This window comes from Psychrobacter sp. JB385 (assembly GCF_900163785.1).
In the GTDB taxonomy this organism is placed as follows: domain Bacteria; phylum Pseudomonadota; class Gammaproteobacteria; order Pseudomonadales; family Moraxellaceae; genus Psychrobacter.
The window spans coordinates 173,015-288,357 of sequence record NZ_FUKN01000005.1 but is presented as its reverse complement, the minus strand read 5'-3'; the positions used below and the strand labels follow the sequence as shown (position 1 = coordinate 288,357).

Annotated in this window: 97 protein-coding genes, 3 tRNA genes and 1 other RNA gene (2 of these 101 running past the window's edge); 53 read left to right on the top strand and 48 right to left on the bottom strand. The window is 42.6% G+C overall.

Annotation, left to right across the window (positions count from 1 at the left end; translation table 11 throughout):
- The 3 genes from rplM to mrdA all read right to left on the bottom strand — a co-directional run.
- Positions 1-233, bottom strand: the 5' portion of a protein-coding gene (rplM, locus tag CZ794_RS03390) for a 50S ribosomal protein L13 (protein ID WP_062845079.1). The gene continues 196 nt to the left of window position 1, outside the view; 233 of the gene's 429 nt are visible here — the first part of the coding sequence; it begins with the start codon at positions 231-233; the stop codon falls past the left edge of the window.
- Between the two features lie 195 nt (positions 234-428).
- On the bottom strand, positions 429-1,118 hold the full coding sequence (rsmD, locus tag CZ794_RS03385; RefSeq protein WP_087040209.1) for a 16S rRNA (guanine(966)-N(2))-methyltransferase RsmD: 690 nt from the start codon (positions 1,116-1,118) through the stop codon (positions 429-431).
- Between the two features lie 23 nt (positions 1,119-1,141).
- On the bottom strand, positions 1,142-3,121 hold the full coding sequence (gene mrdA / locus CZ794_RS03380) for a penicillin-binding protein 2 (RefSeq protein WP_087040208.1): 1,980 nt from the start codon (positions 3,119-3,121) through the stop codon (positions 1,142-1,144).
- 507 nt (positions 3,122-3,628) lie between these two features.
- Here mrdA and CZ794_RS03375 point away from each other — a divergent pair.
- From CZ794_RS03375 to CZ794_RS03345, 7 genes are all read left to right on the top strand, one after another.
- Positions 3,629-4,963, top strand: a complete 1,335-nt coding sequence (locus CZ794_RS03375) for a hypothetical protein (RefSeq protein ID WP_087040207.1) — start codon at positions 3,629-3,631, stop codon at positions 4,961-4,963.
- 208 nt (positions 4,964-5,171) lie between these two features.
- Positions 5,172-7,202, top strand: coding sequence for a heme lyase CcmF/NrfE family subunit (locus tag CZ794_RS03370; RefSeq protein WP_087040206.1), 2,031 nt, complete (start codon positions 5,172-5,174; stop codon positions 7,200-7,202).
- Between the two features lies 1 nt (position 7,203).
- Positions 7,204-7,851 carry a DsbE family thiol:disulfide interchange protein gene (locus CZ794_RS03365; RefSeq protein ID WP_087040205.1) on the top strand — a complete coding sequence of 216 codons (648 nt, stop codon included), beginning with the start codon at positions 7,204-7,206 and terminating at the stop codon, positions 7,849-7,851.
- A gap of 23 nt (positions 7,852-7,874) precedes the next feature.
- The gene (locus tag CZ794_RS03360; protein ID WP_087040278.1) at positions 7,875-8,408 is read left to right on the top strand and encodes a cytochrome c-type biogenesis protein; all 534 of its coding nucleotides are present in this window, start codon (positions 7,875-7,877) and stop codon (positions 8,406-8,408) included.
- Positions 8,405-9,685, top strand: a complete 1,281-nt coding sequence (ccmI, locus tag CZ794_RS03355; protein WP_087040204.1) for a c-type cytochrome biogenesis protein CcmI — start codon at positions 8,405-8,407, stop codon at positions 9,683-9,685. The genes CZ794_RS03360 and ccmI overlap by 4 nt, the downstream gene beginning before the upstream one ends.
- Before the next feature lie 215 nt (positions 9,686-9,900).
- A complete protein-coding gene (gene adk, locus CZ794_RS03350; RefSeq protein ID WP_179207236.1) occupies positions 9,901-10,554 on the top strand; it encodes an adenylate kinase in 654 nt (217 codons plus the stop codon).
- Positions 10,555-10,717: 163 nt separating this feature from the next.
- On the top strand, positions 10,718-11,254 hold the full coding sequence (locus CZ794_RS03345) for an alpha-ketoglutarate-dependent dioxygenase AlkB (protein ID WP_087040202.1): 537 nt from the start codon (positions 10,718-10,720) through the stop codon (positions 11,252-11,254).
- A 101-nt stretch (positions 11,255-11,355) separates the two neighbouring features.
- Here CZ794_RS03345 and secB read toward each other — a convergent pair whose 3' ends face one another.
- The 4 genes from secB to rsgA form a co-directional block, all read right to left on the bottom strand.
- Positions 11,356-11,802, bottom strand: a complete 447-nt coding sequence (gene secB / locus CZ794_RS03340; protein ID WP_062845071.1) for a protein-export chaperone SecB — start codon at positions 11,800-11,802, stop codon at positions 11,356-11,358.
- A gap of 167 nt (positions 11,803-11,969) precedes the next feature.
- Positions 11,970-12,233 (bottom strand): glutaredoxin 3, encoded by a 264-nt coding sequence (gene grxC / locus CZ794_RS03335; RefSeq protein ID WP_062845070.1) that lies wholly within the window; start codon positions 12,231-12,233, stop codon positions 11,970-11,972.
- A gap of 316 nt (positions 12,234-12,549) precedes the next feature.
- On the bottom strand, positions 12,550-13,005 hold the full coding sequence (locus tag CZ794_RS03330; RefSeq protein ID WP_087040201.1) for a rhodanese-like domain-containing protein: 456 nt from the start codon (positions 13,003-13,005) through the stop codon (positions 12,550-12,552).
- 336 nt (positions 13,006-13,341) lie between these two features.
- Entirely contained in the window at positions 13,342-14,445 is a 1,104-nt protein-coding gene (gene rsgA, locus CZ794_RS03325) for a ribosome small subunit-dependent GTPase A (RefSeq protein WP_087040200.1), read from the bottom strand.
- 165 nt (positions 14,446-14,610) lie between these two features.
- Here rsgA and orn point away from each other — a divergent pair, with 165 nt between their 5' ends.
- The gene (orn, locus tag CZ794_RS03320) at positions 14,611-15,198 is read left to right on the top strand and encodes an oligoribonuclease (protein ID WP_062845067.1); all 588 of its coding nucleotides are present in this window, start codon (positions 14,611-14,613) and stop codon (positions 15,196-15,198) included.
- 250 nt (positions 15,199-15,448) lie between these two features.
- On the opposite strand, the gene CZ794_RS03315 is transcribed toward orn, so the two are convergent.
- Both CZ794_RS03315 and CZ794_RS03310 read right to left on the bottom strand, forming a co-directional pair.
- Positions 15,449-16,291: a UDP-2,3-diacylglucosamine diphosphatase gene (locus CZ794_RS03315; protein WP_087040199.1), complete on the bottom strand. Its 843-nt coding sequence runs from the start codon at positions 16,289-16,291 to the stop codon at positions 15,449-15,451.
- Positions 16,292-16,390: 99 nt separating this feature from the next.
- Positions 16,391-16,906 carry a peptidylprolyl isomerase gene (locus CZ794_RS03310; RefSeq protein WP_087040198.1) on the bottom strand — a complete coding sequence of 172 codons (516 nt, stop codon included), beginning with the start codon at positions 16,904-16,906 and terminating at the stop codon, positions 16,391-16,393.
- Positions 16,907-17,250: 344 nt separating this feature from the next.
- Here CZ794_RS03310 and CZ794_RS03305 point away from each other — a divergent pair, with 344 nt between their 5' ends.
- The 5 genes from CZ794_RS03305 to CZ794_RS03285 all read left to right on the top strand — a co-directional run bounded on the left by CZ794_RS03305 (position 17,251) and on the right by CZ794_RS03285 (position 22,939).
- A complete protein-coding gene (locus CZ794_RS03305; protein WP_087040197.1) occupies positions 17,251-18,978 on the top strand; it encodes a glutamine--tRNA ligase/YqeY domain fusion protein in 1,728 nt (575 codons plus the stop codon).
- Positions 18,979-19,119: 141 nt separating this feature from the next.
- Positions 19,120-19,863, top strand: a complete 744-nt coding sequence (locus CZ794_RS03300; protein WP_087040196.1) for a phospholipase D family protein — start codon at positions 19,120-19,122, stop codon at positions 19,861-19,863.
- Between the two features lie 212 nt (positions 19,864-20,075).
- A complete protein-coding gene (locus tag CZ794_RS03295) occupies positions 20,076-20,714 on the top strand; it encodes a peroxiredoxin (RefSeq protein ID WP_087040195.1) in 639 nt (212 codons plus the stop codon).
- A gap of 308 nt (positions 20,715-21,022) precedes the next feature.
- A complete protein-coding gene (locus CZ794_RS03290) occupies positions 21,023-21,685 on the top strand; it encodes a glutathione S-transferase family protein (protein WP_087040194.1) in 663 nt (220 codons plus the stop codon).
- A 297-nt stretch (positions 21,686-21,982) separates the two neighbouring features.
- Entirely contained in the window at positions 21,983-22,939 is a 957-nt protein-coding gene (locus CZ794_RS03285) for an META domain-containing protein (RefSeq protein ID WP_087040193.1), read from the top strand.
- 74 nt (positions 22,940-23,013) lie between these two features.
- Here the strand turns inward: CZ794_RS03285 and ruvC are convergent, their stop codons facing one another.
- Entirely contained in the window at positions 23,014-23,598 is a 585-nt protein-coding gene (gene ruvC, locus CZ794_RS03280) for a crossover junction endodeoxyribonuclease RuvC (RefSeq protein ID WP_087040192.1), read from the bottom strand.
- Between the two features lie 153 nt (positions 23,599-23,751).
- Between ruvC and CZ794_RS03275 the strand changes: the two genes are divergently transcribed.
- Positions 23,752-24,372 (top strand): FxsA family protein, encoded by a 621-nt coding sequence (locus CZ794_RS03275; protein WP_087040191.1) that lies wholly within the window; start codon positions 23,752-23,754, stop codon positions 24,370-24,372.
- Between the two features lie 135 nt (positions 24,373-24,507).
- Here CZ794_RS03275 and ssrS read toward each other — a convergent pair.
- Positions 24,508-24,703, bottom strand: a non-coding RNA gene (gene ssrS / locus CZ794_RS03270) — 6S RNA.
- Between the two features lie 287 nt (positions 24,704-24,990).
- On the opposite strand from ssrS, the gene gpmI reads away from it, so the two are divergent.
- Together gpmI and CZ794_RS03260 are read left to right on the top strand one after the other, a co-directional pair.
- On the top strand, positions 24,991-26,649 hold the full coding sequence (gene gpmI, locus CZ794_RS03265) for a 2,3-bisphosphoglycerate-independent phosphoglycerate mutase (RefSeq protein ID WP_087040190.1): 1,659 nt from the start codon (positions 24,991-24,993) through the stop codon (positions 26,647-26,649).
- A 392-nt stretch (positions 26,650-27,041) separates the two neighbouring features.
- Positions 27,042-28,454 carry a S41 family peptidase gene (locus tag CZ794_RS03260; RefSeq protein ID WP_256958849.1) on the top strand — a complete coding sequence of 471 codons (1,413 nt, stop codon included), beginning with the start codon at positions 27,042-27,044 and terminating at the stop codon, positions 28,452-28,454.
- Positions 28,455-28,520: 66 nt separating this feature from the next.
- On the opposite strand, the gene CZ794_RS03255 is transcribed toward CZ794_RS03260, so the two are convergent.
- From CZ794_RS03255 to CZ794_RS03245, 3 genes are all read right to left on the bottom strand, one after another.
- Positions 28,521-30,227, bottom strand: coding sequence for a sigma-54 dependent transcriptional regulator (locus CZ794_RS03255; RefSeq protein ID WP_087040188.1), 1,707 nt, complete (start codon positions 30,225-30,227; stop codon positions 28,521-28,523).
- Between the two features lie 125 nt (positions 30,228-30,352).
- Complete coding sequence (locus tag CZ794_RS03250) at positions 30,353-32,089, bottom strand: PAS domain-containing sensor histidine kinase (RefSeq protein ID WP_087040187.1); 1,737 nt, start codon at positions 32,087-32,089, stop codon at positions 30,353-30,355.
- 45 nt (positions 32,090-32,134) lie between these two features.
- Positions 32,135-32,770: a response regulator gene (locus tag CZ794_RS03245; protein WP_087040186.1), complete on the bottom strand. Its 636-nt coding sequence runs from the start codon at positions 32,768-32,770 to the stop codon at positions 32,135-32,137.
- A gap of 435 nt (positions 32,771-33,205) precedes the next feature.
- On the opposite strand from CZ794_RS03245, the gene CZ794_RS03240 reads away from it, so the two are divergent.
- Together CZ794_RS03240 and CZ794_RS03235 are read left to right on the top strand one after the other, a co-directional pair.
- Positions 33,206-34,300, top strand: coding sequence for a serine hydrolase (locus CZ794_RS03240; protein ID WP_087040185.1), 1,095 nt, complete (start codon positions 33,206-33,208; stop codon positions 34,298-34,300).
- An 81-nt stretch (positions 34,301-34,381) separates the two neighbouring features.
- A complete protein-coding gene (locus CZ794_RS03235; RefSeq protein WP_087040184.1) occupies positions 34,382-35,047 on the top strand; it encodes a thiamine phosphate synthase in 666 nt (221 codons plus the stop codon).
- 10 nt (positions 35,048-35,057) lie between these two features.
- On the opposite strand, the gene CZ794_RS03230 is transcribed toward CZ794_RS03235, so the two are convergent.
- The gene (locus CZ794_RS03230) at positions 35,058-35,387 is read right to left on the bottom strand and encodes a TraR/DksA C4-type zinc finger protein (protein WP_087040183.1); all 330 of its coding nucleotides are present in this window, start codon (positions 35,385-35,387) and stop codon (positions 35,058-35,060) included.
- A 477-nt stretch (positions 35,388-35,864) separates the two neighbouring features.
- Between CZ794_RS03230 and CZ794_RS03225 the strand changes: the two genes are divergently transcribed.
- From CZ794_RS03225 to ruvB, 5 genes are all read left to right on the top strand, one after another.
- Positions 35,865-37,079, top strand: coding sequence for a phosphoglycerate kinase (locus CZ794_RS03225; RefSeq protein ID WP_087040182.1), 1,215 nt, complete (start codon positions 35,865-35,867; stop codon positions 37,077-37,079).
- 258 nt (positions 37,080-37,337) lie between these two features.
- Entirely contained in the window at positions 37,338-37,724 is a 387-nt protein-coding gene (locus CZ794_RS03220; protein WP_087040181.1) for a hypothetical protein, read from the top strand.
- Positions 37,725-38,165: 441 nt separating this feature from the next.
- Positions 38,166-39,203 (top strand): class II fructose-bisphosphate aldolase, encoded by a 1,038-nt coding sequence (gene fba / locus CZ794_RS03215; RefSeq protein ID WP_087040180.1) that lies wholly within the window; start codon positions 38,166-38,168, stop codon positions 39,201-39,203.
- Between the two features lie 80 nt (positions 39,204-39,283).
- Positions 39,284-39,904 carry a Holliday junction branch migration protein RuvA gene (gene ruvA / locus CZ794_RS03210; RefSeq protein WP_087040179.1) on the top strand — a complete coding sequence of 207 codons (621 nt, stop codon included), beginning with the start codon at positions 39,284-39,286 and terminating at the stop codon, positions 39,902-39,904.
- 318 nt (positions 39,905-40,222) lie between these two features.
- Positions 40,223-41,203 carry a Holliday junction branch migration DNA helicase RuvB gene (ruvB, locus tag CZ794_RS03205; protein ID WP_087040277.1) on the top strand — a complete coding sequence of 327 codons (981 nt, stop codon included), beginning with the start codon at positions 40,223-40,225 and terminating at the stop codon, positions 41,201-41,203.
- Between the two features lie 108 nt (positions 41,204-41,311).
- Here ruvB and CZ794_RS03200 read toward each other — a convergent pair whose 3' ends face one another.
- The 5 genes from CZ794_RS03200 to CZ794_RS03180 form a co-directional block, all read right to left on the bottom strand.
- The gene (locus tag CZ794_RS03200) at positions 41,312-42,748 is read right to left on the bottom strand and encodes an FAD-binding oxidoreductase (RefSeq protein ID WP_087040178.1); all 1,437 of its coding nucleotides are present in this window, start codon (positions 42,746-42,748) and stop codon (positions 41,312-41,314) included.
- 254 nt (positions 42,749-43,002) lie between these two features.
- On the bottom strand, positions 43,003-44,661 hold the full coding sequence (locus CZ794_RS03195) for an AarF/ABC1/UbiB kinase family protein (RefSeq protein WP_087040177.1): 1,659 nt from the start codon (positions 44,659-44,661) through the stop codon (positions 43,003-43,005).
- Between the two features lie 68 nt (positions 44,662-44,729).
- On the bottom strand, positions 44,730-45,425 hold the full coding sequence (locus CZ794_RS03190) for an SCP2 domain-containing protein (protein ID WP_087040176.1): 696 nt from the start codon (positions 45,423-45,425) through the stop codon (positions 44,730-44,732).
- A gap of 110 nt (positions 45,426-45,535) precedes the next feature.
- A complete protein-coding gene (gene ubiE, locus CZ794_RS03185) occupies positions 45,536-46,423 on the bottom strand; it encodes a bifunctional demethylmenaquinone methyltransferase/2-methoxy-6-polyprenyl-1,4-benzoquinol methylase UbiE (protein WP_087040276.1) in 888 nt (295 codons plus the stop codon).
- A gap of 365 nt (positions 46,424-46,788) precedes the next feature.
- Positions 46,789-47,502 (bottom strand): hypothetical protein, encoded by a 714-nt coding sequence (locus CZ794_RS03180; RefSeq protein WP_087040175.1) that lies wholly within the window; start codon positions 47,500-47,502, stop codon positions 46,789-46,791.
- A 229-nt stretch (positions 47,503-47,731) separates the two neighbouring features.
- Between CZ794_RS03180 and CZ794_RS03175 the strand changes: the two genes are divergently transcribed.
- Both CZ794_RS03175 and CZ794_RS03170 read left to right on the top strand, forming a co-directional pair.
- Positions 47,732-49,414 (top strand): ATPase, encoded by a 1,683-nt coding sequence (locus CZ794_RS03175; protein ID WP_087040174.1) that lies wholly within the window; start codon positions 47,732-47,734, stop codon positions 49,412-49,414.
- Positions 49,415-49,972: 558 nt separating this feature from the next.
- On the top strand, positions 49,973-51,580 hold the full coding sequence (locus tag CZ794_RS03170) for an inorganic phosphate transporter (RefSeq protein WP_087040173.1): 1,608 nt from the start codon (positions 49,973-49,975) through the stop codon (positions 51,578-51,580).
- A gap of 107 nt (positions 51,581-51,687) precedes the next feature.
- On the opposite strand, the gene CZ794_RS03165 is transcribed toward CZ794_RS03170, so the two are convergent.
- Complete coding sequence (locus CZ794_RS03165) at positions 51,688-53,337, bottom strand: aminotransferase class I/II-fold pyridoxal phosphate-dependent enzyme (protein ID WP_179207229.1); 1,650 nt, start codon at positions 53,335-53,337, stop codon at positions 51,688-51,690.
- Between the two features lie 359 nt (positions 53,338-53,696).
- On the opposite strand from CZ794_RS03165, the gene msrB reads away from it, so the two are divergent.
- From msrB to CZ794_RS03135, 6 genes are all read left to right on the top strand, one after another.
- Positions 53,697-54,122: a peptide-methionine (R)-S-oxide reductase MsrB gene (gene msrB, locus CZ794_RS03160; protein WP_087040172.1), complete on the top strand. Its 426-nt coding sequence runs from the start codon at positions 53,697-53,699 to the stop codon at positions 54,120-54,122.
- 166 nt (positions 54,123-54,288) lie between these two features.
- Positions 54,289-54,774, top strand: a complete 486-nt coding sequence (locus CZ794_RS03155; RefSeq protein WP_087040171.1) for a glutathione peroxidase — start codon at positions 54,289-54,291, stop codon at positions 54,772-54,774.
- 359 nt (positions 54,775-55,133) lie between these two features.
- Positions 55,134-55,209, top strand: a tRNA-Val gene (locus CZ794_RS03150).
- 38 nt (positions 55,210-55,247) lie between these two features.
- Positions 55,248-55,324: transfer RNA gene (locus CZ794_RS03145), tRNA-Asp, on the top strand.
- Between the two features lie 358 nt (positions 55,325-55,682).
- Positions 55,683-55,964 (top strand): YrhK family protein, encoded by a 282-nt coding sequence (locus CZ794_RS03140; RefSeq protein ID WP_087040170.1) that lies wholly within the window; start codon positions 55,683-55,685, stop codon positions 55,962-55,964.
- Positions 55,965-56,285: 321 nt separating this feature from the next.
- Positions 56,286-57,020, top strand: a complete 735-nt coding sequence (locus CZ794_RS03135) for a DUF305 domain-containing protein (protein ID WP_256958847.1) — start codon at positions 56,286-56,288, stop codon at positions 57,018-57,020.
- Positions 57,021-57,111: 91 nt separating this feature from the next.
- Here the strand turns inward: CZ794_RS03135 and CZ794_RS03130 are convergent, their stop codons facing one another.
- From CZ794_RS03130 to CZ794_RS03100, 7 genes are all read right to left on the bottom strand, one after another.
- Positions 57,112-57,642: a hypothetical protein gene (locus tag CZ794_RS03130; RefSeq protein WP_087040169.1), complete on the bottom strand. Its 531-nt coding sequence runs from the start codon at positions 57,640-57,642 to the stop codon at positions 57,112-57,114.
- A 5-nt stretch (positions 57,643-57,647) separates the two neighbouring features.
- Positions 57,648-58,616 carry a hypothetical protein gene (locus CZ794_RS03125; RefSeq protein WP_087040168.1) on the bottom strand — a complete coding sequence of 323 codons (969 nt, stop codon included), beginning with the start codon at positions 58,614-58,616 and terminating at the stop codon, positions 57,648-57,650.
- A complete protein-coding gene (locus CZ794_RS03120) occupies positions 58,616-61,276 on the bottom strand; it encodes a DUF2345 domain-containing protein (protein ID WP_179207228.1) in 2,661 nt (886 codons plus the stop codon). The genes CZ794_RS03125 and CZ794_RS03120 overlap by 1 nt, the downstream gene beginning before the upstream one ends.
- A 77-nt stretch (positions 61,277-61,353) precedes the next feature.
- Positions 61,354-62,190, bottom strand: a complete 837-nt coding sequence (locus CZ794_RS03115; RefSeq protein ID WP_087040166.1) for an OmpA family protein — start codon at positions 62,188-62,190, stop codon at positions 61,354-61,356.
- A 93-nt stretch (positions 62,191-62,283) separates the two neighbouring features.
- On the bottom strand, positions 62,284-63,264 hold the full coding sequence (tagF, locus tag CZ794_RS03110; protein WP_087040165.1) for a type VI secretion system-associated protein TagF: 981 nt from the start codon (positions 63,262-63,264) through the stop codon (positions 62,284-62,286).
- Entirely contained in the window at positions 63,261-67,289 is a 4,029-nt protein-coding gene (gene tssM / locus CZ794_RS03105) for a type VI secretion system membrane subunit TssM (RefSeq protein ID WP_087040164.1), read from the bottom strand. The genes tagF and tssM overlap by 4 nt, the downstream gene beginning before the upstream one ends.
- A gap of 66 nt (positions 67,290-67,355) precedes the next feature.
- The gene (locus CZ794_RS03100; protein WP_087040163.1) at positions 67,356-68,990 is read right to left on the bottom strand and encodes a hypothetical protein; all 1,635 of its coding nucleotides are present in this window, start codon (positions 68,988-68,990) and stop codon (positions 67,356-67,358) included.
- A 648-nt stretch (positions 68,991-69,638) separates the two neighbouring features.
- Here CZ794_RS03100 and CZ794_RS03095 point away from each other — a divergent pair.
- From CZ794_RS03095 to icmH, 4 genes are all read left to right on the top strand, one after another.
- The gene (locus tag CZ794_RS03095) at positions 69,639-70,445 is read left to right on the top strand and encodes a M15 family metallopeptidase (protein WP_256958846.1); all 807 of its coding nucleotides are present in this window, start codon (positions 69,639-69,641) and stop codon (positions 70,443-70,445) included.
- 187 nt (positions 70,446-70,632) lie between these two features.
- Positions 70,633-71,169 carry a type VI secretion lipoprotein TssJ gene (locus tag CZ794_RS03090; protein WP_179207227.1) on the top strand — a complete coding sequence of 179 codons (537 nt, stop codon included), beginning with the start codon at positions 70,633-70,635 and terminating at the stop codon, positions 71,167-71,169.
- A 9-nt stretch (positions 71,170-71,178) separates the two neighbouring features.
- The gene (tssK, locus tag CZ794_RS03085) at positions 71,179-72,525 is read left to right on the top strand and encodes a type VI secretion system baseplate subunit TssK (RefSeq protein ID WP_087040161.1); all 1,347 of its coding nucleotides are present in this window, start codon (positions 71,179-71,181) and stop codon (positions 72,523-72,525) included.
- A gap of 172 nt (positions 72,526-72,697) precedes the next feature.
- Complete coding sequence (gene icmH / locus CZ794_RS03080; protein WP_087040160.1) at positions 72,698-73,510, top strand: type IVB secretion system protein IcmH/DotU; 813 nt, start codon at positions 72,698-72,700, stop codon at positions 73,508-73,510.
- Between the two features lie 126 nt (positions 73,511-73,636).
- Here the strand turns inward: icmH and CZ794_RS03075 are convergent.
- Positions 73,637-73,712, bottom strand: a tRNA-Asn gene (locus tag CZ794_RS03075).
- 258 nt (positions 73,713-73,970) lie between these two features.
- Positions 73,971-75,173, bottom strand: a complete 1,203-nt coding sequence (locus CZ794_RS03070; RefSeq protein ID WP_087040159.1) for a pyridoxal phosphate-dependent aminotransferase — start codon at positions 75,171-75,173, stop codon at positions 73,971-73,973.
- Positions 75,174-75,631: 458 nt separating this feature from the next.
- Between CZ794_RS03070 and CZ794_RS03065 the strand changes: the two genes are divergently transcribed.
- The 8 genes from CZ794_RS03065 (at position 75,632) to CZ794_RS03030 (ending at position 83,802) form a co-directional block, all read left to right on the top strand.
- Positions 75,632-76,369, top strand: a complete 738-nt coding sequence (locus tag CZ794_RS03065; protein WP_087040158.1) for an SDR family NAD(P)-dependent oxidoreductase — start codon at positions 75,632-75,634, stop codon at positions 76,367-76,369.
- Between the two features lie 70 nt (positions 76,370-76,439).
- Complete coding sequence (locus tag CZ794_RS03060) at positions 76,440-78,155, top strand: NAD(P)/FAD-dependent oxidoreductase (RefSeq protein ID WP_087040157.1); 1,716 nt, start codon at positions 76,440-76,442, stop codon at positions 78,153-78,155.
- Between the two features lie 60 nt (positions 78,156-78,215).
- The gene (locus CZ794_RS03055) at positions 78,216-79,244 is read left to right on the top strand and encodes a DUF1365 domain-containing protein (protein WP_087040156.1); all 1,029 of its coding nucleotides are present in this window, start codon (positions 78,216-78,218) and stop codon (positions 79,242-79,244) included.
- A gap of 107 nt (positions 79,245-79,351) precedes the next feature.
- Entirely contained in the window at positions 79,352-80,746 is a 1,395-nt protein-coding gene (locus CZ794_RS03050; protein ID WP_087040155.1) for a cyclopropane-fatty-acyl-phospholipid synthase family protein, read from the top strand.
- Positions 80,747-80,817: 71 nt separating this feature from the next.
- The gene (locus tag CZ794_RS03045; RefSeq protein WP_087040154.1) at positions 80,818-81,228 is read left to right on the top strand and encodes a DUF2177 family protein; all 411 of its coding nucleotides are present in this window, start codon (positions 80,818-80,820) and stop codon (positions 81,226-81,228) included.
- A gap of 160 nt (positions 81,229-81,388) precedes the next feature.
- Entirely contained in the window at positions 81,389-81,943 is a 555-nt protein-coding gene (locus tag CZ794_RS03040; protein ID WP_087040153.1) for an acyl-CoA thioesterase, read from the top strand.
- Positions 81,944-82,138: 195 nt separating this feature from the next.
- Positions 82,139-83,206 carry a cation diffusion facilitator family transporter gene (locus CZ794_RS03035; protein WP_087040152.1) on the top strand — a complete coding sequence of 356 codons (1,068 nt, stop codon included), beginning with the start codon at positions 82,139-82,141 and terminating at the stop codon, positions 83,204-83,206.
- 32 nt (positions 83,207-83,238) lie between these two features.
- A complete protein-coding gene (locus CZ794_RS03030) occupies positions 83,239-83,802 on the top strand; it encodes a DUF2059 domain-containing protein (protein WP_087040151.1) in 564 nt (187 codons plus the stop codon).
- 141 nt (positions 83,803-83,943) lie between these two features.
- Here the strand turns inward: CZ794_RS03030 and dps are convergent, their stop codons facing one another.
- Positions 83,944-84,471 (bottom strand): DNA starvation/stationary phase protection protein Dps, encoded by a 528-nt coding sequence (gene dps / locus CZ794_RS03025; protein WP_227681242.1) that lies wholly within the window; start codon positions 84,469-84,471, stop codon positions 83,944-83,946.
- A gap of 347 nt (positions 84,472-84,818) precedes the next feature.
- Here dps and uvrB point away from each other — a divergent pair, with 347 nt between their 5' ends.
- Both uvrB and CZ794_RS03015 read left to right on the top strand, forming a co-directional pair.
- On the top strand, positions 84,819-86,930 hold the full coding sequence (uvrB, locus tag CZ794_RS03020) for an excinuclease ABC subunit UvrB (RefSeq protein WP_087040149.1): 2,112 nt from the start codon (positions 84,819-84,821) through the stop codon (positions 86,928-86,930).
- A gap of 333 nt (positions 86,931-87,263) precedes the next feature.
- Positions 87,264-87,632, top strand: a complete 369-nt coding sequence (locus tag CZ794_RS03015) for a hypothetical protein (RefSeq protein WP_087040148.1) — start codon at positions 87,264-87,266, stop codon at positions 87,630-87,632.
- Positions 87,633-87,768: 136 nt separating this feature from the next.
- On the opposite strand, the gene CZ794_RS03010 is transcribed toward CZ794_RS03015, so the two are convergent.
- Entirely contained in the window at positions 87,769-88,158 is a 390-nt protein-coding gene (locus CZ794_RS03010; RefSeq protein ID WP_087040147.1) for a hypothetical protein, read from the bottom strand.
- A 244-nt stretch (positions 88,159-88,402) separates the two neighbouring features.
- Positions 88,403-88,918 (bottom strand): DUF697 domain-containing protein, encoded by a 516-nt coding sequence (locus tag CZ794_RS03005; protein ID WP_087040146.1) that lies wholly within the window; start codon positions 88,916-88,918, stop codon positions 88,403-88,405.
- 319 nt (positions 88,919-89,237) lie between these two features.
- Between CZ794_RS03005 and recJ the strand changes: the two genes are divergently transcribed.
- A complete protein-coding gene (recJ, locus tag CZ794_RS03000) occupies positions 89,238-91,088 on the top strand; it encodes a single-stranded-DNA-specific exonuclease RecJ (RefSeq protein ID WP_087040145.1) in 1,851 nt (616 codons plus the stop codon).
- 29 nt (positions 91,089-91,117) lie between these two features.
- Here recJ and CZ794_RS02995 read toward each other — a convergent pair whose 3' ends face one another.
- The 6 genes from CZ794_RS02995 to CZ794_RS02970 form a co-directional block, all read right to left on the bottom strand.
- Positions 91,118-91,783 (bottom strand): trimeric intracellular cation channel family protein, encoded by a 666-nt coding sequence (locus CZ794_RS02995; protein ID WP_087040144.1) that lies wholly within the window; start codon positions 91,781-91,783, stop codon positions 91,118-91,120.
- Positions 91,784-91,917: 134 nt separating this feature from the next.
- Complete coding sequence (locus CZ794_RS02990) at positions 91,918-92,553, bottom strand: trimeric intracellular cation channel family protein (RefSeq protein ID WP_087040143.1); 636 nt, start codon at positions 92,551-92,553, stop codon at positions 91,918-91,920.
- A 101-nt stretch (positions 92,554-92,654) separates the two neighbouring features.
- Positions 92,655-93,803 carry a multidrug resistance efflux transporter family protein gene (locus tag CZ794_RS02985; RefSeq protein WP_087040142.1) on the bottom strand — a complete coding sequence of 383 codons (1,149 nt, stop codon included), beginning with the start codon at positions 93,801-93,803 and terminating at the stop codon, positions 92,655-92,657.
- 54 nt (positions 93,804-93,857) lie between these two features.
- A complete protein-coding gene (queE, locus tag CZ794_RS02980; protein ID WP_087040141.1) occupies positions 93,858-94,583 on the bottom strand; it encodes a 7-carboxy-7-deazaguanine synthase QueE in 726 nt (241 codons plus the stop codon).
- A gap of 316 nt (positions 94,584-94,899) precedes the next feature.
- The gene (gene dapD, locus CZ794_RS02975; RefSeq protein ID WP_062845016.1) at positions 94,900-95,721 is read right to left on the bottom strand and encodes a 2,3,4,5-tetrahydropyridine-2,6-dicarboxylate N-succinyltransferase; all 822 of its coding nucleotides are present in this window, start codon (positions 95,719-95,721) and stop codon (positions 94,900-94,902) included.
- 162 nt (positions 95,722-95,883) lie between these two features.
- Complete coding sequence (locus tag CZ794_RS02970) at positions 95,884-96,840, bottom strand: alpha/beta fold hydrolase (RefSeq protein ID WP_087040140.1); 957 nt, start codon at positions 96,838-96,840, stop codon at positions 95,884-95,886.
- Between the two features lie 658 nt (positions 96,841-97,498).
- On the opposite strand from CZ794_RS02970, the gene CZ794_RS02965 reads away from it, so the two are divergent.
- From CZ794_RS02965 to CZ794_RS02955, 3 genes are read left to right on the top strand one after another with little or no spacing between them, the layout of a single operon-like run.
- A complete protein-coding gene (locus CZ794_RS02965; RefSeq protein ID WP_087040139.1) occupies positions 97,499-98,512 on the top strand; it encodes a TAXI family TRAP transporter solute-binding subunit in 1,014 nt (337 codons plus the stop codon).
- Positions 98,490-99,035, top strand: a complete 546-nt coding sequence (locus CZ794_RS02960; protein WP_087040138.1) for a DUF1850 domain-containing protein — start codon at positions 98,490-98,492, stop codon at positions 99,033-99,035. Before CZ794_RS02965 ends, CZ794_RS02960 begins: the two co-directional genes overlap by 23 nt.
- Positions 99,007-101,064: a TRAP transporter permease gene (locus CZ794_RS02955; protein ID WP_218778297.1), complete on the top strand. Its 2,058-nt coding sequence runs from the start codon at positions 99,007-99,009 to the stop codon at positions 101,062-101,064. Before CZ794_RS02960 ends, CZ794_RS02955 begins: the two co-directional genes overlap by 29 nt.
- A 107-nt stretch (positions 101,065-101,171) precedes the next feature.
- Here CZ794_RS02955 and lipA read toward each other — a convergent pair whose 3' ends face one another.
- Positions 101,172-102,215 carry a lipoyl synthase gene (gene lipA, locus CZ794_RS02950; protein WP_087040137.1) on the bottom strand — a complete coding sequence of 348 codons (1,044 nt, stop codon included), beginning with the start codon at positions 102,213-102,215 and terminating at the stop codon, positions 101,172-101,174.
- A gap of 231 nt (positions 102,216-102,446) precedes the next feature.
- Positions 102,447-102,878, bottom strand: a complete 432-nt coding sequence (locus CZ794_RS02945; protein WP_087040136.1) for a carboxymuconolactone decarboxylase family protein — start codon at positions 102,876-102,878, stop codon at positions 102,447-102,449.
- Positions 102,879-103,271: 393 nt separating this feature from the next.
- Here CZ794_RS02945 and acnB point away from each other — a divergent pair, with 393 nt between their 5' ends.
- From acnB to CZ794_RS02930, 3 genes are all read left to right on the top strand, one after another.
- Complete coding sequence (acnB, locus tag CZ794_RS02940) at positions 103,272-105,875, top strand: bifunctional aconitate hydratase 2/2-methylisocitrate dehydratase (protein ID WP_087040135.1); 2,604 nt, start codon at positions 103,272-103,274, stop codon at positions 105,873-105,875.
- A 206-nt stretch (positions 105,876-106,081) separates the two neighbouring features.
- Positions 106,082-106,525: a DUF805 domain-containing protein gene (locus CZ794_RS02935; protein WP_256958845.1), complete on the top strand. Its 444-nt coding sequence runs from the start codon at positions 106,082-106,084 to the stop codon at positions 106,523-106,525.
- Positions 106,526-106,731: 206 nt separating this feature from the next.
- The gene (locus CZ794_RS02930; RefSeq protein ID WP_087040134.1) at positions 106,732-107,187 is read left to right on the top strand and encodes a PACE efflux transporter; all 456 of its coding nucleotides are present in this window, start codon (positions 106,732-106,734) and stop codon (positions 107,185-107,187) included.
- A gap of 57 nt (positions 107,188-107,244) precedes the next feature.
- Here the strand turns inward: CZ794_RS02930 and CZ794_RS02925 are convergent, their stop codons facing one another.
- The 7 genes from CZ794_RS02925 to CZ794_RS02895 form a co-directional block, all read right to left on the bottom strand.
- Complete coding sequence (locus CZ794_RS02925) at positions 107,245-108,042, bottom strand: enoyl-CoA hydratase/isomerase family protein (RefSeq protein WP_087040133.1); 798 nt, start codon at positions 108,040-108,042, stop codon at positions 107,245-107,247.
- 389 nt (positions 108,043-108,431) lie between these two features.
- Positions 108,432-109,508: an HpcH/HpaI aldolase/citrate lyase family protein gene (locus CZ794_RS02920; protein WP_087040132.1), complete on the bottom strand. Its 1,077-nt coding sequence runs from the start codon at positions 109,506-109,508 to the stop codon at positions 108,432-108,434.
- Between the two features lie 105 nt (positions 109,509-109,613).
- Positions 109,614-110,795, bottom strand: a complete 1,182-nt coding sequence (locus tag CZ794_RS02915; RefSeq protein WP_087040131.1) for a cysteine protease StiP domain-containing protein — start codon at positions 110,793-110,795, stop codon at positions 109,614-109,616.
- Positions 110,796-110,856: 61 nt separating this feature from the next.
- Positions 110,857-111,687, bottom strand: coding sequence for an HAD hydrolase family protein (locus CZ794_RS02910; protein WP_087040130.1), 831 nt, complete (start codon positions 111,685-111,687; stop codon positions 110,857-110,859).
- Positions 111,684-112,358, bottom strand: coding sequence for a hypothetical protein (locus CZ794_RS02905; protein ID WP_087040129.1), 675 nt, complete (start codon positions 112,356-112,358; stop codon positions 111,684-111,686). Before CZ794_RS02905 ends, CZ794_RS02910 begins: the two co-directional genes overlap by 4 nt.
- Complete coding sequence (locus CZ794_RS02900) at positions 112,345-113,652, bottom strand: phosphoribosyltransferase domain-containing protein (protein ID WP_087040128.1); 1,308 nt, start codon at positions 113,650-113,652, stop codon at positions 112,345-112,347. The genes CZ794_RS02905 and CZ794_RS02900 overlap by 14 nt, the downstream gene beginning before the upstream one ends.
- A gap of 85 nt (positions 113,653-113,737) precedes the next feature.
- Complete coding sequence (locus CZ794_RS02895) at positions 113,738-114,895, bottom strand: ATP-grasp domain-containing protein (RefSeq protein ID WP_087040127.1); 1,158 nt, start codon at positions 114,893-114,895, stop codon at positions 113,738-113,740.
- Positions 114,896-115,211: 316 nt separating this feature from the next.
- Here CZ794_RS02895 and CZ794_RS02890 point away from each other — a divergent pair, with 316 nt between their 5' ends.
- Positions 115,212-115,343, top strand: partial view of a TerD family protein gene (locus tag CZ794_RS02890; protein ID WP_087040126.1) — the beginning only. The gene runs 1,149 nt beyond the window's last position; only the first 132 of its 1,281 coding nucleotides appear in the window; its start codon is at positions 115,212-115,214; the stop codon falls past the right edge of the window.

Sequence of the window (115,343 nt, the reverse complement as noted above, 5' to 3'; positions counted from 1 at the left end):
GTGTGACGATAATACTTTTTGTCTTGTGCTTTTTTACCCGTTACCGCGATTTTTTCTGCATTGATGACAACAATGAAGTCACCAGTATCTACGTGTGGAGTATAAGACGTCTTATGCTTGCCACGTAAGCGACTAGCGATTTGAGTAGCCAAGCGACCAAGGGTTTTGCCGTCAGCATCTACGACATACCAGTCATGGGTCACTTCAGCTGGTTTTGCACTAAGTGTTTTCATGATAAAACCTTAAAATTAGAATTCGTTGAGAGTTTAGCTGGGAACGGGGCTCTCAAAAAACAGACTGCACATTATAAGCAGTAGCGCCTACGCTTGCAAGCTGCATTGGGGTTTATTTTTGCCTTATATACATTAAACTGCAGCGTTGGGCCAGTTTTTAAGCAGTTTTAGACATTTTTAACAAATACTACACAATTATGACGATGATAGACGATAAAGTCCAGCGACAACTTGTCCAACTTTGGTTTGTTTTAAACAGTCGAAGCCAATTGTTTTTAGCGTTGTTTGGTGCGGCGCAGTCATGCTTTCATTAAGAGTATTTGCCAACTGTATCAATTGATCTTCTAATGCTTTATCGGCTTCCAGATAAATCAAGGTATCGGTATTGATGAGAGACTGGGTGATCAGTGCCATCAAAATAGGTTGCCACAAATCCTGCGCGTAAGGGGGATCAATGAAAACCACATCAAAACGACGGTGAACCAATTGGCTTTGGGTTAAGACTTGTTCCGCAGTGCCCTGAATGATTTGATAAGCGGTGGCATCAAGTCTTAGTTGATCAGCACTTTGACGCAGCAGGTGACTTTGCGCTGGGTTGACTTCGATAAAAGTAGAGTGAGCCGCACCTCTTGATAATGCTTCAAATCCTAGCACACCGCTACCAGCGCAGGAATCAAGCACATAAGCCCCATGAATGTCAGCCAATAGCCAATTAAACAGTGTCTCACGCAACCGATCTGGCGTTGGACGCAAACCTTCAGCTTCGACGAAGTGGACGATGCGACGTTTAAACTGACCGCCAATGATACGCACATCGCCTGCTGCTGTATTTTTTTTGGCTTTAGTGTGTTTTTTTGGCTCACGGCCGTTTGAAGGTTTGGTCATAATAGGTCTCTGTCACCGTCTTTTTACTCAGATTCTGATGCAGCCGCTGCTAGGGCTTCTTTTTCTTCTAGCGCTTTTGCTTCTTTATCACGAATGGCATCACGCGCCGCTTTGTCTATTGCCTTTTGGCGTTTGATAGCACGAAGCTCATCGGCAGTTGGTGGCAAAATAGGATTGGTCTTACGTTGTAATACCCAATAATCAAAAAGCTCACGACCGATAGGGGCAGCCACGGCACCACCGCCGCCACCGTTTTCGACCAATACAGCTAGGGCAATCTGAGGATCGTCTACAGGCGCAAAGCCATTGAACCAAGCGTGATCCCAATGACGCGAATCCAGCGCAGCTTTATTATAGCGCTTGCCTTGAGCAATGGATTTGACTTGCGCGGTTCCAGATTTACCCGCGATACGGTACTTTGGATTGTAAGCGCGACGTGCCGTACCGCCCTTAACAGTTGCTTCCATAGCCTCGTGCATGCGTACCCAGTCAGAAGGCTTACCATTGTAGTCAATTTTGCCATCAGGCTTGGTGATGACATTGACTTTTGCTGCCCCATCGCTGCTTTTTAACAGGTGAGGGGTGATGTGATAACCCTTGTTTGCCGTCATAGCAGTTGCATTGGCAATTTGTAGCGGCGTGGCCAAAAAATAACCTTGTCCAATACTGACTGAGATGGTTTCACCTGGCAGCCACCCTTTATCATAAGTGTCTTTTTTCCATTTGGGCGATGGCATGATTCCCGCTTTTTCGTTGGGTAAGTCGATACCAGTCTGGTCACCAAAGCCAAACCGCACCATCCAATCATGAAGGCGTTGGATGCCCATCTCGTACGCCAATTTATAATAATAAGTATCAACTGACATGACGATCGATTTTTTCAGATCCACTGTACCGTGACCGCCGCGTTTCCAATCGCGGAACCGATGCGAATCTCCTGGCAAGCTAAAATAGCCTGGATCGTAGATGGTGGTGTCCCAATTACGTAAACCATAATGGATACCGCCCAAGCCTTCAAAAGGTTTAATGGTTGAGCCAGGCGGATACATACCTTGTAATGCTCGGTTGTATAAGGGCTCGTCAGGATCTTCTTGCAGAGCGCCGTAGTCTTTAAAAGAGATGCCTGAAATAAAAGGATTGGGGTCATAGCTTGGGTTACTGACAAATGCCAGTACATCGCCATTTTTGGGGTCAATGGCAACAATCGCACCACGACGTCCATCTAGTTGTTGCTGTGCCACGGTTTGTAAACCGTAATCCAAACTCAAAGTGATGTCGTTACCAGAGACAGGCGGCTTAGTATCCAATTGCCTTAAAATATTGCCGTGCGCATCGGTCTCTACCGATTGATAACCCGGCTGGCCCAATAGAACGTCTTCATAATAATTTTCGATACCAATCTTACCAATCAAATCAGTACCCGCGTATTTGTCTTTATCAATGCGTTTGCTTTCTTTGTCATTGATACGGCCCACATAACCAATGACGTGTGCAAACAGCTCATCATAAGGATAAGAGCGTGTCAGCTTGCTTTGAATAGTGACGCCGCGAAAAAAAGGCTTACGCTCACTAAACTGTGCCAGCTGTGCTTCAGTTAAGTCGATTTTAATGGTGACAGGATCATTTTTACTTTTGCTGATGCGTGCCAAAATATCAGTAATGTCTTTATCTGTCAGATCAAAAATAGGCGCAAGCAAATGGAGCGTGCGCTCTGGGTTATCGACTTCGTCAGGGCTTAGCATGGCTGTAAAGACAGGCTGATTGTCTGCCAATATGATGCCGTTACGATCATAAATATAACCGCGGCTGGGCGGCGCAGATATCAGTTTGATACGGTTGTTGTCTGCCTGAGTGGTGTATTTATCGTGGGCGTAGACTTGCAAATAACCATAGCGCATGATCAAGCCACCCAAACCTACAAATATTAAAATCCCAAGGATGATAATACGAGAGGTAAAAACACTATTGGTCTGTTCAGTGTTGGGAGTTAGTGGTTTTTTCATATAAGGTAAAAGCCCAAACAGTCAGTGATTCAATAAAAGAGATACATGAGCGGGTTTATGAACCGAGGTGCGGTGAGCATAAAGGATAATGCGAAGGATTTCAATCACATAGACTGATCTTATTTGCAATGACAATGCATTAATTCAGAAGCAGAAAAGTAGAGAAATAGGTATTGGCATTTATGCGCGGATTATAGCAGAACAAATAACAGGGCGCAGTATTTGCCCGCTTATTTTGTCACTGTCATTGGTTTCGATGAGGATAGACCAGCTGAACACTTTACTAGTAGAGATAAGTAATAACGCTTGTCATCTCTAGTCACAACTTGGCTAGGGTCTACCTGTGCTAATGGGTAGCAAGTATGCTAAAATCAGGCGATTTATTTATAGTCGTTTTTTTATTTTATAGACACCATTATGGGCGGAGCGTGTTTGTTGACACGTTCTAATTTGCTAAAGAGAGTTTATTAGCAATGACAATCAACCTGTCAGAGGCAAGATTAAGTCATGGATGCAACTTCATTGTGGCAGACGATAGCTGAGCACCCAGAGTTTTTTGCCATGTTAACCATCCCTCCAGTGACGGCATTTGTTACGTGGATACATGTATGGATGGCGCTCAAAATGCTGTTCTATCCCATCAAGTTTTGGGGTATCCGTATTCCAAATTTCCCACTTTTTGGGTTGCCGGGTATTGGCTGGCAGGGTATCGTCCCGCGTAAGGCTGGTAAAATATCGGGTGTCATCGTTGATCAGACACTATCGAAACTTGGGTCGCTTGATGAGTTTTTTCAAGCAATGGAGCCTGAGCAAATGGCGGTCTTCATCACTAATACCGTTGATGAAAATCTTGAGGTATTGATTGATGAGATCATGCTGGATCATTCGCCAGCCTTGTGGGGCAATCTGCCTTATGCCCTAAAGCGTCGTGTCTACGCGCAAGCGCATCAAGAATTGCCCAATATCATGCAGTCCTTGGTGACTGATCTGACTTATCATGTCGAAGATTTGGTTGATATGCGTAAGATGATCGTCAATACGATGGAGAGTGATCGTCGTTTGATGGTAAATATGTTCTTGAAAGTGGGTCAAAAAGAGATCAATTTCATTTGGCATATCAGTGCTTTGATTGGTTTGGTTTTCGGTATCATCCAGATGTTCATCTTTTTATTGGTACCACAGCATTGGACGGTGCCGTTTTTTGCCGCGATTTGGGGCTTTTTGACCAATTGGATCGCGATTTGGATGGTGTTTAATCCAGTCGAGCCACGTTTTATTCCTTATTTAAAGCTTTTTACTGCCCAACGCCATTTTCCATTTATTAAGCCTCAGGTGCCGCATATCGCACAGTATCGTTTACAAGGCGGTTTTATGAAGCGGCAAGAAGAAGTCTCTGAAGTTTTTGCTGAGATTGTCGTTAAGGATTTGGTCACACTTGAAAATATCATGAATGAGATGATGTATGGTGAGCGTGCTGCTCAAACGCGGGAATTGATGAAATCGCATCTGTATAAGGTACTAGAGTCGCCAGTCATCAGTACCACATTGCGCGTGGGGCTGGGTCGCCGCGAATATGGTCAATTAAAAAATACCATTATTGATAAATCTATCATTGCAACCATGGTGCCATTAAGTGATCCTGAACTGAACGAAAGCCGTGCCAGTAAGATATTTGGTCTGTTCCGTGATCGAATACGTGCACTGACCCCGAATGAGTTTCAAAACCTATTACGTCCAGCGTTCCGTGAAGATGAGATGACTCTGATTATTCTGGGCGGTTTGACAGGCTTCTTGGCGGGTTGGCTGCATTTGGTCTTGGTGTTTTTTCCATCCATGCAATAATCAATCAGTTTTTTATTTATTACACACATCAAATACAGAGTGGATACAAAAACGTGACAAGTTAACGCTAATGTACCTTGCTGTAAGTCCCTGATACTGCTGTGGCCATCGTCAACAGTAGTGGCAAATATTGAACAGTCTGACTGTTCCAAACCATTAATCCCTAAAATAAACAATGACCGTACTAAGGTAAACAGGGTTAGACCGTATGTTAATCACAGAATTGGGTTATTTTGCCTTGCTAGCCGCCTTTATGTTGGCGATTTTGCAGGTGGTGTTACCGACTATTGGTGTCATGCGTGATCACGTTGCTTGGCAACGTCTTGCGCCAAGTCTTGCATGGGCACAGTTTGCTGCCATGATTACCTCGTTTGCTGCGCTGATGGCAGGTTTTTATTACAATGACTTTAGCCTAGTCTATGTCACTCAACATTCCAATACCTTATTGCCTTGGTACTACAAATTATCGGCGACTTGGGGTGGGCATGAAGGATCATTGCTGCTTTGGATGACTATCATGGCGACTTGGTGCGCCTTGGTGTCTTATTTTAGCCGTGGTCTACCATTATCCATGCGTGCACGAGTATTGGTTATATTGGCTGGCGTGCAGGCAATGATGCTTGCGATGCTTATCTTTACATCCTCACCATTTGAGCGCACGTTGCCCAATTTGCCTGTTGATGGGGCAGACTTAAATCCTGTATTGCAAGACTTCGGTTTGATCATTCATCCGCCCATGCTTTATATGGGTTATGTGGGTTTAGTGGTGCCATTTGCTTTTTGTATGGCAGCATTATGGGAAGGGCGTTTGGATGCGGTCTGGACTCGCTGGTCGCGCCCATGGGCATTGGCTGCGTGGGGCTTTTTGACGGTTGGTATCGCGCTTGGTTCGTGGTGGGCTTATTATGAGCTTGGCTGGGGCGGCTGGTGGTTCTGGGATCCAGTAGAAAATGCTTCTTTGATGCCATGGTTGGCAGGTACAGCGCTGCTACATTCGCTGGCAGTTACTGAAAAACGCGGTGTATTTAAGGCATGGACCATCATGCTGGCGATTTTTGCTTTTGCACTGAGTTTGCTTGGCACTTTCTTAGTACGCTCAGGCGTTATTACCTCTGTACACTCGTTCGCTGCCGACCCAACGCGTGGTCTAGTCATTCTAGTGATCCTTGGTGTGATCATCGGGGGTGGCCTGTTGATGTTTGCCATACGTGGCTGGCGTTTGACCGTTGAAAGTCAATACCAGCTGATTTCACGTGAGTCTTTTTTGGTCATTAACAACGTCATTCTTCTGATTTCGACCTTGGTTGTTTTACTTGGTACGCTATATCCTATTATCGCTGACTCTTTTAATTTGGGTCAGGTATCTGTTGGTCCTCCTTACTTTAATGCGTTATTTGTGCCTCTTACGTGGCTGTTATTGATAGCGATGGGCATGGGGTCTAATATTCGCTGGAAAAAAGACAGCCGCCCACTTCTAGGCGCTGGCATGATCATTGCGGTAAGCAGTCTGGTATTAGCAGCGATTATTGCTTATTTTGTCAGCCCATCAGAGATGCTCAATATTGGTGTGACACTAGCAATCAGCTTTTGGGTACTATTATGGATGGTCGTCGATCTTAGAGATAAGACCAAAAATGCATCCAGTCGTCTGACAGGTTTGCGTCAATTACGTCTAAGCTACTGGGGTCAACAGATAGCGCATATCGGGGTGATTATTGCTGTTATTGGTGTTGCCTTTACGACTACGTTGAGTATTGAGCGTGATGTGGCATTGGCACCCAATGATAGTGTTCATGTTCAGGGCTATGATTTTGTCGTCAAAGGTTTCCGCGAAGTCAAAGGCAGTAACTTTGATGCCACACAAGCGGAAGTGGTCATTAGCAAAGATGGTCAAGAGGTAACGACCTTATATCCTGAAAAACGCAATTTTATTATCAGTATGATGCCGATGACAGAGGCCGCGATTGACGCCACTCTGTTGCGTGACGTATATGTAGCGCTTGGTGAGCCTATTGCCGAAAACAGTAATGAATGGGCGTTCCGTATTTATGTCAAACCGCTAATTCGTTGGATATGGCTAGGTGCGCTTATTATGGCATTCGGTGCGCTACTAAGTATTATTGATAACCGTTATCGTATTAAAAAAACCAAAACGCCAATGCAGCTCATGCCTGAGGGCTCTGGCGCTCGTTCCGCCGCTGAATCTGATACACCTGTGACAAAGATGGGAGGCAATTAAGATGAGCACATCAAACAATTCCTCTAATCACAATAAGGTAAACAACCCTAAAACCATGAACAAAAAGCAGCTTAGATTATGGTTTTTGATTCCATTTATCGTCTTTATTGGTCTGATTGTCATGCTGTATATGCGCTTAGGTCAGCCGACCGATATTGTGACCAATACGGCGCTTGAGCGTCCAGTACCAACGTTTGAGCTTCCTTTATTGTCTGATACCAGTCGTATCATGACCAATGAGAATCTGCCTGATACCCCTTTTTTAATGAATATATGGGGCTCTTGGTGTCCCACTTGTGTGATTGAACATCCTTTTTTGATGCAGTTAGAAGAACGCGGTGTCAATTTGGTGGGCATTAACTACAAAGATGAGATTGGTGATGCCTTAGGATATCTGAACCGAGGTGGCGATCCGTTTTCGATGTCGATTCAAGATTTGTCGGGGCAGTTTGCTTTAGATTTGGGTTTGACAGGAGCACCTGAAACGTTCGTTGTCGATGGCGAAGGGATTATTCGTCAGCATATTATTGGTGAGATTAATGAGAGCAACTGGCAAGATCGAATTGCGCCTTGCCTGATGGTGCTCAATGATGCCAATAGTAACAATGTTAGCCCAGATTCGAAGCAGATTGGGGAGGTGTGTAAGTGAAAGCCAACATAAAGCCTATTATCATACAGCTGGCAAGCTTGATCTTAGCGTGCCTGCTGAGTGCCACAAGCTATGCTGCAATTGATGTCTACGATTTTGACTCTGAGCAACAAGAGGCTCAATACCGTGGTCTTATCGAAGAGCTGCGCTGCCCAAAATGCCAAAATCAAAACCTTGCAGGTTCTGATGCACCCATTGCCCAAGATTTAAAGCAAAAGACCTATGATATGGTAAAAGATGGTCGTAGTGATGGTGAGATTCGTGCTTATATGCAAGAGCGTTATGGTGATTTTATCAGCTATAAACCGCCTGTACGTCCATCAACATGGGTTTTGTGGTTTTTCCCCCCATTACTGCTTGTGATTTTATTGGTAGGATGGTTTTGGCAAAGCAAGCGGCGTCAACGGGTGGCCAGTGGAGAGAACGGAATAAAGGTAGAAAGTAGCGCGGCTGCTCTGTCCGCTGCTGAAAGAGCCCAACTTGACTGCCTCTTATCACGTACTGATATTGATAAAAAAGAGGATCACGATATCACAAGCCTTGAGGACAAAAAATGACCTTATTCTCTACTGTTGGCTTATTTATTGCTTTAAGCTTACTTATCGCTCTAGTACTTGCGGTCATTGCCATCATACCGTGGTTAAGAGCCTCACGTGCGCAGCAAAAACCTGTGGACAATCAATTATTGGACATCAATGTTGCGGTGTTTCGCGAGCGTCTTGCAGAACTCAAAACAGATAAAGACAGTGGTGTCATTGACGACAACCATTACCAAAACCAGAAGCTTGAGCTTGAGCGTCAGCTTTTGGACGCTCAGCGCGAAGTCACGCCCATGGTGGCACCTGGTATTAAAAGCCGATTAATTATTATAGTTTGGGTGCCTGTTCTGACAGCCATGGCCTATCTCATGATCAGCGATCGTACGCCTGTATTTGATCTTTGGGCAAGCGAGGACAAAGTGGGTCAAGTTGCCGATGATTTATTGACGGGTAAAATCGATCAACCACCCGCTTGGGCCATTGAAGATGGTACACAGCTTATTAGTGCCATGCAGACCAATGTCTATCGTCACGCTGACGACCCCAATCGCTGGATGCGTTTGTCGGAGCTGTTCTTATCATTAGAAGCAACTGATTCAGCGATAGAGTCTTTATCGCGCGCGTATCGTTTATCGCCTGACAATGAAGAGATTGCCACGACTTATGCTCAGATTAGCTTCTTTGCCAATAAAGGCCAGTTAGATGCCAATAGTCGCCGAGTATTGCAAGATGTACTGGCTAAGAACCCAAATCATGAAGGCGCGCAAATGCTCATGGCAATGGGGGAGGCGCGCAGTAGTAACTTTGAGCAAGCACAAGGCTGGATTAGACGCTTGCGTGGTAATATTGCCGCCAAACCGGGTGACCATTCTCAAGCACTACAAAGTTTAGATGAATTGAGCGCCAACGTGAGCGCACAGCAGCAGCAAGCCTCTGAAGGTATTGAGGTAACAGTGAGAATCAACCCAAGCTTGCTGCCACTCGTGAAAGGTGATGACGTACTGTTTGTTGCGATACGTGATGTAAAAGGTGGGCCACCATTTGCTGCTAAGCGTCTACCCATCAGCGTTATCAAGCAAGGTGAAGCAGTTATTAGCCTAAGCGATCTTGATGCCATGATGCCAGAGCGCACCTTGCAAGCGGCCAGATCTGATAAAGTGCAGCTAGCTGTTATTGCCCGTATCAGTCATAGCGGTACGGCAAGCGCCGAATCAGGCGATCTATCAGGTAATCCTGTTGTGATTAGTGCTGATCAAGATCAAGTCAATGTGGAAATTAATCAGCAAATACCATAATATGTCTGCTGTTAATACACATTGTGAGTGCGTTGTTGCACGTTATACTAGCGTGCAACAACGTTATATGAACAGATAAGTCATAGCAACTTATCACAGCAATCGTGAAAATACTTGAGGTTTGTAGAGTCACAAGGTAAGGTGGTTCTGCAATCAACCAATCCCAAAGTTTTATCAATCCCGAAATCCTATCTATTAAGGAGAGTCGCATAATGATGCGTATTATTTTGCTAGGTCCACCAGGCGCTGGTAAAGGCACTCAAGCCCAGTTTATTTCTAAAGAATTTGATATCCCACAAATCTCAACTGGCGATATGCTGCGCGCAGCGATCAAAGAAGGCAGTGAGCTTGGCATACAAGCCAAAGATATCATGAATGCTGGCGGTTTGGTTTCTGATGACCTTATTATTAACCTAGTGAAAGAACGTATCGCTAAGCCTGACTGCGCCAACGGTTGTATTTTTGATGGTTTCCCGCGTACTATCCCGCAAGCTCAAGCGCTTGCAGATGCAGATGTCGCGATTAACCATGTGGTTGAAATCAGTGTTCCTGATGATGAAATTGTGAACCGCTTATCTGGTCGTCGCCAGCATCCAAATTCAGGCCGTGTTTATCACATTCATCACAATCCACCTAAGCAAGAAGGGATTGACGATGTCACTGGTGAAGCCTTGATTCAGCGTGAAGATGATAAAGAGTCGACGATTCGTGATCGCTTGGCTACTTATCATGAGCAAACATCAGCTTTGGTTGGTTTTTACCAAGAAAAAGCTGAAGAAGGCAATGACGCGCCTAAATACAATAAGTTTGATGGTACGCAAGGTATCGATGACGTTAAGCAGCAGATTTTGTCTGCATTAAAAGGCTAATATCTTACGATGTACCGTTTGTCATAAAAATGAGACCTCGACTTTATACAGTCGGGGTTTTTTTATTTAAAAATAGTTATTTTTAATGAATATTTACATAGTACTAGATAAAGTAGGAAAAATATTATCATATACGGATACTTTGAAAAGATAAGGCATAGTCATGAATACACCTGAATTAGATGTAATATTTTATCCTAATCTGATAAATATGGATTTCGCTTCTGAGATCTTCTTACTATTAAGAGAGACGGTGATATGGAATAAACAAATGGCTTCTAGATATACTGAAAGCTTTGGGGTTCCTTATCATTATTCAGGGATGTACTATGAAGAAAAGCAAATGCCAGATATTATTCAAGAGCTGACTCTTGCCGTAGCAGAAAAAACTGGATATAGGGCGAATAACTGCTTATTAAATTATTATCTAGATGGCGATAGTAAAATGGGTTTTCATTCTGATGATCTAAGTCAGTTAGTTAAAGGAACGGGCGTTGCTATATTATCGTTGGGAGTAGCTCGAGAGATACTATTTAAACATAAACATGCTACAGATATTATAGAAAGTATTTGTCTTAGTCATGGGTCTTTACTATATATGAACGATAAGACTCAACAAGAATGGTTACATTCTATTCCTAAAAGCAATAGTCAGGCAGGAAGAATTAGTCTTACATTTAGACAACTTATAGCATTATAATAATTAAGATCATAAATGCAAAAAAGCCGCTTACCCAAATAGGTATGCGGCTTTTTATCGAATGTCTAGATGCTAAAATCAATACATTAGCATATCAAGACTTAAGCATTACCTTCAGCATCTACTTGAGCTTGCTGCTGACTTTGTGCGTACGCTTGATCGAAGTTCACAGGTGCAAGTAGTAATTGCGGGAAGCTACCACGTGTCACGATGTCGCTGATGACTTCACGAGCATAAGGGAACAACACGTTAGGGCAGTATGCACCCAAGATTTGACCGATTTGATCTTCAGGAATGTCTTTTAATAAGAAAATCCCCGCTTGATGAACTTCAGCAATAAATGCCGCTTCATCAGCATTTTTAGCGGTAACGCTCACTGTCAAAATGATTTGATAATGATCGTCATCAAGTTTTTCAGCATTGCTAGAAAGATTGATATCAAGCTCTGGGTTCCACTCTTTGGTGAATACTTCAGCGCCTGGTACTTCAAGTGACATATCTTTTACGTAAATGCGTTCTAATGCCAATTGTGGTTGTGCGTCAGCCATGATAATTCCTCTAAAGTTAAATCAAATAATGGGTCAATCTGTTGTTTTATAACACGACATTGTAATATATATCGAGAGTGTGTCCCGATATTTTTTAGCCTTATCTTCGATTCATAATCTGTCTGTTTCTATCTTAGTAAAAACAGACAATAAAGAAAACTGGTCGATTAACCCGCTAATAGTTCGTCAAGCTTACCTTGCTGGTTCATTTGATTCAACTCATCAAAGCCACCAACAAAAGTTTCACCAACAAAGATTTGAGGAACCGTGCGATAGTTATTGGTTTTTTTCATCAATGCTTGGCGCTCTTCACTACTCATATCGTGCATACCAATCTCTTCGTAGTTAACGCCTTTAGATTGTAACAATTGCTTGGCATTAGAGCAGTATGGGCAGATAGGGGTCGTATAGACTTTAACAGATACAGTCATGATAAATCCTTATTTATAAGTTTATGAGGTAACCTTGTTGTTATAAACAATCATTGGATAAAATTATTATAAGCCGTTACCGTCAGTTTGGTTTAGTGATACTCAGTATTAAAGTGGGGATAAGCCTGATAAATTCAAGTTACGCCCATATAAAAGGTTGAACAGTAGCACAAATGCCACATAAAAAAAGACACCTTGCTAAGAGGTGTCTTTTTTACGCGATTATTAGTTAACAATCAAATCTTCATTAGCCAGTAGTCAAATAGCTATCAAACAATAAATCGCTACAAGATACGCATTCGATGCTCTGCTCAAATTATTTATGCAAACTTGGCTTGGCTTTGCCTTTGTTTTTAGGCGATACATCCTTTGGCCCAACCAACGGCATACCAGCACCTTGCCAGCCACCAACACCACCGTCTAAGCGATAAACGTTGTCTTTACCAATCATCTGAATCGCAGCGCCTGCTTGCACACCCATATCACAGATAATAATGACTGGCTGCTCAATCGCACGAATCTCACTGACACGATCTTTTAGCTCAGAAAAAGGTATGTTGCGACTGCCTTGAATATATCCTGTGGCAAACTTCTTTTTATCGCGAATATCAATGATCTGCGCGTTTTGAGAGTTGACCATCATACCAAGCGTGTTGGGTGATATCTTTCTGCCGCTACGTTTGTTTTCAATGGCAAAAAACAGTATCGCAAGTACGGCCAATATACCAAATAAAAACGGGTGGTTGCCCACAAATTCCAGCGCACGATCCAAACCATACCTCCAAAAAAATAAGTGTTCTATTAAGCCGATAAGACAGCCTAATGAATTGAACAAGGCGCTATTATACCGATAAGGTCGTCTATAGTAAACGGGCGATGATCCCGTTGTTTTTTACCCGTAATGTTGCACCTATAATTTTGATAGGCACACCAGCTTTATTCAGTTCCAAAGAAAGTTGATGCGCTAATAGCCACGTGCTACTGAGATAAATTATTCTTGCTTGCTGTTCGCAAGCGTGACAGAGGCTACAAACAATTTATCCCAGTAGCACTGTAATAGTTTTAAAGTGAATCGCCTATAATAAGGTATCAATCAATAAGACAGCGCTTAATAAGGCTTGGTATCCGCCTCTTCTCTGAGGGTCACAAGGTTTTCAACACGGCGCTGCAAGACTGTACCATCAGCCACTGCTTGCCACAGAGCACAGCCTTTACTGTTATGGGTATGGCGACAGTCACGGAATTGGCAGTCGCCTGCCAGTGGTGCAAGCTCAACGAAGCCTGAAATGATGTCATCAGGGGTCAAATGCCAAATACCATATTCACGAATACCAGGTGTATCAACGATGCCGCCTTGGGTTAAGTCGTCTGGATTGAACGGCAGCAAGCGGCTGGTCGTTGTCGTATGTTGTCCAAGTTGAGAGTTTTCAGAGATGACATTGACGCTTTGACCTGAGTCAGGCAATAGCGCATTAATCAAACTACTCTTACCGACGCCCGATTGCCCAGCAAAGATAACCAGCTTTTTGTCTATGTAGCACTTTAATTCATCAAGGCCTATTTGCTCATCATTATCAGCAATATTCTCAGGACAATCAACAGAGGTAAGGACGCTCTCATAACCAAGGGCGGCATATTGCGCCAGTAGCTCATTGGTATCGACGCCATTTTCTTGTGCCAGTAGATCGGCTTTGTTTAATACCAGTAATGGCTTGACGCCAGCATGATGGCAAACGACCAAGTAGCGATCGATGAGCGTAGGAGCGGCAGCTGGCAGGGGCGCAAATACAATGGCGAGAATATCGACATTGGCAGCAACCGGCTTAAGCTTATGATAACGATCGGGACGGGAGACAAGAGAGGTTCGTGGTTTAACCGCCTCAATACGCCCAAAACCCGTATTAGAATCCGCGCTCCAGCGTACGTGGTCGCCTGCCGCAAGCATGGGCAAGTTGGTGCGCACATGGCAGCGCCAGATATCGCCCAATTCAAGAGTCTGCCAGAACGGCTCTGGATCATCAGGCGCAATCTCTGGCTGCACAGGTATCACGGCAGGCAAGCTGGTCACTTGGACTTCTAGCTGTTTGCCGTAATGCGCCATGACCACACCATCCATCAAACTGTCATCGATGCTGTCTTGACTTGCCAGCTGTTGCTTATCGATACGACGAATCTGTTGTTTGGTGAGTTTACGCTGCCGGATTAATGCCATGGGTTTTGACCTATTAAAAAAATATTGCTAAGTGTAGCGTGAAAATTTGCTAACATACAGCCTAAAGCGCCTATGACTGATAGTGGTTTTGTAATGTTTTACTTATTCTAAACCCGTAGGCGCTGAGTAATTTTGTCTCAAACTTCATTGAACATAGGATATTTTATGACCACCGGCGACCATCCCAATAAGATTAAAATCAAAAATCAAGGCAAAAAAGGGTTGGTATGGATTGACCTAGAGATGACCGGACTTGATACCTTAAATGATGAGATTATCGAGATTGCTACCGTTGTGACTGATGAGGATTTGAATGTCCTTGCTGAAGGCCCTGTTTTTGCGATTAAGGTGTCGGATCAAGTCTTAAATAAGATGGATGATTGGAATACCAAGCAGCATGGTCAGTCGGGGTTGGTCGATCGTGTACGCCGCAGTACTGTAACGCTAGCAGAAGCAGAAGCTGAAACGCTTAAGTTTTTAAACAAATGGGTTGATAGTGGTAAATCGCCCATGTGTGGTAACTCAATCTGCCAAGATCGCCGCTTTATGGCGCGTCAAATGCCAGAGCTTGAGAAATTCTTTCACTATCGTAATCTGGACGTGTCTTCCATCAAAGAGCTTTGTTTCCGCTGGCGCCCTGATATCTTAAGAAGTTTTGAGAAAGGTGGCAGCCATTTAGCACTAGACGATATCCGTGACTCTATTCGTGAATTGAAACATTATCGTCAGCATTTCTTCAAATTGATGCCTTAAGACCAAAGATGTGTTAATAACGAAGTGCAACGGATACAGTTTTTCTTGCTTGCGGTGGCTTTGCCGACAGAGGCTACAAAGATTTGCACCAGTCCCACTTCTTAACTGCAATGCAGCGTTCTAAAAGCACATTGCACACAATATAAGAGAAGCTTGAACAATAAAAAAAGGGTCTATCGCATCAGTGATAGACCCTTTTTGTTGACGCAAATTCTATCGAACCGAATTATGTTAGATCAAACATACGCTATTAAACGATCTTAAAATTGAATTCAATCAGATCAAATTGAGCGTCATCGTTTGAATCTTCTGATGCAGTTACCGTACCAATCACGGCACTGACTGTTGGTTGACGTTTGTCTTTATCAAGCAGACGCCAATCACCAAGTACATACCGTTTCTTATCGTTAGCGATTGGATGGATAGCAGGTCTGTGGGTATGCCCATGTAGCAAGGCATCATTATTCGTCATGACGGTAGCAACTGCATCATCATTGACATCCATGATATAAGCCGCTTTATTGGCGTTGTTTCTTTGACTGTTTTTACGCATTTTATCAGCGATTGCCAAGCGTTTTTCTAAGGGTTTATTGAGCAAATACCACTGTATCAGACGGTTGCGCATTATTTTGCGAAAAAATTGATATTTTTTATCATCGGTGCATAAGGCATCGCCATGTTCTAAGCGATAATTTTGCTGTCCGACTGTTGAGTTATAAGGCTCTTCAATCAACTCGCCACCAAATAAATTACAAAACGGCTGACCCAATAAAAAATCACGATTGCCATGCATGACGAGAATCTCGCAACCCTCTATACGCAGTTTTTTTAACTTAATAATCAGCGGTGTCAACCAATGCGTTTGACGCGCTTCATCCGATAATGACAAATACACATCATCACCCAGCCATACCTCAAACCAATCACCCAAAATGAATAAACGTTTGAGGGCAGGCAGAGCAAGACAGTCATCGAGCAGCGCTAAAAAAGCCTGCACTAAGGCAGGCTCCTGAGGCGATAAATGCAAGTCGCTAATCAATACTTGCCGCACTTGATGAGGGCGGGTCGTGATTAAATGATTAAAACGTTGCATTTATCTTTATCCTTATCATATAACAAGCATTACCCAATGAAGTTTATTGAATAATGCTTGTCAGTTTGCAGTTACTAATTTGCGGTAACTGAATAACGATTACTGAGTAATGATGGTCGCTGAGTTAATAACAACTGGCTCTTTTGGCACATCAGCATGCATACCGAAACGACCAGTTGGTACGCCTTTCATTTTTTCAATCACATCCATACCGCTGGTGACTTTACCAAATACAGTGTAACCCCAACCTTGCATGTTTTTGCCAGTGTGGTTTAGGAAATCATTGTCTTTTACATTGATAAAGAACTGGCTAGTCGCTGAATGCGGATCTTGGGTACGAGCCATTGCGATAGTGCCTTTATCATTCTTTAGGCCATTGTCCGCTTCGTTTTCGATAGGCGCGTTGGTTGGTTTTTCATTCATCTCTGCGTCCATTCCGCCGCCTTGAATCATGAAACCATCAATGATGCGATGGAAAATCGTACCGTCATATTGACCAGATTTTACATAGTTTAAAAAGTTTTCTACGGTCTTTGGCGCTTTTTCTTCATTGAGTTCGATAACGATTGCACCCATATTAGTGTCAAGTTCTACTACTGGTGGCATGTCTACCATAAGATATTCCTTTTTTAATTGCAGCGCCTTAAATAACGCTGTCAAGTGGTGGTTAAAAAGTTGGTTAATAAAAAGTCATGGGTAGTCTAACGGCTTTTTTATGCTGTGTCATGTATCAGGCTGTTAATGCGTTTGCAAAAGCTGATAGAATAACGCAACTTTATCCATTTCTAAGCAGTTTGAATGATATGAGTCAAATGGTATGGTTTTATAACCCACTGTTTTTGTGGCTCAAATTTTTATAACGATTTTATTCCCTTTATACCAAAAATTTGGTTCGACTTTTCCATGATGCGTGATGGCGCGTGTCATGAATTGACAATTTGCGTTAGGAGCAATACCCCATGAGTGAGCACTCAAGTAACTCTGCACAAAAAAACGACTTTATTCGTAATATCATTCGTGACGATATCAATGCGCAAAAATACCAGCAAATCGTGACTCGCTTTCCGCCTGAGCCAAATGGCTATTTGCACCTTGGGCATGTAAAATCTATCTGCCTAAACTTCGGTGTGGCAGAGGAGTTTGGCGGGGTGTGTAACCTGCGTTTTGATGACACTAACCCAACCGCAGAAAAACAAGACTTTATCGATAATATTGAAAATGATGTGAAATGGCTTGGTTTTGAATGGGCAGGTGAGGCGTATCATGCATCAAGCTATTTTGATCAGTTGTATGCGTGGGCTGTGCAACTGATTGAACAAGGCGATGCGTATGTAGACTTGCAGTCGCCTGAGCAGATTCGCGATAACCGTGGCTCATTCAATGAGGCAGGCAAGCCATCTCCACAGCGTGATGCGAGCGTCGAAGACAACCTAGCACTTTTTAATGATATGAAAGCGGGCAAGTATGCGGAAGGAAAAGCGGTACTGCGTGCCAAAATAGATATGGCAAGCCCAAACATGAATCTACGTGACCCAGTTATCTACCGTGTCATGCACCAAGAGCATCATCAAACGGGCGATAAATGGTGCATCTATCCGATGTATGATTTTGCGCATCCGCTCTCTGATGCCATCGAAGGTATTACCCATTCATTGTGTACGCTAGAGTTTGAAGACCATCGTCCATTCTATGATTGGGTCATTGAAAAAATCGGCTTTGATGTGCCGCCGCATCAGTACGAGTTTAGCCGCCTAAACGTCGATCATACAATGACCAGTAAGCGTAAGCTAAAACAATTGGTCGATGAAGGCATCGTGAGCGGTTGGGATGATCCACGTATGCCGACCATTGCTGGCATGCGTCGTCGTGGTTATACACCAGAAGGCCTACGTGATTTTTGTGATCGTGTTGGTGTGACCAAATCTGATAGTGTCGTTGACTTTCGCTCGTTAGAGTTCAGTGTGCGTCAGTCGCTAGAAACCACGACAGCACGCGGAATGGCGGTACTAAAACCATTAAAAGTGACGATTACGAACTTTGTAGAAGCAGTCAGCGAGTGGGAGTCGCAAAAAGCTGAAAGCGTCAATGCACGCTTCGATGAGGCTGCGCAGACCTTATGGTTGACTCAGCCAAACCACCCTAACGTCGATATGGGCGAACGTGAAATCCCTTTCACTGAAACTTTATATATTGACCAAGGCGATTACGAGATCGAACCGCCAGCAGGTTATAAGCGTTTGTCACCAGAGAAACCAAAAATTCGTCTGCGTAATACCTATGTGTTAGCGGTCACTGAGCATATCACTGATGAAAATGGCAATGTCGTTGAGCTAAAAGCGACAATCGACTCTGCAACGCTAGGGAACAACCCTGAAGGGCGCAAGGTTAAAGGCGTCATTCATTGGGTATCAGCGAGCCAAGGCGTGCCTGCAACCGTACGTATGTATGAGCAATTATTTAGCGCCGAAGACCCAAGTAGCGTGAGCGATTTGCACCAAGCACTCAATCCGAACTCATTGACTGAGCTACAAGCTGTGGTTGAGCCATCACTGGCCAATGCTGACGCTGGCACGCGTTTTCAGTTTGAGCGTGAAGGATATTTTATCTCTGACGCTGTAGAGCATACTAGTGATAAGCCAGTCTTTAACCAAATCGTGAGCTTACGTGACAGTTATAAACCTGCTTAATGCAGCAGATAGTTTAGAATCTATTTTAAGAAAATACTGAACATTAGTAGTTTGCAAATCAGCCCGTTTCTAGTACGCTAGGAATGGGCTTTTTTGTGGACAATGATAAAGTTATTGACAGTAATCTTTAAGGAAATAAGCATGGCAAAGTTTTTGAACAGCAGTGGGACGACTTACCATTTAGAAGAATTGATTAAAAATGCGTCTGACAGATTGATTATTATCAGTCCCTATCTCAAGCTTAATGAACGTATTAAAGAGCTGCTAGAAGACCGCAATCGTTTGAAAATAGATATCCGTATTGTCTATGGCAAAAATGACTTACATCCTGAAGAAATAAACTGGCTAAAAAACCTAACGTTTATCCGTACCAGTTTTTGCAAAAACTTACATGCGAAATGCTACCTGAATGAAAACGAATGTATTATCACCAGTTTGAATCTTTATGAGTTTAGCCAAGTCAATAACAATGAAATGGGTGTACTGATCTATCGCAATGATGACGCCAAGCTTTATGCCGATACTTACGAAGAAGCCCAGCGTATTATTCGTATCAGTGATGAAGTCAGAATGTCGCTAGAAAAAGTGAGTGAGTCTGAGAATCACCCTGAACCTAGCACCAAAATAATGAGCGCTACTACCAACGCAACCGTCACGTCTACAACAGATGCCACACCTAATTATTCTAAACTGACCACCGCCAAGCTTGCTAAGGAGTTAGGTCTCAAGACCCAAGAGTTGAATGATAAGTTGCTTGCAGCCGGTTACTTAGAAGCGCAAGATGGTGAATTGGTATTGACTGATGCTGGACGTGTGGCTGGCGGTACGAGTAAAAAGGGCAAGTTTGGTGAGTTTTGCTTATGGGATGCGGGGATGGTGGTTTAGTAAGCGGTCGAAGTATTAGCTATCAGCTTAGAGGTAAATGGAATAACCGCATTACAATCCGTCACAAGACATTCATAACCAGTTTGTTAAGATAAAGTCAGTTTTTACGGATGTGCTCTATAGTTTTTATGACGAGCACATCGATGATAATAATAGAGCGCGAGGCCAATGAGTCGATACAAGCGTTCATCAACATAGCTAAGGAATAAAGCATGGCACATTTACGTTTAGGCGATACCGCACCCAATTTTGACGCTACTACCACAGAAGGTGATATCAATTTTCATGAGTGGGCAGGCGATCATTGGGTGGTTTTTTTCTCACATCCAGCAGATTTTACGCCAGTATGTACTACTGAGCTTGGTCGTGCAGCCGCACTGAATGGTGAGTTCCAAAAGCGCAATGTTAAACCGATCTGTATCTCTGTCGATAGTCTAGAAGACCATAAGGCATGGGCGAGTGACATCGGTGAGACTCAAGGTACTGAGATGAATTTCCCAATTATCGCTGATCCTAATAAAGAAGTGGCTGAATTGTACGACATGATGCACCCAAATGCGGACAGTACACATACCGTACGTAGTGTCTTTATCATTGATCCAAACAAAAAAGTTCGTCTAACGCTGACCTATCCTGCTAGCTGTGGCCGTAACTTTGATGAAATCATTCGCGTTATTGATGCACTGCAATTGTCTGATGAGTACAACATCGCAACGCCAGTAGATTGGAAAGATGGCGATGATGTGATCATTCCACCAAGCGTCAAAAACGAAGACATCGCCGCTAAGTATCCAAAAGGCCATAAAGAGATCAAGCCTTATCTACGTACAACACCAGCGCCTAATAAATAATTTAAGTGTCCATGAGTATTTACTAAAAATATGGAGCCCTATAACGTAATGTTATGGGGCTTTTTACTATTCATATAACAAGTGGTAGTAAGGTTTTGCTATGATGACGAGAGCAGTGGATTTTATCTAAACAAAACAGCATCTCTTACTAACTTGACCGTTTATTAGCTCGTCTATGAATGCATTGAGTGGTAAGTTTGATACTTATAATATTAAGGTTCTCATCAAAAATTATCCATGCTCTATATAAACTATAAAATTTAATCGTTCTAAGTTGCTTTTTTATTCTACTTTACAAGGAGTTTTTCATGAAAAAATTATACATCACTCGTACAGCACCCAATCCGCGCAAAGCCCTTATCTTATTGGCATCAAAAGGCATTGATGTTGATGACATGGATGACATCGATGTGGTAGACATTGATTTTGCTAATAATGATCAGATGTCAGAAGCCTTTACTAAAATAAATCCTATGCAGACGGTGCCAGTATTAAAGTTAGACGACAATACGATACTCAATGATTCGCAGGCGGTTTGCGAGTACCTTGACCGCGTCTATGGTGAGCGTTCCGTGATGGGCAACGATGTGGTACAGCGCGCACAGGTATGTTCAATGCGCCGCATTGCTGAATTTGAAGTTTTGTATAACTATATGCTCGCGTTTCAACACAGTCATCCCTCCAAAGCACAGCGCGTTGAGCAAGTGCCAGAGTTTGTTGCGCCCTCCATTGCGCGCTCAAATAAAGCGTTGGCTTATTTTGAAACGGTTTTAGAAGGCCGTGAGTACTTAGTAGGGGAGCAACTAAGTTTTGCTGACATCGTTTTGTACCTTGGGTTAGACTTTGGCAAATTACTCAAAGTAGACCCTAGTGCTCAAGGTGAAAATCTTGCGCGTTTTTATCAAAAAATGAATGACCGTTTTAGTATTGCAGCCATGTCAAAAGCAAAACCCACAGATGAAACTAAATAAGCCAAAATAGTCACTGACTTGGACTTATTTATAAGTCGCATCTTCCCACCATGGTAGTGATTCTTGGTTTACTGAACTTGTCCGTATAGACAATAGTGCCAGTAAAAATAAAGAGAATCATTACCATGAGTTTATAAAATCAAACATTTTGTTACAATGACAAAAATCACCAACGATATAGTGATTAAATTCTTTCGCCTCAAAAAAATGTGTATAACATTTTTTTGAACTATAAAGCGCTTAATGAGCGATAAAGCGTTTACATTGTAAAAAGGGCCATTGTAAGGCATGACTGTTATGACATTATCTTTTAGGACACTGTCTTTTAAATTGGGAATATTACCAAGTATGTTGGTAGCAAGTTTGGCGTTAGGCGCGTGCCAAAACTCTACGTCACCTAACGAAAAAGAGAAGACAGAAAATGCCAAAGCGGTCGACAATGAATTGGATAATGAGGCCGAAGCACTTGATGCAAATGAAACGACTGATAAGCCTATGACAGACCATAAAAGTGCTGAACAAACAATGATCTCCACTCTATCAGATCATCGATGGACGCTTATATCTGTCATGGGTAAAAAGTCCCAACCATTAAACGAGCTGGCAGCGGTTAAAGATGAAGTAAGACTGTCTTTCAATCAGTACCAAGGTCAGGACACCCTAAATTATAGTGTCGGTTGTAATACAATTAGCGCCAATTATCAATTACAAGGATCGGTCTTAAGTGTTGATGACAGTATGAGTACTAAGATGCTATGTCCTGATTTGAATGCGGCAGAGAATAGCTTGATTGATCTGATGGAAGGCGATAGTCAAATAGTAATCACAAAAAATGATGCCTCTCAAGAAGAGCAGACAGTATTGACCCAACTTACAAAAGAAGAAACCACGTTGGTTTGGGAAGGCCAACTCACGGATCAAGCCAAATATAATAGTAAAGGTGAGACGGTGTTTTGGGCCGTGAATGCTAAGAAGATATCTTGTAATGACACTGCTGCTGATATGTGCTTACAAGTCAAACCCATTACCTATGACAATCAAGGGATTAAGAGTCGTGAAGGGAAGTGGGTGCCATTTGCTGGCGTGATTGACGGTTATCATCCGGATGGTAAGCATGACGAAGTCCTACGCATACAGCGTTATACTGTAGACGCGGACGCGAATATCCCAGCAAGCGACAGTGATCTAGAAGCACCAAGCTCGGCATATGCGTATGTATTGGACGCTGTGATTGAAAGTTCAGTTGCTGAGTAGAGAGTACATTAGCTCTTACATTTATAAAATTAAAAAAACGCGCCTAGGAGCGCGTTTTTTATGGCGACAGGATTTTATCGAAGATTACCGAGATCTTCTTCAGTCAAGCGCCAGCGGCCTTTTTTCTTAGAAGCCCCGCGTCCACGCATCGCACTATTGAGTATCAACTTATTCATTGAATGACTAGAATGCGCGTGACAGATCGCGCAGGCAAGACCATCGGCTGCATCCTGCTGTGGCACAACCTCCAAAGAGAGTATGCGGCAAACCATTTCTTGTACCTGCTCTTTGGCAGCCGCGCCATAGCCGCACACAGCTTGCTTAATTTGGCGCGCCGTATACTCTGACACTTCTAAATCTAAAGCGACCATGGCTGCAATAGCAGCACCTCGTGCCTGTCCAAGCTTCAGTGCCGAATCAGGGTTTTCTGCCATAAACACTTGCTCTATGGCTGTATAAATTGGCTCATCTGCATATTTTAAATGATGCTGAGTGATACGCGTCAAGCCATTAAAAATGCGCTTAAGGCGCTCAGGCATCTCTTTGGTGTCTGTACGAATGGTGCCTGCATCAATATAGGTGAGTTTATCGCCAGTTTGTTGAACGATGCCATAACCTGTCATGCGTGAACCTGGATCAATACCGATAATAATTGCCATAGTCTTCCGTCTTACTTACATTTTGTTTTATGGCTTAAAAATAAGCCGTAAGTTTGATAGTATAGCAATCAATCCCCATATACATCATATGTGAGCCATTTTAATTTGTATGGCGCTTAATTTATTGGTTTTTATTTTATAGGACGACACTTTATGGGTCAGATAGTTGGTATTGCCATCGTTTGGTTTATTATCGAGATGCTATTGTGGTATTTACTTGCACAATTTATAAGCGGCTGGTGGGTTTTCATATGGTTCATTATCGCTGCTGTCATCGGTATTTCACTGATTCGTAAAGGCATGGCATCTCTTAATCCAATGGCGCAGCAGATGAAAGCTGGCGGCATGATGAATCCTGCAATGCGTCCACAAGAATCCACCATGATGAAAAGTGTGGCAATGGCAGCGGCAGGTATTTTGTTACTGATTCCAGGTGTGCTGAGTGACATTCTTGCTCTATTGGTTGTCTTACCACCGGTACAAAAGAAACTAAAAGACGTGGCCAATAACTATGTGATGAACAATCAGCAAAAAATGATGGAGATGATGGCCAAGCAGATGGGTGGCCAGATGGGCGGTGGTCAAAATCCATTCGGTAATATGGGAGGTCAAAACCCATTCGGCGGTGCAAATGGTATGAACAAACAAAGTCCATTTGGTCAGCAGCAGAATCCATTTGGTGATGTATTTAAACAAAATACAACCGTCGATGGTACAGCGAAGAACATCCCAAAAGATGTGAAGAAAATCACAAAGTCTGCTAATGATGAATAGTAGCAGTATGACAAATTCTAAATAAAAAATTGGCATAAAAAAACCCCTTTCGCTATAAACGAAAGGGGTTTTTGTTTGGTGGTTATTAATTTTCTACAAATAGGCATTCATAAAAAAATTAAGAACGAACCGAATAGAACAACCGAAGTGCCGCCGTAAAATGGTGACCCATGAACCGTGAAGTTCAGGGCGGATGCGTCATCACCTCGGCAGGCTTCCTGATACACTGCAAGCAGTGCAGGCATACACAATGAGGCGATAGGTACCACATCCTGGTAAAGCATTATCGGCTCAGGGAATAAACATCTACTAGCCAACACTTCAGAATATAATTATCTTAACCAATGGCCTAAGCGATTGCAAGCCTGATTTACAGATTGATACGAGGCGTTAGCAGTGCGTATGGTTGACAGAAAGTTTTACAACACTATTCAAGCAACAAAAGTATAGGAAGTCAGACAGGTTATTTAACGGACATAGGGGTTGATTTTTCAGCTATTTTGAGATGTGTGTTAAGATAGGGACTTTCAAATTCCCAATACAGCACTTTTTAATTCCCAATACAGTAATTCCTAATAAAGTATTGTAAGCGTTCATTCACTTGAGGAGCGGTAGTCCATGACCAACCATCAGCAACAATCAGAACTTATCGACGAAAATCAAACCACACCTATTAATGGGCAAGATGGCGAGAAACAAAAAAAAGTACCTCGCGTTTTAATGATACTAGATGGTTTTGGACATCGTGAAGACGATAAAGATAATGCGATTGCAGCTGCCAATATGCCTAATTTGGATAAAATTTATCAAAAGTATCCGCATGGCTTGATATCGGCGTCAGGAGAGGACGTGGGATTGCCAGATGGTCAGTTTGGTAATTCAGAAGTGGGACATATGAATTTGGGCGCTGGTCGTGTCCTTTATCAAGACTCTACCCGTATATCAAGCGAGCTTACCAATCGGGATTTTTATAAAAACGAAGCGTTGGTGAGTGCAGTAAAAGCAGCCAATGAGCTTGGCGGTAATGTGCACATTATGGGATTGTTATCGGATGGTGGGGTGCATTCACATCAAGATCACATTGAGGCTATGTGTCATTCAGCCTTAGTACATGGTGCCAAAAACGTTTTTGTTCATTGCTTTTTAGATGGACGCGATACGCCACCAAAGTCTGCTGATAAGTATGTTGATCGTTTACGTGCATATATTGATAAACTCAATGCGCATTATGAAGGCGGACGAGTACAAATTGCGACCATTATTGGACGCTATTACGCGATGGATCGTGACAATCGCTGGGATCGAGTACAAAAAGCATATGAGCTGCTGACAGAAGGTAAGGCCGATCGTCTGGCAACTAGAGCGGATGGTGCGGTACAAGCCGCCTATAAAGCCCGTGAAACAGACGAGTTTATCAGTCCTACTATAGTAATAGGGCGCGATGAGGTACCTTATACCATCGATGACAATGACGCGCTTATCTTTATGAACTTCCGCGCTGATCGTGCACGTGAGCTTGCGCAAGCCTTTGTATTACCCGATCATGAATTCTCGGGTTTTGCCCGTCAAAAGCAGCCCAAACTTGCCGCATTTGTGATGTTGACGAAATACTCTGATGTATTGGCTGACAATCCAAAAACGAGTATCGCCTATTATCCAACGTCTTTAAAAAACACACTTGGCGAATATCTGCAAGATCAGGGTAAAACCCAATTGCGTATTGCTGAAACTGAAAAGTACGCTCACGTGACGTTTTTCTTCAGCGGCGGTCGAGAAGAAGAGTACCAAGGTGAGACCCGTATTTTAGTGCCTTCTCCAGATGTCGCGACGTATGATCTACAGCCTGAGATGAGCGCGCCTGAAGTAACCGATAAATTGGTCGCTGCTATTGAGTCGGGTAAATACGATGTGCTGGTTGTGAACTATGCCAATGGTGATATGGTAGGGCATACTGGCGTCTTTGATGCAGCGGTTCAAGCTGTAGAAGCCTTAGATGTTTGTGTTGGTCGCGTGGCAGCAGCAGTACAAGCCGCTGGTGGTGATCTACTCATTACTGCTGATCATGGCAATTGTGAGCAAATGCAAGATTACGAAAGTGGACAAGTACATACTCAGCATACTACTGAACATGTCCCACTGATTTATGTGGGTGAGCAAAAACTACAGGTACGTAATGACGGTAAACTGAGCGATATTGCCCCGACTATTTTGTCATTAATGAATATGGATGCACCAGCTGAAATGACTGGTGAAAGTCTGCTAGTGCCAATATCATAAGTCAGTTCTACTTACTGTGATTAGCGTAAAGAAGGAAAGGGTATGAATTATCCTTTCCTTTTTTTATAAACCTGAATCGATTTTAATAGTGTTGACGATGAAAACCACGAGAAAAGTGAGCACTATCACCATCATTGGCGAACTTAGTATGGTTAATATGGGTGACACTTGTTATTAGAATTGTGAGCACTTGCAATACTGCTCTAGTTTAGAGCTGCCCTTGATGCTATCTTACAAGCAAACATTCATTGTTTTTTACTCATAGCCGTTCTCTACTTTATAACTGTTTTGTACACTTTACTATCTAAATGAGTTTTCTTATGCATCCCATCTATTTTATTCGCGCATCTAGGTCTAAGCAATTGCGTAAACCTGCGAAGAAGGCATCTGTAGTGACTACTGCTTTTAAGCGAGCTTTAACAGTAGGTGTGTTTGGGCTAGGGGCTGCTGTATCCACACAAGCCGCGACCGTGCCTGTGAACCAGCCTAATAATAATCCTACGGCAAATTTACAACTCATCAGCTTAAACGCTGATGAGATAGCAGCCGAAGATAATGGGGATGATTTATCAAGCATTGCTGATATGTTAGATGCTGCAGACGATTATGACGATTCAATAGACAGCGTGCCAGATGAAACGGCGTTAATGGATGATACCAGTGACATTGATACGAATATTCCATCTGAGGTTGCTCAAGTCTCCTTAAATGCTATTTCTCCAGAGACGCTCAAAACTTTTGTGGCGGTCGTGGATTTGGTGCGCCGTGAGTATGTCGATGCGGTTAATGATGAAGAGTTGTTCAACAATGCAATGAGCGGTATGCTCACAAAGCTTGACAGTCATGCTGAGTTTTTGGATGCTGAGGCTTACGAAAATCTTCGGGCGTTTACAGAAGGTGATGTGGGTGACATTGGCATCAAGGTTGATTACCAACCAGAAGTAGGGTATTGGGTCATCACAGAGGTTGTCGATGATTCACCCGCTGATAAAAAAGGGATTGCTGTTGGTGATTATCTGCATCAAGTCGGAGAGTTCAAGCTGGATGAAGATAAAGAGAGCAATGACGTTGAGCAGCTATTGACTGGCATCGCTGGGACACAAGTCGATATTGTCACCTCAAAAGCGGGTCGCCGCAAACATACTACGACATTGCAGCGTAACCATAGCCATCCTCAAATTATTGAAACAGAGCTTGTCGATGGTATTGCGATGATTAAATTACCTGCCTTTCAGAACAACAGTCGCGAGAAGTTATTGGAAGGTTTAATCAACCTAGATGCTCCTGTCACTGGTATTCTGCTCGATATGCGCGACAATCCAGGTGGCGTGTTGACCTCAGCGATAAATGTCGCCAGTTTATTTATGGAAGATACTGACGTGGTACAAGTACAAGCCCGTCAAGAAGGCTCTCGTGTGTTGTCTACTAAGGGCGATGCGATACTCAAACGCTTACCCATGGTGGTGTTGCAGAATCGCTATTCAGCATCCGCAGCAGAAGTGCTGGCTAGCAGCTTGCAGGCACAAAAGCGCGCCACGATTGTGGGAGAAGTCAGCTATGGAAAAGGCTCTGTACAGTCAGTCGTACCGCTTAATGATGAACAAGCTGTCAAGCTGACTGTCGCCAACTATATGACCGCAGCAGGTGGTAAGATTGATGGGATTGGTGTCAAACCAGATGTGACGTTATCAGGTAGTGAGAGTACTTGGGAACAACAAGCGCTGGATTTGCTAAAAGCGCGTGTGCTTGACACAGGCATCCGGTTTATCCGAAAGCCTGTCTCAGAAGTCAACGTAGTGGAATGAGATGTGACTAAAGAGAATTAGTAGCTATAACGCTACTGATTCTCTTTAAATCATTGATATAGAATACTATTCGTCCACTTCGTCTTCAGCAATTTCTAGCTTTTTCATGCGATAACGTAAAGATCGAAAAGTGGTTCCTAGTAACTTGGCTGCCTGAGTTTTATTCCAGCCAGCTTGTTTTAATGCGGTAATAATCAGCTGTTTTTCTTGCTCTTGTAGGTAGTGCTCCAACCCTTCAAGAGGCAATTGACCCTCAGCCAGCTCATTCACGTTTGCCTTTTCGCTCACCTCAGATTGACGTGATGCTTGAGTAACCGTCTCGACATCGTGACGGAGACTCGCATCACTCAATACTTCTGTTTGATGATTGGCTTGACGCTGTACCATTGAAGGATAATGTTGAGTATTGGTACGGTACGGATGTAGGTTGGTCGTCGTTTGCTCAGGGTTTATGCGCTTATCTGTAGAGCGAATAGCGCCTCTGTTATTCTCTATTGGTTGGGTGATAATAGGCGCATTGGCTTGTTGATTAAGGTGCGTCCCACCATCAGAATGATCGTGACGAGTTTGAGAGGCGGGCGACTGATAACCCATACTGTCTTCTAGATCGGGAAGGCCTAAGTGACTGATATCAATCAGAGAAGTTTCTGCCAGAGTCACTGCACGCTCTAGCACATTGCGCAGTTCACGGACGTTTCCAGCAAAATTATGATGTTGCAACCGCGCGTGCGCCTCAGTTGTCAGCGAGGGCGGCGTTTCCAATTGCCATTCATGAGCAATCATTCCTAAAAAATGCTCTGCTAAGACAGGTATGTCATCACGGCGAGCATTCAGTGTCGGCAGCTTTAATTCAATCACGTTGATGCGATAATACAAATCTTGTCTAAACGCACCCTCTTGTACAAGTTGACTCAAGTTTTTGTGAGTGGCAGAGAGTATACGAATATCAACGGGTATCTCTTTTGTGTCCCCAATGGCTCTCACGGTTTTTTCTTGAATAGCACGTAATAACTTGACTTGCATGGCAAGTGGCAAATCTGCGACTTCATCCAAAAACAATGTGCCACCATTGGCTTGTTGGAACAGACCCTGTTTGTCCGCCACAGCACCTGTAAAGCTGCCTTTTTTGTGACCAAAAAATTCTGACTCCATCAATTCTGACGGTATCGCGCCACAATTCACTGGTACAAAACTGCCATCTCTACGCGGACTGATATCATGAATCAATCGGGCAACCACTTCTTTACCCGTACCTGACTCGCCTGATAAAAATACAGGCGCTTGTGAGCGTGCCAGCTTTAATATGGTGTTTTTTAAAGGGGTCATCACGGCAGAATTACCGATCAGTCGAGTGTCCAACAGTTTTTGTTCAGGCGAAGATTCTGGCGTGGCATTTGCCTCATTGTCCTGATGGATAACCTTTAGAGCGCTTTCTACCAGTTGACGTAGGCGTGGTAACTCAAGCGGTTTATTAACAAAATCAAATGCGCCAAGCTTCAATGCTTCTATGGCAAGATCCATACTGCCATGGGCAGTGATAACCGCAATAGGACTGCTAGAGCTGTTGCTAATTTCTTTTACCAGTTCTAACCCCGATCCATCAGGTAGTTTTAAATCAGTCAAACAAAAATCGTAATTGTTTTCTTGCCAATACGATCTTGCCTGCGCCAACGTATAAGCCACATCGCTTTTGATACCCATTTTGGTCAATGTTATTTGCATTAATCGGCACAAATCCACTTCATCATCAACGACTAGTGCGGTAGTTGTCATACATCATCTCATTGTATTCAATAGCTATTAAATGTTAACAATCGACATACCATTTGGATAAAGTATCTGATATGAAGAAAATTTCTTACTTACAAAACACTTGTATTGATACTGCTTTTAACCATTCATACATGAGTATCGGAGTTGACAGCAGGCGCTATTAAGCGAAAGCAGGTTTTCTCGTGCTCAGGAACGTAGAGCAGACGGGCTTGGTTGGCCTCACAAAATGCTTGTGATAAATAGAGCCCCAATCCTGTCCCCTTTTGATCCGTGGTAAAAAATGGATTGAACAAATGCGGTAACTCTTCGGCTTTCACGCCAGTGCCACCGTCCAATGTATCAATTATAACATCGTTATCCACACAATAAATCTCAATCTCTACATAGGCATGAGGATGCGCATAGCTACTGTGACGCAGCCCATTGTTGATTAAATTGATTAAAATTTGCTCAAGCTGATGTGTATCAAACGAGATAATAGGCTGGGTTTTTACGTGCAAAAAAACATCATGACCTTTGAAATAATTTTCCAAAAATATGGGTAGCCATTCAGCCAATACAATGGATTGCTGATTGGCTTTTTGTTGGCGAGACAGTTTTAAGACATCTTCGATAATACGGTTCACACGCTTCGTTTGCGAAAATATCATTTTGTAAAGCTCGTGATTGCCTGCCATATCAAGATAAGAGGGGCTGTTCTCTTGATTATTATTGGCATCGAACTCAGCCATATCTTCCATTAGCAGCTGACTGGCTTGAGATATAGCAGCCAACGGGTTTCTGATTTCATGAGCAATACTGGCCGTTAGCTGACCCAAAGAAGCCAGTTTTAGCTGTTGCGCGCTGGCATGCTCTCGGCGCAAATCTTCTAAGATGACGAGTTTGCTGTCGTCTTTTAAAGGCGTAATTTGTACACGTAGCTTACCAAACACGGACGCATTTGCTATTGCGGGCAAATCATAGGTAAAGCTGCGTGATTGACCATTGGCTACTGACAAGCAAGCTTTAAGTAGTTGTGTGTGTTGTTTACTAAGCGCTTGCTGAAAGTTATTGAGAAGCGCATGGCGTTTGTCATTTTGTGTATCATTGATAGCCATAGAGAGGTCTTGGCTATTTGGATTGTGAGCCATACTAAGCAGCTGATGTGCAGCAAGATTGGCTAAAACAATACGTTGATTGTCAATGACAATGACGCCGTTTACCATTTGTGTGATGACTTCTTGATTGATGACATTGAGTCGTTCCACTTCTTTGGCATGACTGGCGGCTACTTTTTCAAGTTGTACCAAGCGCTGTGAGAGAGACCAGCTCAAAATGCCGACTGCCAAAAAGCTGGCCGACATGAGTAGGGCGTCGCTCAGATTGGCCAAGCTCATACTATTGGCGATGGCATAAAAAAACTGCTGATAAATAACAAAGATAATAGCCAATAGCGTGATGATGAGTGCTTGCGAGCTGTGTAGTAGCATAAAGCTGGCGGCTACAACAACCATGTATAACATGGTCAACTGTAAATCAGGTGCACCAGCGGTATAAAGCAGTAAGCTTAAAATAACGACGTCTAATACCAGACCGAAGGCTAGTTGACGCCGCATTTTTTTGGACACAACATAAAACAAACCCAGCAAGATTAGGCTCAGTAACACATAAAAACTGAGTACCGTTTGCTGCAAGAAGCTTGGTAATAATGCGCTATTATCAGCGCGCGCATTGATGTATACCATCAACATAAAAAACACGCTGACAATAAAGCGATAACTGCTATAAATCAGCCCCAATTTGCGCAATTGCGGAAGAGGCAGCGTATCATCACGATGTAAGTACTGGAGGACAGTCGAGACGATATCAGTAACAGGTTTCATAATTGAACCGTTATAGAAGAGTGGCTAAGAGAATTATTGAGGAAGCTAAGGTTGAATCAAACCATGGCGAATGGCCAAATGCGTCAATTTAACATCGCTATCAACGCCAACTTTTTCATAGATACGATAGCGATAAGTATTGATGGTTTTTACACTGACAAACAGTTGATCGGCGATTTGCTGCGGACTTTGACAATTGACCACCATCATTGCGACTTGTTTTTCACGATCACTGAGTAAGTCAAAAGGTGAGTTTGCATTATCCGACAATAAAACATCTGCCAATTGTTCAGCGACATCTTGGCTAAAATAGCGTCCGCCATTATACACCTTTTTGACAGCTCTAATCATCTCATCTAAAGGTGTGCCTTTCGTGATATAGCCATTAACACCCGCTTTGATGAGCATAGAAGGGTATGGCTGAGCTGCCATACTGCTCACGGCCAATATTTTAAGTCCCAAATCAAGTTGAATCAAACGTTTGGTTGCTTCAAGACCACCAATATTGGGCATATTAACATCCAGCAAAATCACATCAGGAAGCAATTGCTTGGCAAGTTTGATGGCCATATCACCACTATCGGCTTCGCCTACAACTTCGATATCGGCACTATCTGACAACATGCGGCTAATACCCATTCTTACCAAATCATGATCATCTACTACCAATACTTTAATCATAACTGTGCCTTTTATTGTTTGTCAGAGTGAATATTATTTGTCAGAGTCAAGGTTGTTACACATACTGAATGATAGATAAATTTATGTCATCCAAATGATTGTTTCAATTTTTGAAAACGTGAAGTAATGTTAATAGATTATAAAGATATCATTCTTTAACATAACAGAAAGTGAATGATTATAGCGGTTAAAATGGGCATATATTGCTGAAATGTGAAGCAATGTTTCTATAATATAAAGTAGTTGTAGCAAAGTTTGAATTAGTTCAAAATAAATTACTAAATTGGCTTTGAAGATTAGACATCAATTCAAACCATGATACACTAAAAATACCAAAACTCTATACGAGTACTTACAAACACATCCATAAACGCTACGTACGTTCTAGGCGTCAGAAAGTATGTCACTGACGTGGTAACGGAAGCAGGAGGCATAATGAAGCAACTACCATTAACCAAACAGCAGCTAATCGCTGCTATGATTTCATTGAGTTTGGGCAGTGTTGCACAAGCCGCACTTACTATTAATGGTAGCACTGATACTGGCTCTAGTGCTCGTATGAGTTGGGGCGGGGCAGATAGCTTGTCTGAAGCACGCAACATCATGTATAAATCCAACGGCTCTGCTATCAAGAAAGTCGATAATGGCTATGGCACGACCAATCTCACCAATGCTAATAGCAATAATTTTGCCAGCAATAGTAATAGTTTCAATACCAGCAATCGCTATAACACCACGTACCGCGGTGCATTCGGAAGTAGCGACATGATTCCGATCAGTACTGATTCGCGTAGTGTGGCTGTAATCGATGCTGAAACGGGTGAATCGATTTATGAAAAAGATGCTGACATTGCACGTCCGATTGCGAGTATTTCTAAATTAATGACTGCTATGGTAGTGTTAGATGCTGGTCTTGATATGCGTGAAGAGATCACGCTTGATCCAGAAGATTTTGTAGGCCCTAAGCGAGCCAGCTCGAATCTTAAAGCAGGCGATCGTATGAATCGTGCCGAAATACTATTAATGGCATTGATGAAATCAGAAAACCCAGCTGCCAAAACGTTGGCACGTCACTACCCAGGTGGCTATAACGCCTTTATACGGGCTATGAACCGTAAAGCGCAAGACTTGGGTATGACTACCGCTTTTTTTGGTGATCCAACTGGTCTTGATAAGCGTAATGTGGCTTCATCGAATGATTTGGTCAAAATGGTACGTGCTGCTGGTAATTATGATGTCATTCGTCGCTTCTCTACCACTAAGAGTTATGACTTCTTTGTATCGAATTACTCTAATGGCAACCGTACCTATAAAGCTAATAATACTAGTATGCTGGTTCGTGCTGGCGATTACCCGATTGGTATCTCAAAAACAGGCTTTATCAACGAAGCCGGTCGTTGCGTCGTTATGGAAACACGTGTGAATAATCGTCCAGCGATTATCGTGATTTTAGGGGCGAACAGCTCAGCCACGCGTTGGGGCGATGCCAAAAATATCCTAAATAGTTTAGCGACTCGCCGTACTGTATAAGTTCACAGACTCAACGTTAATAAAAAGGCTGTTATAGGATATAACGGCTTTTTTATTGTGCCAAGATTAAGGATGCATTATATGACTCAAATCACGCTTACTGTGCCAAAGCTGTATCTACTGACCAATGATGATGAGTTTGAACTTCTCTATCAGAAGTTAGAAGTAGCGCTGGCAACAGGTCTTATTGCATTACTACAAGTTCGGCGCAAACAGGTATTGGCATTGCCAGATGGCAAATTGAGGCTCTATGAAGAAGCTTCTAAAATTGTTGATTTGGCTCGCGCTTATAACGTCGCAGTCGTGATCAATGATGATATTGAGTTGGCGGCAACCCTTGGCGTTGGGGTACATCTTGGTCAGCAAGATGGCAATATTGAAGATGCCAAACGGCAATTGGCTCCGAATCAAGTCATTGGTCGTACTTGTCATGGTGACGTAGATCTTGTTAAAGAAGCGCGAAACGATGGTGCGACTTATGCAGCAATGGGAGCAATATTTGCCTCTACCACCAAACCAAACGCAAATGTTATTTCTCGTCAGCAGCTGGTGGATGGCTGTCAGCAGAATGTAGGGATATGCGTTATAGGCGGTCTTACAGCAGAGAATGTGTCAGCGCTGGCAGGTCTGCCAATCACTTATGTGGCAGTCGTAGGAGATATAATGGATTTGCCCGTGACGCAAATTGCTAATCGTTGTCAGCAATGGGAGCAGGCATTTTCAGATTGGAAAACGCCTGCTGTATGATAATTTAAGCTTACGCGGCATGCTCCATGCATAAAGTAGCATATGGCAAAGCTTCCAAACGTTGTTCTTCGATTGGCTCTCCGCATACTTCGCATTCACCATAAGTACCGTTTTCAATACGGCTCAAAGCGTTTTCGACATAAATTAAGCTTTGTTGTGCCTCGCTTTTGAGATTTTGACGCATATCGTTTTGACGATAAGAGATGGCTTGATCTTCCCAATGTTCATTAAGGTCATCTTGTGGGTTTTGAATGTGATCTTCAATTTTATCAATTCGCGTCTCATACTCTTCTTTTAATGTTAATAAGCTTTGTTTGGCATGGTCTAAGTCAATGCTCATAGTACTCTCCTAATGGGTTATTGTTATTATTGACTCGCTTATCATAAAGGGCTTCATTCGCAAGTACCACCACGAAATGTTACTGATGATTAAAGACAAGGTTAACCTTTCATGACGTTTTTGTCTGGATAACTTGCATAAAAAAGTGTGCGAAAACTAATGAGGCTGCAGTTTGTCGTACGTTTTTTTATGGCTCTTGACAGAAAACTGGTAGAATACATCGCCGCCAATTCTTGCTGGTTCAGCGCCTTTAATATCAGCGCTTTTCGCAAAGGGGTGATATAAGCATAGATATGAGCGATAAAACTTTTCAAGACGAGTTGATAGAGTCTACAGAATTCGCGAGATCAGCGAGTAATATGAGTGTGATAAGTAAGCGCTGATGAGCACCTTTCACAAAACGACTTTAGTAGTGATAGTCACTTTAGTTTTTCAATAGACAGATTAATCGATAGATTGATGTAATAGGAGCAGGTAATGAATTTTTTGCGTATGAGTGAGCTGAGCTTAACGGATAAAGTGGTGTTGATTCGAGAAGACCTAAATGTACCTATTAAAGATGGTAAAGTCACGAGTGATGCACGCCTGCAAGCAAGTTTGCCTACCATCAAATTGGCATTAGAAAAAGGCGCTGCTGTTGTTGTTTGCTCGCATTTAGGACGTCCAACGGAAGGCACGCCTGAAACGATTTATTCATTGGCACCCGTAGCAGATTATTTAACGGACAAACTTGGAGCACAGTTATCGACGCCCGTCAGTTTTAATCGCGATTATCTAACGCAAGGCGTGTCTATTAAAGCTGGCGAAGTCGTACTGCTAGAAAACGTACGCTTTAATACAGGTGAAAAGAAGAACGATGCCACTTTGGCCAAAAAATATGCCGACTTGTGCGATGTATTTGTCATGGATGCTTTTGGTACAGCGCACCGTGCGCAAGCGTCAACGGAAGGTATCACTCAAGCCATGCGCCAAGCTGACAAAACTGTCTGCGCAGGCCCATTACTGGCAGCTGAGCTTGATGCGTTGAGCCTAGCGCTTGAAACACCTGCGCAACCGATGCTTGCTATCGTTGGTGGATCAAAAGTATCTACAAAGCTAGAAGTTTTGCACAGTTTGGCAGAAGTTTGCTCACAGATTATCGTTGGTGGCGGCATTGCCAATACTTTCTTAGCCGCTCAAGGTCATGGGGTTGGTGCTTCTCTCTATGAAGCAGATTTGGTTGATACTGCTCGTGAAATTATGACCAAAACTGACATTTTATTGCCAGAGTACGTGGTCGTCGCCGACAAAAATGAAATTAATTTTGATGATTTCACTGGCTCTTTACAAAAAGCAACCGCTACTATCAAGTCTGTCGATATGATTGGCGATAATGACATGATATTGGATATCGCACCAGAAAGCGCCGCTCAGCTTGCTGAGGCTGTCATTAATGCAAAAACCATTTTGTGGAATGGGCCAGTCGGTGTCTTTGAAGTAGATGCTTTTGGCAATGGTACGCGAATTCTGGCCTCAGCGGTAAAAGACAGTGCAGCCTTCTCCATTGCGGGCGGCGGTGACACTTTGGCTGCCATCGATAAATATCAGGTAGCCGACGGAGTAAGTTACATGTCTACAGGTGGTGGTGCTTTTCTAGAATTTGTAGAAGGCAAAGTACTTCCAGCCGTAGCAGCATTGCAAATCACGGGATAATTCTTTAACGCATTTCTTCATTCATTAACATTAGATGTACAGTTGATGAGAAGTATCTAAGTTAGGCTATAAAAATAATGTGTGACAGGCTGATTTTAAAACTGATGAGTCAATGTTTTAGAAGTGGCTTGTCATTGATTATTATTAAGTAGTAATTATTTGTTTCTATAATGAAAATTGTGATTGCATGTCTTATAGGTGCTCTATAAAATAGCGCAACCATGTATTTTGACATGCTTTATTGATGAGAGGTTTATTATGTTAAAACGTCATTTGTTACTTGCTAGCGTATTGGCTGGTACTTTCGCAGTTACTGCTTGTAGCCAACAAACAGAAGACAATGCTGAAGCTGCTGTTGAGTCTGCTGGCGATGATACCGCTGCAAACGCTGACGCTGCTGCTGCTGAAACTAAAGAGACGGCTGCTGAAGCTGAAGTGGCTGCACAAGATGCAGGTACTGAAGTTGCTGCAGGCGCTGAAACTGCTGGTGCTAATGCTACCGATGCACTAGCAAATACTGGTGAAGCGGTTGTGGTAGGCGCAAATGAAGCTGTTGCCAATACTGCTGAAGTGGTTGCCGATGGCGCATCTGCTGTTGAGAATAAAGCCAGTGAAAATGCAGTAGAAGCAGAGCAGCAGTACTAAGTATTTAATGAATGACCAAGCAAGTCGCAGATCCATGATTTGCTAGAGCACAATGAAGGTCGTTCATTTCCTTATAAGCCCTCAAAATACTAGAAAAGCCTTGGTGATTACCAAGGCTTTTTGCATTGCCAAATGTTTAGTTTTACTTATTATTATTAAGTAAAAGGTTTATACGGTAAAAAATACATCTGCAAATAGACAGTCAAACAAATAGTGTGGCAACGGCTACGAAGACTGCGTATTTTTTGCTATAATTGTCGCGCACTAATAACCCCTTATAGCTTATCCCAAAAACGAAGCATAACTGTGCGTGACTTATTGCGCATTAACGGTTATCACGTGAAAGGTTTCGGGCTAGTGATTCTCAGGTTCCATTCCAAAAGCTGTTGTTTTAAAAGCTATTTTTAACCCATTATTCAAAATTTAATCAGAGAGCGTTTTATGGCTTTAATATCCTTACGTCAACTTCTAGATCATGCTGCTGAACACAACTATGGTGTTCCTGCCTTTAATGTCAATAATTTAGAGCAGATGCGTGCAATCATGATGGCTGCGGATGCTTGTGACTCACCTGTCATTGTCCAAGCCAGTGCTGGTGCCCGTAATTACGCAGGATCTGCATTTTTGCGCCATCTGATTATCGCTGCTATCGAAGAGTGGCCACATATACCAGTGGTCATGCATCAAGATCACGGTATGTCTCCTGCTATTTGCCAACGTTCAATCCAACTTGGTTTTTCATCAGTGATGATGGACGGCTCGCTTGGCGAAGACGGCAAAACACCAATGGATTATAATTATAATGCCAGTGTTACCCGTGAAGTGGTGAAGATGGCACATGCTTGTGGCGTTTCTGTAGAAGGTGAGATTGGCTGTCTGGGAAGTCTTGAAACAGGTATGGCAGGCGAAGAAGATGGCTCTGGCGCAGAAGGCGTATTGGAGCACGATCAACTGTTGACCAGTGCTGATGAAGCTGAGCAATTTGTAAAAGACACCAATGTCGATGCATTAGCCATTGCGATCGGTACTAGTCATGGTGCTTATAAGTTCACGCGTCCACCGACAGGCGATATCTTATCTATTGAGCGCGTAAAAGAAATCCATGCCCGTATTCCTAATACCCACCTTGTGATGCATGGCTCATCATCAGTGCCGCAAGAGTGGCTAAAAGTAATTAATGAGAATGGCGGTGCTATCGGCGAAACTTATGGCGTACCTGTCGAGCAAATCGTAGAAGCAATTAAACACGGCGTACGTAAGGTAAACATCGATACCGATTTGCGTTTGGCGTCAACTGGTGCTATTCGTAAATTCCTAGCAGAAAATCCAAGCGAGTTCGATCCACGTAAATACTTCAAAGCGTCTATGGTCGCGATGTCTGATATCTGCACCAATCGTTTTGAGGCGTTTGGTTCAGCAGGTCAAGCCCATAAGATTCGCCCAATCAGCCTTGAAGGCATGGTTAATTTTTATCAATAATGTATGCTGATAATAGCTGTTTGTTTATTAAATAACAGCTCATGGCGTAGTTATAATAACCCTTATAAGAGGTAGTAGTAATGATTGGACTGATTACTGGACAGGTGCAATACTTAATGGCACCAACGGCCTGTATCATGACGACCTCTGGTGTGGGTTATGATATCGAATTGCCATTGCCATCATTTTGCCAGTTGCATCTCAATGAACAGGCCAGTATTTGGACGCATTTTCACGTTCGTGAGGATGCGCAGCTGCTGTTTGGTTTTATTGATCGTAAAGAGCGCGATGTTTTTCGTCAGTTAATTAAAATCAATGGGGTCGGAGCAAAAATGGCGCTGGCAATGCTCTCTGCAATGTCCGCAGCTGAACTCAAAATGCATGTGGAACAAGAGTCAGAGACAGCCTTGACTCGTATCCCAGGTATCGGTAAAAAAACGGCACAGCGTTTACTTATTGAGCTCAAAGACAAACTTAAAAATATTGAAGTTGATAATACCTCTTTAGAGTTTGTGCATCAGCCTGTCGCGATGTCTCATGAAGGCAGTATTGTCGCTGAGGTAGAAGGCGCATTGATTAGTTTGGGATATAAAGAAAGAGAAGCTCAACAAGCCATCAAAGCGGCAAAAAGTAATGGCGATGTGTTCGCTGATACTCAAGGGCTTTTAAAAGCCACACTGAAACAACTGTCTGGCTTTTAAATGTTTTTTTACCCATTCTGATACGCCTATTCAATATAGAAGATATTAAATAGAGATTGTGCCTTGCTGTATAAATGCTCCTTGCTTGCTGTACGCTTTGTACTCCAGAGGCATCAAAAAATTTATATCAGCATTGCTACATTCTTCTTAAAGTAAATCGGGTATAGCATTATCAGTAAGTACCAAACCAATAAGCGACATTAGATGTCGCTTATTTTCGTTCTGGTAAAGGTTTTATGATGTTTTGCATGACTTATTCGTAGCCTTTGGTTATGCTATTTGGTACTTAATTTTTTTAATATAATGATAAAACTTATGATGCAAGATCGTTTAATTAATCCGCTAGAAGGAGCCAGTGATGCTCCAGACGCCAATATTCGCCCAGCATTATTGGCGGAATATATTGGTCAGCCGGTTGTACGTGAGCAAATGGAAGTTTTTATTGGCGCTGCACGAGGTCGTGATGAGGCGCTGGATCATACGTTAATTTTTGGTCCACCAGGCTTGGGTAAAACGACGCTTGCCAATATTATCGCTCGTGAAATGGGGGGGAACCTGCGTTCAACTTCAGGCCCTGTTCTTGAGCGACCAGGTGATTTGGCCGCGATGTTGACCAATCTAGAAGCAGGCGATGTGTTATTTATCGATGAGATTCACCGTTTGAGTTCGGTGATTGAAGAGATACTTTATCCAGCCATGGAAGATTTTCAACTTGATATCATGATTGGTGAAGGGCCTGCTGCACGCTCTATCAAGCTTGATTTGCCTCCTTTTACCTTGGTTGCAGCAACGACAAGGGCAGGGTTATTGACATCGCCTTTACGTGATCGCTTTGGTATCGTTCAGCGTCTTGAGTTTTATAATATTGCTGATCTGACAACGATTGTCAGCCGAGCAGCTCGACTGATGCGTGTGCCTATGAGCGAAGACGGTGCGGTTGAGATTGCGCGTCGTGCTCGTGGTACGCCAAGGATTGCCAATCGCCTGTTGCGCCGTGTACGCGATTATGCCGAGGTTAAAGGCGATGGTAGCATCAATGGGGCGATAGCGGGTAGTGCGCTAGATATGCTAGCGGTTGATAGACGTGGTCTTGATCATTTAGACAGACGTTATATCGAAATATTACACGAGCGTTTTGATGGGGGACCTGCAGGTGTTGAAGCAGTCGCAGCAGCCATGGCGGAAGACCGTGGTACATTAGAAGATGTGATTGAACCCTACCTTATTCAACAAGGCTACGTACTGCGTACGGCACGCGGTCGTGTGTTGACCCAATTGGCTATCGATCAGATGTTATAGAGTCATAGTGCCAAACTATAGGTTTCTATGCTGTAGTGATAATAAGACAAATAAAAAATGCGTGTACTTTTATTAAAGGTACGCGCATTTTTTTGCTAAAAGATATATTTAGGCAGGGGTAGAATCAGAGATAGGGTGTGGCCAAATTTTACCTGGATTTAAGATATTATTGGGATCAAGGGCCGTCTTAATTGCTTGCATTAGCACCAATGCATTGCCATGCTCTTGCTGCATATATTTTTGTTTGCCTTGACCAATGCCATGTTCACCCGTACAGGTGCCATCCATCTCAATAGCCCGCTTGGCGAGTCGGCCTATGATATCTTCAGCTGTGGCTATTTCTGTAGGGTTATTGGTATCGACCAACAGCAGAACATGAAAATTACCATCACCGACGTGCCCCACGATAGGCCCAATCATACCAGATGCTTCAATGTCTTTTGCTGTCTCACTAACGCACTCAGCCAGACGTGAAATGGGTACGCAAGCATCAGTAGATAGGGCACTGGCTTCAGGTCTCAATGCAGAACTGGCATGATAAGCATTATGGCGGGCTTGCCAAAGACGTTTGCGCTCAGCTTCATTGGTGTCCCAAGAAAAATCTTTTCCACCAAACTCCTCGATGATATCGGTAAACATTTGCGCTTGCTCTTGGACACTTGCTTCGGTGCCATGAAACTCTACAAATAACGTTGGGGTTTCAGTCAGATCTAGATTGGCATATTGATTACAAGCTTTGATTTGCATAGCATCAAGCAGCTCAATACGGGCAATAGGCAAACACATTTGGATGGTGAGCATCACGGCTTGGCAGGCGTCTTCAATGGTTGGGAAATGACAAATGCCGCTACCAATACACTCGCTAATGCCAAAGAGTTTGAGCGTAACCTCTGTGACAATCCCAAGCGTGCCTTCTGAGCCTATCATTAAGCGCGTCAAGTCATAACCCGCCGCTGATTTTTTGGCACGTGTCCCTGTTCGCACAATGTCACCATTTGCTGTAACCACTTCTAAAGCAAGTACCACGTCTTTCATGGTGCCATACCGTACAGCATTGGTGCCTGACGCGCGAGTCGCAACCATGCCGCCAATACTGGCATTGGCACCAGGGTCTATCGGAAAAAACAGTCCAGTATCACGTAAGTAATGATTCAATTGTTCACGCGTCACACCTGGCTGTACAGTAACGGTCAAATCCTCATTATTGACCTGCAAAATAGCATCCATGGTGTGCATATCGATACACAGTCCACCAAAAGGAGCATTCAATTGACCTTCTAAAGACGAGCCAATACCAAAGGCAATCACTGGCATATGATATTGATTGCAAATCTCTACCGCAGCAGCAACGTCGTGTTTATCCTGTACGGTTAATACAGCGTCAGGTGGCTGATTGGCAAGCCATGTCATGGTGTGACCGTGCTGCTCACATACCGCTGTGTTGGTACTGAGCTTTTGACCGAAACGGATTTTTAAATCAGCAATCGCGGCGCTATAATCTGGTTTTATAGTGTCGTTTAGAAGAGAGTCTGGCAGAGAAGACATAACTGGCTCCTACCTTTAAAAGGTATTTTTAGCGAAATAAACAAAACATAAAGCGGAGTGAGCACCTACTTTATCTTTTGTTTGCAAGACAAGCAAATGGGAGTGCAAAACTCCCACTTAGACTGAGTGAATAGTTATTCTGCAATACTGTGAAGTCTAAAACGGTTCACGAATGCTATCTTGATAAAGCACGGTTGTGATGAATGATTGTCGGCATAGGGTAAAAGACCATAGCCATAAATAGTATTAATACATTAAGCTAGAATACGCCAAACCACCATCAAGAGTGCCAATAAATAAAAGAGCGGTGCAAACCATCCAACTTGTGTTGCAATAGCAATAAACACGGCAAATCCTGCCAGTGTTATCCAGTCACGGCGGCGGTCGTTTAGCATATCAGCTCGTATTTGCTGTATTTCTCGCAGTTGACTGTCTTGACGTGAGCCTTGTGAGGCCAGACTTTGTAATCCTTGATCGAGTAATTTAGGAATATCAGTGGTGGATAACAAAAGCTCTGGCAGCTGTGCTCTTAGCTGTTGCAAGTTACGCATAGGGTCTAGTTGTTCTTTAATCCAGCTGCTTAAAATAGGTTTGGCAAGGGACCAAATATCAAGATCGGGATAGAGGTCGCGCCCAAGTCCTTCGACATGAACCAAGGTTTTAAGGAGTAGCATTAATTGCGGTGGAATACTCATATGATGGCGACGTGCAATGTCCAAAATCTGCATCAATACACCCGCAAAATCGATGTCATTAATGGATTTTTGTAGCATTGGACCGACTGTGCGTTTCATATCGCGCATCAAGGCGTGCTTATCGGTATTGGGCGGTATCCAGCCAGCACGGCTAACAATGTCGACCATTGCCGTAAAGTTGTTATTCATGACTGCCAGTAGCATACGCGCTACGATCAATTGATCGTCTTTTGACAAGGTGCCCATAATGGCGCAGTCAAGTCCGATATAGCGCGGCTCATGACCTAAGTCTAGCGTAGCCATATTATTACTGAGTGTTTTTACAGGGGGCGTCTCTACGAAGACATTGCCTGGATGCATGTCGGCATGAAAGAAATTATCGCGAAAGACCTGAGTAAAAAATATGGTTAAGCCTTTTTCTGCTAGGGCGGCACGGTCATAGCCAAGCTTATCAAACACCTCTACTTGTGAGATAGGAACGCCTTGAATACGTTCCATAACGATCACATTTTTGGCCGCATCATAGACTTCTGGCACATACATCAATGCCGAGCCTAAAAAGTTATTGCGCATTTGCGTGGTATTGTCTGCTTCAAGTGTCAAATCTAGTTCATTTAGCATGACTTGACGATAATCTTCGACAATATCGATGATGTGTATTGCTCGTGCCGCTTCAATACGAGCAGATGCCCAATTGGCAAGCTCACGCAATAGCTCGAAGTCATCAATGATGGTCGCACGAATATCAGGACGCACCACCTTAATGACCACTTCACGCCCATCGTGTAAAGCGGCGGTGTGTACTTGAGCGATTGAAGCGGCCGCTAAGGGTTTGACATCAAAACGGGCAAACAACGTGCCGATACTTTGACCAAGCCCATGTTTGGGATCCTGTATTTGTGCAATCGCGACATTAGAGTCAAATGGTTTGACCTTGTCTTGTAGCTGCACCAGCTGTGCAATGATTTCGGGCGGTACTAAATCACGACGCGTAGAGAGAAGCTGCCCCAGCTTTAAAAACAGCGTACCCATGTCTTCAAGCGCAAATTTTATGGCATTGGGTTGATGTTTTTTACCCCAAGCGGCTGGGTGCAAGCGAATTAACCGTGCAACAGGTTGCAGCTGCGGCGCTTCTTCTACAGAGAGATGCGTGTCAATACGGTAAGTTGCGGCAATACGCCAAAGCTCTAGCAAGCGTGCGCGATGAGATAATAGCATGTGATATAGGTACTCTAAAGAAAGTCGAAAACAGAACGAAGCTGTACTTATTTATAAACAATATTTAATTATTGGTTATTCATCCATTGAGCCTGCTCATTTTTGATGGCAGCCAATCTGGCTTCTTCACGCTCAATGTCAGAACGCAGCTTTAGCAGTTGCTGCTTAAGGTCGTTTACTTCTGCCACCTCAGTGGGGTCGGCTGCACGGTTACCTGCAACATCATTGGCCCAATCACTCACATCATCAAAAGCGCGTTTGGCACTATGACGCCAGCTGCCTTTGAGCTGCGATATCAGTAGATGTAACTGACTGGCCATTGGTTTGCCAATAAAAGGCTCTAATTGAGCGGCGACATCTGGGTCGAAGCCTGCCACCAATTGTTTGAGCTGCATCAAGACCTTATAGTCACCAGCAATCGGTAAATTGCCTTCAGCACCGCGCATCAGATTCAGCAGCTGCGCTGGATTGTCAACGCTGATAACACAGTCAGGATGACTATGACCAATGCGAGCGCGCTCCATATTGGCTTTTTGACGCTCATTCATGTGACCACTGGGCTCAAAGACGCTTTCTGTTGTTACAGGCTCGAACCGCAGTCGCTCATCACTAAACAGAATATCCAATTCAATCTCAGGCATAGCCATATTTAGTCGTAGCACTTTTCCTGCAAGTGGTGCCAAGCCAGCTTTGGTAATCTCGTCACTTGCAATAGCAAAGTTAATTAGCTTTTCGGCACCAGCCAAAAGTAGGACAGTTAGCATAAGGCTCTCGCATTTTTGGTTGAGCGCCTGAAAAAGACGCATCGTTTATAAAATTAGTGATCACAACCAACTGAGATTATCAGTTTTACTCTACCGTCGGTATATAAGCCTTATGCTTTAAAACCACGATGTACAGCGACAATACCAGCGGTTAGATTATGATAATCACAGTTCTCAAATCCAGCCTGTTGCATCATCTGTTTCAACGTCTGCTGATCAGGATGCATACGGATGGATTCAGCCAAATACTGATAACTCTCAGAGTCATTGGCAATGATCTTACCCATCATTGGCAATGCGGTAAATGAGTACAAATCATATGCTTTCGACAGTGGCTCAAACACAGGTTTTGAGAATTCTAAAATCAATAATCGACCGCCTGGTTTGAGTACACGATACATGGCTTTTAAAGCCGCATCTTTGTCGGTGACGTTGCGTAGACCAAAGCTGATGGTGACCAAATCAAAACTCTCATCATCAAAAGGCGCTAAGGTTTCCGCGTTTGCTAGAACAAAATCTACATTGTTACAGCCAGCATTAATCAAGCGCTCACGACCCACTTCTAGCATTGCAGCATTGATATCTGATAATACAACGTGCCCGTTTCGACCCACCTCACGGCTAAAGACTTTGGCTAAGTCACCTGTACCGCCAGCGATGTCAAGCACATGCTGACCAGAACGCACACCCGATAAGCTGATCGCGTAGCGTTTCCATAGACGGTGAATACCAAACGACATCAAGTCATTCATAATGTCGTATTTTTTGGCAACAGAGGTAAAGACGTCAGCCACACGGGCTTGTTTTTCTGCCTTATTGACGGTTTTATAACCGAAATGCGTCTCTTCATTGCCATCGGTGTCAGGTGTATGCGGGTTATTGATGTCATCACGCTGATTAAACAGTGTTTGCTTAGGAATTTGGGCATTGACGCTGCTGTTGACGGTATTATTTACAGAATTATTTAAACTGTCATTGCTTGTATTATTATTTGGCATAGTGGTTTGTTGGCCTTGCGGCGCTCCAGTTGGTAAATCTTGGACTTTGGTAAAATCATTGGTATCGACAGGGTGAGCGCTGTCTTTTTTCACCGTTTCAGAAGCTTTAGTAGGTAAAGCAGATTGTCTTGCTTGAGCTTGTGCACTGATACTTTGGTTATGAGCAATGCTGTCTTTGACCAGTTTGTCTTGGAGATGACCATTGGTAGACGGTGTCTGGTCATTAGAGGGATTATTGTTATTGGTAGTATCGGTCATGGCATTGTCCTTTATTCAGTATTGTGACGGTATTTTATGTCGGTTGTTTTTATGCAGATTTCTTATAAAAGTTATAATGTAATGGTCGGCTTAGCGAGTTATGAACCCTATGATACACCAAACGACAAAGGCTTACCGCCATTATCCGTATCATGCACTTGGTCAATGATTTCAAGCTCGCGCTCACAAAACGGTTCAATGAATCCGCCAACACTGTCTAGTGGACGCATCGCGACAAACCCAGCGTTAATAAAATCATATAAAGGATGATAGTTATAACGGTAGGCAGTACCTTTCGCTAGAGCAAATGCTTTTTGCAGCATAAAAGAATTAATATACTTATCTGTGCGATAACAAACTTCTTTTAAATGCCCAATTTGCACACGTCGAGCGTCTGCTTCATCGACAGCACGATAAGCGGCCAGCATATTGTCTTCATTGACGGCCAAATCTTGACTCAATAGCCACTCGGCCAAATGCAAGTCCAACTCTATCGCTAAAATAGCAGCTTGTATCGCCATACTGCCTGTTTCTAAGGCCGCCGCTGGTGCTAAACGTTCAACTTTTTGTGCTTTAGGAACAATGCGCTCTAATTGCTTGGCCAGTAGTTTAAACTCATCACCGCCATACAATTGGGTTAAAAAATAATCTGCCATCAGCTGGTTTTGTGGTTGCTCAAAGAGGGCTTGATGAGTGTGCTGAATACGAGCACGTTGCCAAGCTTGTACCTCATCGAGTTTGGTATTCAATGCCACGTCTTGATGATAAGAAAGGGCCCAAAAACGGGCCAAATGCTGCTGTAAATCGGCTAAAGCTGCCATGACAAGTAAACCTACGTAAAATTAAAGATAAATAAAAAAGTGGCAATCATATGATGGTTATTTTTATGCTTATCGTTGTCTATTAAAGCACGCCTCTAAGATTGTGTTCACCTTAAAAGAAAACCATACAGAATACAAATACCAAACTGTTACATAGCCGCGTTATTTACTGAATGAAGTGAGTGCTATGATTGGCTGAACCGCTTTCAATTATAAAGGGATTGTAGTTATGAGCCAAAAGAATAATAAGACTGAAGCTAATATACCGCAAGCAGTCAGTGCTCAGTTTAGCGAAGATGTTATAGAAGAGCGTTTAATGCCAAACCCTTTGAGCCAATTCTCTATGGACGAAGATGCCCTTAGATTGGCCTTAATCACTGCTCAATATGCTTTGCGAGCAACGCGGCAACGAGCGCCAACCACCACCAATGAACCAACGGGAGTATTGGTACTGGTTAATGGTATGGAGCAGGCGGGCAAGGGAGGCGCCGTCAAACAGCTGCGAGAGTGGGTAGATCCAAGGTTACTTAAGGTGGAGGCAACCGTTGGCGGCTGCCCATTAGCGCATCAACCGATTTGGCAGGCACATATTAAGATGATGCCGCGTCATGGTGATGTGATGGTGTACTTTGGTAACTGGTATGCAGATTTACTTTATAACACCATGCGTATGGCTATAGCAGAAAGTAAAAATACGGATGACAGCTCAGAAGATAACGAACATGAAAAAGCAGGTTGGCAAGCCTATTTTCAGCAGCAACTTGTCAAACTGAAAACCTTTGAAAAAGACCTAGTAGCCAATCATACCAAATTACTGAAATGTTGGTTTCACGTCGATGTTGAAACGCTACAAGCACGCCTAAACGATACAGAAGCAGATCCACAGTTTTTGTATCAAATTGATTGGCACAGCAAAAAAGTCATCGAGACATTTAACGCGGTAGCCGTAACGCTGCTACGACAGCAGGATGATTGGATTATTATAGATGGCAAAGATAAATCGCAAGCGGCCAATCATTTTTGTCATGAAGTACTCCAAGCAATGCAAAATGCGCTAACCAGTAGTCAGCCAATGACAACAAAAAATGAGACAAAATCCTCATCCAAAAAATCAAAGAATCACAAGTCAAAATCTCATAAAACACCTGAGTCAGCGTTTGAATCAGAAAAATTTGAACCAGTCAAAATACCGACGTATTTAAAAGACATCGAAAATTCAAAAATAGACAAAGCTGACTATCAAAAAGCGTTAATAGCGAAACAAACGCGTCTTGCAGAACTGCTTCGCGCTCGTAATGGGCATCAGGTGGTTTTTGCGTTTGAAGGCATGGATGCAGCGGGCAAGGGTGGTGCCATCAAGAGATTGGTCGCTCCCCTCGATCCACGTGAATATCAAATCTACAATATTGGTGCGCCAATGTTATATGAAGCAGAGCATCCTTATCTATGGCGGTTTTGGACAAAATTGCCCAATCAGCAAACGGATCGTATCAGTCGTATTGCCATCTTTGATCGTACTTGGTATGGGCGCGTGTTGGTTGAACGCGTCGAAGGGTTCGCTACTGAAAAGGAATGGCAACGCGCCTATGATGAAATCAATCGCTTTGAGGCAGACCTTACAGCAGTGGGTACGATCGTTATCAAGTATTGGCTTGCTATTGATAAAAAAGAGCAACTAAAGCGTTTTGAAGCCCGTAAAGAGACACCGCACAAACAATTTAAATTAACAGAGGATGATTGGCGAAATCGTGATAAATGGTCAGACTATGTTCAATCTGCCGCTGACATGCTGGCACGTACTGACACCGCTGATGCCCCATGGTGCGTTGTCGCCACCAATGACAAACGTCAAGCGCGTTTAGAGGTTCTAGATCACGCAATAAAACAGCTATCAGCAGCCTATGGCCTATAACTGGTTAATATCTATATTATGACTGAGATTTTATCGCTACGTATACGTGATAGTCAGGCTTTTGCCCTCGAAACAGGCCACACAAAAAGGGTATAATTGAGTATTAAACGAAGAAATTATCTATACAACGCATGGATAGTTACAAATCTCGCAATATCATCATGCATTATGCGCTTATATTTAATATAATAGGCGCGTTATGACTTCTGTTAGACATGAAAGACTCTTATTAAACAGAATGTTCTTATCGCTAGATACGGTTGATCTAACTGTGTTGGTCAATATTGCAAAGGACACAATGACCGTATCATTAGCATCATTACAATAATATCACTACGAAATATCTAAGCCGCAAGATGCTGTAATCAGATGATTTGGCAACACTACTTGCGGCTTTGTGACATATTGGATGATGAGATTCTGAATTTATCTCGTTTTTTGTTTTAAAAAAAGAGATAAGTAGATCGAATATTGAAAGTAAATATAATCGCTGTATATACAGCGTGATGTCATCAACCGCATATAATTTCAATCAGCTTACGCAGGACGTATTAACGTATGGGTATTAGCAACAGTTCTACAGAACCAACAAAATCGGTTGGCTCTATGAGAATAAATCTATTTTTTGCCATTTTACTGATTGCGATGACCGCCTACTTTTTGTGGTGGGGTCTAGATTACACAATGCATCAACAAATGACGCTTTTTATTGTTGCGACCGCTTTTGGTGTCTTTATGGCATTCAATATTGGTGGTAATGATGTCGCTAACTCCTTTGGTACCTCTGTGGGTGCAGGAACATTGACGATTCCGCAAGCCTTGGGTATCGCAGCGATATTTGAAGTCTCTGGTGCCGTACTGGCAGGTGGTGAAGTGACTGACACCATTCGAAGCGGCATTGTCGATTTGGATGGGTTATCAGTATCACCCAACCAGTTTATTTACGTCATGCTGTCAGCACTTATCGCTGCGGCATTTTGGTTGTTGTTTGCCACCAAAAAAGGGTTGCCTGTTTCAACCACTCACGCCATTATTGGTGGCGTTATCGGTAGCTCGATCGTATTAGGTATCACCTTGGGTGGTACTGATATGGCCCTATCTACAGTAGATTGGGGCACCGTTGGGACGATTGCTATTTCTTGGGTGTTGTCTCCTTTATTAGGTGGCGTTTTTTCTTACCTTTTATATGGGCAAATCAAGAAAAATATCATTGAATACAATGATAGAACAGAAGCACACATTGCCGTGCTCAAGGGGGATAAAAAGACCCTCAAGCAAAATCATAAAGAGTTTTTAGACGGTCTCACTGAGTCAGAGCAATTGGCTTATACGTCAGCGATGCTGCGTGATCAAGAAATCTATAAAGATGATGATTGCGTTGTTGAAGATTTGGAAACCGACTACTACAAGCAGTTATATGAAATCGAAAACGAGCGCGGTAGCCTTGATACGCTAAAAGCACTTAAGCAATGGGTGCCAATTATTGCAGCGGCTGGCGGTGCGGTGATGACGTCTTTGGTCGTGTTCAAAGGTCTCAAAAACGTCAATAGCGGTATGACGACGCTGCAAGGCTTTTTAATCATGGGTATGATCGCAGCGCTCGTATGGTTGGCAACCTTTATTTATACCAAGAGTATTCGCGGTAAGCATAAAGAAGATTTGACCAAAGCAACGTTTATTATGTTTAGCTGGATGCAAGTCTTTACCGCTTCTGCTTTTGCCTTTAGTCATGGATCGAACGATATTGCTAATGCCGTGGGTCCTTTTGCAGCCATCATGGATGTCATTCGTACCAATAGTATTGCTACAGAAGCTGCTGTCCCACCTGCTGTGATGTTGACATTTGGTGTGGCGCTTATCGTGGGTCTTTGGTTCATTGGTAAAGAAGTGATTCAAACGGTCGGTACAAACTTGGCAAAAATGCATCCGGCTTCTGGTTTTTCTGCTGAGCTTGCGGCGGCAGCGGTCGTGATGGGTGCCTCTACCATGGGTCTACCTGTATCGAGCACGCATACGCTGGTTGGAGCCGTACTTGGGATTGGTATTGTCAATAAAGATACGAACTGGGCGCTTATGAAGCCAATTGGCTTGGCATGGATCATTACGCTTCCTGCAGCAGCCATCATGTCTGCTGTCAGTTATCTGGTATTGAGCAATATCTTCTAAAATAACTTTTATCAATATAAGTCTTATGATGGTAAGCGATTAATCCCTTATCAAAAAAAACGCCTAGCGCTCTTTTATCGCTAGGCGTTTTTATATCGACTTTAGGGTTACGCTGTGCCGAACTGCTGACGTTTTTTGGCAAAAAAGCGATCTAGGCGATCCATTGCATTTTCTAAATCATTCAAATTTGGCAAGAACACTAGGCGAAAATGATCAGGCTTGTCCCAATTAAACCCTGTACCTTGCACCATTAATACGTTTTCCTCGATAAGTAAATCCATCATAAATGCCATATCATCTTCGATAGGATAAACCTCAGGATCGATCTTGGGGAAACAATAAAATGCGCCTTGTGGCATAGTGCAAGAAATACCTTTAATCGCATTGAGTCGCGATACCGCAAGCTCCCGCTGCTTGTATAGACGACCAGTTTTTGAGGTCAAATCTTTCATGCTTTGATAGCCGCCCATCGCTGTTTGGATGGCATACTGCCCTTGGACGTTGGAGCACAAACGCATAGATGCCAGCATATCCAAGCCTTCAATGAAGTCAGCAGCATGTTGCTTGCGACCTGACACCATCATCCAGCCAGCACGAAACCCAGCAATACGATGTGATTTTGACAGGCCGTTATATGACAGAACCAGTACATCGTCAGTCAAAGTGCTCATCGGTGTGTGTACGGTGTCGTCATAGAGAATGCGATCGTAAATCTCATCGGCCATGATGATCAAGTCATATGCTTTAGCGACCTCAATGATTTGCTTGAGTAAGTCGTCACTATATAACGCACCTGTTGGGTTATTAGGGTTAATCACCACAATGCCTTTTGTTTTACTGGTGATTTTAGATTTTATGTCTTCGATGTCAGGTTGCCAGTTGTCTTCTTCATTACAGCGATAATGCACCGCTGTACCGCCAGATAGGTTGGCCGCTGCAGTCCATAGAGGATAATCAGGCATTGGAATCAATACTTCGTCACCATCGTTCATCAACGCCTGCATGGTCATGACAATCAGCTCAGAGACGCCATTGCCAAGATAAACATCGCGCACATCGACTGCTGATAACAATCCCTTTGATTGATAATATTGCAATACCGCTTTACGGGCTGAAAAAATACCTTGTGAATCTGAGTATCCCGTTGCTTCAGACAAATTCATAGCCACATCTTGCAAAATTTCATGAGGCGCTTGTAGACCAAAAGGTGCAGGGTTGCCGACGTTAAGCTTTAAAATGCGTTTGCCTTCAGCCTCCATTCTATTAGCAGTTTGTAATAGGGGACCGCGAATGTCATAGCAAACGTTTTGTAATTTATCGGATTTTTTAATTGTGTTCATAGAATGACCATTCATTGCATTGTTTGGTAAATGTTGACGAGTGTCAGAAGTTGATGCTGATGGATTTGCTACAATTTTATTCTTATTATCGGTTTGCACGCTTGCTGTCATCGCGCTATCCAGATTTTTATTCTGTTGTGACTGACTATCGGTAGATGTTGCACTATCGTTGGCATCATTCTGATGTTCCCCGCGTAATAGGTAGCCTTCGTTACATCCTAAAATACGTGCAAGGGTTGGTAATTTGGATGAGACAATGCCATTTGTACCACGCTCCCAATTAGAGATGGCACCACGGCTGACTTTGGCACCTGCGGCTGTCATTGCTTGCGCCAATTGTTCAGCAGTAAAACCTTTGTCGCGGCGCAACTGTACTAGACGTGTCGCCTGTGTACTATTGCTGTTGTCATCGATCATAATTACCTCAGTGCATTTAATCAATTGATTCATGATAACGAGCTGTTTAGAGGGATAAAATCTATCGCTTTAACGCCGTATTAATGCAAGATATTATTGCATAAATTGTGATAACGCAAGCCTGCGTGCAAGTTATTTTAAAAATTATATAAATTGCAAGAATAACTTGCATTAATAGACTTAAGAATCTCATTCCAAGCCCTACTATTACTTGATATCAGTGTCATTCTTGTACGACATGACTTGAATATTGAATAGATAACCAAAAGATAGAGGTTATCGTTTAATAGAACGATAATGCTTTGATAGCAGATTAAACGCAGTAAAGCAGATAATAAATATTCAAATAAGGATACATTATGCAAGACAATCAATTAAGCAAAGAAGAAATCAGCCAATTGACCGATGCTGACTGGAAAGCGCGTTTAAGTGCTGATGAGTATCACGTCATGCGTGAAAAAGGTACAGAGCGCCCGTTTACAGGTGTTTATAATGATGCGACTGATGACGGCGTCTATCGCTGTAAAGGTTGCGGTGCCAGTCTGTTTGATTCAAGCAGTAAGTTTGATGCGGGTTGCGGTTGGCCAAGTTTCGACCAAGGCGTCGATAACAGCGCTATAGACGAGCATGTTGATAACTCACTGGGCATGACTCGTACAGAAGTGACTTGCAGCAACTGCGGCGCTCATTTGGGCCATGTGTTCCCTGATGGACCACGTGAGACGACTGGTATGCGCTACTGCATTAACTCAGTGGCTATCGACTTGGACAAATCTGAAAAGTAGATTTGATACCAGCTATGGTTTGAGAGCTGCTTTGAGGTCAGACCGCTGCAAGAACAAAGAAAGGAAGCACGTGTTGCTTCCTTTTTAATTATTGGCGCTGTATATTATTAAAAAATAGCACTGCCAATCAAACGGCATTACCCATTAATCAATTTAAGGATAAATGATGAGCACAATCTATGATTTTACCGCCGAGAGTATGGATGGAACGTCGCAAGCATTTTCGGACTATAAGGGTAAGGTATTGCTAATTGTGAATACCGCCAGCAAGTGTGGCTTTACGCCGCAATTTGAAGGACTAGAAGCCCTGTACCAACAATACAAAGAGCAGGGATTGGTAGTCGTGGGTTTTCCTTGTAATCAATTCGGTAGCCAAGATCCAGGTAGTAATGAAGAAATTGGTGCTTTTTGTCAAAAGAATTATGGCGTCAGCTTTCCAATGATGGCGAAAGTGGATGTGAATGGGGCAGAGGCGCATCCAATCTTTAAATGGCTCAAAGATCAAAAAGGTGGCTTACTAACCGATGGCATCAAATGGAACTTTACTAAGTTTTTAGTCGATAGTAACGGCCAAGTCATTGATCGCTATGCGCCAACCACTAAGCCTGACGCAATCAAAGCCGATATCGAACAAGCATTAGCTGGCAAATAATAACACAAGATAAAAATAGTTAGTTTTATATGAAAATATAAAACCAATAAAAACAGATGCTTGCTATAAATACTGATAAAAATGTGCAAAATATTTAAAAAAGTAGAAAATAGCGTTTGACAGCCATGCGTAAATCTATATAATACACACCCACAGCAAGGGGACTTAATTAACCCTAGCTGATTAAGTTAGCTTAAGTGTGACAGCTTATGCTAATGAAGCAATACAGAAATTATTTTTAAAGAGTTTCTCTTGCAGTAGAAGTTATACCTTATATTGGGTACTGAGCTTCTAGAATTTACGAAAATGTAAATTCTCTTGCGCTCGGACGAAGCAGTGCTTCGTTTACTCCTCGCTCAGGGTGATTAGCTCAGTTGGTAGAGCGTCTGCCTTACACGCAGAATGTCGGCGGTTCGAATCCGTCATCACCCACCACTTATTAGCAAGTGGTTAAAGAAGCTAAAACGACCTAAGCAGCGGTAGTTCAGTTGGTTAGAATACCGGCCTGTCACGCCGGGGGTCGCGGGTTCGAGTCCCGTCCGCTGCGCCATATTCTGTAGTAAGCAGAAAACAAATTTAAACTGTTAAGTTTAAGCAAGTTTCGCCTCAAACATAACTTTGTTTGAGGTTTTTTTGTGTCTGTAGTTTTTATTTCTAATCTAAATATCAAAAATTTAAAACATATCTCTTTATTATCTTCAATATTTCATCTATATCAAGAAAGTTTTCCAAAGTTTTTTACAACTTTTAATTCTTTTTCTTGATTTTAATTATCCATATTGTCCTCTATACCATAATTTATGCGACCTTTCTCCAGTCGGTTTCCTGTAACGTGACGTTGACAAGCATACTGCCTAGTTGATATATCTGTGCGACTCATCAAGTGATATATGACTAAGGAGCAAGTTGTGAGTGAAAGTAGGAAATGGGGGATGGATATCGGTCAGGAACATATCGTCATACAGCGCCGATATGAGGCTTTAGGCGCATTTAATGATTTATTAATCGCTATTTGGTTTTTAATTGGCAGCTTTTTCTTTTTGAATGAGTCATTGACTCAAGATGGTACTTGGTTATTCATCGTAGGAAGTGCGCAGCTTATCATTAAGCCACTTATTAAATTGACGAGTCTGGTACACGTTAAAAGAGCATTTGATAAATTAAACCAGAACAATGGTCATAATCAGTAACGTTGTTCTTTCAAATGATATAAAACGGGCACTTCTTCTATTTTGCTTAAATCGGGATGGGTTATCATTTTTTAGAAAGATGACCAGATATAGAAGATTCGCACGTGCGGCAACTCGCTGAAGCTATTATCGAAGCGCAAAAACGCGAAATTAAAGAGAGGCAAACGCTAGTAGAAGAATTAGAATAAACTATTTGGAAAAGTTGGTTTATAACTAATACTTATTACTTTTTTAAATAGCTGGATTCCAATGGTTTGCTAATCTTTATAGGCAATACGATAATTAAATTGTAGTGATCGCTTTAGTGATTAAGGGTACAACATGAAAAATATAAAACAATTACGCCTTTCTGTTCTTATGACTATCATGAGTGCTACATTGGTACTCAGCGCTTGCCAACCTGTCCATGAAGATGCAAACGTGACTGAGAAGACAGCAGTCGCGTCTGACCAAAATACAGTAGCAGGCACTCCTTCAATAGATGCTCATGCTGGACATGCCATGTCAGATGATACGATAACAGATATGCAACAAGCATATAATGATTCAATGACTCATATGCACAATGAGATGATGGCTGGTATGAAATACAATGATCCAGATGCTGCATTTGCTCGGGGAATGCTTGGTCATCATATTGGCGCAGTTGATATGGCAGAGGTTCAGCTCAAATATGGTACCGATAAAGAGATGCTACAACTGGCACAAAACGTCATTGATACTCAAAAAGCAGAAATCGAGCAAATGCAGGAGTGGCTAGCTAGTAATCCTGATGCTACTGAGCCAACGGCTGATACAGATGCCGTGCAAAAGGCATACGCTGATGGTATGGAGGCGATGCATAGTGAAATGATGGCTGCTAATGCTGATACCAATCCCGATAGAGCCTTTGCTCGTGGTATGTTGTCACATCATGTTGGAGCAGTTAATATGGCAGATATAGAGCTTAAATATGGCAAAAATGAGGAGATGCGCAAACTGGCACAAGCGATAATCGACGCTCAGCAGTCTGAAATTGAGCAAATGCAAGATTGGTTGTCAAAGTATAATGAATAGAAGGTGAGCGCTTCGTTCAACTAATATTGAATAAATAGGAGTTTTATTAAAACTGGCAAGTTAAATAGACAGCATATGTTTAATCTAAAGTTTAGCTGAGTGACACTGTATATCCTATACTTGTACCTGTCTCTTCATCGTACGTTCTAAAAGGTAGAAACCAGAGATGAGTGGTTCTACCTTTTCTCCAAAACTCGGAAGTCTTCTCCTGTTCTATAGTATGAGAGATGCGATCTTCTTCATCTACTATCGATATAACCAAAGAATCAATCCCATTGTCCTCAAATAATATATCGTCTATAGGAAAACTAAGAGTGGATTCATAGGGACCGACATATAGGTAGTTAGAGATTTTATGAGAATATATTTCGATATTAGACGCACTCGGTGGAATAATATTATGGAATTTTATTGTGGTTTGAGTACTAGGTTTTTTTTTGACACTTTCTTTGTATAGTATATATTGATTAGTCAAATCTTCTTGAATATGTATAAAATCAGCTTGGCTGAATTTTTGAGAATTAAATGCATTCATCGATTTCACCATGTAAAGGTAAGTAAAAATTAGTATTAACAAAGATACTAGTGTGACCATAGTATATTTTAAAGAATCTCTTTTCATATATCTCATTTAGGAGTGAATTTAGTCATTGATGTTGGCAAACCTGTGGGGGTCTCTGCAGCAATCGGCATTCTTAGTCCACCACCTTTTCGCCATAATGAATAGCCATTTGTTCCTTCAGCTACTGCGCCTCTTGGAGCCAATCCCCATATATTTTTATAACTTTCTCCTAAATCTGTATGGGTTAACGCTTCATAGTTTTCTAATATAGAAATAATATTATCTTTATTCGTTGCTCTTTTATTTCTAAGGTCTTCAGATATTTTATTAGCATCACTTTTGGGATTTAAAATATTACTATATAAAGTGCGTTTATAAAATGCATAAAAATCAATATTATGTTTGTTTGCAAATAGCTGAGCAAAACTATTACTAGAATCTGCTTCATTGATACTATTAAACGATCCTTGAGTTCTAAGCGTTAAACTATCCGACATGCCTGTTCTACAGGCGTATGAATTAGCTATAGCTGAGCTTAAAAAATTATTGTTATTAATTCTATTTATATCTGAACTTGTTAAATCGATATTAGGCCTTCCACTATAGTTTAAGGTGATTTTTCCATTCAACCCATGACAAAAAAAAGCTAAGTCCTGAATTTTATAATTACCCCTATCTTCGTTTAATACGTTAATAGCTTCAGACTTGGTTTTCAAAGCGACGAACCTTATGTTTGTAGTAAAGCTAATTTCATTTTTTAAACCTTCAATTGCTAGCTTTTCTAAACGAGTATAGCCATAGTCGACATAAGCGATAGTGACTTTGTCACATTGTCTAAATTTATTTCTATTTTTAACAAAGGGATAAGCAGCGGCAATAAACATATTCTTTAACCAAAAATTATTGTATTCGAACTCGGAACCAATAAATATGATATTTTCTTTTTTTGGTACTCTTGTACTTACAACAGCTCTATTCGTACTACTTCTGGGACTAGTTGAAGATTTTCCAAGTTCCTGCCAATTATCAGTCATTAGAATTTCACCTCTATTTTAAGTTCTTCAACTGAATAACTTTCTATTACTTTTGTTCTGCCTTTATCATCTGTTATTCCTGTCTCAATACTTCCATCAGGTTTTGTGATTCGATAATGGCAGTTTTGTATAGGTTGTTGAGTGTCTTCGTCAACAATGACGAATCCTTCGTCATATATAATTCTCAAATTATTATCTGTTTCTAGCATTTTGCTTGGTAATCCTTCCAACCCCAACCCATCCGTTCCACCACCAGCCTTACTATGCTTACCACCCCTCTCCGTAAACTGCTTCGCTGCAATAGTAATATCAGCACCATCAAGCGTAATACTGGCACCGCCCGCTGTTAGCGTAATCTTATTAGTCGCTACCACTTCGACCTCTTTGGTGGAGGAGGCAATGTTTACATCTTGCTTAGCAGTTGCTTCAAGCTTTCCTGTGTGCGCGGAGAGGGTAATATTATCTTTGGCATTGGTCATACTAAACTGACCATCGGCTATGATATTGAGAGACTCACTACTGACTTGATTATGACTGTCGCCACTACTGATTGTCATATCTTGCTGGGTAGTGCTGATCATCTCACCCATCGACCGTTGGATTAGTAGGTCTTCACTGACGTAGCTACTATCTGCTGCGCTATCAATGAGGGTGTAAGGCGTTTGTTGATGGGTTTTGGTGCTTTGTTCTTTAGCGATTGATTCAAGCTGCGTTTTGATGACACTGTGATCATTGACCGATCTATCCAAGCCCGTTGCCAACTGTGTTAAACGCTCTGCTAAATGCTGACCGCCTAATGATGTTTGCGTCAACGTCGGAGTATGGTGCTGATAGTTGTGTCGTTCTGACTGCGCGTGGGTTTGTGGCTGGGTGGATAGAACTAACGCTTCGCCAGATTTGATGTTGACTTGGGCGTTAGTGGTGGCATTAATACCTTGACGTTTGGCACCTTCTTTTGCTGGATTGATGATGCCCATTTTTAGACTGGCAGAGACGTTAGCACTGTCTACTTTTAATTGTGAGTAAGCCTGTTCTGTGCGGTGATCGGTGACCCACTCTGTGAGGCCATTGTCTGTGTTGCGATAGCCGCTCTCTATGGCTTGTTCTTCGGCTGTGACAAATAGGCTAGGGCGACTTTGTGATAGTAAGCTACCGGTGTTGATTAAGTGCTCGTTATCACCAATAGATTGCATGAGGGTTTGGTCATTGGCTCTGTGCGTAAAGTGTGTACCATAGTTGGCCCCTGCTTGTGCTTCTAATCGATTGATAGGCTGAGCAGTATGGTCAAGTAGGTAGCTCTTGGTAGGTGTCATATGATTGCGGCTGTCACCATCACTTTGAGTCTCAGTGATGCCTGTCATCGGCGGGAGCGCGCGCCTGCTATAAAAGCTACTGACCCATGGAGTATCTGCGGTAATCAGACGCAATTGAGTCAAGTGACTGCCAGATTCTAGCGTTGAAGCATGACGTTCATGATGACGGGTACTATTAGTCAAGCCTGTCACATGCGCCAGGTTGTTGCGCGCCAAATGAACAATGTGGGTGGCGCGGTAGTGTTGATTAAGTGTGCTGTGATCGACCAGTGTAAAGGTATCTGCCACGTTCAAATCGGTGGCATGAGACAATGCATGATAGACGCTATAAAGGCTTTGATGACTGTTTGCGACAATAGCTGCCTCATCAATAGTTTCCGTATCTGATACGGGGGCAAAAGCAGCAGGCGTGTCTAAGGTGAGCGTGTTACTAGTGGTTTGGCTCTCCTCTTCGCCATTGTCCATATTGGTAACAACGTCAGCAGACTGGGTGGGGTGTGCGACATTTGCGCTATTGAAACGCTGCATCGTCACCGAGCTGGGTTGAGTAGTAACTTGCTGGCTCAGTGCTAAAACGGGTGCATGGACGCGGTCATGTAAGACTTGTTGATAACGTAGGGCACCGATGTTTAAACTGACGTCATCACCATCACTTGGGTGAGCTGAGGTAATAATGAGCGTTGGCGGATGATGTTCGTCAGTTTGCGCATGACGCAAGTAAGCAGTCAATCCTTGACGCGTGAGCCGTTCACAAATATGCGTCCAATCACTAATTTGCCACTGAGTCATACGCGCTGGCGTCCAATTCGCACCACTGCCACTCTCGCTGTCATCGACTATTTCTATATCTAGCGCGGCAATGCGCTCGGTTATCATTGCTTGTACAGACAAGTCCGTATCTATGTGACTACGCAGATGTTGGTGCAAACGATAAGTGATAGGCTGTGCGAGTAGACGGTAATAACCATAGCTGCCATCATGATCCAATTGTTGCATCGCTGTTATATATAAATGGCGATGGCTTAAACCACTAGGCGTATCAAAGCTTAAGGTTAAACGACTCCCAATCAAATGAGTAAATGACGTAAAGGGCGGGTGATGACGCTCATGAATATAGACCTGTAGCACATAAGTATCGATACCATGCTGCTGATACTGGCAATCACTATGGGGGTTTAATCGATTGATAATACTTTTTTCACAAGACCCTTGAATGAGCTTATGCAACCATGCTTGATGCTCATTTATGTCTTGTTGAGCGCTTGGATAGGGCGCTTGAGTGCTTCCTTCGCTGGCATAAAGCCTATCTGGCTGCATGGGGAGGACAGTGTTGGTCAAGCGTAACATAGTCATGTCTCTATTTTTTGAGCCGTGGCATTATAAACAGGCGTGTCTATCTAATATGATCGTTGTATGCAATGTCATTATTCATCGAGAACAAATTCGATACGGCGGTTACGAGTGCGTCCTTCTTCGTTATCATTACTGGCGATAGGATTAGAATCTCCTTTACCAGTGGTACTGAGACGACTTGCATCAATATTACGACCTATTAGGTATTGTTTGACTGCTTCGGCACGTTCGTTTGATAGCGCCAAGTTAGAGGTAGAGTTACCGACATTGTCAGTATGACCAGTAATAAGAACCGGCTTGTCCTCAATACGACGCAACGCATCTGCCATATCATCTAGGATGCCCAGACCTAAGGGCGTTAGGTTTGCGCTACCAAATTCAAACTCAACAATTCGATTACCTAAGGTCTCATCTATAAGACGCTGTTCACCTTCTACCACAACCAACTGATTTTCTAATTGATAGAGGTCAGTCAAGCGTGTATGAATACGATTTTGAATCGCTTGCTTTTGTTCAAGGCTGTTTACTTTTCCATGTAAACTAATGGTAGTGCCATGAATATCGACACGACCTTGGCGAATATCAGAGATGTCACTATCAATGATGGCGGTTGCTATTTGTTGCCAGTTGGTTGGTATACTAATATTTGAACGTACTTCGATCTCATCTCTAATAGACTTGTCAGGGTACTGTGCTTTTAATTTTTCGAGCAATTGCTGCTTATCTGAACTAGTAGCGACTACCCCTTTGATAACCACGGGCACATTTTTTGCGCTGTTTGTCTCATTTGCATTATTACTGGCTGCAAAGACCATGGCGCTGATAGGAAGAGTGATAACCGTAGCCAACAGTAAATGTGTTGTGTAGTTTGCGAGCTTATTTTGGGTCATTTTAGTGAGGACTTTCATTAAAGTACCTTTTTCTTAATATAAGTAAGCAGTGATTGAATGCAGCATATGGCGCAATGAGTAATGGATAAACACTTATAGAATGAGATGAAACTACTGTGCCAAAAAGGTTTTTTTGAACAGTTGCCTTGTATCGTACAAATAGAGGCTGTCTTGTAATAATATTTTGTTAAAACGAGTCAAACCAATGTCTTCATCAATATAGCTTTGTGTCCAATCACTGTTGGCAAGAACCACCCAATCCTCAGGATAAAGTGCCTCATCTGTTGAGATTTGCTCCAGTATGCGTCCATCGGGTTTGCTAAAATTCAAGAGTAAACGATAGCCGTGGGTAGTTCGGTATATGTAAGTGTTTAGATAAAGCTGATGTGGCTGATAAAAACCATTAATGAGATCGTGCCAAAAGGTGGCCATATATATTGCACTGTCTTGAGCAGGCGGAAGCGACCAGCAGATGGTTTTATTCAGTCCGCTAAAACCTTTGGTAAAAGTCGGTAAAAACAATAAGCCTGTAGCAATAATTTGCTGTATCAGCTGCGATTTATCAATGTCCATCAGGATGGCAATATCGTGCAACGTGGTGGTGTTGATAAAATCGTAGTAATAAGTGCTGGCACTATTATCAATAGACAGTTGGCTACGATTCAGATAGTCCATAACCTGAGTGCTGTCAGTTTTTGACTTTGCCATACTCAAGGTTTCGTAGGTATCATTCCAAAGACTCGATGACTTAGCGGGCAGATAGTTCATCCAGTTTTTTGGTTTATCAATGTGCTGCACTCCAAAACCGATCAGCGGATAGTTTCTGTTGCCGCTATCGTGACTGGGAACCAAAACACCAGTAATCACTTCATTCAATCTTGTATCGACATGACTAAAGTTTAAAAAGGTAGGGTTATTGGTATTTGCCGTATCTATCAGGTGCTCATTGAATATTTTGTCCGAAATAGCAAGGGCCTGACTGACCCATTCATCGATGGCATTGGTCACATCGATGTGAGCGCGCGCCCTTATAAAATCTCCACGAGCAGGCAGTTTGCCAAAATATATTAAAGGTAAAAAGTCAGGGATCATGGTGTTGGTGCCTCCTGCTCAGCTACGTTTGCGTTCTCATTGGCAGAATCATTCGCTGGCGCAGGACTATCATCAGTCGCATTATCAGTGACATTTAATTGGCCTGCTGGTGTCGAAGGCGTCGTACTGGTTGTACGGGTTTGAGCGATTGGACTGGCTGTTGAACCATTAGCGACAGTCGCAATGCTGTTATTTGCTGCATTACTACTATCAGTAATGGGTTTTGCTGTACGCGTGACACCAAGTGCAATAACCTCATCTGGCAGTTTCATACCTGTAAATGGATTGGTAGAGCGCCCTTGGCTTGCCGTATTGCTACTGCCACTAATGATCCTAAAACGTACAGATATCGATACACCATCACCTGACCATGCCATCTCAAATATGTTATCGCCCAGCTCAGTGCGACGGGCGCTATTAATCAGACGTTCTACGCCAAAGCTACCGGCTTCCTCAAAGATAGTGAAATCCCTTCCATCATAATCCTTGGCTCTGATACTGGCACCAGGTTGGCTGCTTGGGTTTGGCCATACAAAGGTGGTCCACGCTTGTGTACCCATGCGATAACGTAGCTGCTGACCATCCACTACAATGGTGTATTCTGTCAAACCACTGACGGGTAACGGCATAATCTGAAAGGTCGTTTGATTGGAGGCACTAGTGCTGCTACCTGAACCAGAGGCGCTAGCATTATTACTGCCAGTATAGTTAACGAAGTAGCGACCAAAATCCGCGACAAATTGTGGATTCAGACCCAAGCCAGCACCATTCCAAATCTTACTTGAGATTTGATCGCCACGACGAATGATAAAGGGTGACAATGTCTCATTGACGAACCGTGCGACATAACCATCTTCACCAAAAAACTGACCAATCTCTGCCGGTGTTGCTTCCAAATTGGCATTGGCAGTGAACGGGTATTTTTTCTCTAAATTATCGAGGAAAGGCTTACGTACTTGCGCTTTCCAGACCTTATTGATCTCCGTTTTAGTGGGGGTTAGTAGCATATTAAATGAGCGAGTTAAGGGCTCACTTAATAAAGGGCGCACGATTTGCTTCATATCAGAGTTGGCTTGGCTCAATATTTGCTCATCTAGTATCTGTAAAGACTTTGTTAGCTCTGAGCCTTCAGGGCTAAGGGTCTGTGACGCAAACAATAACGCATCAGGACCAATGTCATTACTACGAGCAATATTGTTAAAGCGCGTTCTGATATTTCCTAAGCTTGAAATATAATTGTCTAATAACGACAAGTCTTGATTGTCCTCTCTTGGCGTCACTAAAGCATGTATAGAGGAGAACTCTTGAGCGATTACGCCCGAAGTGGTGGGAGTAGTAGAGGTGGCGTTGCTAGACCCGCTGCTATTATTCAACGCCGCTTCAGCTTGTCTTAATTCAGCAGGACTTTGACGCAATATGGTTTGTTTGAACCAATCGATAAATGAGCGACGAGACTGACTGCTGGTATTTGAGGTTTGATTGGCCGTTTTATTGTCCCATTGAGTTTGACGGTCCACTGTTTCAAACAGAGTCTTTAAGGGTGATTCTGTGGCATTAGACAACTGATTTAATAAGACAGCATGGTCAGCAAAGCTTTTACTATCGCGAACATAAACCTGCGACAAAAAGCGTTTCCATTCACTGATGTATTCTTGTTTATAGCGACTGACCAAATACTGCCGGATTTGTTCAGGACTACCAGTCAACGTTAAATCGTCTTGGCTACTGGTCGCTAGTACCCAATCGTCTGCTACCACTCGTGTGGTGGCGGCTTTATCAATCTCATCGCTGACAAAAGACTCCCACGCTTGTTTGGTAAACGTACCTGAAATGACGTAGCTGCCCAATAGTGCTTCATTAGTAGTATTTTGAGTGATTTGAGCGACTGTCACTGATGGGAATCGAGCAGAAGAACGCATCTTAATTTCAGAATAAACACGCTCACGAGCAGGCTGGCCTTTACTGACTTTGGATAAATTCTGGCGAGTTTTATCTACCAGTCCTAAGTCGTTTTGGATAAGGGGAAAACTGGGATCATCGATATGCGCTAATGTAAAACTTAAGATACGCTCGGCTTGGCGAATCATTTTGTCATGGGGCATATCAGCACGATTGGCTTCAAGCCAGTTACGCCAAAATCTGGTCATCTGATCGCTTAAGTGACTGGTTTCCAAATTATTATGGTTGCCGAGCATGAGATACGCTTTAAGCGCATTGTAAGCATCTTCAACATCAGTAGGATCAGACTGAATGTAAGCGTCATTCGTGGCAGTTTCAGAGTTTTCATCAGGACTGGATTCGTCTGTGCGCACTTCTAACTGCGTGGCATTGGTGTTGACCTCTGTCAAAAATCTTTCTATGTTTTGCGTGGTAGGTGTTAAGACAATGATATTGACGCCGTTATAATATTCTGTCAGCAGTTTTTGTTTAAGCTTATCCCCTTGATAGAGACCAAAGCTTAACGATAAAGGTTTGTCCTCCTCATAACCTTCAAGCTGCTCAATACGACTTTGTAAGATACTCAGTGACTCAAGCTGAGATTTTAGATCACCATTAGCATTTTTTTGTTGTTCAGCCACTTGTTGTAGGTCCGCCGCGACGCGTTCAGTCAGCTGTTTATTGTTAGTGTATGACCATGTCCATAGACCAACTGTCATGCATAAAACAATCACTGCCCCTAGCGTTGCAAATGCGCGATAACTGCGTCTGTTACGGTTTTTGTGCTGCTTAACCAAATGCTTATCTTTTAAGATAACTTTTGAAAACAAGTCTTGTAAAAAATAGGGCTTATCATTGGTTTCTTGCTGAGTGTTTATGGGTACTGCTGGCGGGTGTAAATCATAGTTTTGTACCATTTGCTGCGTCATCTGGCTGCTAACTTGGCCATCTTGTAAGGCACTAGTAAAATAAAATCCACGCAGTATGGGCTTAAATTGAAAAGGGTTGTCTTCAAATAAAGCATGCATAAGCGTGCGTATCATCGGACGCAAAGATTGAAACTCGATAGGAAACGTCATTAGACTTGGTGATACGGTACGCTGATGACGCAAAGACAGCTTCGTTGTACTCAAATCCTTTAAGCCGTTGACCAATACCCCAAAATGCTCTTCAAATACATCGGTAATATTGATATTTTCAGGGTCTTCAGGATAGGGAATGGTTGCGCCCCATACTTGACTGCGTTCTTCTTGTTCATAATCATTGAAGAAATCACGGAAACCTGAAATCAAATCCATCTTGGTAAATACCACATAAACAGGGGCATAAACCTCTAATTGTTCGGTCAAATCTTGGACTCGGCTGCGTAAGTTTTTGGCCAGATTTAACGCATAGCTTGGATCATTCTTAGTAAGTTCAGCGATACTAACAGCGATAATAATGCCGTTAATTGGCGCTTTAGGTCGGTTTTTTTTGAGCAAATTTAAAAAAGATAGCCATTCTGAACGGTCTTCTTCATAGACAGAGTATCGTCCTGCCGTATCGAGCAAAATGCCTTCGGTTGAAAAAAACCAGTCACAGTTGCGTGTACCGCCAACCCCCTTTACTGAAAGCTGATTGGTTTTTTCCATAAACGGAAATTTCAAACTAGAATGTAAGACAGCTGAGCTTTTACCAGCGGCTGGATTACCAATGACCATATACCACGGCAGCTCATATAATGCCGCCTTACCCGTCTGATCGCCAATCTTTGACTTACGAATGGTTTTGATGGCGTCTTGCATTTGCTGACGTAATGCTTGTACTTCTTGGGCGTTTTCATCTTTTGCTAAGTGATGGTTATCCACTTGGCTGTCGTTATTTTTTTCAACCAGTACCAGGTCACTAAGTTCATTTGAAGCGGCTTTGCGCTTTTTCCATACATGATAAGCAAGTGCTCCTAATACCATACAGGTAATGAGCATACTGATAATGATAAAAAATGTCTTAAGAGAGACGTAGTCATATAGCAACACTAGAGCGACGATAATGCCCAAAATGACCAATACTCTTGGGTTGTAAATAAGATGAAAAAACCTTGAAAACATGCGTGCTACCTAGTGTGGTCTTAAAATAATGAAATGAGTATTTCCAACAATAGAGCTCAGTAAAAATTATGAATCAGAAACATCAGCTAACCAGAGCAGCGTACTTTTCTTATGTTGAGTAATCAAAAACGTTTTTTCTAACTCTTGTTTGCTATCATTAGCCAAATCAACAAATAGTGATACGCTGATAAAAGATTTCAACCAGCTATTTAGTGGCATATAATGCCCTAAATGTTGTTCTTTTACTAGAGCTTCCTGTGCTATAAATGATTCAAGAAAATTTAAGTATACTGATACATCGTAAGATTGTATTAGTGGATTAATGTCTGAAATAGCAGTGACGCTCATATCTTTAAGAGAAACATTAGTTTTGTTTTTTGTATCAGTTTGCTTGTCAGAAGGTTTTTTAATCTCCTCTTTTTCTGCGGAGTTGGTTGAGGAGAGTGACATAGCATTTCTTATTAACAGGTTTTTAATGGCGGTTAAATGCATAAGGTAGTGACGATTGTTGCTCTCTTCATTTTGATCATTAGAGGGACCAAACTCGGTCAACAATACGCTGGCTTTGTCATCAATATCGATGACATTCTGTGCAGCTTGATTAAAAAATATGAGTAGCGTACCAGCCTCAGTAGGAACAGCAGTTGTATCGTGGCTGGTAATCGGATGATCATCTAACCATTCCTCATTAATTTGTGAGTCTGCAACCAAAACCAAACACAGCTCAGGATCATCTGACTGCGACAATGTCATTACATGCTCATGGATAAACGCAGTGATATTGCAAGTTGGCGTGCTATCTACTGCATGGCTGTCATCATCAGTGACGATAGACGTAATCGAGAAGGCTGTCTCTGGGATAAGATATTCTGTTAGCTGGTTTTTGACTGCCGTGGTCAGAAAAGGTGCATCGGCGCTGCTAGGTAGACACAAATAAATAGAGAGTTTCGGCGGTAATGAATGAGTAGTAGATAAGGTCTCATCAGTATTTTGCTCACTAGCACCAACCAAATAATGCTGTTGCCATTCAGGATGAACATTAATGGCTGAATTAGACTGCTCCTTGTCTTCAGAATGGTATTGGTAAACATGCTGAGCAAGGTTGGATAATATGTCATCACTCAAATTAAGCAGCTCATGAACCAGTGCATATAAGCGTAAGGTTGTACTGTTTGGCGATGCTAGATGTTGTGTATGGGTAGCTTCTTCTTCGAATGTCTCATCATCCCAATCTAAGCTTGAACCATACACTTTTGGTAAAAAGGCGGCTTCGGTGAGCCTCGTAATTGGTTTGACTAATAGTGGTAGCCCGTAGGCGTCTGTGAGCTCTTCACTCAATACGGTCAAATCTTCGTTGTTGTCAATCACCTCAGACCAACAGTTTCCTTCGGGCAAGCAGACGCGACTATAAACAAATAGCGGATGAGTCTCAGGCATAGTGGTTTCGTTGTCTTCATTGGATGTGTTTACATCGCTATCTGACCGATTATTTTCATTTTTCTCTTGTTTTTTTTGCCACCATAGAAGCGTCAGAATAGAGCCAAGCAGCAGTAAAGGAATAATAACGAACCACAGTAGTAACCCCGCTGGAGTAAGTTGTTGCGCATTGTCTTTAAAATAAAGCCACACCAACACAAGATACAACGCTAAGCAAAGCGTCAAAGAAAAGCGTCCATATGACAGTACTTTTTTTACGCTCACTTATTGAAACTCCTTTTTTGTTGGGTTATTTCATAGCGACAGCTACATGGCAAAATTTTATAGGAGGTATTCTAGGATATCTACTCAGCGCTTGCCAACAAAAAAGAGAACTTTATTCTATCATTGTCAAATTTACGTCTAAAAGAAAGTTGGGTTTAGACCGCCGTATCAAAATAATTTTATGAAAATGACAGATTTTTAAGGATATTAGGTGTGATTTGAGATTTTTAGTTCATTGAAGGGCGGTTATCGGGTGTTTTGGTTAAAAAGTTATTGATAAATTAGTAAAATTAAGTCAAATATTTTTAAAAACGCATTATTTATCTATATAATACTCGTTGAATAAAATGACGGACGTATGTTCTAAAATTTAACGCTTATGACTGTGGTTACTAACTTTTACTTATGATTTATGTGCTGGTATCTACCTTTATAGTTGTTTCTATCATTATAGTGAGCCTGCTTTTTGATAGACAGTTATATACACGCTCATATCATAAAACCGTTCTTTTCTTGCAACGATTACAGGTTTTTAAAACCAAGCGTCGATTGAAGCGACCAGCAATCAAATTGTTCCGTTCTTATATCAAACGATTGAAAAATTTTCTGTCGCGTCCGAATATTGCTCGAATCCCATTGGTGTCAGTATTGTCATTACTGATAATTGTGACAACTGCTGGACTATGCTATGCCTTGATCACGAATAACTCTCTAGAGGTGTATCATGTACAAGACACACCGTATAGCACAGCCAACTCACAGATTAGCCAATTACTAATAGGCGAGCGTCTACGACCGCCGCCGCCGCCGCCGGAAGAATTATTCGCTGAACTCGACGCTGAGATTGCCAGTTACCAAGCCAGCAAAACAGAAGAAGGGTATTGGCCAGAAACCCAGACGAATATGCCTGAGGATAATAGGCCACTCATATTATCCGAACCTGATTTGTCTGAACTACATACACAAGATCATACCAATGGCTATTCGGGTGATATGCTGGCTTCACACTTACATAGCGGCCATATCAATATCAAAAATGCTGACCGTAACTGGAAAAAGATGAATTCAGATTTTGTACAACGGTTGTTGACGGTATATAAGGTTATGAGTGATCAGTATGGATATGACATGGTGCTTTTAGAAGGCTATCGAAGTCCTGCAAGACAGGCAAAACTGCTTAAAAAAGGCTCTCATGTAACCAAAGCAGGATCATACAAAAGTTATCATCAGTTTGGTCTTGCAGCCGATAGTGCTTTTATTAGGAATGGCAAGATTGTCATTAGTGAAAAGGATCCTTGGGCAATGCAGGGTTATAAATTATATGGTAAAGTGGCCAAATCTGCTGGACTTGTGTGGGGCGGTGACTGGCGTATGATGGATTTGGGGCATGTTGAGCTGCGTAAAAAAGGTGTGCTCGGTCGTCCAGAAATGGCAGAAATATTAACCAGTCAATAATAACAATAATATTTTAAGGTAAATATAAAAAATGGACATATGTAAGACTTTACCCATGACTTTGATCGCCATAAGTTGTTTATTCAGCAGTGTCTTAATGGGGTGTAGCACCGACCAAGTGAGTCAAATAAATAGTAAAAAATCAGCCAAGGCGGGCGATTCTCTGATAAATAACGATGTTAAAACTATGACTGACAGTAGCGCAGGCAGGGTCGATAGCGATTTAGAGAATCTAAGAGCGCACGTCGAGCGTCAGCAGCAGCAACTTGAAATGATGAGAGATGAGCAGCAGGCATTACAAGAGCGACTAAAGCGCCAACAGTTTGCTTTGACTATCAAACCTACCGCCAATGCCAACGCTGGACGTACAAAGCAAGGGACAGCAAGTACCGCATATGTTGCGTTTTTGGAAGAGGAAAGTCAGTTTAGTGAAACTGAGACGCTGGCTGCAAAAGAGATCAGTATTATTCCCAATCGTGACGTCAGTCTGACATTGACCATGCCACCTGATACACAATTTATTGCAGTGAAAGTAGGATTAAGACATACCAAAAAACGCTCTCAGTTTCTTATCCCAATAGCCAGTTTGACTACGGATGTGCCACTGACACTTGGTGTGGGTGCGTGTGATGTGACTATCATAGAAGGTATAGATACAAAGCTGGTGCCAGCATTTACAACCAAACTTAAATATTATCAGCAGCCATTAGTCAGCTGTTTGTAGGAGACGGTCTTGAGTAAACACAGAGTACTATGGGGTGAGGGTCTGTTTTTGCGTCCTCAACATTTTCAACTTCAAGACACCTATCATAATGCACAGCGAACATTAAGTATGACGCTAATGCATCCGTATGCTTATGGCATATCTGATGTTCAGATTGATAAACAACTCTTAGAGAGTAATATATTAAGTTTTCAAAGCATCTATGCTGTGTTGCCAGATGGCACAATATATCAAGCACCTCGTACAGACGCCTTACCAAAAGCCATTACCTTAAACCATCAAGATAATAGCGATGAGATTTTTGTATTTCTAAGCTTGGAGATAGTTCATAGTGGTGGTAGTAATATACAGGCTGAGCACAGCGACAATCCAGCCCGCTATGTGAAAAGTACGGTCGAAGCTCAAGATTTATTTAGTCAAGCAGCTGAAGCCGTTATCGATGTCATTAAATTGTCGCCAAGTCTACAGTTGAGTCATTCATCACAGGCTCCCAGTCGAGACACCGTATCTCTATTGGTCACAAAGCTTGTGCGGACCACTCAAGGTCTGTATCAGGTAGATGACGATTATATTGTACCGAGTGTTCATATCAAAAGTAATCTTGCGCTCGTGGGTCAAGTCTATCGTTTGATGACGATGATTAATACCAAATCTACCTCACTGTATGACCATCATCGACAGTCCAACAATGACTTACTAGAATTTCGCTCATCAGATATTGCCTCTTTTTGGCTGCTCCATACGCTCAATACAGCCTACTCGCAATTGAGCCATTTATATAACAACGCCAGCTTACACCCAGAACGTCTTTATGAAGCGCTATTAAATGTCGCCAGTCAATTAGCCACTTTTAGCTCATTATATAAAGTAGGGGATTTGCCTGCTTATCATCATGATAATGCACATGAAGCGTTTAGCAGTATTGTTTTAATCATTCGTGAATTGCTCAACACCGTCATCGCCAGTAATTTTATATCGATTCCATTGCGTCAGAATAAACCGTCTTACTATATAGGGGATCTGAGTAGTGATAAAGTCACACGTGGCTCACAGCTGTATCTGTCTGTTAGTTCCTCATTACCGATGCATGAATTAATTGATATCGTACCGCGGCGTTTTAAGGTGGCAACGCCTGACTCTGTCGAAAAACGTGTGTTGTCAGCGTTACCAGGTTCGCCTGTTACACATGTGACTCAAGTACCTAGTGCGATACCTGTCAGACCAGGATTTAGCTACTTTACGATTGAGCCAGTAGGTGAGCTGTACGAAGAGATGATAAAGTCAGAATCTCTCTGTATTTATGTACCGAATGGCTTTGATGACCTAAAAATCGAGCTAATGGCCATCGTACAATAAGTTGTTAAAGTTTTTTGACGATAGGTGTATGAAAGGGCCGCTTCTGTAGGTGACGTGTCGCTTGCCATCTCTGCTGGTAAAGATCTTTCACGGCTAAGCAGTTTTTAATACCTTTATATTCATCAATATTTCAAATAATCAGCATTTCAAACAATTTGCATTAGGAACAGTCATGTCAGGGAATAACTCAATGGGTGCGGCACCTTCTTTACTAGATTCAGGTGAAGTCGCCTCAAAAGTTTCAGCAACTGGTCTTGATAAACGTATCAGCAGCCAGTCGCTGGTCGATATCATGTATGATGGCTTTTACTTGGTGTTCTTATTACGCAATCATTACTTTAGTACCAAGCCCTATGAATTTCGCCAAAAAATATATGCGTTTTTAGATAAATTTGAGAATGATGCTCGCAAAAAAGGGTTTTTGTCAGAAGACATTCATGAAGCAAAATACGCTTATTGTGCTTTGGTTGATGAGACAATTATGACGTCGCAAGAGCCTGAGTTTCAGACCCTCAAAGATACATGGGAGCTCAACCCTTTACAGCTTGATTTGTTTGGCTCACAAATTGCTGGTAATGAGTTTTTTGAGCGTTTAGATAGGTTGCGTGAGCAAGGTGAGAAACGTCTCCCTGCGCTAGAAATTTATCACTATGCTATGCTACTTGGTTTCCAAGGCAAGTATCGCCTAGAAGCCCCCGAAAAAATCCGCTATCTTATCTCGCGTTTGGGTGATGAAATTGAGCACTTGCGGGGCAATAAGAACGAGTTTTCACCATTTTGGGCAATACCTGATCAAATCAAACATACGCTTACGAGTGAAACACCACTATGGGTTATTCTTGCTGTGATTGCCGTATTGTTGAGTGCAATATTTGCCACCATGTGGCAGCTTACTAATAGCTTCTCTGACAATCAACTGTCAGCATACGATCATGTGATTCAAGAAAACAAAGAGCAGGCGCATATCTCGATTTTCTTACCCTAATGGCTATGCAAAATAGTGTCAAAGGTAAAATGCTTAAACCATAAAAAAACCCTCATCAAAGTGATGAGGGTCTTGGCAAATGCCATAATCGAATCAAAGATGACTCAATAATTTACTACTAGAATGTGGCTCTCCAACCTGGGCTCGAACCAGGGACACACGGATTAACAGTCCGTTGCTCTACCAACTGAGCTATTGGAGAATAGGCTGTAGACATTTACTGTCTGACAACGAGCCTTAGAAGTCTCTAACGAGTTCTTGCTAAGTGGGGCGTATTCTAGCAAAGATAAAAAATACGTCAAGCGTTTTTTTGCATAATTAATCAAAATTGTTATTTTAATGACGTAATATGAGATTTTTATCCAAAAATCTTAAAACACGTACAAAAAAGACGCCACATAGAGCGCATGTGGCGTCTTTACTTATCAACATATTTTTAAAACAAATAACTGGCTAAGAATTATTCGGCAACGTCTAAATCAGCAACCGCTTTTTCGATACGAGATAAAGCATCTTTTAATGTGGCTTCATCGGTTGCGTAAGAGATACGCATGTAACCACCAAGACCGAAGGCATCACCCGGTACAACCGCCACACCCACTTTATCTAATAACCATTCTGAAAATTCAGTGCATGACGATAGACCAGCTGCTTTGATCAGAGGTTTGATTTCTGGGTAGACGTAAAATGCGCCGTCAGGACGTAGGCAAGTAATACCTTTGATGGCATTTAAACCATCTACAACCAAATCGCAACGCTTCTCAAACGCCGCTACCATTGGCTCTAATACACTTTGATCGCCACTGATTGCGACTTCTGCCGCCACTTGGCTGATAGAGGTTGGGCACGAGGTTGACTGTGATTGTACTTTTTTCATTGCACCAATCAGCTTAGCAGGGCCGCCTGCATAGCCAATACGCCAGCCTGTCATTGCATATGCTTTTGAAACACCATTTAAGATAATGGCGCGATCTTTAAGCTCAGGCGCTGCATTCAAGATATTGTAGAACTTATCACCCGTCCAGCGGATATGCTCGTACATATCATCTGATGCCACATACACGTGTGGATGCTTTTTCAGTACTTTAGCGATGGCTTTTAGCTCATCTAGCGTATAAATCATACCAGTCGGGTTGGAAGGACTGTTTAATACCAGCATTTTGGTTTTGTCAGTAATGGCGTCTTCTAGTTGCTCAGGCGTGATTTTGAAGTCTTGCTCAGCAGGACATTTAACAATGACAGGCACGCCTTCTGCGATGATAACCATATCGGGATAGCTGACCCAGTATGGTGCTGGAATAATGACTTCATCGCCTGGATTGATGAAAGCTTGCGCAAGGTTGAAAAACGATTGCTTACCACCGACTGATACTAGGATTTCGTTAGGCTCGTAGCTGATGTCATTGTCGCGCTTAAACTTCTCAATGATAGCCTTCTTGAGCTCTGGCGTTCCATCGACAGCAGTGTATTTGGTAAAACCATTGTTGATTGCATCAATTGCTGCTTTTTTGATATGTTCTGGCGTATCAAAATCTGGTTCACCAGCGCCTAGACCAATAATATCTTTACCAGCCGCTTTTAGTTCTTTGGCTTTATTCGTAATCGCTAGAGTCGGTGATGGCTTGATGCTATTAACGCGGTCAGACAGTTGTAACTCGCTCATGAGAGATCCTTTTTATATTGGAGTGGGTAAATCTATTATTAGGGATAGCGCTTTTTAATTTATTGTAAAAGCCATGCTTAATGACCATTGACAATCACAGGCGCTTTGGGTGTAGCAGTAGAGATTGTAGCATGCTGTCATTGCACTGTCTTATATTGGCGGTAACAGAAGATGACGAGTACACGAACATAAATACATGGGTAAAAAAACTACAGTGATGATAGATAGAATACGTAAGATTTGACATGACTATATGACACAATTTCGAAACCACAACAATAAATCCATTCTCTTACGCTATCATTATTTAGATATATTAAATAAGATGAATAAAAGCTTAAAAATATTTGACCAATATTTTGAATATTGCAGTCAGTAATGAGTAGGTGAAAAAGCTACTTAACGATTGAGACAATGGCAAATATCTGACTAAAATTATAATGAAAAGGGCGCTTATTATGACAGCATCTACTGAAAAACAGCACATTCTCATCACTGGAGCAACCTCTGGTATTGGTAATCAACTGGCTAAAGACTATTTATCAGAAAACCATCACGTTTATGCGGTTGGTCGTGACGACGATGCATTGGCTGAACTTAAGTCATTGGGAGCCGAAACTATTGAGTTGGATTTGATGAATCAAGAAGAAGTGATTGAAGCTTTTGGCAAAATTGGCAGAGTGGATTTAGCCATTTGCGGGGCAGGCATGTGTGAATATCTGGATATGCCAAACTTTGATAGTGCCAAATTTATGAAAGTCATGTCAGTGAACCTAGGTACGTTATCGCATGCCATTGAGGGCGTATTACCTAAGCTGATTGAGTCAAAAGGTCGTTTGGTTGGTATTGGCTCAGCCTCTGCCTACGTACCTTTTGCCCGCGCAGAAGCCTATGGAAGCTCAAAGGCTGCCGTTCATTATTTAATGAAAACCTTACAAATCAGTCTGGCTCCCCATGATGTTGCAGTCAGTCTTGTGGTGCCTGGTTTTGTTGAAACGCCGATGACCAAACAGAACGATTTTCCAATGCCATTTATTCAAACCACAAAGCAAGCGAGTCAAGCCATTCGTGATGGTATTGAGAGCGGTCATGAAGTCATCGAATTTCCTAAAAAGCTGACCTTACCATTAAAAGCGCTAGGCACATTACCAGATTTGGTTTGGCAGCAAGTCAGTGAAAAAATCAATAAAAAATAGTACATGATGATTGCTAGATAGGCAGTTTAATAAGTAAAAATTACTCAATCACACGGATAGGAATGCCTTTATGTTGTCGCATCGCTTAAAGCAAGCACGTAACTCAAAGACAGCGAAGCAAAATACCAAAACGATAAAAAACGATGATCAGCTCCAACCTAGAAAGCGTATCGCCATTATTGGTTCGGGCGTGTCAGGGCTGACTTGTGCGCATTATCTAATCGAAGAACATGATGTGACTGTGTTTGAAGCCAATGATTACATCGGTGGTCATGTAAATACCATTGATGTGTCGTTACAAGATGGCAAAAAGTCAAAAGCCAGTAACACAGAAACCAGCGCAATAGACACAGGGTTTATTGTTTTTAATGAGCGCACTTATCCGAATTTTTTTCGTCTATTGTACGATTTAAAAGTACCGTTTCAAGCGACGGACATGAGCTTTTCAGTAAAAAATACAGCACGTCATTTTGAGTACAATGGTCATACGCTAAATACGTTATTGTCGCAGCGTAAGAATGTATTGAACCCAAAGTTTTGGCAGTTTATCAAAGATGTTTTACAGTTTAATAAGCACATCAAGCAGCTTCGTCAAGATTATGAAGCGGCGCGTGTACAAGGACAAGACGTTAGTAGCTTTACCGAGCAAACGCTTGGCGGTTATCTTGCTCAAAAACGCTACGGTGAGTTGTTTTTAGACAACTATCTATTGCCAATGGTTTCTGCTATTTGGTCAACCAGTTTGGATGAAGTGCAAGATTTCCCATTGGTATTTTTTGCACAGTTCTTTGATAATCACGGTTTGCTAGATGTGGTCAATCGTCCGCAATGGTTTACGATCAAGGGTGGCTCAAAGCAGTATGTCAATAAGCTGATTCCACGCTTTATTAAAGCAGGCGGCAAGGTGCGAGTAAACAGCCCAGTACAATCTGTGGTACGTGAGCATGATCAAGTGGTATTGACAGTCCAGACTACAGGTGACTCAAAGAGTCGCAGCGAAAATTTGGTATTCGATGAAGTCATTTTTGCTTGTCATTCTGATACTGCGCTCAAAATTCTCAAAGATGCCAGTATGGATGAAACGGACGTCCTGAGTCATTTTCGTTTTACTGACAATACAGCCATACTTCATACCGACACCAGCGTCTTACCCAAAAAACCGTTGGCTTGGGCAAGCTGGAACTACCTGATAGACGAGAATGACTTGGGTACAGAAGTAAGTGACGACTCCAATACGAGCAATAGTAAAATACCAGTCAAACCTGTGCTCACGTACCATATGAATATCTTGCAGCGCCTGACCAAAAAGCACAATTATCTGGTGACTCTCAATTATGATATCGATGACAAGCAAGTGATTAAGCGCATTGATTATAGTCATCCTGTATTTGATAAGGCCGCTATTGCCGCTCAAAACAGATGGTCGAGTATCTCTGGCAATGGATTACACACGCATTTCTGCGGGGCTTATTGGTTTAATGGGTTTCACGAAGATGGCGTACGCAGTGGTCTACAAGTATGCCAATCACTTGGCTATGATATCGATATAAGAGAAGAAGTTGACCCGACGCACTTGCCTGATGCGGATAGTACGAATACCCCATTTCGTTATAAAGACTTACCGATAAAAGCGGATACAAGGTTGCGTAAACTAAATAAGCGCGAGGTCGCTATCGCAACGACCAATCAAGAATTGGTTGACTACGCAGAGCGCTTACAAATCTCAGCCACTGATGCTCATGCAACTAAGAAAAAATGGTTATTTGGACGCCGTAAACCCAAATGATGACAAAAATGCTTGGTAAGAAATATTCGTAAAAATGGCCTGTGACAGAAGAGAATATATATGACCACCCCCTTTCAGTGTTCTGATGTTCCAAAAAACCATAAAGCTTCTGAAGGCACTACCACTTTGTCACATCAATTGTTTGAAGGGACAACTTGGCACAGTCGACTACTGCCAAGTGCGCATAAATTTGCCTATCTTTATCGCTATTGGGGCGTGAATATCAGTGCATTGGTCAGGGGAGAGGAATTGCCTGAGATAGGTGTGCCCATTTTTAATCAGCATCAAGCTTTGAAAAAACAGCCATCAGGTAAATCCTCTTTAAAGCAGCGACTGCTAAAGAATTTGCGAGCAAAAAAACTGCCATTATTTTCAGTAAGCAAAAAAGCATTGCAGCAGTTTTGTCCCAATGATTATTTAAAAGATATCAATAGCCTAAGTGATAGTGATATTAATGATGATTCAAATCACTATCACGCATTGCATCAGCGTCTCACCCAAGCGTTTACTATTTATGCTGGTAGCGCACCAGTAGGGGATATGCTTGGACTTGTGGTTTGCCGTAATGCTGGCTTGTATTTTAGCCCTGTCAATTTTTATTTGGGTTTTGATGAGCAGCAAATGCCCACTCACTTATTGGCCGAGGTCTCTAATACACCATGGGACAAACGCCACTGTTATGGGTTTTTATTAGAAGGTGAAAACACTGAGTTTTGTCATGATAAAGACTTTCATGTGTCACCTTTTAATCCGATCGATCAGCTGTATTGTTGGCAGGTTACGGTAAAGCCTGCTAAAAAAGAGGGAATAAAGACGCAATTAGATTCGGGTCTACACGTTCGCATTGCAATTGATATCAGTGATGAGCGCGGTGAGGTGCTAAAAACAGGTATCAAGATATCAGGTGTACCAATGACAGATGAGACGGTACGCACAAGCTTAAAACAAAATCCGCTGATGAACATAACGTCTTTAGGGCGTATTTATTGGCATGCGTTCAAACTCTATGCGATCAAAAAAGTGCCTTATGTCAACTACGATGAAAAATTGGCAAATAGCAAACAAAGCAGAACAAATGCTAAAAAGTAACCGCTTAAGAAGCAATATTAAAGAAGTTAATTGCTGTCTGAATATTTAGACAATATTTTAATCATAAGACTCATACATAAAATAGCTTAGACAAGGATTTGCATACGATGCCAGCACGACCGACCGACCGCGCACCTACTTCAGCATTAGAAAAGTTATCTGAACGGGTGAATAAAGTAGTAAAAGAGAGTGCTATTCTGCAACCTGTCAATGATGGGGTCAATCAATTGGCAAGAAAGCTTATCTTTCGAGCATTAACACATATGCAGTTCGGTAGTCTGACTTTGATCGAAGCGTTTGGTAAAAAAGCACCGACCAAAAGTAGCTTCGGTAACGTAGCAACCAGTACGGCAAGCAGCTCGGCTGTCGGCCGTCATGCACTACACGTCACGCTAACGATTCACGACAGTGCCGTCTATCGTCAATTATTATTCGGTGGTTCTATTGCATTAGCAGACAGCTATATCAACGCTGAGTGGGATACGGATGATTTGACTGGACTGATTCGATTGGCAGCTCGCAACTTAGCCGTGTTAAATAAGTTAGAAAATCGCTTCGCTGGTGTGAGTAAGGCGTTTGAAAAAGCCAAGCATCAACTACGCAGCAATGATCAATCTGGTGCCAAATCAAACATTCTTGCTCACTATGACTTGGGCAATGATATGTATCAGCGTTTTTTAGACGAGACGATGATGTATTCGTCAGCTGTGTATCGCACGCCTGACGTAACACTGGCTGATGCACAGCAGCATAAATTGGCACTTATTTGCCAACGATTACAACTGACTGCTGAGGATCATGTGATAGAAATTGGCACAGGGTGGGGCGGTTTCGCCATTTATGCAGCCAAACATTACGGCTGCCAAATCACCACAACCACCATCTCTGACGCACAGTATGATGAGGCGCAGCGCCGAGTACGAGCAGCAGGACTATCAGATAAAATCACCTTACTTAAGCAAGACTATCGTGAGTTGACTGGGCAATACGACAAGTTGGTCAGCATTGAGATGATTGAAGCGGTTGGACATGAGTATCTACCAACTTTTTTTGCCAAGTGTAACAGTTTGCTTAAGCCAACAGGGTTGATGGTATTGCAAGCAATTACCTTTAACGACCAAAATTACCAAGATTATCTAGAATCAGTGGATTTTATACAGACACATATTTTCCCAGGGGGGTGTTTACTCTCCAACCAAGAGCTCAACAATCAGTTCGCTGAGCAGACGGACATGGTTATCAAACAGCTGCACGATTACGGCTTTGATTACGCGTATACGTTACGCGACTGGCGCGCTGCTTTTATGGATCAGCGTACAGAAATCGAAGCGTTGGGTTATGACGATGCCTTTATTCGCTTGTGGAATTTTTACTTTTGTTATTGCGAAGGCGGGTTTTTAGAGCGGACAATTGGCGTGGTACAATTGACGGCAGTTAAGCCGGATAATATCGATATGATGCACTTTGCTGATTTGCCTGCTCTTGATAGCTCTAACGGTTGATAAGACAGTTGTCATTATGATCGTTGCCGTGTAGGCAGCGATTCACATACTTTAAATAAAAGGACGTTGATATGGCTTATGTATTTATCTATCTTGCTGCTGTCGTCATCTTCTTGGGCGTTGATGCCGTTTGGCTCACGACCATGAAAGGGGCTTTTTATGAGTCGCGTATTGGTCATTTATTGGCTGATGAACCCAATATGGTCGCTGCTGGCGTGTTTTATATGTTTTATATACTGGCGCTTTGCGTATTAATTTTATACCCACAAATCAAAGCAGGTGCTTCGATTGGTCATATTTTCTTATTGGGTGGATTGATTGGTCTTATGGCCTACGGGACATATGATTTTACCAATTTGGCACTGTATAAAGGTTTTACATTAGATACCGCACTGGTGGATTTTGTTTGGGGTGGCTTTTTGACTGGTTCAGTCAGTGCTATCGTTGCTTGGCTTGCCTATCGTTTTCACTGGTTAAGCTGATTGAAACCATTATAAAAATACGGATTTATGTAACCCAGACCATTAGCCAATAGGTAGCTATCTGCGCTATGCTGTCTGCTATGGTACAAGTACTGCCTGAAACAAATAAGTTTTAAACAAGTTTTAAATAAATAAGTCTTAGACAATCGTAAGGAACGTTATGCCGCAATATAATACCAGCTCGACTGCTAAAAAAGCGCCGTTGAACCATGAACTATATATGTCGATTCTCATGACGCCTGACATGGCAAATTTTATTGGCAATGTACATGGTGGTGATTTGCTCAAAATGCTTGATCAGGTCGCCTATGCGTGTGCCAGCCGTTATAGTGGTAGTTACGTCGTGACATTGTCTGTCGACCAAGTTATGTTCCGTGAACCCATTTATGTGGGTGAGCTTGTGACATTTGCTGCCAGCGTCAATCATGTGGGCAATACTTCAATGGAAATTGGTATCCGAGTCGAAGCGGAAGATGTACGTGCTCGTACGGTACGCCATACCAACAGCTGCTATTTTACGATGGTAGCAATTGATGACAAAGGTAAGCCTACGACTGTGCCTCCGCTTATTATTAAAGATAAAATGCAGCAGTGCCGTGCTGATGCAGCTTTAGAGCGTAAAAGTTTGCGCATGGAAAGCTCACATCGCCCAAGCTGCGACTTAGAAAACATGGTCGGGGAGCTGACTTACGATGATGAGGAACACTCAAAGTAACGCGCTATCTCATCGTTAAATCGCAATTTTTATACAAGTTTAATCATGAGCCACTAACACCAAAAAACCACTGATACTATATGTGGGAATAGGTTATCCTCAATTTGGATTTTTAAGATAGCCTGACTAGGCATGACTAAAATAAAGACATTGTAAAAACCATGGTAAGCCATTGGTTACCTTATTGAGACTGCTATGAGTGTAAGATCATCAAAAAACAATTCACACCGTTCTGCGCCCGTTCAACCAATATCGCGCGGTGTACGCGGTACTAGTAAAATCAGCAACGGTTCCATGGCGGACTATAACGACCAGCAGCATTCTAGTTCATTGATTACTGTATTGATTGCCGTTGGGGCAAACGTCATTATTGCCATTGCAAAAACAATAGCCGCATTTATGACAGGTTCCGCTTCTATGATTGCAGAATCTGCGCATTCTTGGGCAGATGCAGGCAATGGTACCTTATTGATTGTGGCCGAAAAAAAGGCAGTAAAACCTGCTGATGTGAGTCATCCTTTGGGTTATGGTAAGGAGTCGTACGTCTGGTCGATGATTGCAGCTTTTGGGGTATTCATGGCAGGCTCTATCGTCTCCATTTATACGGGTATCACCGAGTGGAATGCAGCGGAGAGTGAGACTAACTATACCATCGGATTTATTGTGTTGGCGGTCGCTTTTTTATTAGAAGGGTTTTCGCTCGTCCAAGCATACTTGCAAAGCAAAAAACATGGTCAAGCCATGAATGTGAGCGCTATCGGTTATGTGGTTAGTACTTCAAACCCAACGTTGCGTGGGGTGTTTTTTGAGGATTTGGCGGCGGTGACAGGTTTGATCATTGCAGCAGCAGCGATGGGTATGCATGCCTACACAGGCGAGCCGTTTTGGGATGCATTAGGTTCTATCATTGTCGGATTGTTATTGGGTGCAGTGGCTATCTTCTTAATCAGTCGTAACCGAGACTTCTTGGTCGGTTATAAAGTGTCTAAAAAAATACACGATTATGCCCTAAATGAGTTACTCACTCATCCAGACATAGACAGTGTGTCGTATCTACATTTAGAATGGGTAGGGCCCAAAAAAATATTTATGGTGGCAGCTGTAGATATTGCTGGTAACCAAAAAGAAAAAGAGCTTGCCCAAAAATTTGAAGACATAGAAAACCAGTTTCGGGCTAACTCCCTATTTCAAGAGGCGATCTTGACTTTATCCGTGCCTAATGCAGCAGTTTTAGTGTTAGAAAACGACGACTTAACTCAATAACATACAACTACTCGTAACTAGGTAATGACTCTATGACATCACTACTAAAAAGTTCTGCTTTTGCCATCACATTGAGCGTAAGTGCCATGACTGCAATGGTGGTTCCAACGCTGTCTGCACAAGCAGCTGTACCAACAGATGCTTCTTTAATGAAGTTAATCAAAGTTACGAAGATTGTAGAGACAATGAATGATATGTCTAGTGACAATGAGATGACAGAAGAAATGATGAAAACGATGTTGGCCTCAATGCCTAACAACGAATTGAATGCGGCGCAGCGCAAACGTTTTGATGAGATCATCCTTAAGTATAGTAAAGAGATGACCAAACGGGACAATGTAGAAGGTATCAATAAACAAATAGTTAATATGTATATGCAGTCTGCCAAAAAACATTTTGACCAAAAAGAAGTTGATGCACAGATTGAATTCTATAGTACAGAGGTTGGTCAGAGTATTATCGACAAGCAGCCAGCAATGATGAAAGATTATATGGCGCAAATTATGCCCATTATTATGGAATCAACCATGAAAAAAATGCAAGAGGTGATACCAAAGATGGCAGCAGACCTTAAAGCTTTGACAAGCGAAAAATAAGACTGGTAGGTAACTCTTGTAGATATTGTCAAAACTGAAAGTGAGATAAAAAGCGCGCACAAAAAAAGGTCACTCAATAGAGCGACCTTTTTTCTTGTTTTCTAAATCATCTTAGCAGTAGTTGGTTAAATACTTAGAAACTTAGTTCTTTGGCGCGTTTGCACCGATGAACCATGCATCTTTATCGATGATGCGGCTAGCTTCTGTTAATAAATCGGCAGTATCTTCATCACCTGCATCGCCTGCAGTATCGATAGCTTTACGTAAAGTTTCAGCTACTTTTTTATAGCGGCTGGTGATTTCACGGACATGCTGATCTACTTCAGTAATATCGGTTGGATAGTCGTCTAAAATAGAGTCTTTGGCTACTCGGCTGGCTAGACCGTTTGGCTGACCACCCAAGATTACAATACGCTCAGCAATCATGTCTGATACTTCACGAATGCGATCTGCTGTGTCGTCTAATAACTGATGCACACCAATAAAGCCAGTGCCCTGTAGGTTCCAATGGCATTGCTTACCGTCTAAAGTTAGGTCAATAACGTTGGCCAAATTTGCATTCAATAGCTCAATCATTTTTTTGGCAGTATCGTCTGAAATGCCACTTGCGAAACGTTCTCTCATAATTTTCTCCGTTCTCTTAGTTTTATTAAGTTTGAATTTTCTAATTAATATTTTGTTATTAATATGGTACTTAACGACTGCTTGTTAATTCATTGTCGATAATAGCAGCTTCTGCAAAAGATGAAACCCTCAAGCGTTATGCTTTGTTAGGTGGTCGTGTAATGGGTTTGTTAATCATGAAATTCTTTGTAAATTTATCCCATTCTATGTGCGTTTTTTACAACGGTAAAAGGTTTGTTTCTCAATAAATAGTATCTTTATACACTTAAATTTTTTGTAGTGGAATGAGAGTGTGCTTATAAGGTAAGCCTTGTGACTATCCTTCGAAACGCCTTTAAAAACCGCTGCTCAAACCCCATATTGTTATAAACTTTAATAAGAAGAAAGCACTTATGAGAATGCCTGAACCGCGCTCATCGCGTCAGTTAAACCAATTGGCCACTCAGCTACAAGGCGAAGCTGAAATTAGTGGTGTCAATGCGTCAGGGACGCAAATATCAAGTCGTGCCTTTGAGATGGTGACAGATTTTGAGCCAGCAGGCGATCAGCCACAAGCAATTAAAAAGCTTGTAAGTGGTATCAATGCTGGCATGGATGAGCAGTTGCTGCTTGGTGTGACCGGCTCTGGTAAAACTTATACGATGGCCAAAGTCATCTCCGAAACCCAGCGTCCGACGATTATCATGGCGCACAACAAAACGCTTGCTGCACAGTTGTATGGCGAGTTCAAATCGTTTTTTCCTAATAACGCGGTTGAGTATTTTGTCAGTTATTATGACTATTATCAGCCAGAAGCGTATGTCGCTGCCAGCGATACCTTTATCGAAAAAGACAGCGCCATTAACGATCACATTGATCAGATGCGTCTGTCCGCTACGCGCGCTTTATTAGAGCGTCGTGATGCGATCATTGTTGCTTCAGTGTCTTGTATTTATGGTTTGGGTGATCCAGAAAGCTATCTAAAAATGCTACTGCACGTAGTGGTTGGTGATCAGATAGACCGTACGGCGACGATTAAGCGCTTGGTTGAAATGCAATACACCCGTAATGAGTTAGATTTTGGCCGTGGTACGTATCGTTTGCGTGGTGAGCTGTTAGACATCTATCCTGCTGAGTCTGAGCAGTTGGCGGTACGCGTGCATTTGTTTGACAATGAAGTGGAGAAAATCACGTGGTTTGATCCGTTAACGGGCAAAACTGTACGCAGCGTGCCACGTATTACCATTTATCCAAAATCACACTATGTGACGCCGCGCAATAAGTTAGAAGCGGCCAGCCATACCATTCGTGAGGAGCTGGAGCCGCGTTTGGAGTACTTCCGTGAAAACAATAAGCTGATTGAAGCGCAGCGCCTCAAGGAACGCACGCAATATGATCTTGAGATGATTCAGCAGCTTGGCTACTGTAATGGTATCGAAAACTACTCGCAGCATCTCTCTGGTCGTCCATCAGGGGAGGCGCCGCCGACCTTGTTTGATTATATTCCAGAAGACGCGTTACTGTTCCTTGATGAATCGCATGTCACTGTCTCACAGATTGGTGCGATGTATAAAGGGGATAGATCGCGTAAAGAGAACTTGGTCAATTATGGCTTTCGTTTGCCAAGTGCGATGAACAACCGCCCGATGAAGTTTGAAGAGTGGGAGCGTATCAAACCCAAAACCATCTATGTGAGTGCGACACCAGCATTGTATGAGCTAGAACATAGTGAGCAGGTAGTGGAGCAGGTCGTACGTCCAACGGGTCTGATTGATCCAGAGATTGAGATTCGTCCTGTTTTGACGCAAGTGGATGACGTATTGTCAGAGATTACCAAGCGCCGCGAAAAAGATGAGCGTGTCTTGATTACGACACTCACCAAACGTATGTCAGAGGATTTGACCAGTTATCTCAAAGAATACGATGTTAAGGTGGCTTATTTGCATTCGGACATCGATACGGTGGAGCGTATGCAGATTATCCACGAGCTGCGTACTGGTGTGCACGATGTCTTGGTTGGTATTAACCTTTTACGTGAAGGTTTGGATATGCCTGAAGTGTCACTGGTTGCTATATTCGATGCTGATAAAGAAGGCTTTTTGCGTTCTGAGCGTTCACTTATCCAGACGATTGGTCGAGCAGCGCGTCACTTGAATGGTAAAGCCATTTTGTATGCCGATCGCATTACCCCAAGCATGCAAAAGGCGATAGACGAGACCGACCGTCGCCGTGATAAGCAGATTGCGTTTAACCTTGAGCACAATATCACGCCAAAAGGCGCACGCCGTAGTATTACGGATAAGATTGATACGGGCGAGAGCTTGGATGCTAATGACAATCAAGTGATTCCAATTAAGAGTAATTTGCCTGATGTGGATATCAATATCTTGCGTAGTCCAGATTTGCTTGCCAAAGAGATTAAACGTTTAGAGAAGCAAATGCAGCAGATGTCACGTGATTTGAAGTTTGAGGAAGCGGCAAAAACACGCGATAAGGTGCTGGAGCTAAAAGCGCATTTAATCTGATAGGCTGTTCTGATATTGCTGATTAGCTAAAAAATGAGTTGCATCGTCTGCAGCTCATTTTTTTATCAAGCAAACAGTGAAAATCCCACCATCGCATTTAAGCAAGATGTATATAGGCCAGATTTTGCTACGTTCAAAGACCAAGATTAAGACGACTTCATTTTTACTAACATCAAACGCAGTTTTACATACCGCACCTTAAAATATATTCATATATCTTATATGATGTATAGATAAGGCATGACCTAAAAAGCAGATGGATAAATGCTGGACGACGATAACAAAGTCAGGCGTGCTAACGTATTCTATAAATTTTAAGTGAAGGAAAGCTCTATGTTTGATATCAAATCATTTTTTAAAAGAGAAGTAGAAAAAAAGCTCATTGATGTAGATGATTATATTTTTATGCCTGAGCGTATACAGATGGAACTGTCAGATGGTTTGCTAAACTGTGTTCTCAACAGCGATGGACGAGTGGATATTTTTTATACCAAACATGGGATTACTGAGGTAGGGTCAGCATCACGCAAGCACCCATTCACTGCCTTTGAGACTGAGTTATATCATGGTGTCTACGACGATGTAATTTCAGATTTGATAAAAGAAGTAGACAAAGTGATTGATGGATCTTCTAAATACTTCCGCCGCAATAAAGTATTGCCTGCTCCTGCATCTTTACCATCTAAACCTTCCAACACTTAAATTTTTCAATATCTAAGCTGTCCAATATGAGTGAGTTTTAAATACAAAATGTTGATTATATGACAGACTTGGAAATAAAAAAGGAGCCTCTACATAAGGCTCCTTTTTTATGGACGTATATCTTTATTCGATATGCTTATTTAGTGAAGCTTGCATAGCAACTCTGTAAGGATTTTGCGACGACTTTTGCCACCAGCTGTGTGCGATATTGCGAATCTATCGCAGCGTTACCAAGTTCAACCAGTGTGACTTGCTGCGGTGCTTGTTCGCTCACGCAGCCACAGACATTGCTTTTTACCGCTTCTTGTTGTGTGTCAGTCATAGCAACGCTAGCAATGCGCCAAGCGCTTTGTTTTTCAATTTGACTACGGCATTGATTGTCGATTGCTGATTTAAAAACATTCATACCAATTTCGTTTGCTGTACCGATAGCATTGCCTGCACTATTATTGGTGCCATCTGTCGTTGCACATCCAGCCAAAGCGAAGGTGGCAAGCAAAATGGTTGAAGCAAAGCGTTTTTTCATGGATAAATCCTCTAAGGTTTTGATTGATATAACAGCGAAAACACGTATGTATAACTATAAATAGCTGATCTTAGTCTATGATTATTGCATATTTTATAATAGTTATTTGACACTTATAAGATAAGAGACCTTCCTATCTGTACATTTGTGTTTAGAACATGACATGACTATTGGTCAGAACCTAAAAAACCAGCTAAGACAATATACCTTAGCTGGTTAAGTTTCATTGAGCAAACGCTATGATTTAGACATTCTTACTGTGTTGTTTTTGTTGAATGTTTTTGGCCAGTTTATAGCACTCATTGATATGATCGTTTGCGATTTTTTTAAAGATAGTATAACCCATTGTTGCTGCCACTAACTGTCCACCAAGAGGAACAAACTTGGTGACTTGCTTGGCTGCGATACGACCACCAAAGCCTTGGATGGTTTTTTTCACAATACCGCGGGTCGCCATCAGTCCAGCAAAGTCTACCGTGCGGTCTTTTAATGCACTCCAATGTACAGCTCTAGACTGCAAATCGATTGCTGATTGACGTCCTTCAATCAAACCAAAACGCTCACTGATTTCTGGCAACATCTGCGTAAGCATACCCGCATCAACTGCAACGTCAAAAAACGGGACAGGGACGATGGCTACACCCGCAGATATTTTAGCGCGCTTCTTCACCAATTTCTGACATTCTTTTTTTACTTGTTCAAGATCTAAGTTTGGATCAATAGTATCTGGTAGTTTTTCAGCAAGTGGTGTGGTTTTCATAGGATATCCTTATAAATATAAAATTAAAAAATAAATAACAAGTTGTGCAGATGGCTACCATTCTATGGATTTATAAGCCGTATACAATCATTGCTTTGTAGCAAAATGCAGAAAAATACAGCAACTATGCACCGTTTTTGTAAGCATAAAGATTTTTAGGTAGAGCGATCGCAGGTTTTTTGACATATTCATTAAAATAAGCACTTTATTATGATATATAGTCTCGCGCTTCAAAACTCGTGCTTCAAAATAAGAAACATATGCGAGCACGATAAAAATTATGATTGTGAGCCTTTGCTAAAGCCAGTAGAATAGGCAAATGCTAAATTTAACCCCTCGTTATACTCATACTCGCATCGACGAGTTACCGCTCGCATTGCAACCCCTTGCTGCTCAATCATCAACGCTTGCTCGCTTATATGCAGGTCGCGGTATCACCGATCCTTCAGAACTTGATATTGGGCTATCTGGATTGTTACCTGCTGAGAAGTTGCACGGTGTCATAGAAGCAGTCCGTCTATTAGATGAAGCAATTGACAAAGGTCAACGCATCTTAATCGTTGGTGACTTTGATTGTGATGGCGCAACCAGTACAGCACTGATGATGCGCGCACTCACCAAAATGGGTGCTGTGGTTGATTTTTTAGTGCCTGATCGTTTTAAGTATGGTTATGGTCTAACGCCAGAAATCGTTGAGTTGGGTATCAAGACTTATCAGCCAGATATGATAGTGACGGTGGATAACGGGATCTCCAGCCATGAAGGTGTGGCGCGCGCGCAAGCAGATGGCATCACCGTTATTATCACTGATCATCATCTAACTACTAAAGAAACACCGCCAGCACAAGCGGTGGTCAATCCAAATCAGCTTGGTTGTGGTTTTGCCAGTAAAGCGCTGGTAGGAGTAGGCGTGGCTTTTTATGTACTTGGACGTCTGGCTAAGTTACGCCGTGCAGAGGGTAAGTCTACTGTACAAGTTAGCCAGTATCTAGACTTAGTGGCGCTCGGCACGATCGCCGATGTTGGCGTGCTCGATAAAAACAACCGTATCTTAGTACATCACGGTCTGGCTGCTATTCGCCAAGGTCGCTGCTGCTTAGGTATCTTGGCTTTATTAGAGCAAGCAGGGCGCGACCCTAAGAAATTACAGGCACAAGACTTCGGCTTTGTCTTAGGTCCGCGTATCAACGCCGCTGGACGTATGGACAATATGCGTATCGGTATCGAATGTTTATTGACCGAAGATTGGCCTACCGCGCAGCGTTTGGCTCAGGAGCTTGAACAGTTAAATCGTACTCGTCGTCAGGTAGAATGGGAGATGCGAGCACAAGCAGATAGTATTGTGCAGGCATTAACTGAAACTGATAGTAATGATGTTAGTGACGACGATACTAGTGACGACGCTGCTATTGAAAATAACGAAAGCGATGATGTAATTGTACAGTGTGCGCCCAAAATAGAAACTATCAACACGCACAAACGCAGTATTGTTTTATATCAGGACGACTGGCACCAAGGCGTGATTGGCATTGTGGCTGGACGCTTAAAAGAAAGTCATTACCTACCTAGTATTGTTTTTGCACCAGCAGATACGCAGCGGACGGGCGAAGACGATGCCATCAAAGGCTCAGCACGTTCTATCGCTGGTGTACATATTCGTGATGCGATTGAGCAAGTCGCTGAGCGTCATCCTGATCTCATCAGTCACTTCGGTGGACATGCAATGGCCGCAGGCTTGACGCTTAAACGTCGTAACTTCGACGCATTTGAGGCAGCATTTAATGACGTCATGGCACAGATAGAGGATGAGGTTTTTGCAGAACAGAAATTCAGTGATGGGCCGTTGCAGGCAAGTGATTTTAGCTTATGGTTTGCTGAGCATTTGGCCGATGCTAGCATTTGGGGTCATGGTTTTGCGCCGCCAATATTTGACGGTGTGTTTGAAGTACTGAATTTTAAGATATTAAAAGACAAGCATCTTAAATTATCACTACGATATCCTGATGTGCAGTACCCGATTGAGGCCATTTATTTTAATTTTGATAGTAGCCTTTGGGATTACCGTGCCGAACACGTTCATTTGCTGTTTCAATTGGACATCAATGAATGGAATGGCAAGCAAAGCTTACAATTGATGGTCAAAGACTTAGCGATAGTAAAAACGACTTGAGATACGGACTGTATTAGCCATTAACTCCTTTAATATTTCCATTCAAGTGTTGGAAACTGCCAGTCATAGCGTATCGCCAGCATACGTAAAGTAAAAATCGTACTCATCGTGGCAATATCTGTGATCCAATCTCGTACGCCAAGATTGTGCAGGGCAAAGTAGAGAATACCGCCAGTCAATGCCGCAGTGATATAAATCTCTTGCTGAAGCACAAGTGGAATCTCATTGCAGATCATATCGCGAATGATGCCACCAACGATGATGGTAATCACGCCCAGCAGTAGAGCAACAGGCACATTGGTTCCCATACTGTCAGCGACTTTGATACCAATGAGTGTAAAAGCAGATAACCCGATCGTATCGGACAGTCTAAGGAATTTATTGACGCGTTTAGAATTGGGATGAAAAAATATTTGCATCACTAATGGAGAGATAGTGATGACTGTCAGATAGCTCATATCTACCATCCAAAATAATGGATGACGGTTTAAGATGACATCGCGGACAGTTCCACCACCAATCGCCGTCACAATAGATACCAAGAGACAGCCGAACACATCGAATTTTTTATGTTTGGCCAGTATGGTGCCTGAAATACTGCAAGCCACAATACCGATCATATCAAAGAGATATATCAAAGAACCGGGGTCAAAAGTGGTGATTAGCGTTGCAGGATCCAATGCGATTGCCAGCATGAGCAAGTCTCACTAAGTTTAGAGGATAATCAATATTGGATACGTTGAACCAAAACTGATGCGTCAACACTACCATATTTGCATCAAATCACTCACGTTAAAAGTTCATACTAAGCAACTAAGCAACTAAGCAACTAAGCAACTAAGCGAATAGACGGCAAATGCCAGTCGAACTTCAGTGCTAGCATACGTACCGCAAAAATGACAAACAGCATAATAAATTCATTGATACCAGCGCTGACGCCGAGATACTGTAGGCATAAATACGTTACAGATCCTGCGATACTGGCTGTGATATAAATCTCACGCTGTAATACTAGCGGTATCTCATTACAGATAATATCACGTAGCATCCCACCAATAATGGCTGTCCAGACGCCCATCATGATAGCGACAAGGGGAGACATACCTTGGGTTAAGGCGATCTTAAAACCAATCACACTAAAAGCAGCCAGTCCAATCGCATCAAAAAGCTTAAGCGCATTATCAATCTTATGATACAGATGGAAGAATATTTGTAAAATAAGGGATGTCGCAGTAATGACAATCACATAGTTAAGATCGGTCATCCAAAACAAGGGATGACGATCTAGCGCCATATCGCGTAGCGTACCGCCGCCAATGGCATTGACCATTGATACCAATATACAGCCAGAAATGTCTAAACCTTTATGCTGAGCCAGCAATGTGCCTGCGATGGCGCAAGCGATCACGCCAACCATGTCTAATAAATATAATAAAATATCTGGAAAAATTAAAGCATTGCCCATGGTTGTAGTACCAAGTAGTGACCATAAAAATAGCTTAAGGACAGTTGCCTTAAGCCGAATTTAAACCAAAATTTTAAAAAACGTTTTGTATTGGAGGGGCATTAACCATCTTTGGCAAACAGAATCAATCCAACGATAATCAAGCCAATACCCAATAAACCCATTGCTGGTGGCATAGAATTATTCAGCAACAGCATCCCGCCAATCAAAGCAAATATGACTTCACTGGCTTGTGTCGCATCCACGCCAGCGACCTCACTAGACGTTTCTGCTTTTTCACGTGCATACAAGAAGATACTGGTAGCCCCAACGCCTGCTAACAAAGCGACAAGCAACGTGTTAAATAACTGCGACGTATCTGGCATATCAGGACGAATAATAAGACCTAATAGCAGCCAAAATGGCAAACTTCCGAGTGTCATTAGCCATACTTTGTTAAAGGCGTTTTGTAGCAAGTTGGTTTCGATAGCTGGTATGCGCGCAATAAGAGCTTGCAAAAATGAGGCAGAAGCAGGGGCGCGGGCATGATTGACGTTTAAGATGGCGTCTGCCGTGTGACTCGCATCCACTGATAAGACAGGCGCTTCTGTAATTAAAGCGTTTGTGTCCTCACTCTTGTCGTTTTGTGGGATACGACTGTCTTGGCTCGATAATAAGTCAGCACGCTGCTTACGATTGTTATAAGACACCTGCCAAACCAGCTGATTACCAATAGGATAACTAAAGGCAGCAATCAGCGCTGGTAAGGCACCATACAGCAGCATGTCTTTCATTGGTGCCGCATTGGTATCCAAGGTAGAAGCCGCATGCATGCCTTCACTGATATTGACCATAGCCACACCCACGAATACCAGTAGCGCATAGGCAATGAATTTTTTATCAAAGCGCTGTCCAAACGCCACCAATACTATCAAGCTTGTCACGACAGTGAACATAAAGGTTGCGGCAACAACCCAACCTGCAACGTGATCGGCTGCATAGCAAATACCTGTATAAAAGACCCCAAAACCAATACTGCCTGTAATGCACCAAAACACCCAATGCTGACAAAAAATAGCCATGAGTTCTTTGATACGGCCGGTGCCATGCTGAATCGCAATGATGGCTGTGACAATCAGCAACATAAACACATAGCGCATACTGGCTGACCAAAACCAATGTCCACCAGCCGCGCTCATTAACTCGTTTAAAATAAAGGTTGAGCTAAAAAATGCGCCCGCTAATAAGCCCAATAAAATTAGTTTGATCATGCCGATACCTTCATCCTTGGCGTACTATGTAATAAGATCGTTTACGTCGATTGTTTATTTGCCTTTGGCGTCTGCCCAAATGATTTTGTGTAGTTGTAACTGAAAGCGCACAGGCAGAGCATCAGCCAATATCCATTCTGCCAATTCGCGTGCCAATACGGGTACATCAGGACCGATATCTTCATTAACGTCCTCTCCCACATTGAACATAGGAGAAAACCAAACCGTACCAACCCGCTCACTGAGATTATGCTCAGCCAGTTTGGCATTTGCCCACTCATAGTCTGTGCGGTTCATAATGACGAATTTGATTTGATCATGCTGAGTCAAATAGTCGAGATTTGACCACAAGTTTTTATCAACTTCACCTGAGCTTGGCGTTTTGAGATCCATCACTTTACTGACGGCAGGTGGGACGTTTTCTACTGTCAAAGCGCCAGCCGTTTCAAGCGATATCTCATAGTCTTCATTCAGTAGACGCTTCATCAACTCAATCGCGTTGGGTTGAGCGAGAGGTTCACCGCCAGTCAAGCAAATGCGTTTACATGGGTGGCTTTTGATCATCGATATGATCGTATCCAATGAATGACGTTCACCGCCCGTAAAGGCATATTCGGTATCACAATAGACACAGCGTAATGGACAGCCAGTCAGGCGCACAAATATCGTTGGTAAGCCTGAGGTCAGCGCTTCACCTTGTAAGGAGTAAAATATTTCTGTCAAACGTAGACCCGCTTCAGGATCTGTGACAGGGATGGTGGCATTACGTAAGATTGACATAAAGAGGCACAGTATAGGAATAAGAATGAAAAAATTAAGGATGAAAAAATGGGAGTAGAGTCACCACTTTTGTCGCTGTATTATACGCTGATATTAATCAGTAAACCGTTGTTTGCGAAGAGTAACATATTTTGAATAGAGAATTCACAAATGTCTTAATTGGTATTATGATCCATCAATCATTTTAGATCTGCATACCTTTCTAAGACCTCATATCGAAGGATGTTTTTTATTCGGTTACTGACAGTATAAAGGTGCTTAGAAAGCTCTAAGCACCTTTGATAAAAACTGTCATGAAATGAGTCAGTTATTAAGTTTAGTCTAAACGCAATAACTCATTTACAGCCGTTTTTGCACGCGTTTGTGCGTCTACTTTTTTCACGATAATCGCAGCATATAAGCTGTGTGTGCCATCTTCTGATGGCAAGCTACCTGGTACGACAACAGAACCGGCTGGTACACGACCACGATGAATCTCGCCAGTTTCGCGATCATAAATACGCGTAGATTGACCGATATAGACACCCATAGAGATGACAGCGCCTTCTTCTACGATCACGCCTTCAACGATTTCAGAGCGAGCACCAATAAAGCAGTTATCTTCGATAATAGTTGGGTTGGCCTGTAATGGCTCTAATACACCACCGATACCAACACCACCTGATAAATGAACATTTTTACCGATTTGGGCGCATGAACCCACAGTCGCCCAAGTGTCTACCATAGCGCCTTGATCGACGTAAGCGCCAATATTGACGTATGATGGCATGAGTACAGCGCCAGCTGCGATATATGAACCTTTGCGTGCAACGGCTGGTGGTACAACACGGACGCCAGCTTCTTTAAACTGAGCTTCGGTCCAATCTGCAAACTTAGTCGGTACTTTGTCATAAAACTGTACATGTTCGCCAGCGGCTTGCACATAGTTGTCATTGAGACGGAAAGACAATAACACAGCCTTTTTCGCCCATTGGTTTACGACCCATTCGCCATCTTTTTTTTCTGCAACGCGCAATGTACCGTTATCTAATTGCTCCAGCACTTGCTCGACCGCTTCACGAACGTCCTGTGGCATGGTGCTTGGGCTGTATTCGTTGCGATTTTCAAAAGCTTGTTCGATGGTTTGTTGTAATGACATAAAGGTTCCTAATGTTGATGAAAGAGTAGTACAAGTAACTATTATTAAATAAGTATTATAATGAAATAAAACGTATGACTTGAACGGAAAATTTGCTTGTCATATTGTCGCTAATTTAGCGACTTTTAGCAAACGCGTTGAGGGTAAACTTGCGTGTCTGCTTTAGTGATTAGAGATATTACCGTCTAACCACTCCAAAATATCTTCATAAACACTCTGATTGTCTGTTTCATGCAATGGCTCATGGCGCATGTTGGCATAGAGCTGAATATCCACAGTGCTAAAATTTTGTTTGTTTAAGCGCGTCACAATCTTACGAATACCTTTACCCATATCACCGATTGGATCTTCTTCCCCACTGATAAATAGCATTGGGAAGTTTTTGGCAATCGTGGTAGACCAGCGTTTATTTAAGCCTGTCTCCATCAGGGAAAACAAAGTCATAAAGCCGTTATTAGTAAAGTCAAAACCGCTCAATGGATCGGCTTCATAAGCGGCAACATTGGCTGGGTTCTCACTCAACCAAGCAAATGGCGAAGAAGGTGCGTGATGATCAAGTCTGAAGTTGAGCACCTTATTCATGGCTGCCCCCAACACTTTATTTGGTTGTCTGGGAGCGACTCGTGCCAGTAGTCGATTGATAGGCAGTAACACTTTGGTCAATGGATTGGTATCGGCGGTTCCCATCAGGATGGCACCCGCAAAATTGTGGGCATGATGCTTGAGCACGTTGCGTACAATGAATGAGCCCATAGAATGACCCATCACAAAATGCGGGACGTTAGGGTGGCGAGACTTTAGACTATCTGCCATAACAATGACATCTTTCAATAACGACTGTACTGGATGCTCCTCGCCAAAAAAACCTAAGTCTGCTTCTGTTTTAACGGTCTGGCCGTGACCAAGCTGATCATAAGTGGCGACAGCGATACCGTTATCTGCCAAAAACTGCGCAAAATCTGTGTAGCGACCACTGTGCTCTGCCATGCCATGTACAATCAATAAGGTGGCTTTTATCGTTGTGTCTTGATTGCTTGGTTCAAAAAAACTGTGATGTAAGTAATGGATGTTATCAGAGGACAGAATGTGATCATGACTGGTATCAGGGTGGCTAAGCATATAGATCTCCTTAAAGGGTATGACTGTCTTTTAATTTTAATCAAATGGTTTCGAATTTTAGCAAATCATCTAGAAAATGATTTTAAAAAAGTGTGTCAAAAATATCAGCCTATTATACGTCTCATCCTCAATGATTGTACGTAACACTGGTAATCGTCTGACATTTTTTATCCTTTTTTCTTACTTTGGCTGCTTTTATGTCATTCAAAATCTATGCGTATGTTACCAGATTGGTAAACCCCAACACTTGATAGTCTCATTGTATTGATAAATTGACGGACTGATGCGCACAATTGAGCGTTAAGTTTATAGCGATTAGACTCACTAAAGACCTTTTAAATAGCGCCTTATCTCTTTTTAGACAAGGATAAAGGTTTACAATGTTTCTTAATTTTGCTTAAATAGTTTAACAAATGAAACTTTGTTTCGCTTAGCAGAACGATATATTCATAAAGTGCCGTATAGAATAATATTTGGATAAGTTTGTTATGTTTCTTTGTGATAGCCAAATCAATAAGGCTTATTGAGAGTGGTTGACCATAGAACGTACGGTTTATTTATCAGAAAGATTACTATACTATTACAGCTCTGTAATGCGTTAATTGCAGTAGTAATGCAATTAGATTTATTAAACTGATTATCTTCAAGGATGAATTCAATGCTCAATTCTCTAAAATCCCCATTACTTTTATCAGCCATGCTAAGTGCCATTTTAGGTCTGACAGCGTGCTCATCTCCAAGCTCAGAGAACAGCGAAAGCGCAGCAGCAGATAGTAGTGCTACGGACGAAAATAAGCTTGATACTAAGTTTCTTACTATTGCGACAGGCGGCGCATCTGGCCCATACAATATTATTGGTACTTCATTATCAGAGGTCTATGTGAAGACTTTTGGAGTGAACTCAAAAACGCAAACCACGGGCGCTTCAGTTGAAAACGTCAATCTATTGACTCAAGGCAAAGTCGACATGGCGTTGGCACTGAGTGATGTTGTGACAGACGCAGTAGAAGGCAAAAACAACTTTGATAAGCCAATCACCAATATTCAACAGCTGGCTGTCTTATATCCTAATGTGGTGCAAATCGTCACTACCAAAAAATCAGGTATCAAAAATATCGAAGACCTAAAAGGCAAGCGTATTGCAGTAGGCGATCAAGGCTCTGGCACAGAAGTAAATGCGCGCACTCTATTAGAAGGTTTCGGTATCACCTATGATGATATCACTGTTGATTACTTGGGCTTTTCTGAAGCAGCCGATGGTATGAAAGCGGGCAAAATCGAAGCGGCGTTCTTTAGTAGTGGCCTTCCAAACTCCTCACTTATGGAGCTAGAGCAAGGCTTAGACTTGCAATTGGTCACCATCAATCAAGACAAGCTCAAAGAAATCATTCAGTCAAAACCTTACTTTAAAACTTTTGAGATTCCTGCTGGTACTTATGGCAACGATGCAGCCATTCCAACCGCTGCCATCATGAATGCTTTATTGGTCAACTCTGATTTATCAGAAGCAGATGGCTATAAGTTGACCAAAACACTATTCGATAATTTGGATGGTCTAAAAACAGCGCACCAAGCGGCCAATGATATCAGTCTAGAGACGGCTAGTGAAGGTATGGTTGCTCCTATCCACCCTGGCGCCAAAAAGTACTATGATGAACAAGCTGCCAAATAAGCAGTTGTGGCTAGTCAGTGGCGCAGTAGGCATTGCGGCACTGATCTTTTTTACCCTATCGATGGGCTTTGCTCATCAATCTGTTGTTGAAGTGCGAGTCGCAGGGCTAGAGGGTAATGAGGACAAGGTTTGTTATTTTACCGACCCTAATTTTGAGCTGCGCTGGATACATTCTGTAGAAAAGCAATGGTGGGAAGAGCAATATCAACGTATGGACGATGAGTTGCTCCTGACCACCACTTATTTTGAGGCTTTCGGGGCAGGCACGCCTTCTACCGAAAAACTCGCTCCCGTACAAAAACCTGGCTATCTGGGTTATCAAATTGATGAAAAGCTGCCTAACCTTAACTGGGTAGTATCTAGACTGACCAAAGGTGAGATTGATTACGGTGGCCATCGTTTTTTGATTCATCAATGGGTGCCAGACTATTCTGAAGTGGTGATCATGCCTAAGACGTATGGTTTAATTGATAGATTTGAAAAGGACTTGTGTCATGAACTCCCAAGTGACGGATCACAATAATGATTTGCCCATACATTCCAACACCGACTCTCATACTAATGTCGACGCTGAACTTGAGGTGCAAGCCCACAATAAAGCCATATTAGAAAAATACGATCGAGAGTCAATCACGCGTCATATCACTCAAGGACCAGTAAAGTATTTTATCGCTGGTATTTGTATACTTTATTCGCTTTTTCATTTGTATATCACCTTTAACCCGATGCCAGCATTGCTACAGCGTTCTGTACACGTGGGCGTTGGTTTTGCACTTATCTTTTTGATTTTTCCCGCCAGTAAAAAAAGCAGCCGCAAACGAGTGGCTTGGTATGACTGGATTTGGTTTTTATTGTCTTTGTCCGGTATGAGCTACCTGATTTACGAGTATCAAGATATTGTTACCTCACGTGGCGGCATGGCAAATATGACTGATGTCATATTCTCTTTGATTACCGTCATCTGCGTATTAGAGGGCAGTCGCCGTATCACTGGTTGGATTTTACCGATATTGGCCGCTATATTTTTGGCGTATCCGTTTGTGAGTCACATGGACTTTATGCCAGACAGACTATTGACTCGCCCTTATGACATGGGTGATATTTTTGGTCAATTATTCCTAAAAACGGAAGGTCTATATTCTGTTGCGATTGGCGCGTCAGTGACCTTTATCTTTTTGTTCATTCTCTTTGGTGCGTTTTTAGCACGCTCAGGAATGGGACAGCTGTTTAACGATTTGGCACTCGCTATCGCCGGTCACAAAAAAGGAGGACCTGCAAAAGTCGCGGTCATCTCTAGTGGCTTTATGGGTAGTATTAATGGGTCAGCGCTATCGAATGTGGTCAGTACGGGTGCCTTTACCATTCCGTTAATGAAAAAAGTCGGTTATCACAAAGATTTCGCGGGCGCGGTTGAGGCCAGTGCCTCGGTTGGTGGACAGATATTGCCACCAATCATGGGAGCCAGTGCCTTTATTATGGCGGAGACTACAGGTCTGCCGTATAGCACGATAGCCTTGGCAGCCTTGTTGCCTGCGATATTGTACTACTTGGGCGTTATTGCGCAGGTGCATTTCCGCGCTGGGCGTCGTGACTTAAAAGGTATCGCCAAAGAGAGCTTGCCTGCGGTAAAAGAAGTGTTAAAAGCACGCGGTCATATGCTATTACCGATTGTCTTCTTGATTTTCTTATTAATCAGAAACGTACCCGTGGGATATGCAGCCGCTTATACCATTGGCTTTACCGTGGTCATCAGTATGTTACGTGCTGAAACGCGCATGAGTTTTTCTGATATTTTGGGTGCACTAGAAGATGGCGCGCGCCAGTCGCTCGCGGTAATGGCGGCTTGTGCGGTCGTGGGTATTATCATTGGGGTCGTGAGTTTGACCAGCTTTGGTACGGTAATGACATCTTCTATCGTCACACTTGGCGCAGGGTCGTTGTTCTTTACGCTTATTCTAACGATGCTAGCATCTATGGTCTTAGGGATGGGGCTGCCCTCTATTCCTGCCTATATTATTACTGCGACAATGGCTGCTCCAGCCTTGGCCGGTTTTGATATTCCGATTTTGTCAGCGCACATGTTTGTATTTTACTTCGGTATTTTTGCTAACATTACACCGCCTGTGTGTTTGGCGGCCTTTGCTGGTGCTGGTATATCCGGTGGCGATCCGATGAAAACTGGGTTTTTATCGCTCAAACTGGCGCTGGCAGGATTTATTGTGCCCTTTATGTTTATTTATAACCCAACAATGCTTATGATAGATCCAACAGGTCTGGCAGTTACGGCCAAAGATTTCCCACTGCCGCCGATCGTGGATATCATTACGGTTGTTGTAACGTCAGTCATGGGTGTCATTGCCTTAAGCTCCGCACTGGAAGGCTATTTTAAGGGAGACATGAATCCGGTGACTCGCGTTATCTTAGCTATTGGTGCGTTGTTACTCATTTATCCTGAAATTACCACAGGTATTGCGGGCGGCGTGATCGTTCTTGGTATTGCTGCATGGAATATGAAGACAAGTAAAGCACCGACACCAACGGTGAGTGTGTAGTAGCTAATATTCATAGATTTTTAAACCAAAAAAAGGGTGAATAGCAGATATCTGTTATTCACCCTTTTTCGTTTATCTATACTTGGTTATTAATTATCGAGCCATTATCAGCAACCAAGTTTGCCTTCCGCTTCTAAGGCTTTTTTGCTACGAATAGGGGCTGGGCAATCTTCGCCATAGTATTGACGATCGGCAAAGTAGCTTGAACGTACCATTGGGCCTGCCCAAATGCTAAAGAAGCCGATCTTTTTGCCGTAGTCCATATAGCGTTGGAACTCATCTGGATGGACATAACGGTCAACAGGGGCATGGTTCTTACTAGGCTGTAGATACTGACCAATCGTGATCATGTCTACGTCATGCGCTTTTAGATCATCGAGTAGGGCATAGATCTCTTCTTCTGTCTCGCCAAGACCAACCATAAAGCCGCATTTGGTCGCGATATCAGGACGACGCTCTTTATAAAGCTTAAGCAAGTCGAGTGAATGCTGATAGTCAGAACCTGGACGGAAGGCTTTGTATAGACGAGGCACGGTTTCGATGTTGTGGTTAAACACATCTGGCGCGGTCTCTGTCAATAAATCCAACGCAATATCCATACGACCACGGAAATCGGGTACTAGGATTTCAATTAAGCAGTTTGGGCTTAGCGCTCTTGATTCGTTAAGCACTTCGACAAAGTGTCCAGCTCCGCCGTCTTTAAGATCATCACGATCGACAGAGGTGATTACGGCATATTTAAGCTGTAGACCTTGGATTGTCTCAGCGGTATGACGTGGCTCATCTTTATCTAGCTCATTAGGGCGACCATGACCGACATCACAGAACGGGCAGCGACGTGTACAGATATCACCCATAATCATAAAGGTCGCCGTACCATCAGCGAAGCACTGTGGCAAGTTAGGGCATGCCGCTTCTTCACAGACGGTATAAAGCTTTTGCTCACGCAATGTTGCCTTGATACGAGCAACTTCAGCAGGTGAGGACATTTTTACCCGAATCCAATCAGGCTTTTTCTTAGCCTCAACGGTTGGAATCACTTTAATTGGGATACGCGCAACTTTATCATAGCCACGCAGTTTTTCGCCTTGGATAGCCTTTTTAGGTTTGGCCTTGGCGGCAGGGACATGGGTTTGTACGGCAGTTGTCATAATAAATTTATCTCTTAACCCTTTATAGAATAAGGGTTTATGGAATTATTAGCATGGTTTCTGAGTTGAGCTATTATAACAGAAATTTGAAGACGGATTTTTAATCAATGCGATTAAGATTATTCTGTGTTTAAAACGACTACGTTTGCAAAAATACTGGCCATTAAGGCTATCGGCTATCAAAACCATTATGCGACTAAGAGTACTATGACGCTACCACAAAGCCTAGTTTTAGATATCAATATCGATATTCAACTCATTCAGTGCTTCTATGGCAGCACGAAACGCCTCTTGAGTGGCAGGCGCACCGCAGTATAGCAAGCTATGCATTAGGACTTCTCGAATCTCAGCGACACTAGCGCCATTGTTGATGGCACCGCGGATATGTCCTTTTAACTCGTTTGGACTTTTTTGCGCAATTAAAAAGGCAATGGTAATCAGTGAGCGATATTTGCGCGGTAACACTGAGTCATCTTGCCACGTGCTGCCCCAAGCGTGTTCAATGATCCAGTCTTGCAGTGGCTGAGTAAATCCTGTAGCCGCATCAAGCGAGCGTTTGACATGCGCTTCACCCATCACTTCGGTACGAACCTTTAGACCATTTTCATAATAGGTGGTAGTGTTTATACTCGTATCTAGATCAGTATCCCTGTTGTCGTTCATGTGGCATCCTTGCGCTAATAAAATGGATATTGCTGCGCTATTTTAGCAAAATCATATTTTTATCAAAGCAGTATGTGATAAAAAACGATATCTATCATATGGTATTTACTTTGGTATAAATCAAGCAATCAGTGATAAAAACTGTTTGACCAGAGTCAAATTCGAAAAATGCTCATTTTAAAAAAGCAGACAATCATATTTTTGATACTACTATTTTTCTGCTAAATGTCCAATATGGCCCCATTATGCGCCTTTTCAAAGCTCAGCCATTAACATTTTGAGCATTTTAAGCTATGATTGCACGACTCATTATTCCATACGGTACATGGGCGCAGGCTGTCATGTTGACTACCCACGTCATGTACTAATTCCCAACTGACGAGGACGATTATTGTGTTAGAAGCTTATCGTAAACATGTCGAAGAACGTGCTGAGCTAGGAACGGTTCCGCTACCATTGAACGAAAAACAAGTAGCAGAGTTGGTTGAATTACTAAAGAACCCGCCAGCGGGCGAAGATGCATTTTTGATGAACTTGCTAGAAAACCGTATCCCTGCTGGTGTTGACCAAGCAGCTTACGTGAAAGCGGCATTTTTGGCAGCTATCTTAAAAGGTGAGACCTCATCACCATTGATCAGCAAGCAAAAAGCGGTTCAAATTTTAGGTACGATGCAAGGTGGCTATAACGTGCAGCCATTGGTTGCGGCACTAGACGACAGCGAAGTCGCACAAGACGCAGCTGACGCATTGAAGAAAACGCTATTGGTATTTGACGCGTTCAATGACGTGACTGAAAAAGCTGAAGCGGGCAATACTATTGCCAAAGAAGTCGTTCAATCTTGGGCAGATGCAGAATGGTTCTTAAGCCGTAATGCTGTGCCAGAAAAAACGACATATACCACGTTCAAAGTGACTGGCGAAACCAATACGGATGATTTGTCACCTGCGCAAGACGCATGGAGCCGTCCTGATATCCCATTGCATTCATTAGCCATGCACAAAAACTCTCGCGACGGCATCAATGCTGACGAAGAGGGCGTTGTTGGTCCAATGAAGCAAATCGAAGCATTGAAAGAAAAAGGCCATCCATTAGCTTATGTTGGTGACGTGGTTGGTACGGGTTCTAGCCGTAAGTCTGCCACCAACTCAGTATTGTGGCTCATGGGCGAAGACATTCCTAACGTGCCAAACAAACGTGGCGGCGGTCTAGTACTAGGTAACAACATCGCTCCGATTTTCTTCAACACGATGGAAGATTCTGGCGCATTGCCAATCGAAAAAGTTGCGGTTGATAACCTAAATATGGGCGATGTGTTTGACATCTATCCATACGAAGGCAAAATCACGAAGCATGACTCTGATGAAGTACTATCTACTTTTAACTTGAGTTCGCCAACTTTGCTTGATGAAGTGCGTGCTGGCGGCCGTATCCCATTGATCGTTGGTCGTGGTTTGACCAACCGTGCGCGTGAGTACATGGGCCTTGGTCACTCAGACGTGTTTGCTAAGCCAGAAGAGCCAGCTGATACTGGTAAAGGTTTTACGCTAGCACAGAAAATGGTTGGTAAAGCGTGTGGCCTAGAAGGCGTACGTCCAGGTATGTACTGTGAGCCTAAGATGACCACCGTTGGCTCTCAGGATACGACTGGCCCAATGACCCGTGACGAGCTAAAAGACTTGGCATGTTTGGGTTTCCAAGCAGACCTAGTAATGCAGTCATTCTGTCATACGGCGGCTTATCCAAAGCCAGTTGACGTTGAGACTCAGCACACATTACCTGACTTTATCATGAACCGTGGCGGCGTTAGCTTACGTCCAGGTGATGGTATCATTCACTCATGGTTGAACCGTATGCTACTTCCAGATACTGTTGGTACTGGTGGTGACTCGCATACTCGTTTCCCAATGGGTATCTCGTTCCCAGCAGGTTCTGGCTTGGTTGCTTTCGCAGCTGCGACTGGTGTGATGCCGCTTGATATGCCTGAGTCTGTTCGCGTCCGCTTTGTCGGTGAGCGTCAGCCTGGTATCACCTTGCGTGACCTAGTACATGCGATCCCTTATCAAGCGATCAAAGAAGGCTACTTGACCGTTGATAAGAAAGGCAAAATCAACGAGTTCAACGGCCGTATTCTTGAAATCGAAGGTCTAGAAGATTTGACCGCTGAGCAGGCGTTTGAATTATCTGATGCCTCAGCTGAGCGTAGTGCGGCTGGCTGTACCATCACTTTATCTGAAGCATCAGTGACTGAGTACCTAAACTCAAACATCACGCTGCTTAAGTGGATGATTTCAGAAGGCTATGGCGATGCACGTACGATCAGCCGCCGTGTTGAGCAAATGCAAGAGTGGTTGGCTAACCCAAGCCTCATGCGTGCTGATGATGATGCTGAATATGCTATCGACATCACTATCGATATGAGCGAGATCAAAGAGCCTATCCTTTGCTGCCCGAACGATCCAGATGATGCCAAGACTTTGGCAGACGTGGCCGGTGATACCATTGATGAAGTATTCATTGGTTCATGTATGACCAACATTGGTCACTTCCGCGCCGCTGGTAAATTGCTACAAGACGTACCAGCAGGTAGCCTCAAGACTCGTCTATGGATTGCACCACCGACCAAGATGGATGCACGCCAGTTGATGGAAGAAGGTTACTACAACATCTACGCTCAAGCCGGCGCTCGTACTGAAATGCCAGGTTGTTCACTATGTATGGGTAACCAAGCACGTATCGCACCAAAATCTACTGCGGTATCGACCTCAACTCGTAACTTTCCGAACCGTCTGGGTCAAGGCGCTAACGTATATCTGGCTTCTGCAGAGCTTGCAGCAGTTGCAGCGGTACTTGGTAAACTGCCGACTAACGATGAGTATCAGCAGTACGCTGGCATGCTAAACAGCATGGGCGATGAAGTGTATCAATACATGAACTTCGACCGTATGGAAGACTATACGGAAGAAGCAGACAAGATCAATGTTGCTCAGTTGAGCTAATCTTGAGTACATAAGCTTTTAAAATTAAGAGCTTTATACTTAAAAATAAGAAAACCCCGTATCGTCATGATGCGGGGTTTTTTATTGATGACTCTAAGAAAACTAGTATTCATTTACAAACTTTTATTGAGTATCTATAATCAAAGCTAATTGTTGATAATTTGCAATGACGATTTCTACTTTTCACGCCTGAGATAATAAGCCCTATGGAAAATAATATTAAGCTTGATAAAACGACCCCGCCACCATTACCAAAAAATATGACTACGGGCAATCACAATGCTGAAGAAAACTATGGAATCATTGATTGGTTCAAAAAGTGCATAAGAAACTATGTCAATTTCTCTGGTCGGGCACGCCGTAAAGAGTTTTGGTATTTTTCTTTGGTATATATGATCTTGGCAATTTTTGCGATGATAATAGATGCAATTATTTTTGACGCAGAAACAGGGCCTGTATATATAGTTGTAGCGCTTGGTATTGCTTTACCCAGTATTGCTGTTGGTATTCGTAGGTTACATGATACGGGTCGCTCAGGATGGTGGTTTTTAATATCCTTAATACCACTGATAGGCGGCATTGTGTTTCTTGTATTTTGTGCTAATGATACTAAGCCTGAATCCAATCAATGGGGCCCACCAGCAAAATAGTCTGGCCTAGGATAAGGTCGGCTTTTGATAAATCTGTTTACGTCTGTATAAATGTACTAACTGATTTTCCCAGTTATCTTGTGTATAATACAAGTGCAGGCGGAAACCGTGGCTCTGCACTTCCTTTATCTTTTCTAACTCGGGACGGACCGATACTTTGATACGCACTTTGCTGTTTAAATACAGGTGCTTTGGAGTCTTGGTTAATGATCTTCTTATCCCCACTCAAACGCCGCATTGTCTATGTGGTTGTGTTCGAGATTGTCGCAATCATCTTGTCTACCTTTGTATTAATGCAACTCAGCAACAGCGATGCGTCAGAATCGTTGCCTGTCGCGATGATGGTCTCTCTGGCAGCCGTTATTTGGAACTTTATATATAACACTGCTTTTGAAGCATGGGAGCGTCGCCGCCGCATTGTAAATCGTACTCTGTGGATACGCAGTGCTCATGCGTTTGGTTTTGAAGGTGGGCTGGTGTTGATTTGCTTGCCACTCTACATGATTTGGTACGATGTTGGTTTGGTAAAAGCCTTTATGATGGAAGTAGCGCTACTGCTATTTTTCTTAGTCTATACTTTTACGTTTACTTTAATTTTTGACAAGATATTTACCTTACCTTATGAATATAAACCACTGTCTTCTCAAGTAGAAAACTCTTGAGCAATCATATTAAAAACGATAAAAAAGGCCGCCTTATGAGCAGCCTTTTTTATGATGTTACTTGCCTCGATACACGGGTTTGCGCTTCTCCATGAAAGCAGTAATCCCTTCTTTGAAATCCTCTGTCACTGCCATCATGTTTTGTTGTTCAACTTCCATGTCGAGCGCTTCGTTCAATCCGCCAAATGCATGTACATTGATCATGTGTTTCATAGAGGCCAATGCCTTGCCAGGTAGATTGCTCAAGCGCGTGGCTAGTGCGTGAACGCTTGCATCTATCGCATCAGCACTGACAACCGTATTGACCACATTTAATCGCGCCATATCATCGGCTTTGAGCTTATCACCGAGCATAACCAATTCAGTCGTCTTTGCCGCGCCAATCAATTGATTCAATAAGTAGATACCGCCTGCATCTGGAATGAGACCAATATTGACAAACGCTTGAACAAACTTCGCATTCTCGCTGGCGATACGAAAGTCACAAGTCAGTGCTAAGTTCATACCAGCACCTGCCACTGCGCCTTCTAGTTTTGCGATAATTGGTTTGTGGATATTGCGCAGCTTCAGGCTAATCTCTGCCACTTCTCTCAGCATAAAATCAAGTTTAGCAACCAAGGCTTCAGATTCCATACCGTTTTCAAGCATTTCACCAATGTGACCACCACTAGAGAAATTATTGTTTGCACCCTGTAGTATGATGACGCGTATCTCTGCGTCCTCATCAGCTTTGTTAAGTGCTTCCATCATCGCGTTTTTTAATGGGGTGCTAAACGCATTCAGGGTTTTGGGATCGTTCATGGTGATAGTAGCGATGTGATTTTCGCTTTGATACTCGACAAGAGAGTGTGACATCCTATATTTCCTTATTTTTAATGATTTTTTAACATAATGATTTGAAGCTAACAGACGAAAATTAATGACAAAAAGACGCTCAGTGCTCATTACTATAGCAGCTTGCTATGATGATGAAAGTCGGTTTTGTGAGCGCTTAAGACACATTCCAGCATCGGTTAAATACGATAAATGAGCACAGGTATTTCGTACGACAATCTCAATATGTATCGTTATTCAAAATTTCGGTCATACGATAATATTGCAAGGATCAAGCAAATCGATTGGATGATGCGGCACTTTGATAGAAGATATTTAAGAGGGTGATTGATATTATTTTGATAAAAAAGACCACTATCTTTATGTGATAGTGGTCTTTTTATATCATTAGATGTGTCAGTAGGTAACGGCTAGAGGCCTGAAATATAGTCGATACTACCGTCGTCTACTTTGCCAAACACTTCAGCGCGATTTACGATCTCAGTTGCCCAAGCACGATGGGTGGCAGGTTCAAGCATGGTGTTGTTGTATTTGAACACAGCCTTGGCCTCACTATGAAGTATTGCTTGCGCCTCATCTAAAACGCTCGACGGTACGCGATACGCTTGCTGTACCAATGCAATTTGGCTTGGATGAATAACGGTCTTACCGACCAATCCCAAACTGACATCATGAGTCAGCTCTTGCATAAACAGCGTTGGCTGATCCAAATACTCAAACACCGGCGCTGTCAAATAAAAACCATGCGGCACAAAGCAGCCAAGTAACTGATAAGCAAGGGTGCCGATAGGGGTATCATAAACGATGCTGTTTTTTGGACGACGCAGGCGCAGCGTGGCAAATAAATCATTACCACCGATACGCAGTGCAAAAACGGGCTGGTTGAACGCTTCTTTGAACGCAATGGCCAGCTCTTGGTTATGATGCGGATCAAAAAGTGCAGCGGTTTCAAGGGTTGGCATGAGCAATTGATCGGCGCTCAGGTTCTGACAAGCCATGCGCCAATTGGACAAGCTACACATATCGACTTTTGGCATGACAAAACCATCAATCAGGTCGATATTGGCATAATCAGCCAGCTGTTGCAGCATGGCCGGATTACGTGGACGAATAAATACCAGTGGCCGAGTCGGATGTTGCGCTTGCTGCTTTGATTGAAGGTTATTTTGTTTTGATGGATTATTAATACTGTCTATATGCGTGGTCCATGTCTGGAGCAATACTTGCAAGCGTTCGAGTGCCAATTCGACATCATTATGACTGACTGCATCTTCTAGGCAAATGATAATGCTATTAATCGTTGGCAGTTTTTCACGCGTGATGACTTGCCAAATGTCTTGGCGCGTTGCAGGCATATAAAGACTGGCACCAAGCTGATAAGGATGATGGGTATGCGGTCTGACCATTGCATGACGCTCAGTCACCAAATGCGCGTAAGACTGGGTATAGCTATAAGTGTTTGACTCATTGTTTAACGTATTTGGCATAATCGGCATCGTAAATAGTGAATGGGTATAAAGGTAAGGTAGAAACTATGAATGGTATCAATCCAGTTCTTAAGGTCTTTTACACAGATATATAGACAGTCGGCATCAATGATCTTTGGTACGCTGCTTAATAAGGGTAATGGCTTGATAAGGCAGTATTTTATCACCTAATACACTGACAATGATATTGCGTTGCTTGCATAAGTGTCGCAGCAATGTGGTATCAGGGTGTTCGGCAGTTGCCAGTAATATACGCTCGGGGTCACGGCGCAGTATTGCTCGTGTCGCCTCTGCAATCGTCGGCTTGATACGGTTGCGATTGGTAATGCCATAATCGGCTGCCAGTTTGTCAATTAGGTTGGCCGTCTGGTAGCGTGGCTGCTTGAACGTTGATAAATACTGCGGCGCTATAGATAAACTGTGGCGTACGGTGTTGATACGCTCAATAAAAGCCAAGCTTTGATCTGCTTCAACCAAATTGTCATAAAAAACACTGCGGTGAAGCCCTAATTGAGGCTCGGTGTATAAACTGCGCGATATGAGTCCTGATACGGTACTGTTTAGCAGCCCTGAGGGTATCAACCAGTCTTCCTCACTGGCAGCCAGCCAAGCAACACCCGCAGGGTCAGCCAAGGTCAATAACGGAATCACCTCAGCACCTTGATGGAAAATACTGGTAAAGTTAGGGTGATTGGCGTCGCTAAAGGTCTCAAGACTGCGGGTGAGCTCTTGATAAATCGCCCCTTTACCTGTCCAGCCATCGACGAACACGATAGGAGAGTCTGGATAAGCGTCCAATAGCATTTGTAGAGCAAGTGGATCAAGACCACGATCGCGTATGATACTAATGCCATAATGTACACTTGGCAACGCGTAGCTGCTCTGCGTATCGGCAAGGGCTCTTTGCAATAGCACCCCAATCGGCAAGCCTGCTCGCACTAAACTGACCAAGACCAATGGCTGCTCTTCGCTGACGGTTGGCTGAAAAATACGATGTAAGGTATAGGCCAGGTTTGCAATATCAGTTGCGGTTCTCGCAGCTCCTTGTTCTAGTGCTTGAATGTAGAGCTGTTCGTGCGTGACACTTGGTGCTTGCTCTAGCGTCAGCATATCTGAATAATGGCGTTGCCCATTTTGGATAAGGGCTTCTTTTTGGCTGACAGGTACATCAGCAACAGCATCTTTAGCGACAATATCGAGCAGTACCGTCACATCGCTGGCAAGATAGCTACCTGAGCCATAGTTTGCTAAATCGGCTCTTTTCGTGTTTTTATTATTTGAAATCATAAGGGAAATATTCACACTCGTAGTGATGACAATGAGGTTGCGCGATTGGGATCAAACAGGGCTAATGAGCAGGGCATTGTTCATGTAGCTGACCATGATTGGGCATGCCGTACCAGTCAAGCAATTGCAGAAACGGCAAATCTGCTAAGCTGTCACCAAAGCCAAAGCTTGGACGCTTTTTGTCTAAATGGTTGTCTAATAGAAACTTTACGGCATGACGCTTATGAACGGCATGCGGCAATATCGCCAAATTATTCGCATTCACATGTACATAAAAATGAGCGTCAAAATCTGGTATCAGCGTAGGTAGCTGCTTTGCTAAATCTGCTAGTACTTGATGGTCTTTTTGCGCATGTTTAATGGCCAAATAAACAGTCAAATTCGCATCATCATTGTTGCTCGTACCATGACAGAAGCCATCAGTATGCGGTGTCAACACTAAGCCATCAAAAGGGTTATTAGATGGGCTATTAATCAAATCGGTAAGCTGGTGCAATTTTTCTTGCATGGGTGCAAGTGCTTTATGCATCTGCTGCTGCCAATCACTTAGCAGTGCTCCATCAGCCATTAAGATAATTGCGCCATGAGTCAATACTTGCCAGCTACTAAAGGGCAGCTTTACACGCTGAATTTCGCTGCGATCACGCGCCGTCACTACGATTAGGTCAGTGCTATTGAGTAGCCAATTAAAGAAGATTGCTTGGCGCTGACTCATAAAACTTAGCGGTTCACCTTGTTTATTGACTGTGGCACAGACCAAATATTCTGGCTCAGCAGTAGGCACATTCCATGCGTCGATTTTACGCTGAGTTTGGAATAAAGTATCGTCCAAATCCATGAGAGAGTAAGGCTTAGTAATGTTTGAATTTGCTTGAAAAAATGGTGTGGTCATGGGTCATTTGTGCCTTGATTATTTTTAAATAATTCGCTTTGATATAAAACACTATCGATAACATCTTTTGTTCTTAAATAGGCTTTTACCCCATCAATTTTCATTAGTAAGTATATTTCTAATGCAAAAATTGGTATTAGCGCAAAATAAAATAAAAGCTTAGTCTCTAGAAATGACACGAAGAAAGCTGCCATAATTACTATCCACAATAAAAAGCCTATAGTAACGAGAGCAATGAATTTTCGAAAATTATGCACCCAATAATCTGTCAGAATATTAAGGCTTTTGCTATATCTTCCGTCTTCAAATTTTAGGATGTTACTTGATTTTAAGTCACTAAGGTCATACAGATCGATTTCTAAGCGGCTTTGAGACATTAAAAACTCTATTTCTTCAACCTTATAGCCTTTGAGTACATAAAATCGCTTATAAAAAAGCTGCTTAATAAGAAATGGTTGATTGCTTAATCGTTCACCAAATTTGTCATCATCGATGATTTTACATAGTACTTCAAATTGCTTGTCATCTTTGGTATCGATACGATTGATAAGATAATTAAAGACCCTTGCTAATAAAAAAATGACTGCAAATACAAGCGCGATGATAGACAAAATATTGTCACTAAATCCTAAAGCTATTTTGATATTATGTAGAAACTCAGTTATGCCCACTATCAACACCTACCACGAGTACGTTATCTAAATCTTTCCATAGCTCATCAACACTGTCTTCTGAGGTTTCTACGCATAAGACAATCAAGTCCCATTCTTTTGGATCAACATTATAAGCAAAGTTGGTCATGCCAAGCCCGTAATTATCATTAAAGCTCAACATAGTGGTAATGGCGCCACCAAGCGCAATCGGTGAGCGTGTCAACGCACTAAAGTTAACCTGAAACTCGGTGTTAGCCTGTTGTCTTTGCATGTGCGTTTCAAGCCATTCTGCCAATAAAAAAGGCAGCCAAACAAACTCATTGCTCCCCAGCACCAAGATTTTTTTGGGCAATTGAGTAGCCGCGAAGTCATCTTGAGCACTGAATTTGGCAAAAGACGTCTGAAATCTTGACAGATAGTTATTAAAGCCATCTGTGCTGTCTATCGTTGGAAAACGGCCCCAACCGCCCGTATGACCCAACGCTTGACTGCCAGCCTCAGTTGTATCGACTGATGGCATGATAATTGGCTCAGGATTAGGTGCATCTGTCCACTGCCAAGCCCCAGAAAGCAAGTGATGACGATGGAAATCAACACCTGCCAAGCGAGCCGCCATTTGCTCAGGTATCGCGCTATCGTCTGTCTTATCTTTATCCAATGACCAATCAACCAACGTGGTGAGATGCACTTGTTCTAACTGCGTTAGTCCTGCGTTACGTAAAGCAGTGACAACATTGACACACGTATTGCCTGTTGATGCTTCATCATCGACCATGATAAGAGTTTTGCTGGTGAGCAATTGATCTTGAGTGACGGTGTCGGCACTTTGATAAATTAAATGCTGGCTGGCATGGCTGTGGTCTTCACTAAACGTCGTCAGCAGTGATTCAGCACTGTCAGCAGTGTGCTGCGCATGACGGGTAGAATTTAACAGCAAAGCAGTTGGATAACGCGTTTGTAGCGCTTGATGTACGCCAGCTGATAAGCCAACGGCGGTTTCAGCCATGCCAATGACCAATATAGGCTGAGGCAACTGATTAGGCACTAGATTGGCAAGCTCGGTAAAAGCATGACGCATAGTGCTGGGAGCAACAGGGATATGACGACCCAATACTTTTGAGACAAACAAAAACGCCCGTTTGGGATTGATGCGCTGGGCAAAACCAAGCAAGTCTTCTAACTGGTAATGATTACAATTGTCCAATCCTTGCTTATTTGAGCCGTGGCTACTTACGGCAGCGTTGATCTGATAAGTTAAGTCAAGCGTGCCTCGCGGCAAAGTAATAGTCGTACTGTGTTGCTTATTTGACATTCATGTTCCTTGAGGCTTTTAATTTTATACAGCGATACGCTTTTTTTAACATTAGCGCTTTGCCAATCGTAGCGCAGCCAGTTATTTACTCAGTAGTGCTTTCTTCAATTTTTACGCCTGTCATGACCGTACGCACTTGGCAGGGTATTATCTGTTGCGCAATATCTGCAAGCTTTGGTTTTTCGGTCAGACCCATCCAATAACCAAAACCAATTTGTGTCAAATCCACACCGCTATGGGCGGTATAACCAATACCACCAGACGGGCGGCTATTGATTTCAAGTACACGATGCTGGCCATGCTCATCAGCTTTGGTTTGCACACTGACGATACCGTCACAGCCGAAAGCTTTGATTAGTGGAATGACAACATCCATGACCGATTGCTCATAACCGATGTGCTGAATTTTTCCTGTTTTATAGCGTGTGACCGCAGCCAAGACTTCGCCATATTCGCATACCACATCGATTGAGTACTCTTGCCCAGGTAAATAAGGCATCAGTAACATCGGAATAGGGCGCTCTTCTAACATTAGACTGTGTGTATAAGCATTGATAAACTGAGCCGTACTGATTCTTTTTTCTTCAGTAAAATACAAGTGCTCAAAGCTATCATATTGCTTGCCTATCTCTTGTCCTGAATCTAACTGCCAAAATCCTTGAGCAAAGATACCTGTGACGGGCTTGATGCATAGTGGCTGATGATCATGTTCGGCGAGTAAGGCCTTGAGCTCTGCAATATTGTCAAAGCGCCAAGCGTGAGCGACAGGGATATCATACTGATGACACTGTTGCATAAAGGCGAACTTATCATCGATTGTTTTTAAGGCATCGACGCTGGTTGCACCTGTTAATAAACGAATACCCGCTGCGTCAAATTCCTTACGGTGCGTTTCATATGAGATATTATTACGTCCAGTGAGCACTACTTTGGCATGGTTTAGACGTGCATGTTCTAAGACAAACTGCCAACGCGGCATGACTGGTTCGGCATCAGATTTTTTGTCGATATTGGTAGTGTCAGTCTTGGCAGTGGTGTCATACGGCTCATAATATACTGTATCAGCGAATTCGAAAATCTCAGGTCTATTATGACGGTGTGAGGCGATGATGGTAAACGGCGTAATGGACTGATCTTTTAATACTTGTAGGCTGGCTAACATATCGCGCTGGCTAGATTGACCTTCAGCTAACCAAGCCGCTATCGATGGGGTATGATGGCTATCGTGAATAGGGTTATCCATAATTCTCTCTTGTCATAAATGTAAACGGTCATTGGATAACTCAGTGTCGTCATCGCAACACTATCAGCAATGTCAGTCAGACCAAATAGGGTATGCGCCATACTGCCGATAGCAGCGTATATTATATACAAATGCTAGACGTTATAAATACTCCTAACACGATAGTAGTGAGTATTTTTTCATAGCTATTTTTTGAATATTTTTAACACGTTATGAGACAATGCTACTGATCAAAATAAGGATATATCCATACTACTAAAGGCGGATAGCTGGCATAATAACCACGACGCCTAATAAATCATTTAAAGGATATGTAATGAGCCAAACTCACTCTCAAACATTGGTTGCAGGTGCCAATGCGCCTTTGCCAACTGACAACATTAGTATTCGTATATTAAGTCAAAATGCGATTGATTGCGCTGCGTATCGCCTCACTACCAGTGGTAAA

Excerpts from the sequence above, each read along its gene's own strand:
- ccmI (WP_087040204.1), top strand. The coding sequence starts at position 8,405 with ATGACCTTATTCTCTACTGTTGGCTTATTTATTGCTTTAAGCTTACTT.
- CZ794_RS03200 (WP_087040178.1), bottom strand. The coding sequence starts at position 42,748 with ATGTCTTCTCTGCCAGACTCTCTTCTAAACGACACTATAAAACCAGAT.
- CZ794_RS03125 (WP_087040168.1), bottom strand. The coding sequence starts at position 58,616 with ATGACTGATAATTGGCAGGAACTTGGAAAATCTTCAACTAGTCCCAGA.
- CZ794_RS03130 (WP_087040169.1), bottom strand. The coding sequence starts at position 57,642 with ATGAAAAGAGATTCTTTAAAATATACTATGGTCACACTAGTATCTTTG.
- CZ794_RS03165 (WP_179207229.1), bottom strand. The coding sequence starts at position 53,337 with ATGATCGATGACAACAGCAATAGTACACAGGCGACACGTCTAGTACAG.
- CZ794_RS03135 (WP_256958847.1), top strand. The coding sequence starts at position 56,286 with ATGAAAAATATAAAACAATTACGCCTTTCTGTTCTTATGACTATCATG.
- CZ794_RS02910 (WP_087040130.1), bottom strand. The coding sequence starts at position 111,687 with ATGACCACACCATTTTTTCAAGCAAATTCAAACATTACTAAGCCTTAC.
- CZ794_RS03230 (WP_087040183.1), bottom strand. The coding sequence starts at position 35,387 with ATGAGCATTGACTTAGACCATGCCAAACAAAGCTTATTAACATTAAAA.
- CZ794_RS03065 (WP_087040158.1), top strand. The coding sequence starts at position 75,632 with ATGACAGCATCTACTGAAAAACAGCACATTCTCATCACTGGAGCAACC.
- CZ794_RS03120 (WP_179207228.1), bottom strand. The coding sequence starts at position 61,276 with ATGTTACGCTTGACCAACACTGTCCTCCCCATGCAGCCAGATAGGCTT.
- ruvA (WP_087040179.1), top strand. The coding sequence starts at position 39,284 with ATGATTGGACTGATTACTGGACAGGTGCAATACTTAATGGCACCAACG.
- CZ794_RS03035 (WP_087040152.1), top strand. The coding sequence starts at position 82,139 with ATGAGTGTAAGATCATCAAAAAACAATTCACACCGTTCTGCGCCCGTT.
- CZ794_RS02955 (WP_218778297.1), top strand. The coding sequence starts at position 99,007 with ATGAACTCCCAAGTGACGGATCACAATAATGATTTGCCCATACATTCC.
- CZ794_RS03195 (WP_087040177.1), bottom strand. The coding sequence starts at position 44,661 with ATGCTATTATCTCATCGCGCACGCTTGCTAGAGCTTTGGCGTATTGCC.
- CZ794_RS03170 (WP_087040173.1), top strand. The coding sequence starts at position 49,973 with ATGGGTATTAGCAACAGTTCTACAGAACCAACAAAATCGGTTGGCTCT.
- queE (WP_087040141.1), bottom strand. The coding sequence starts at position 94,583 with ATGTCAATCTTACGTAATGCCACCATCCCTGTCACAGATCCTGAAGCG.
- CZ794_RS03365 (WP_087040205.1), top strand. The coding sequence starts at position 7,204 with ATGAGCACATCAAACAATTCCTCTAATCACAATAAGGTAAACAACCCT.
- CZ794_RS02920 (WP_087040132.1), bottom strand. The coding sequence starts at position 109,508 with ATGCCAAATACGTTAAACAATGAGTCAAACACTTATAGCTATACCCAG.
- orn (WP_062845067.1), top strand. The coding sequence starts at position 14,611 with ATGACCACCGGCGACCATCCCAATAAGATTAAAATCAAAAATCAAGGC.
- CZ794_RS03175 (WP_087040174.1), top strand. The coding sequence starts at position 47,732 with ATGAGCCAAAAGAATAATAAGACTGAAGCTAATATACCGCAAGCAGTC.
- adk (WP_179207236.1), top strand. The coding sequence starts at position 9,901 with ATGCGTATTATTTTGCTAGGTCCACCAGGCGCTGGTAAAGGCACTCAA.
- CZ794_RS03220 (WP_087040181.1), top strand. The coding sequence starts at position 37,338 with ATGTTAAAACGTCATTTGTTACTTGCTAGCGTATTGGCTGGTACTTTC.
- ubiE (WP_087040276.1), bottom strand. The coding sequence starts at position 46,423 with ATGCCAAATAATAATACAAGCAATGACAGTTTAAATAATTCTGTAAAT.
- CZ794_RS02985 (WP_087040142.1), bottom strand. The coding sequence starts at position 93,803 with ATGATCAAACTAATTTTATTGGGCTTATTAGCGGGCGCATTTTTTAGC.
- recJ (WP_087040145.1), top strand. The coding sequence starts at position 89,238 with ATGCTAAATTTAACCCCTCGTTATACTCATACTCGCATCGACGAGTTA.
- msrB (WP_087040172.1), top strand. The coding sequence starts at position 53,697 with ATGCAAGACAATCAATTAAGCAAAGAAGAAATCAGCCAATTGACCGAT.
- CZ794_RS03285 (WP_087040193.1), top strand. The coding sequence starts at position 21,983 with ATGACATTATCTTTTAGGACACTGTCTTTTAAATTGGGAATATTACCA.
- ruvC (WP_087040192.1), bottom strand. The coding sequence starts at position 23,598 with ATGGCAATTATTATCGGTATTGATCCAGGTTCACGCATGACAGGTTAT.
- tssM (WP_087040164.1), bottom strand. The coding sequence starts at position 67,289 with ATGTTTTCAAGGTTTTTTCATCTTATTTACAACCCAAGAGTATTGGTC.
- CZ794_RS03015 (WP_087040148.1), top strand. The coding sequence starts at position 87,264 with ATGTTTGATATCAAATCATTTTTTAAAAGAGAAGTAGAAAAAAAGCTC.
- CZ794_RS03045 (WP_087040154.1), top strand. The coding sequence starts at position 80,818 with ATGGCTTATGTATTTATCTATCTTGCTGCTGTCGTCATCTTCTTGGGC.
- CZ794_RS03070 (WP_087040159.1), bottom strand. The coding sequence starts at position 75,173 with ATGAGCGAGTTACAACTGTCTGACCGCGTTAATAGCATCAAGCCATCA.
- rsgA (WP_087040200.1), bottom strand. The coding sequence starts at position 14,445 with ATGGCATTAATCCGGCAGCGTAAACTCACCAAACAACAGATTCGTCGT.
- CZ794_RS03180 (WP_087040175.1), bottom strand. The coding sequence starts at position 47,502 with ATGGCAGCTTTAGCCGATTTACAGCAGCATTTGGCCCGTTTTTGGGCC.
- CZ794_RS02900 (WP_087040128.1), bottom strand. The coding sequence starts at position 113,652 with ATGTCAAATAAGCAACACAGTACGACTATTACTTTGCCGCGAGGCACG.
- CZ794_RS02930 (WP_087040134.1), top strand. The coding sequence starts at position 106,732 with ATGATCTTCTTATCCCCACTCAAACGCCGCATTGTCTATGTGGTTGTG.
- CZ794_RS03370 (WP_087040206.1), top strand. The coding sequence starts at position 5,172 with ATGTTAATCACAGAATTGGGTTATTTTGCCTTGCTAGCCGCCTTTATG.
- CZ794_RS03255 (WP_087040188.1), bottom strand. The coding sequence starts at position 30,227 with ATGACAACTACCGCACTAGTCGTTGATGATGAAGTGGATTTGTGCCGA.
- CZ794_RS02945 (WP_087040136.1), bottom strand. The coding sequence starts at position 102,878 with ATGAACGACAACAGGGATACTGATCTAGATACGAGTATAAACACTACC.
- CZ794_RS03005 (WP_087040146.1), bottom strand. The coding sequence starts at position 88,918 with ATGAAAACCACACCACTTGCTGAAAAACTACCAGATACTATTGATCCA.
- CZ794_RS03310 (WP_087040198.1), bottom strand. The coding sequence starts at position 16,906 with ATGGTAGACATGCCACCAGTAGTAGAACTTGACACTAATATGGGTGCA.
- CZ794_RS03090 (WP_179207227.1), top strand. The coding sequence starts at position 70,633 with ATGACTGACAGTAGCGCAGGCAGGGTCGATAGCGATTTAGAGAATCTA.
- CZ794_RS03315 (WP_087040199.1), bottom strand. The coding sequence starts at position 16,291 with ATGCAACGTTTTAATCATTTAATCACGACCCGCCCTCATCAAGTGCGG.
- CZ794_RS03030 (WP_087040151.1), top strand. The coding sequence starts at position 83,239 with ATGACATCACTACTAAAAAGTTCTGCTTTTGCCATCACATTGAGCGTA.
- CZ794_RS02970 (WP_087040140.1), bottom strand. The coding sequence starts at position 96,840 with ATGCTTAGCCACCCTGATACCAGTCATGATCACATTCTGTCCTCTGAT.
- icmH (WP_087040160.1), top strand. The coding sequence starts at position 72,698 with ATGTCAGGGAATAACTCAATGGGTGCGGCACCTTCTTTACTAGATTCA.
- CZ794_RS03010 (WP_087040147.1), bottom strand. The coding sequence starts at position 88,158 with ATGAAAAAACGCTTTGCTTCAACCATTTTGCTTGCCACCTTCGCTTTG.
- CZ794_RS02990 (WP_087040143.1), bottom strand. The coding sequence starts at position 92,553 with ATGGGCAATGCTTTAATTTTTCCAGATATTTTATTATATTTATTAGAC.
- CZ794_RS03190 (WP_087040176.1), bottom strand. The coding sequence starts at position 45,425 with ATGCTAACTGTCCTACTTTTGGCTGGTGCCGAAAAGCTAATTAACTTT.
- CZ794_RS03305 (WP_087040197.1), top strand. The coding sequence starts at position 17,251 with ATGAGTGAGCACTCAAGTAACTCTGCACAAAAAAACGACTTTATTCGT.
- CZ794_RS03050 (WP_087040155.1), top strand. The coding sequence starts at position 79,352 with ATGCCAGCACGACCGACCGACCGCGCACCTACTTCAGCATTAGAAAAG.
- CZ794_RS03300 (WP_087040196.1), top strand. The coding sequence starts at position 19,120 with ATGGCAAAGTTTTTGAACAGCAGTGGGACGACTTACCATTTAGAAGAA.
- CZ794_RS03040 (WP_087040153.1), top strand. The coding sequence starts at position 81,389 with ATGCCGCAATATAATACCAGCTCGACTGCTAAAAAAGCGCCGTTGAAC.
- CZ794_RS03275 (WP_087040191.1), top strand. The coding sequence starts at position 23,752 with ATGGGTCAGATAGTTGGTATTGCCATCGTTTGGTTTATTATCGAGATG.
- CZ794_RS03060 (WP_087040157.1), top strand. The coding sequence starts at position 76,440 with ATGTTGTCGCATCGCTTAAAGCAAGCACGTAACTCAAAGACAGCGAAG.
- uvrB (WP_087040149.1), top strand. The coding sequence starts at position 84,819 with ATGAGAATGCCTGAACCGCGCTCATCGCGTCAGTTAAACCAATTGGCC.
- CZ794_RS02895 (WP_087040127.1), bottom strand. The coding sequence starts at position 114,895 with ATGGATAACCCTATTCACGATAGCCATCATACCCCATCGATAGCGGCT.
- CZ794_RS02935 (WP_256958845.1), top strand. The coding sequence starts at position 106,082 with ATGGAAAATAATATTAAGCTTGATAAAACGACCCCGCCACCATTACCA.
- CZ794_RS03375 (WP_087040207.1), top strand. The coding sequence starts at position 3,629 with ATGGATGCAACTTCATTGTGGCAGACGATAGCTGAGCACCCAGAGTTT.
- mrdA (WP_087040208.1), bottom strand. The coding sequence starts at position 3,121 with ATGAAAAAACCACTAACTCCCAACACTGAACAGACCAATAGTGTTTTT.
- CZ794_RS03155 (WP_087040171.1), top strand. The coding sequence starts at position 54,289 with ATGAGCACAATCTATGATTTTACCGCCGAGAGTATGGATGGAACGTCG.
- CZ794_RS03240 (WP_087040185.1), top strand. The coding sequence starts at position 33,206 with ATGAAGCAACTACCATTAACCAAACAGCAGCTAATCGCTGCTATGATT.
- CZ794_RS03345 (WP_087040202.1), top strand. The coding sequence starts at position 10,718 with ATGAATACACCTGAATTAGATGTAATATTTTATCCTAATCTGATAAAT.
- CZ794_RS02925 (WP_087040133.1), bottom strand. The coding sequence starts at position 108,042 with ATGTCACACTCTCTTGTCGAGTATCAAAGCGAAAATCACATCGCTACT.
- CZ794_RS03225 (WP_087040182.1), top strand. The coding sequence starts at position 35,865 with ATGAATTTTTTGCGTATGAGTGAGCTGAGCTTAACGGATAAAGTGGTG.
- grxC (WP_062845070.1), bottom strand. The coding sequence starts at position 12,233 with ATGACTGTATCTGTTAAAGTCTATACGACCCCTATCTGCCCATACTGC.
- CZ794_RS02965 (WP_087040139.1), top strand. The coding sequence starts at position 97,499 with ATGCTCAATTCTCTAAAATCCCCATTACTTTTATCAGCCATGCTAAGT.
- fba (WP_087040180.1), top strand. The coding sequence starts at position 38,166 with ATGGCTTTAATATCCTTACGTCAACTTCTAGATCATGCTGCTGAACAC.
- gpmI (WP_087040190.1), top strand. The coding sequence starts at position 24,991 with ATGACCAACCATCAGCAACAATCAGAACTTATCGACGAAAATCAAACC.
- rsmD (WP_087040209.1), bottom strand. The coding sequence starts at position 1,118 with ATGACCAAACCTTCAAACGGCCGTGAGCCAAAAAAACACACTAAAGCC.
- CZ794_RS03055 (WP_087040156.1), top strand. The coding sequence starts at position 78,216 with ATGACCACCCCCTTTCAGTGTTCTGATGTTCCAAAAAACCATAAAGCT.
- CZ794_RS03290 (WP_087040194.1), top strand. The coding sequence starts at position 21,023 with ATGAAAAAATTATACATCACTCGTACAGCACCCAATCCGCGCAAAGCC.
- CZ794_RS03295 (WP_087040195.1), top strand. The coding sequence starts at position 20,076 with ATGGCACATTTACGTTTAGGCGATACCGCACCCAATTTTGACGCTACT.
- lipA (WP_087040137.1), bottom strand. The coding sequence starts at position 102,215 with ATGACAACTGCCGTACAAACCCATGTCCCTGCCGCCAAGGCCAAACCT.
- CZ794_RS03245 (WP_087040186.1), bottom strand. The coding sequence starts at position 32,770 with ATGATTAAAGTATTGGTAGTAGATGATCATGATTTGGTAAGAATGGGT.
- CZ794_RS02995 (WP_087040144.1), bottom strand. The coding sequence starts at position 91,783 with ATGCTGGCAATCGCATTGGATCCTGCAACGCTAATCACCACTTTTGAC.
- CZ794_RS03115 (WP_087040166.1), bottom strand. The coding sequence starts at position 62,190 with ATGAAAGTCCTCACTAAAATGACCCAAAATAAGCTCGCAAACTACACA.
- ruvB (WP_087040277.1), top strand. The coding sequence starts at position 40,223 with ATGCAAGATCGTTTAATTAATCCGCTAGAAGGAGCCAGTGATGCTCCA.
- dapD (WP_062845016.1), bottom strand. The coding sequence starts at position 95,721 with ATGTCATTACAACAAACCATCGAACAAGCTTTTGAAAATCGCAACGAA.
- CZ794_RS03235 (WP_087040184.1), top strand. The coding sequence starts at position 34,382 with ATGACTCAAATCACGCTTACTGTGCCAAAGCTGTATCTACTGACCAAT.
- tagF (WP_087040165.1), bottom strand. The coding sequence starts at position 63,264 with ATGATCCCTGACTTTTTACCTTTAATATATTTTGGCAAACTGCCTGCT.
- secB (WP_062845071.1), bottom strand. The coding sequence starts at position 11,802 with ATGGCTGACGCACAACCACAATTGGCATTAGAACGCATTTACGTAAAA.
- CZ794_RS02960 (WP_087040138.1), top strand. The coding sequence starts at position 98,490 with ATGATGAACAAGCTGCCAAATAAGCAGTTGTGGCTAGTCAGTGGCGCA.
- CZ794_RS02915 (WP_087040131.1), bottom strand. The coding sequence starts at position 110,795 with ATGATTTCAAATAATAAAAACACGAAAAGAGCCGATTTAGCAAACTAT.
- CZ794_RS03250 (WP_087040187.1), bottom strand. The coding sequence starts at position 32,089 with ATGAAACCTGTTACTGATATCGTCTCGACTGTCCTCCAGTACTTACAT.